95 protein-coding genes, 1 other RNA gene, 1 pseudogene and 1 other annotated feature (1 of these 98 only partly in view) are annotated in these 110,208 nt (G+C 46.7%); of the genes and pseudogenes, 88 read left to right on the top strand and 9 right to left on the bottom strand.

Going from position 1 to position 110,208, the window contains the following annotated elements:
* The first annotated feature begins 627 nt into the window (after positions 1-627).
* From MH117_RS10845 to leuS, 23 genes and pseudogenes are all read left to right on the top strand, one after another.
* Positions 628-1,260: a hypothetical protein gene (locus tag MH117_RS10845; RefSeq protein WP_239328659.1), complete on the top strand. Its 633-nt coding sequence runs from the start codon at positions 628-630 to the stop codon at positions 1,258-1,260.
* 14 nt (positions 1,261-1,274) lie between these two features.
* Entirely contained in the window at positions 1,275-1,619 is a 345-nt protein-coding gene (locus MH117_RS10840; protein ID WP_239328658.1) for a hypothetical protein, read from the top strand.
* A gap of 632 nt (positions 1,620-2,251) precedes the next feature.
* Positions 2,252-2,545, top strand: coding sequence for an immunity 53 family protein (locus MH117_RS10835; protein ID WP_239328656.1), 294 nt, complete (start codon positions 2,252-2,254; stop codon positions 2,543-2,545).
* 499 nt (positions 2,546-3,044) lie between these two features.
* Complete coding sequence (gene cysK / locus MH117_RS10830) at positions 3,045-3,980, top strand: cysteine synthase A (protein WP_239328655.1); 936 nt, start codon at positions 3,045-3,047, stop codon at positions 3,978-3,980.
* 357 nt (positions 3,981-4,337) lie between these two features.
* Complete coding sequence (locus MH117_RS10825) at positions 4,338-5,609, top strand: MFS transporter (protein WP_239328654.1); 1,272 nt, start codon at positions 4,338-4,340, stop codon at positions 5,607-5,609.
* A 201-nt stretch (positions 5,610-5,810) separates the two neighbouring features.
* Complete coding sequence (locus MH117_RS10820; protein WP_239328653.1) at positions 5,811-6,566, top strand: carbohydrate-binding family 9-like protein; 756 nt, start codon at positions 5,811-5,813, stop codon at positions 6,564-6,566.
* Positions 6,567-6,770: 204 nt separating this feature from the next.
* Positions 6,771-6,947, top strand: coding sequence for a hypothetical protein (locus MH117_RS10815; protein WP_239328652.1), 177 nt, complete (start codon positions 6,771-6,773; stop codon positions 6,945-6,947).
* A gap of 114 nt (positions 6,948-7,061) precedes the next feature.
* Positions 7,062-7,568, top strand: a complete 507-nt coding sequence (gene spoVAC, locus MH117_RS10810) for a stage V sporulation protein AC (RefSeq protein WP_239328651.1) — start codon at positions 7,062-7,064, stop codon at positions 7,566-7,568.
* A 38-nt stretch (positions 7,569-7,606) separates the two neighbouring features.
* Positions 7,607-8,623 carry a stage V sporulation protein AD gene (spoVAD, locus tag MH117_RS10805; RefSeq protein ID WP_239328650.1) on the top strand — a complete coding sequence of 339 codons (1,017 nt, stop codon included), beginning with the start codon at positions 7,607-7,609 and terminating at the stop codon, positions 8,621-8,623.
* Positions 8,620-8,970: a stage V sporulation protein AE gene (gene spoVAE, locus MH117_RS10800; RefSeq protein ID WP_239328649.1), complete on the top strand. Its 351-nt coding sequence runs from the start codon at positions 8,620-8,622 to the stop codon at positions 8,968-8,970. Before spoVAD ends, spoVAE begins: the two co-directional genes overlap by 4 nt.
* Positions 8,971-9,564: 594 nt before the next feature.
* Positions 9,565-10,521, top strand: coding sequence for an AAA family ATPase (locus tag MH117_RS10795; RefSeq protein ID WP_239328648.1), 957 nt, complete (start codon positions 9,565-9,567; stop codon positions 10,519-10,521).
* A 2-nt stretch (positions 10,522-10,523) separates the two neighbouring features.
* Entirely contained in the window at positions 10,524-11,783 is a 1,260-nt protein-coding gene (locus MH117_RS10790) for a DUF58 domain-containing protein (protein ID WP_239328647.1), read from the top strand.
* The gene (locus tag MH117_RS10785; protein WP_239328645.1) at positions 11,780-14,008 is read left to right on the top strand and encodes a DUF4129 domain-containing transglutaminase family protein; all 2,229 of its coding nucleotides are present in this window, start codon (positions 11,780-11,782) and stop codon (positions 14,006-14,008) included. The genes MH117_RS10790 and MH117_RS10785 overlap by 4 nt, the downstream gene beginning before the upstream one ends.
* A gap of 125 nt (positions 14,009-14,133) precedes the next feature.
* Complete coding sequence (locus MH117_RS10780; RefSeq protein ID WP_239328727.1) at positions 14,134-14,658, top strand: YqeG family HAD IIIA-type phosphatase; 525 nt, start codon at positions 14,134-14,136, stop codon at positions 14,656-14,658.
* On the top strand, positions 14,658-15,773 hold the full coding sequence (yqeH, locus tag MH117_RS10775; RefSeq protein WP_239328644.1) for a ribosome biogenesis GTPase YqeH: 1,116 nt from the start codon (positions 14,658-14,660) through the stop codon (positions 15,771-15,773). The genes MH117_RS10780 and yqeH overlap by 1 nt, the downstream gene beginning before the upstream one ends.
* 79 nt (positions 15,774-15,852) lie before the next feature.
* Positions 15,853-16,737 carry a shikimate dehydrogenase gene (gene aroE / locus MH117_RS10770; RefSeq protein WP_239328643.1) on the top strand — a complete coding sequence of 295 codons (885 nt, stop codon included), beginning with the start codon at positions 15,853-15,855 and terminating at the stop codon, positions 16,735-16,737.
* A gap of 162 nt (positions 16,738-16,899) precedes the next feature.
* Positions 16,900-17,196, top strand: coding sequence for a ribosome assembly RNA-binding protein YhbY (gene yhbY, locus MH117_RS10765; protein ID WP_239328642.1), 297 nt, complete (start codon positions 16,900-16,902; stop codon positions 17,194-17,196).
* A 100-nt stretch (positions 17,197-17,296) separates the two neighbouring features.
* The gene (locus tag MH117_RS10760) at positions 17,297-17,905 is read left to right on the top strand and encodes a nicotinate-nucleotide adenylyltransferase (protein WP_239328641.1); all 609 of its coding nucleotides are present in this window, start codon (positions 17,297-17,299) and stop codon (positions 17,903-17,905) included.
* On the top strand, positions 17,889-18,470 hold the full coding sequence (gene yqeK, locus MH117_RS10755; protein ID WP_239328640.1) for a bis(5'-nucleosyl)-tetraphosphatase (symmetrical) YqeK: 582 nt from the start codon (positions 17,889-17,891) through the stop codon (positions 18,468-18,470). The genes MH117_RS10760 and yqeK overlap by 17 nt, the downstream gene beginning before the upstream one ends.
* 121 nt (positions 18,471-18,591) lie before the next feature.
* Positions 18,592-18,939 (top strand): ribosome silencing factor, encoded by a 348-nt coding sequence (rsfS, locus tag MH117_RS10750; RefSeq protein ID WP_239328639.1) that lies wholly within the window; start codon positions 18,592-18,594, stop codon positions 18,937-18,939.
* Positions 18,936-19,808: pseudogene (locus tag MH117_RS10745) on the top strand (CvfB family protein); the annotation flags it as partial. The gene rsfS and the pseudogene MH117_RS10745, both read left to right, overlap by 4 nt.
* 445 nt (positions 19,809-20,253) lie before the next feature.
* Positions 20,254-21,012 carry a class I SAM-dependent DNA methyltransferase gene (locus MH117_RS10740; RefSeq protein WP_239328638.1) on the top strand — a complete coding sequence of 253 codons (759 nt, stop codon included), beginning with the start codon at positions 20,254-20,256 and terminating at the stop codon, positions 21,010-21,012.
* 127 nt (positions 21,013-21,139) lie between these two features.
* Positions 21,140-21,369, top strand: a binding site (T-box leader).
* 131 nt (positions 21,370-21,500) lie between these two features.
* The gene (gene leuS / locus MH117_RS10735) at positions 21,501-23,942 is read left to right on the top strand and encodes a leucine--tRNA ligase (protein WP_239328637.1); all 2,442 of its coding nucleotides are present in this window, start codon (positions 21,501-21,503) and stop codon (positions 23,940-23,942) included.
* On the opposite strand, the gene comER is transcribed toward leuS, so the two are convergent.
* A complete protein-coding gene (gene comER / locus MH117_RS10730) occupies positions 23,923-24,774 on the bottom strand; it encodes a late competence protein ComER (RefSeq protein WP_239328636.1) in 852 nt (283 codons plus the stop codon). The genes leuS and comER overlap by 20 nt on opposite strands.
* Before the next feature lie 245 nt (positions 24,775-25,019).
* On the opposite strand from comER, the gene MH117_RS10725 reads away from it, so the two are divergent.
* The 6 genes from MH117_RS10725 to holA all read left to right on the top strand — a co-directional run bounded on the left by MH117_RS10725 (position 25,020) and on the right by holA (position 32,547).
* On the top strand, positions 25,020-25,748 hold the full coding sequence (locus MH117_RS10725) for a ComEA family DNA-binding protein (RefSeq protein ID WP_239328635.1): 729 nt from the start codon (positions 25,020-25,022) through the stop codon (positions 25,746-25,748).
* A gap of 148 nt (positions 25,749-25,896) precedes the next feature.
* A complete protein-coding gene (locus MH117_RS10720; protein WP_239328634.1) occupies positions 25,897-26,418 on the top strand; it encodes a deoxycytidylate deaminase in 522 nt (173 codons plus the stop codon).
* Between the two features lie 106 nt (positions 26,419-26,524).
* Positions 26,525-29,113, top strand: a complete 2,589-nt coding sequence (locus tag MH117_RS10715; protein WP_239328633.1) for a ComEC/Rec2 family competence protein — start codon at positions 26,525-26,527, stop codon at positions 29,111-29,113.
* A gap of 251 nt (positions 29,114-29,364) precedes the next feature.
* A complete protein-coding gene (locus MH117_RS10710; RefSeq protein WP_239328632.1) occupies positions 29,365-29,913 on the top strand; it encodes an RNA polymerase sigma factor in 549 nt (182 codons plus the stop codon).
* Positions 29,910-31,205 carry an anti-sigma factor family protein gene (locus tag MH117_RS10705; protein WP_239328631.1) on the top strand — a complete coding sequence of 432 codons (1,296 nt, stop codon included), beginning with the start codon at positions 29,910-29,912 and terminating at the stop codon, positions 31,203-31,205. Before MH117_RS10710 ends, MH117_RS10705 begins: the two co-directional genes overlap by 4 nt.
* A 298-nt stretch (positions 31,206-31,503) precedes the next feature.
* Positions 31,504-32,547, top strand: coding sequence for a DNA polymerase III subunit delta (holA, locus tag MH117_RS10700; protein WP_239328630.1), 1,044 nt, complete (start codon positions 31,504-31,506; stop codon positions 32,545-32,547).
* A gap of 57 nt (positions 32,548-32,604) precedes the next feature.
* Here the strand turns inward: holA and rpsT are convergent, their stop codons facing one another.
* A complete protein-coding gene (gene rpsT / locus MH117_RS10695) occupies positions 32,605-32,877 on the bottom strand; it encodes a 30S ribosomal protein S20 (protein WP_239328628.1) in 273 nt (90 codons plus the stop codon).
* 54 nt (positions 32,878-32,931) lie between these two features.
* Between rpsT and MH117_RS10690 the strand changes: the two genes are divergently transcribed.
* The 14 genes from MH117_RS10690 (at position 32,932) to dnaJ (ending at position 50,198) form a co-directional block, all read left to right on the top strand.
* Positions 32,932-33,072: a hypothetical protein gene (locus tag MH117_RS10690; protein ID WP_239328626.1), complete on the top strand. Its 141-nt coding sequence runs from the start codon at positions 32,932-32,934 to the stop codon at positions 33,070-33,072.
* Positions 33,073-33,133: 61 nt separating this feature from the next.
* Positions 33,134-34,135 carry a GPR endopeptidase gene (gene gpr / locus MH117_RS10685; protein WP_239328625.1) on the top strand — a complete coding sequence of 334 codons (1,002 nt, stop codon included), beginning with the start codon at positions 33,134-33,136 and terminating at the stop codon, positions 34,133-34,135.
* 271 nt (positions 34,136-34,406) lie between these two features.
* Positions 34,407-35,252, top strand: a complete 846-nt coding sequence (locus MH117_RS10680) for a response regulator transcription factor (protein ID WP_239328624.1) — start codon at positions 34,407-34,409, stop codon at positions 35,250-35,252.
* The gene (locus MH117_RS10675) at positions 35,249-36,979 is read left to right on the top strand and encodes a sensor histidine kinase (RefSeq protein ID WP_239328623.1); all 1,731 of its coding nucleotides are present in this window, start codon (positions 35,249-35,251) and stop codon (positions 36,977-36,979) included. Before MH117_RS10680 ends, MH117_RS10675 begins: the two co-directional genes overlap by 4 nt.
* A gap of 154 nt (positions 36,980-37,133) precedes the next feature.
* Positions 37,134-38,441: a stage II sporulation protein P gene (locus MH117_RS10670; protein WP_239328622.1), complete on the top strand. Its 1,308-nt coding sequence runs from the start codon at positions 37,134-37,136 to the stop codon at positions 38,439-38,441.
* A 105-nt stretch (positions 38,442-38,546) separates the two neighbouring features.
* Positions 38,547-38,996, top strand: a complete 450-nt coding sequence (locus MH117_RS10665) for a hypothetical protein (RefSeq protein ID WP_239328621.1) — start codon at positions 38,547-38,549, stop codon at positions 38,994-38,996.
* A gap of 100 nt (positions 38,997-39,096) precedes the next feature.
* A complete protein-coding gene (lepA, locus tag MH117_RS10660; RefSeq protein ID WP_239328620.1) occupies positions 39,097-40,917 on the top strand; it encodes a translation elongation factor 4 in 1,821 nt (606 codons plus the stop codon).
* A gap of 186 nt (positions 40,918-41,103) precedes the next feature.
* Complete coding sequence (hemW, locus tag MH117_RS10655; RefSeq protein ID WP_239328619.1) at positions 41,104-42,282, top strand: radical SAM family heme chaperone HemW; 1,179 nt, start codon at positions 41,104-41,106, stop codon at positions 42,280-42,282.
* A 150-nt stretch (positions 42,283-42,432) separates the two neighbouring features.
* Complete coding sequence (locus tag MH117_RS10650; protein WP_239328618.1) at positions 42,433-42,906, top strand: N-acetyltransferase; 474 nt, start codon at positions 42,433-42,435, stop codon at positions 42,904-42,906.
* Positions 42,907-43,601: 695 nt separating this feature from the next.
* A complete protein-coding gene (gene hrcA, locus MH117_RS10645; protein WP_239328616.1) occupies positions 43,602-44,630 on the top strand; it encodes a heat-inducible transcriptional repressor HrcA in 1,029 nt (342 codons plus the stop codon).
* 65 nt (positions 44,631-44,695) lie between these two features.
* Positions 44,696-46,255, top strand: coding sequence for a TCP-1/cpn60 chaperonin family protein (locus tag MH117_RS10640; protein ID WP_239328615.1), 1,560 nt, complete (start codon positions 44,696-44,698; stop codon positions 46,253-46,255).
* Positions 46,256-46,468: 213 nt separating this feature from the next.
* The gene (gene grpE, locus MH117_RS10635) at positions 46,469-47,008 is read left to right on the top strand and encodes a nucleotide exchange factor GrpE (protein ID WP_239328726.1); all 540 of its coding nucleotides are present in this window, start codon (positions 46,469-46,471) and stop codon (positions 47,006-47,008) included.
* A 115-nt stretch (positions 47,009-47,123) separates the two neighbouring features.
* Entirely contained in the window at positions 47,124-48,950 is a 1,827-nt protein-coding gene (gene dnaK, locus MH117_RS10630) for a molecular chaperone DnaK (protein WP_239328614.1), read from the top strand.
* Positions 48,951-49,076: 126 nt separating this feature from the next.
* Positions 49,077-50,198 (top strand): molecular chaperone DnaJ, encoded by a 1,122-nt coding sequence (dnaJ, locus tag MH117_RS10625; RefSeq protein ID WP_239328613.1) that lies wholly within the window; start codon positions 49,077-49,079, stop codon positions 50,196-50,198.
* Positions 50,199-50,318: 120 nt separating this feature from the next.
* Here dnaJ and MH117_RS10620 read toward each other — a convergent pair whose 3' ends face one another.
* The 4 genes from MH117_RS10620 to MH117_RS10605 all read right to left on the bottom strand — a co-directional run bounded on the left by MH117_RS10620 (position 50,319) and on the right by MH117_RS10605 (position 56,348).
* Positions 50,319-51,614 (bottom strand): MFS transporter, encoded by a 1,296-nt coding sequence (locus MH117_RS10620; RefSeq protein ID WP_239328612.1) that lies wholly within the window; start codon positions 51,612-51,614, stop codon positions 50,319-50,321.
* 19 nt (positions 51,615-51,633) lie between these two features.
* Positions 51,634-52,539, bottom strand: a complete 906-nt coding sequence (locus tag MH117_RS10615) for a polysaccharide deacetylase family protein (protein WP_239328611.1) — start codon at positions 52,537-52,539, stop codon at positions 51,634-51,636.
* A gap of 293 nt (positions 52,540-52,832) precedes the next feature.
* The gene (locus tag MH117_RS10610; RefSeq protein WP_239328610.1) at positions 52,833-54,392 is read right to left on the bottom strand and encodes a M4 family metallopeptidase; all 1,560 of its coding nucleotides are present in this window, start codon (positions 54,390-54,392) and stop codon (positions 52,833-52,835) included.
* A 429-nt stretch (positions 54,393-54,821) separates the two neighbouring features.
* The gene (locus tag MH117_RS10605; RefSeq protein ID WP_239328609.1) at positions 54,822-56,348 is read right to left on the bottom strand and encodes a glycine betaine uptake BCCT transporter; all 1,527 of its coding nucleotides are present in this window, start codon (positions 56,346-56,348) and stop codon (positions 54,822-54,824) included.
* Between the two features lie 239 nt (positions 56,349-56,587).
* Here MH117_RS10605 and MH117_RS10600 point away from each other — a divergent pair, with 239 nt between their 5' ends.
* The 7 genes from MH117_RS10600 to MH117_RS10570 all read left to right on the top strand — a co-directional run bounded on the left by MH117_RS10600 (position 56,588) and on the right by MH117_RS10570 (position 61,817).
* Entirely contained in the window at positions 56,588-56,917 is a 330-nt protein-coding gene (locus MH117_RS10600) for a hypothetical protein (RefSeq protein WP_239328608.1), read from the top strand.
* The gene (locus MH117_RS10595) at positions 56,914-57,126 is read left to right on the top strand and encodes a hypothetical protein (protein WP_239328607.1); all 213 of its coding nucleotides are present in this window, start codon (positions 56,914-56,916) and stop codon (positions 57,124-57,126) included. Before MH117_RS10600 ends, MH117_RS10595 begins: the two co-directional genes overlap by 4 nt.
* Before the next feature lie 171 nt (positions 57,127-57,297).
* On the top strand, positions 57,298-58,275 hold the full coding sequence (gene prmA, locus MH117_RS10590) for a 50S ribosomal protein L11 methyltransferase (protein ID WP_239328606.1): 978 nt from the start codon (positions 57,298-57,300) through the stop codon (positions 58,273-58,275).
* Between the two features lie 17 nt (positions 58,276-58,292).
* On the top strand, positions 58,293-58,976 hold the full coding sequence (locus MH117_RS10585; RefSeq protein WP_239328605.1) for a site-2 protease family protein: 684 nt from the start codon (positions 58,293-58,295) through the stop codon (positions 58,974-58,976).
* Positions 58,977-59,082: 106 nt separating this feature from the next.
* Positions 59,083-59,850, top strand: a complete 768-nt coding sequence (locus tag MH117_RS10580; protein ID WP_239328725.1) for an RsmE family RNA methyltransferase — start codon at positions 59,083-59,085, stop codon at positions 59,848-59,850.
* A 2-nt stretch (positions 59,851-59,852) separates the two neighbouring features.
* Complete coding sequence (gene mtaB / locus MH117_RS10575) at positions 59,853-61,199, top strand: tRNA (N(6)-L-threonylcarbamoyladenosine(37)-C(2))-methylthiotransferase MtaB (protein ID WP_239328604.1); 1,347 nt, start codon at positions 59,853-59,855, stop codon at positions 61,197-61,199.
* A gap of 192 nt (positions 61,200-61,391) precedes the next feature.
* Positions 61,392-61,817 carry an NUDIX hydrolase gene (locus tag MH117_RS10570; RefSeq protein ID WP_239328603.1) on the top strand — a complete coding sequence of 142 codons (426 nt, stop codon included), beginning with the start codon at positions 61,392-61,394 and terminating at the stop codon, positions 61,815-61,817.
* Between the two features lie 66 nt (positions 61,818-61,883).
* Here the strand turns inward: MH117_RS10570 and MH117_RS10565 are convergent, their stop codons facing one another.
* Positions 61,884-62,846, bottom strand: coding sequence for a Na/Pi cotransporter family protein (locus MH117_RS10565; protein WP_239328602.1), 963 nt, complete (start codon positions 62,844-62,846; stop codon positions 61,884-61,886).
* Positions 62,847-62,864: 18 nt separating this feature from the next.
* Here MH117_RS10565 and MH117_RS10560 point away from each other — a divergent pair, with 18 nt between their 5' ends.
* The 8 genes from MH117_RS10560 to MH117_RS10525 all read left to right on the top strand — a co-directional run bounded on the left by MH117_RS10560 (position 62,865) and on the right by MH117_RS10525 (position 79,527).
* Positions 62,865-63,020, top strand: a complete 156-nt coding sequence (locus MH117_RS10560; RefSeq protein ID WP_239328601.1) for a hypothetical protein — start codon at positions 62,865-62,867, stop codon at positions 63,018-63,020.
* Positions 63,005-64,408 carry a class I SAM-dependent rRNA methyltransferase gene (locus MH117_RS10555; RefSeq protein ID WP_239328724.1) on the top strand — a complete coding sequence of 468 codons (1,404 nt, stop codon included), beginning with the start codon at positions 63,005-63,007 and terminating at the stop codon, positions 64,406-64,408. The genes MH117_RS10560 and MH117_RS10555 overlap by 16 nt, the downstream gene beginning before the upstream one ends.
* A 369-nt stretch (positions 64,409-64,777) precedes the next feature.
* Positions 64,778-68,299, top strand: a complete 3,522-nt coding sequence (addB, locus tag MH117_RS10550) for a helicase-exonuclease AddAB subunit AddB (RefSeq protein ID WP_239328600.1) — start codon at positions 64,778-64,780, stop codon at positions 68,297-68,299.
* A complete protein-coding gene (gene addA / locus MH117_RS10545) occupies positions 68,292-72,488 on the top strand; it encodes a helicase-exonuclease AddAB subunit AddA (RefSeq protein ID WP_239328598.1) in 4,197 nt (1,398 codons plus the stop codon). The genes addB and addA overlap by 8 nt, the downstream gene beginning before the upstream one ends.
* A gap of 30 nt (positions 72,489-72,518) precedes the next feature.
* Positions 72,519-73,721, top strand: coding sequence for an exonuclease SbcCD subunit D (locus MH117_RS10540; RefSeq protein ID WP_239328597.1), 1,203 nt, complete (start codon positions 72,519-72,521; stop codon positions 73,719-73,721).
* Positions 73,718-77,317, top strand: coding sequence for an AAA family ATPase (locus tag MH117_RS10535; protein WP_239328596.1), 3,600 nt, complete (start codon positions 73,718-73,720; stop codon positions 77,315-77,317). The genes MH117_RS10540 and MH117_RS10535 overlap by 4 nt, the downstream gene beginning before the upstream one ends.
* 490 nt (positions 77,318-77,807) lie before the next feature.
* Positions 77,808-78,530 carry a hypothetical protein gene (locus MH117_RS10530; protein ID WP_239328595.1) on the top strand — a complete coding sequence of 241 codons (723 nt, stop codon included), beginning with the start codon at positions 77,808-77,810 and terminating at the stop codon, positions 78,528-78,530.
* Between the two features lie 529 nt (positions 78,531-79,059).
* A complete protein-coding gene (locus tag MH117_RS10525) occupies positions 79,060-79,527 on the top strand; it encodes a hypothetical protein (RefSeq protein WP_239328594.1) in 468 nt (155 codons plus the stop codon).
* Between the two features lie 63 nt (positions 79,528-79,590).
* Here the strand turns inward: MH117_RS10525 and MH117_RS26505 are convergent, their stop codons facing one another.
* On the bottom strand, positions 79,591-80,343 hold the full coding sequence (locus MH117_RS26505) for a molybdenum cofactor biosynthesis protein (RefSeq protein ID WP_275444569.1): 753 nt from the start codon (positions 80,341-80,343) through the stop codon (positions 79,591-79,593).
* Between the two features lie 256 nt (positions 80,344-80,599).
* Between MH117_RS26505 and MH117_RS10510 the strand changes: the two genes are divergently transcribed.
* From MH117_RS10510 to rnpB, 24 genes are all read left to right on the top strand, one after another.
* Positions 80,600-80,950: a histidine triad nucleotide-binding protein gene (locus MH117_RS10510; protein ID WP_239328593.1), complete on the top strand. Its 351-nt coding sequence runs from the start codon at positions 80,600-80,602 to the stop codon at positions 80,948-80,950.
* Between the two features lie 180 nt (positions 80,951-81,130).
* Positions 81,131-81,304 carry a 30S ribosomal protein S21 gene (gene rpsU / locus MH117_RS10505; protein WP_005547957.1) on the top strand — a complete coding sequence of 58 codons (174 nt, stop codon included), beginning with the start codon at positions 81,131-81,133 and terminating at the stop codon, positions 81,302-81,304.
* Positions 81,305-81,319: 15 nt separating this feature from the next.
* On the top strand, positions 81,320-81,763 hold the full coding sequence (locus MH117_RS10500) for a GatB/YqeY domain-containing protein (RefSeq protein ID WP_028544927.1): 444 nt from the start codon (positions 81,320-81,322) through the stop codon (positions 81,761-81,763).
* Positions 81,764-81,931: 168 nt separating this feature from the next.
* The gene (locus MH117_RS10495; RefSeq protein WP_239328592.1) at positions 81,932-83,338 is read left to right on the top strand and encodes an NfeD family protein; all 1,407 of its coding nucleotides are present in this window, start codon (positions 81,932-81,934) and stop codon (positions 83,336-83,338) included.
* 88 nt (positions 83,339-83,426) lie between these two features.
* Positions 83,427-84,413, top strand: a complete 987-nt coding sequence (gene floA, locus MH117_RS10490; protein WP_239328591.1) for a flotillin-like protein FloA — start codon at positions 83,427-83,429, stop codon at positions 84,411-84,413.
* Positions 84,414-84,423: 10 nt separating this feature from the next.
* Positions 84,424-84,909, top strand: coding sequence for a hypothetical protein (locus MH117_RS10485; protein WP_239328589.1), 486 nt, complete (start codon positions 84,424-84,426; stop codon positions 84,907-84,909).
* A 254-nt stretch (positions 84,910-85,163) separates the two neighbouring features.
* On the top strand, positions 85,164-85,460 hold the full coding sequence (gene yqfC / locus MH117_RS10480; RefSeq protein ID WP_239328587.1) for a sporulation protein YqfC: 297 nt from the start codon (positions 85,164-85,166) through the stop codon (positions 85,458-85,460).
* Positions 85,457-86,638, top strand: a complete 1,182-nt coding sequence (yqfD, locus tag MH117_RS10475; RefSeq protein ID WP_239328585.1) for a sporulation protein YqfD — start codon at positions 85,457-85,459, stop codon at positions 86,636-86,638. Before yqfC ends, yqfD begins: the two co-directional genes overlap by 4 nt.
* Before the next feature lie 34 nt (positions 86,639-86,672).
* A complete protein-coding gene (locus MH117_RS10470) occupies positions 86,673-87,641 on the top strand; it encodes a PhoH family protein (RefSeq protein ID WP_239328583.1) in 969 nt (322 codons plus the stop codon).
* Between the two features lie 15 nt (positions 87,642-87,656).
* A complete protein-coding gene (locus MH117_RS10465) occupies positions 87,657-90,074 on the top strand; it encodes an HD family phosphohydrolase (protein ID WP_239328582.1) in 2,418 nt (805 codons plus the stop codon).
* Between the two features lies 1 nt (position 90,075).
* A complete protein-coding gene (gene ybeY / locus MH117_RS10460; RefSeq protein ID WP_239328581.1) occupies positions 90,076-90,573 on the top strand; it encodes an rRNA maturation RNase YbeY in 498 nt (165 codons plus the stop codon).
* Positions 90,573-90,947: a diacylglycerol kinase family protein gene (locus MH117_RS10455; protein ID WP_239328580.1), complete on the top strand. Its 375-nt coding sequence runs from the start codon at positions 90,573-90,575 to the stop codon at positions 90,945-90,947. The genes ybeY and MH117_RS10455 overlap by 1 nt, the downstream gene beginning before the upstream one ends.
* 15 nt (positions 90,948-90,962) lie before the next feature.
* Positions 90,963-91,397 carry a cytidine deaminase gene (cdd, locus tag MH117_RS10450; protein ID WP_239328579.1) on the top strand — a complete coding sequence of 145 codons (435 nt, stop codon included), beginning with the start codon at positions 90,963-90,965 and terminating at the stop codon, positions 91,395-91,397.
* A 119-nt stretch (positions 91,398-91,516) separates the two neighbouring features.
* Positions 91,517-92,422, top strand: coding sequence for a GTPase Era (gene era, locus MH117_RS10445; protein WP_028544937.1), 906 nt, complete (start codon positions 91,517-91,519; stop codon positions 92,420-92,422).
* A gap of 117 nt (positions 92,423-92,539) precedes the next feature.
* Positions 92,540-92,677, top strand: a complete 138-nt coding sequence (locus MH117_RS10440; protein ID WP_239328578.1) for a YqzL family protein — start codon at positions 92,540-92,542, stop codon at positions 92,675-92,677.
* Positions 92,678-92,706: 29 nt separating this feature from the next.
* On the top strand, positions 92,707-93,501 hold the full coding sequence (gene recO, locus MH117_RS10435) for a DNA repair protein RecO (protein WP_239328577.1): 795 nt from the start codon (positions 92,707-92,709) through the stop codon (positions 93,499-93,501).
* 413 nt (positions 93,502-93,914) lie between these two features.
* Positions 93,915-94,802 carry a glycine--tRNA ligase subunit alpha gene (gene glyQ, locus MH117_RS10430; protein WP_239328576.1) on the top strand — a complete coding sequence of 296 codons (888 nt, stop codon included), beginning with the start codon at positions 93,915-93,917 and terminating at the stop codon, positions 94,800-94,802.
* A complete protein-coding gene (gene glyS / locus MH117_RS10425) occupies positions 94,795-96,861 on the top strand; it encodes a glycine--tRNA ligase subunit beta (protein ID WP_239328575.1) in 2,067 nt (688 codons plus the stop codon). Before glyQ ends, glyS begins: the two co-directional genes overlap by 8 nt.
* 298 nt (positions 96,862-97,159) lie before the next feature.
* Positions 97,160-97,642: a YaiI/YqxD family protein gene (locus tag MH117_RS10420; RefSeq protein WP_239328574.1), complete on the top strand. Its 483-nt coding sequence runs from the start codon at positions 97,160-97,162 to the stop codon at positions 97,640-97,642.
* A gap of 46 nt (positions 97,643-97,688) precedes the next feature.
* Complete coding sequence (gene dnaG, locus MH117_RS10415; RefSeq protein ID WP_481857254.1) at positions 97,689-99,518, top strand: DNA primase; 1,830 nt, start codon at positions 97,689-97,691, stop codon at positions 99,516-99,518.
* Positions 99,519-99,553: 35 nt separating this feature from the next.
* Complete coding sequence (gene rpoD, locus MH117_RS10410; RefSeq protein WP_239328572.1) at positions 99,554-100,681, top strand: RNA polymerase sigma factor RpoD; 1,128 nt, start codon at positions 99,554-99,556, stop codon at positions 100,679-100,681.
* Positions 100,682-101,009: 328 nt separating this feature from the next.
* Positions 101,010-101,780 carry a tRNA (adenine(22)-N(1))-methyltransferase gene (locus MH117_RS10405; RefSeq protein ID WP_239328570.1) on the top strand — a complete coding sequence of 257 codons (771 nt, stop codon included), beginning with the start codon at positions 101,010-101,012 and terminating at the stop codon, positions 101,778-101,780.
* The gene (locus tag MH117_RS10400; protein WP_239328569.1) at positions 101,756-102,871 is read left to right on the top strand and encodes a Nif3-like dinuclear metal center hexameric protein; all 1,116 of its coding nucleotides are present in this window, start codon (positions 101,756-101,758) and stop codon (positions 102,869-102,871) included. The genes MH117_RS10405 and MH117_RS10400 overlap by 25 nt, the downstream gene beginning before the upstream one ends.
* Positions 102,872-102,925: 54 nt before the next feature.
* An RNA gene (gene rnpB / locus MH117_RS10395) (RNase P RNA component class A) lies at positions 102,926-103,327 on the top strand.
* A 151-nt stretch (positions 103,328-103,478) separates the two neighbouring features.
* Here the strand turns inward: rnpB and MH117_RS10390 are convergent.
* Positions 103,479-105,413, bottom strand: a complete 1,935-nt coding sequence (locus tag MH117_RS10390) for a S8 family peptidase (protein WP_239328568.1) — start codon at positions 105,411-105,413, stop codon at positions 103,479-103,481.
* 220 nt (positions 105,414-105,633) lie between these two features.
* Here MH117_RS10390 and MH117_RS10385 point away from each other — a divergent pair, with 220 nt between their 5' ends.
* The 6 genes from MH117_RS10385 to MH117_RS10360 all read left to right on the top strand — a co-directional run.
* Positions 105,634-106,134, top strand: a complete 501-nt coding sequence (locus MH117_RS10385; RefSeq protein ID WP_239328567.1) for a YpuI family protein — start codon at positions 105,634-105,636, stop codon at positions 106,132-106,134.
* 151 nt (positions 106,135-106,285) lie between these two features.
* On the top strand, positions 106,286-106,507 hold the full coding sequence (locus MH117_RS10380; RefSeq protein WP_239328566.1) for a DUF1540 domain-containing protein: 222 nt from the start codon (positions 106,286-106,288) through the stop codon (positions 106,505-106,507).
* Positions 106,508-106,546: 39 nt separating this feature from the next.
* Complete coding sequence (locus MH117_RS10375) at positions 106,547-106,891, top strand: hypothetical protein (RefSeq protein WP_239328565.1); 345 nt, start codon at positions 106,547-106,549, stop codon at positions 106,889-106,891.
* Between the two features lie 477 nt (positions 106,892-107,368).
* Complete coding sequence (locus tag MH117_RS10370; RefSeq protein ID WP_239328564.1) at positions 107,369-108,544, top strand: cysteine desulfurase family protein; 1,176 nt, start codon at positions 107,369-107,371, stop codon at positions 108,542-108,544.
* Between the two features lie 12 nt (positions 108,545-108,556).
* Complete coding sequence (gene thiI / locus MH117_RS10365) at positions 108,557-109,912, top strand: tRNA uracil 4-sulfurtransferase ThiI (RefSeq protein ID WP_239328563.1); 1,356 nt, start codon at positions 108,557-108,559, stop codon at positions 109,910-109,912.
* A gap of 73 nt (positions 109,913-109,985) precedes the next feature.
* On the top strand, positions 109,986-110,208 hold the 5' end (the start) of the coding sequence (locus MH117_RS10360; protein ID WP_239328562.1) for a TerC family protein. 449 nt of this gene lie beyond the right edge of the window; the window shows 223 of its 672 coding nt (coding positions 1-223); its start codon is at positions 109,986-109,988; the stop codon falls past the right edge of the window.

The raw sequence follows: 110,208 nt of genomic DNA, 5'->3' as shown, positions 1-110,208 counted from the left end.
AAGAGACAGTAGTAAATCTCGGTCTAGAAATTTGCTTTAATAAAATAAAAGAATCACTGGAATATTATAAGGATATAGATAAATCAATCCTAGATGAAATACAAGAAACAATAGATGAAGTAGGCGAGAATATCTCTAATCCGTATTATAGTTTGGAAAAATTCAAATAGCTGTTACTAGTGTGAGATGCCCATAAACCAAATATACACTGGTTAAAATGGGACTTAAATTACTATCTTGCCTAGATCAAAGATACCCAGACTTAAATTTAAAGATAAGTATACAAATAGTTGAGGAGTACATGGATTAAATTTGGAGTATCAAAGTTTTTGAATCCAAAAGATTATGCGAAAAAATATTTAATTTAGACTAATTACTTTTTAGAAGAAACAAATAATGATATTTTGAATCAAGAGAGATTAATCCCGATTTCCAAGCAAACCTTGATTGGCTTAATGCCTTTCCAGGTTTCTTTTTTTGTGGGGGTTACCGAGTGCCAAACGAGCTCATCATACAACCAATAACACACTTAACCTAAGTAATACTGTTACAAGGATCGGGGGTATCCAAAAGAAACTCACATTAACAATTAGTGGTAATATATTCCAAATTGTTTGGCTTAATACGATGAAGGTATATAATTTTAGAGTACAGGGATACCACAATTACTTTGTAACGGACTTGCGGATCTGGACACACAACTGCGGCGGTGGGGGTGGAGGCAGAGGACTTGGTTCTTCTACATCCAACACCATTTATAGCAGCCCTGGTAATGTGAGTAGAGGAAGTAATCTTCTCACGAAGAACGTTCCAGTTCCGGATACCTATCAGAAGCTGATCAGGGATCAGTTCAATTCTTTTAAAGCACCTAAGGGGACGGGACAAGCTGCACAAATACCTCGAACAGGAACAGAATGGAATAATTACTATAAGAGCAAATATGGAAGCGGAAATGTAACATGGATTACGGAGTTAAAATCTTATGACGATATCCTAAGTAATCCCAAAGCTTTATGGGGCAAACCAGCTAATGAAGTTGGAAGGACTCTTGGAGATGGATGGACGAAAGGTACGTACGGCTCTGCGGGTACTGGTTGGAAATTTATAAACGGCGATAAGTCCGTATTCTATCATCCAGGAGGAGGAGTACATGAAGGGGCTTACATTGGATTCTCAAGTGGTCAGACAGGTAAAGTGAAGGTTGTAGGACCTGATTATAAACCCTTACCTGGCGATAAAGCTATTATTATTCAAAAATAAGGAGAGATTGTATATTGGGAATAATATCTGTAGAAAAGCTCAGGGAGTTATATGTAGATACGATTGATAAATGTGGGACATATCTACTGAATGAGGATGATGTAGTAATTGGGTATAATATTTTTGAAGAATTTGATACAGGGATTACTTCATTTTTACACGCCGATAATTTACAAAGACTTAACGGTGCAGGGCTAATCAGTGATGAGATAATGTACAAAAGTTCTATATTAAGAAACATGGTGCTAGAATTACAGCAAGGTGATAAATGGAATGTGAATGCAGTTAGGAATTCACCTGAATGGAGGAAAGTGCTTGAACTGGCTGACGAGATTCATGGTTACTTTGCTGCTGAATAAATAATTTTGCTGGGCTGTCAAGGGTTGTGTGAACTTGTTTACAATCCGATCAGTAAGTTCGTACAATACAACCAACAAACCAAACACTAAAAAACTTGATAACATTTCAAAAGCTCATTCCAACTTGAAGTATTAGTAGGAATGAGCTTTTCTTACATGTCCAAAATCAAAGGAGGATGAAATGAATGGGAAAGCGTAAACAGGTAGTGGTAGAAGAGTTTGAGGGGTTAATAGCTATCCAATCAAATTAGGTACTACAGCAGCGAATACAACGATAAAATGAAACAATGGACAGCCAGATCTTATAGGTTTTTATAAGGGGACGGGAGATCTTGTACAAAAATACAGGAAAGCTAAGAATTTTATGAAATCAGATCCGCAGGCGGACGGGAGATCACACAGTCCTAAAAAGAAATCCGAAGACTAAAGAGGTTACTAGTTATGAGACATATAGATCTAATCCGTTAACAACCAGTGGTTTTGATAAGGTACGACGTTATGATGGGATAGGTAAAGGTCACATTAACAAGGTAAAAAACAGAATGTGCCTACCTCATGTTAATGGTAAATCAATTCTTGGGGGGAGTTAGGGAGGCATATCTGAATGAAATCTCAAGGAAGAGGTAGAGAATATGGATACTTTAAAATGGGTGCAGGATTGGTATTATCAAAATTGTAATGGTGATTGGGAGCATACCTATGGTATTAAAATCAATACTATCGATAATCCTGGTTGGTCAGTTGAAATCAACTTAGCTGATACTAGTTTAGAAAATGAACATTTTGAATCAATAGAAATCGAAAGAGACGAAGAAGATTGGTACTACTGTATTGTGAGAGATGGAGTATTTAGTGGTGCTGGTGGGGCAAAGAATCTAGAAGAAATACTAAATTGCTTTAGGCAGTGGGCTTCAATAAAAGAATAGAAGTTCTGATTGATTGCAAAGTGATACCTGGAACCTTAATTGGCCATAGCCTTTCAAGGTTTTTTTGGTGTGAGCTACCCCGTGCCGGACGAACGCATTATTCATCCAATAACATACTTAACCCATATAGCTACAATACTTTTTGATTTATGTTGTGACATATGATTGACCTGTCTTGTTATATTCGTTTTCTCACATACTTTTTTAAATAGACGCAACTTTGCAAATAGATATCACGATGATTTTAGTGTCAGTGACATCTCAACAAATTTGTAGACCCAACTACTTTATTCTTAAAACAGAACAGAAGCTTTTTTCATGGGAAGGTCATTTGTTAAAGACTAGCCTCCCACGAATATTACACTACAAGTTGTACTGTAATTTGTGCACTTAACGATATCGTCGTGCACCACATTGCGAAACGTGACATGAAATGTTAAGGTTAACTTAACCGACTAAATCAATAGGAAATTAGCTGCACTACTAGGAGGAACATCTTATGTCAAGAATCGCCAAAAATTTAACTGATCTGATTGGAAATACACCTTTGCTGGAGCTTTCCAATTACAGCGATCAATTACAGCTCGATGCAAAAGTTATCGCTAAACTTGAATACTTTAATCCTGCTGGCAGTGTAAAGGATCGCATTGGCTATGCTATGATCAAGGATGCTGAAGCGAAAGGTCTGCTTCACAAGGAATCCGTTATTATCGAGCCGACCAGCGGCAATACGGGAATCGGCCTTGCTTTTGCCGCCGCCGCGCTTGGGTACCGGCTGATGATTACACTGCCAGAATCGTTTAGCGTGGAGCGCAGAAAGCTGCTGAAGGCACTTGGTGCAGAACTGGTGCTTACGCCAGCAGCAGAGGGCATGTCGGGCGCGATCAAGCGAGCGGAAGAGCTAGCTGAGGAGATCCCGCATGCGTATATCCCGCAGCAATTTAACAATCCGGCTAACCCGGACGTGCATCGCCGGACAACAGCCGAAGAAATATGGCGCGATACAGATGGAGAAGTAGACATCTTTGTCGCAGGAGTCGGCACAGGCGGCACGATCGCTGGGGTAGGCGGAGCGCTTAAATCCAAGAAGCCGACTGCCACGGTTATTGCCGTAGAGCCGGCGGAGTCGCCAGTGCTGTCCGGCGGAACTAGAGGGCCGCACATGATACAAGGCATCGGTGCTGGCTTCGTGCCGGGGAACTACGATGCAACTGTCGTAGATGAGGTTTACCAAGTGAGCAACGAGCAGGCATTCGCCACAGCTCGCACGCTGGCTACCTCGGAAGGCCTGCTTGTAGGCATTTCGTCTGGCGCAGCTGTATTCGCGGCCACTGAAATAGCGAAGCGTCCGGAGAACAAGGGCAAGACGATCGTAGTACTGCTGCCGGATACAGGGGAGCGTTACCTATCTACAGCGTTGTTCCCTGAGCAATAAGCATCGGCATATTTGTGTGTTAACCCACAATCATGCATTAACACAACAAAAGGAATTACAGGATAGAAGATAACCCGTAGAACAGACACTTTTAAGAAGTGAACCTGTCCTGCGGGTTTTTTCATTTTTGATCACAGTGGTTTGTAATTGCATTTATTTCAACTCTCAGCGTGGTTAACCTACAATGACCAACATTTACTTTGCGTGACAATCTGAACCCGCAGCAGCTCCGTCTTCAGCCCGATTTGTCCGTACATCCTAAGTGCAAGCGTTAATACAGTTAAGGCCCGATGGATCGGCGATCTTATCATGATACATTGGTAAAAAATGTGTCGGGGGAATGAATGAATGAGAAGGATGAGCGCTATTTTTCGAAATGGCAACTTTACAAAATTGTTTATTGGCCGTTTATTTGCAAATGCGGGTGATAGCTTTTACATGGTTGGTGCGATGTGGATGGTTTACAACTTGGGAGGCTCGACCTTTTATACAGGGCTTGCTGGGTTTCTGACCTCAATTCCACGCATCATACAATTTCTGTACGGTCCATTCATTGATAGATGGCCGCTGCGGCGCATGCTGGTGACGACTCAGCTCACTCAAGCATTACTGCTGCTTATCGTACCCATTGGGTATGCATATGGCTTCTTGTCCATCACTTTAATACTGATCTTAATGCCAATCATCTCCATCCTGAATCAATTTATGTATCCAGCGGAAATGGCTGCCTTGCCCAAGGTGCTTCCACGCGAGCAGCTAACGATGGGTAATATGTTGTTTACCGCTGCGAATCAGGGCAGTGATGCAGCCTTTAATGCATTAGGTGGCCTGCTTATTGGAGCTATAGGTGTGAGCAGTCTTTTCTTGATCAATTCCAGTTTGTTTTTTATAACGGCATTTGTATTTTCGATGCTAACCGTAGCAGCAGCTTCAACGTCAATCGGAACTCAAACGCATGCAGAACACGAAAAAATACAAATAAAACAATTTATGAAGCAGTATGGCCGTGAGTTGACAGATGGTATAAAAGTACTGATGCAGCCTTATATTAAGCGATTATTGGCAGGCATACTGATCATTAATTTTGCCGGGGGAGCCTTGATGTCAATATTGCCTGAATTCGGAAATGGTCCTGAACAGTATGGCCTTTTAATGGCGTCAATGGCTGTTGGGGGGATACTGGGTACGGTACTGGCACCTGCACTGCGTATTGAGCAAAAGAGACTGGGTTTGTTGTTTATTGCAGCTTTTTTGATATGTGGTCTGTTGTGGATGTTGTGCTCTCAAGTAACTTCTCCTTGGCTTGCGGCTGTTTTGTTTGGAATAGGATGGCTGCCAGGAGGTGTGACCAATGTAGCGTCAGCTGTCTTTGTACAGACACTTGTTCCAGAAAGTTATATGGGTCGGGTAATGGCGGCGATATCCAGCTTTAGTGGGCTCGCAATGCCACTAGGATTTTTATTAGGCGGAGCGTTGGGAACGTATTGGGGGAGTTCTTCCATTATGCTGCTGTGCGGCATGCTTGTATGTTTGGTTTCTATTTTTTGGCTCATGGATCCTATGACAAGACGTATGCCTTCTCTTCAAAATATGGATGCGGATATGCTGTCACGGCAGATAACCTCGTAGCTGTCCACACTTATGAAGTGGAGTTTCGAGTTTCTATTTGAATTACCCAATGGTGTTTCAGATAAAGATACAGATGTTTCTTTAATAAATACATTTCAGGTGGGAGGCTTGTGTCCTAAAATAGAAGTGAACAATAGCGAATAGGCCCGCAACCGGGTCGTTTGCTACTCAACAGCTTGGAGACGGAGATGATGAACTTCTATGTACAAGACCCCACCCGATACAGCAAGAATGAGCCATACCGATAGCGCTACAAGCCTAATTGATAAAGGTGGTTTGCTTTCACCAGCAAAGGGATCAGTTCAGGCAAGAGATACTGGAATAGCATTGTCAGATCCGCTGCCGATTTATGAATGTAGATTTATGGCGCAAATGCCTTCTGACAGCGATTGGGCACAGATGCCGCATACATCGCTGCTTGATGTGACGACATCCGACCTGCCGCATCTAACCACATCTATTGCATCTTGTTGGACAACAGATGCTTTATATGTCAGGATTTATGCGGATGATGATTATATATGGAGCCCCTATGAACATCGCGATGATCCTTTGTATGAAGCAGATGTTGTGGAAATGTTTATTGACCCACAAGGTACGGGGGAACGCTATTATGAATTTAACGTAAGTCCGCATAACGTTGTGTTTGATGCGATGATCGAAAATAACGGGCGCAAGCCTCGTCAATTACATCCAGAGTGGGATGCGGCCGAACTGCACACGTCCGTTACTGCACAACCACTTGATGGCGAAATGATCAGGCTGACTTATGAACTGCGGATTCCATTTGCTGCCTTACAAGCAACAGTACCAGTGACTGGAGAGGAATGGCGTGTGAATTGGTTCCGCATTGACCAGAACAAAGCAGGCGAGCGTTCCTTTTGGGCATGGTCACCTACGGGTGCAGTTAATTTCCACGTACCTGATTGCTTTGGACGCCTTCACTTTATGTTGTAGAGAAATATTCGACTTTAAAGCACGCTTTCTGTTCATCATGCAGAGGCGTGTTTTTTGCTGTGCGATAGGTTACTGCTTATGGAGCAGACAGTGGACAGCAAAACTGCATAGAAAAATATATCTTTAACAGTTGCTAGACGGGCTTCAGCCGCATATTGTGCAGTATGTCCCGAGTGGTGACATAGAGAAAGGATGTTGTTGTCCATGCAAAAGCGGGCTCGCAAACCAGGACCTGATCGTTCTACCCGAGGCCACCAGCATTATGTTCAGAGCAGCGGCCCGCCTATATTAGAAGTACACAAGCTGTGGCTGGATGCACTGACTCTCATTTTATTTGTCCTGTTGGTTGTCCTATGTCTATGCTTTATATACAAAATGTGACATCGGATGTTGGAACACCAAAATAACATAATCCCGCTTCAAACGACAAATACTGTATGCAGACATCTTCAAACTAAGATGATGTAAAACGTATTTATATTAGGAGGTATGCCTATGGCGACTTCTGCGAAGTCCAAATCCCCGGACTGGAAATCGGGAAAGTGGACGATATCGGAGCAGCAATACAAGCAGATGGCAAAGAAGCGTGAACCCGCTCGCTCTGTATTCAAAAACTGCATTCGGGCCTTTCTAGTCGGAGGCACGATCTGCCTGATTGGACAAGCTATTCAGTCGTTGTTTATGACTTGGCTTCATATGAGCGAGAAGCAGGCTGCAGGACCTACAGTCGTACTACTCATTTTTGTGTCCGTCGTCCTTACTTGTCTTGGTGTATATGACAAAATTGCACAATGGGCAGGGGCTGGCTCCGCTGTACCCGTTACTGGATTCGCGAATTCGATGTGCTCGGCAGCGCTTGAGCATCGCAGCGAAGGGCTTGTGCTTGGCGTGGGGGGCAATATGTTTAAGCTTGCGGGATCCGTTATTGTGTTTGGTACGGTGGCGGCATTTGTCGTGGCGATGGTGTACTTAATATTCGGCATAAATATTCAGCATCATTAGCAACAGGTGCAAGCTGAATCACGAATGGAGGCATTCATATGCACATAGGACGCCAGACTTGGCTGTTCAAGAACAAGCCGGTCATTATTAGCGCGGCCACCGTTGTTGGTCCTGACGAGGGGGAAGGTCCACTTGCCAAGGAGTTTGACTTCATCCATGAGGACTTGGATATGAAGGAGAAGAGCTGGGAAAAGGCCGAACGCAAGCTGCTTGAGCAAGCGACAGAGCTAGCAGTACTGCATGCTAAGCTAAAGGATGAAGACATTCATTATTTCTTGGGCGGAGACTTGATGAATCAGATTATTAGCAATACTTTTGCGGCCCGTAATCTGGGAGTACCTTACATTGGCGTATTTGGTGCATGCTCTACATCGATGGAAACATTGGCTATTGCCTCACTGTTAGTGGACAGCGGCAACGCTAAGTATGTTCTAGCAGGAACTTGCAGCCATAATTGTACCGCAGAGAAGCAGTTTCGATATCCTACGGAATACGGATCTCAGAAGCCGCCGACTGCTCAATACACGGTTACAGGAGCAGGTGCTGCGGTCGTTGCCCCTACGGGAGACGGACCGAAAGTCATTGCGGCGACCATTGGTAAAATTTTAGATATGGGTCTCAAAGACCCGTTTAATATGGGAGCTGCAATGGCGCCAGCGGCAGTGGATACGATTCAGGCGCACTTGGCTGACTTGAATCGAACACCACAGGATTACGATCTCATTGTCACGGGTGACCTTGCTTCCGTCGGGCATGCCATTGCCAAAGATTTATTTAAAGAAAATGGCTTGTCGATGGAGGGGACGGTATTTAACGACTGCGGCTTGATGGTTTATGATCTGAAGCAGCAAGCGGTACAAGCAGGCGGCAGCGGCTGTGGTTGCTCCGCGGTTGTTACTTACGGGCATATTCTACGGCGCATGCGAAAAGGGGAGTTGAAGCGGGTGATGATTGTGGCGACAGGAGCGCTGCTCTCTCCGCTATCCTACCAACAAGGGGAGAGCATCCCGTGTATCGCTCACGCAGTTACGTTGGAAATGGGGGACGGGACATGATCTATTTCTGGGCATTTGTCGTGGGTGGATTAATCTGTGTTATCGGACAGCTTATGTTTGATGTGGCGAAGTTGACTCCGGCACATACGATGGCCATTCTTGTCGTCGCAGGTGCTATCGTTGACGGCCTAGGCTGGTATGAGCCGTTAATCAATTTTGCAGGTGCTGGTGTGACTGTGCCGATTACCAGCTTTGGTAATTCGTTGGTGCATGGCGCTATAACCGATCTACAAAGTACAGGCTGGATTGGCTCTGTATCGGGTATATTTAAGACAACGAGCGCGGGAATCTCGGCGGCGATCGTTTTCTCCTTTTTAGCTGCATTATTTGTACGGCCGAAAGGGTAAATGACATCTTATTATTGACAATCGGTTAACTGTAAATAACAGGTTTAAATCCAAAATTAGTTGCTATAGTGCGGCATTAAGGTGACATGCTCGATGAGAGAGATGATCACGTTAATGCTGCTTTTTGTTATGTTAATATGCTGGACTTTTATGTTATGAAGGTTATTCACAGCAGTTAAGTAATAAGCTTCATTAAGAAATAGGCACAAGAAGGATAAGGCTCTGGTAGCCTAAAATAGGGTGTTAAATAGCTTCAGGCTTTGATTTGGGGGATCAGACCAGGTCAAAGTCTGTTTGCATGTGACCCTCCATCTTAAAATGCATTGATATGTATAAAAAACAATTGATTTCTTCTATTTTAATTTCATTTCCCAAGTAATATAATGACTTCACTTGTTGATGTCGGAACAGCCATCAAGCGGGTGCGTCATAAGATTGAAACAACAATATTTTTCGTCACTATGCCACATGTACGATCTTCCTGCAATGGTGTAAAATGAGAAATTGTAAGCGCATTATTTTACTTATACTCTTGTGCATCTGCCGTTATGATGCTACAAATGCACCTATTCGTATATCCAGGAGGTTATGCTTATGTCTTCACATGTATCGCTGCATGCAGTCATTCAGCAATTACGTTCTTCATTGGAACGTTGTATATTAGGCAAACAAGATGAGATTGAACTTTTGTTAACGGCTATGTTGGCTGGAGGCCACGTCTTAATCGAGGATGTTCCTGGTACAGGCAAGACTCAGTTAATTAAGTCGCTGGCACGTACGATGAATGGGCAGTTCAGACGTGTTCAGTGCAATCCGGACCTGCTTCCCACCGATATCACAGGGATGTTTATTTTCCATCCTAAGGAACAACAATTTGTATTTCGGCCAGGGCCGATGATGACCAATTTCCTGCTTGTCGATGAGATCAACCGGGCTACGACAAAGACGCAGTCTGCGCTGCTTGAAGCGATGGAAGAGCGCCACGTCACCATTGACGGCGAAACGTTTGACCTGCCGAAGCCGTTTATCTTATTTGCTACCCAGAATCCGATCGAGTTTGAGGGAACGTATGCGCTGCCAGAAGCACAGCTTGATCGGTTTATGATGAGGCTTCGTATTGGGTATCCGGATGAACGGACAGAGAGAGAACTGTTGACTCGTCATATGGACGGCTTGCCTTCGGAACGGGTAGAGGCTGTGACGGATATTGAGACGATTGAGCAAGTGCAGCGCCTTATCCAACAGATTCATATGGATGACGCTATCGGTTCATACATGATCGAGATTGTACGTCATACCCGCAAGCATCCTCATGTGCTGCTTGGTGCGAGTCCACGCGCATCAATCGCACTTATGCAAGCATCCAAAGCCTATGCCTGGCTGCAGGGCAGAGGTTATATCACGCCGGATGACATCAAAAAGCTAACGCCTTACGTCCTCGGTCATCGGATCGTGCTGGGTGTAGACGCGAGAATTGATGGGATTACGGCGGATGATGTGATTCGTAACGTGCTGCAGCAGGTGGCTGTGCCTGTAAGACTGGAGATGTAAGTATGGCAGACCCACATACAGCGCGATCAAGCCAACGAATGCGGATCCCATATTTGTATTATGCTGTGCTCATTTATATCGGCCTAATTTGTTATTTCTTATTTCAGGGCGGCAAGACATCTTTCATGCTGCTGACAATGGCTACACTGCTGGGATGTTATTGGTTGAGCTGTGCCTTTGGCGGCATTCGTAGGGCAAGTGGCATACGTGAAGTAGGAGGCGAAGGACGAAAGCACTATATGTCACACAGCCATATACCAGTCAAATTACAGATTCGGATTCCCGGATGGGTGCCCATGCCATATCTAGTCGTACATGATGAATTGTATCGCTTCGGAGAGCGCGTCCATGTGCACGAATCGATTGTAACGTTAGATCATCAGCGATCCGCACTTGTGACTTATCAGACGCCGCCATTAACGAGAGGTTGTTATCAATTTTCACATACGGTGTGTTGGACCAAGGATTTGTTTGGATTGTTTGCCTACGAAGGTGCGTTCCACGCGGAGCAGTCGTTGTATGTCATGCCGCAGACCGTGCCAGTCCAAAGCTCGAAGCAGCTGAAGTCTTGGCGAGGGGCGTTCCAGGTTGAACAGTCAATGTCCAGGCAGCGCAGAGAGTCGACGACGCTGAACGGGATTCGTGATTATATGCAGGGCGACAAGTTATCTCGTATTCATTGGAATGCTACAGCCAAGACGGGTGCGCTAAAGTCAAAACAGTTTGAACCGGAGGGACTGCCACAGCTTGTGCTTGTATTGGATCTATCGATAGATGCCTACGAGGATAACGATAGGTTTGAACTTGCGGTTTCCATTTTGGCGTCACTTGCGGCATATTCTCGCCAACAACAGCGACGTGTTGTTATCGTGGGTATACACAGCGGTATGAACCTGTGGGATGCCGAGACGGTCCGCTATGAAACGCTGGCGCTGCGGCAATGGTTCGCCTCTGTTCATCCTTCACGTGTGTCTGCACGTGAACGCATGGAATCATCGTGGGTAAACAGATGGGCGACGCATCCAGAGCTGCGCAACGGCGGTATTGTCGCCTGGATATCAGGTGGCAGACATCGCTCTCAGCTCACGAACATTGCTGCACTGGCTAAGCGTGGTTGGCAAGGCGATTATATACATGTCCACACTAAGCCGAGCGATGAGGATTATGAATTGCGAACCATGCTTATGAGACATCAATATGCATATATTCCAGTCTCTGAATTACAGCAGCTTCCAGTGCGATTGGGGGAAAGTTCGGCATGAAGCGCGACAGTAAATTTACCCAACGTATCTTCGGCTTATTTTGGGAGGATCGGCTAATTTGGCTTTGCCTGTACGTTATGCTGTACCAATGGGCAATTGCTCTTGTACCCTATTGGTATGACGAGACGATTGCAATGACGAAGCTGATGCTGAATACAGTTGTGTTTGCAGGACTGCTCTTCCCACGGTCACTTCTAGTACGAATTCCGATCGGACTTGGTGTTGTCCTATGGTCCGTATATGAAGAATTACAGCAATTTCAATTATGGGTGTCCACTGATGCAGGCCTGAGCATATTGGAAAGCTTGCTGCAGTACCACCCTTATCTTTGGCTGGTTGGGCTGATCTGGCTGACATACGAGTTGTTTATGAGCAGGGTTAAGACGAGCTGGCATATCGTTATGCTGTTGGTGCTCCAATTTATCGTGCTAGGCGCCTTGGATTCGTTTACGCCCGAAATACTGTGGGATCAGGTAGCTTGGGTCATGTCTGCATCATTAGTCTGGTTGATTGCGCTGCACTTTAGAACGATGAAACACAAGTTTCCAGCTCAAAGCGGCCACACCAAGCGTTATGCTGTCCAGATGACTTTAAGCGCTATTGTGCTTGTTTCTGCGATTATTTGCTCTGGCCTGAGCATGCCGGGGCTTGCGCCTATCGTCACCGATCCTTATACGGCCTGGATCAGCAATGAACGGTTCCCAGTAGCGGGAGCAGGCAATGGTTCAGGAGGGGGAATCGGCAGCGGCGTATCCTCGGGTTACAGCACACATGACTATGATCTTGGCGGCGGTTTTGAAATGGACTTTAAGTCTGTTATGACCGTTACTGCGGATTACAGAGGGTACTGGCGAGGAGAAAGCAAAGCCGTTTACATTGGAAATGGATGGGCAGATTTGGAGTCTGAGGACCTGCAGACGGCCAAGCCAGGTACAGAGCTTCAGGCACTGAATCAGTTAGAACCCCACGTTCCAACGCGAACAGTAAAGCAGACATTTACGATGCAAGACAGCAAGACGTATCCGATTTTATTTGGCGTTGCTACTATTTCTGCCTTTGATCAGGTTAAAGGCAAGCATAGCGGCAGTATGAAATGGAACAGCCATGATGGAGAACTTATTTATAAACCAGGAGCTGATAAAGCGTATCCTGAGTCCTATACGATCCTATCTGAAGTGTCCGCTGCTACACCAGAGGAGATGCGAAAAGGAACAGTAACTCGCAATTTTCCGACGGAGGGAATCAAGGGTGCTTTAATGTATCAGTACTTGAAGCTGCCAAATGAGTATCCTGCACGCGTCAAAAGTCTGGCCGAGCAGATTACGAAGGGAGCCACTAACGATTACGACCGGGCTAAGTTCATTGAGTCCTACCTGAGGACTGAATTTAAGTACACAAATAAGCCTGACATAAGAAAGAAAGTTAGTGAGGACTTTGTAGAATCGTTTTTGTTTGAAATTGAGGAAGGCTATTGTGATTATTTTTCATCTACGATGGCAGTGATGCTGCGCTCGGTAGGTATTCCGACACGCTGGGTTAAAGGGTACGCTCCCGGCACAAGAGATCTGATGATCGATAATCGAATGCCGGAGGCCATGCTAGAACGGATGTCTGATCCGAATGAGGGTGGTACGTTTCGTGTAACGAATGCGGATGCGCATTCGTGGGTCGAAGTGTATCTAGGCGAGTACGGTTGGGTAGCATTTGAACCGACGCCAGGCTTTACAATGCCGAGGCTGCAAGCACCATCTGCGGCAGAAGAGCCGGAGTTGGGAACGGACTTGAATCAAGAGGAACCCGATCAGCAGACTGCCAAATCCGAAGAAGTGTCACTTCCAGCATGGATAGGAACACTTGCCCAGGCCGTATTAATGTTGGCAGCTGCATTTGCCTTCGTTATGATGCTGCTGCGCTGGCGTTCAATTGGATATACGATGAGGTGGATTCGTTTTATCGGGCGCCGTTTGACTCCGCGTGAGCATATTATCGCAGACACGGAACTGTGGTTAAGTTATTGTCATTTGCACGGCATGCGCAAAGAGAAGCATGAAACCGTTCGCGAGGCAGTCGAGCGTTGGAGCCATGAGCGGACGGCCAAGAAGCAGTCTGCGGAGCAGATCGTTTGTTTATTTGAGCAGGCCAAATATGGACACGAAGAGCTGAAAGTCGAAGACTGGCAACAATTGAAAGCGGTAATTCGAGAATTTAAGCGTACAGGATCGTAGCATTTATGATAGTATTAACATCAAATGCCGTATTCGAGACGTAACAATGCGACGAATACGGCATTTTTTTGCACGTAAATCAAAGAATATGGTATAGTTTGTCGTATGAAAACGAGGTGACCAACTTGTTTGAAGGGCTTATTCCAAGACTTCGGGTGCGTACGGTTTATGATATTGACTTGACTTTATTAAAGTCCAAAGGTTTAAAGGGGATTATTACGGATCTGGACAATACATTGGTCGGAGCCAAGGACCCGTTGGCAACACCACAATTGGCAGCTTGGCTGGAAGAAGTAAAGCGACAAGGCTTCAAACTGGTTATTGTGTCCAATAACGATCTTACACGGGTTTCCAACTTTGCAACGCCGCTTGACATTCAGTTCGTTCATGCAGCACGCAAACCGTCACAGCGGCCGTTCCATAAGGCAATGAAGCTGATGGATTTGTCGCCGAAGGAGACGGCTGTAGTTGGTGATCAGATGCTTACGGATGTGCTGGGAGGCAATCGTATGCAGATGTTTACGATACTAGTTCAGCCGATTGCTATTCAGGATGAAGGCTGGACGACTCGCATCAACCGACGCATTGAACGCATAGTGACAGCAAGTTTACGGAAAAAGGGTTTATGGCACGAGGAGGAACATCAATAATGGAATTAGAAACAGTAAGGCACTGCAGTGGCTGTGGCGTAACGCTTCAGACTGCGCAACCGGATCAATCCGGTTATGTGCCAGAGAAGGCGCTGGAGCGGACGCCAATTATTTGCCAGCGCTGTTTTCGCATTAAAAATTATAATGAAGCTATGTCAGTAGCACTTGACCATGACGAGTTTCTGCGTTTGCTTGGCCGAATCGGGCAGGAAGATGCATTAGTTATTCATATCGTCGATTTGTTTGACTTTGATGGCAGTATTATCTCTGGTCTCCAACGCTTTGTTGGCACGAATCCAGTACTGCTGGTCGTGAACAAGATTGATCTGCTGCCTAAGGCAATCAATTGGAACCGGATCAAGAATTGGGTGCAGCGTCAAGCGAAAGAACACGGTATTCAAATCGTTGATGTGGTTTTGGTTAGTGCGAAACGCAACCTTGGGTTTGAGCGTCTGGTTGATGAAGTTGGACAACGCCGCGGTAAGCGGGATGTATACGTTGTGGGCGCCACTAATGTCGGGAAATCGACGCTAGTCAACCGTCTGATCAATGATTATAGCGATATGGAACGTGAACTAACCACGTCAAGATATCCTGGAACTACATTGGATATGGTGAATATTCCGCTTGACGACGGCAAACATATCGTGGATACGCCTGGTATCGTATACAAGAGCAGGCTGACAGAGTTGGTTAGCCGTGAGGATCTGGGCGCACTGCTGCCAGACAAGCCATTGAAGCCAGCAGTCTATCAGCTTAATGCTGGCCAGACGCTGTTCTTTGGTGCGTTGGCCCGATTTGACTTTGTTGAAGGAGAACGTCAGTCATTCACTTGCTACATGTCTAACGGCATAAAGATCCATCGGACTAAGCTTGAGCGTGCAGACGAATTATATGCTGACCATGCTGGGGAGATGCTTGCACCGCCGACTAAGGCACGATTGGCAGACATACCTGCCTGGACAAAGCACCAGCTGCGTGTACCACGCGGCCAGGAGATGGACGTGTTTGTTTCCGGTCTTGGTTGGATTACGTGCAACAGTACCTCAGGCGCACTGATAGAAATACATGCACCGAAAGGTGTTAAAGTACTCCTTCGACATGCATTGATTTAACTTCGGATTTGGATGAAGTACACCGAATAAGGTGTGAGTTGAGGCAATACTCGTTAGAGCAAGGAGGCGGATCATTAATATGGTTCATCATGACAGTTCTGCGTCATTACAGACTGTAACTAGTGTGACCACAGTGCTAGCCGTCATTGGAGATCCGATACGTCACTCCAAGTCGCCGGTAATGCACAACGCCGCCCTCCAGGCTCGCGGCTGGGATGGCATTTATACGGCATTCCATGTTGCTCCTGAGCGGCTGGCTGAAGCTATTCACGGTATTCGTGCTTTAGGCATTCGAGGAATAAACGTTACAATTCCGCATAAGGAACGTGTAATGGCCTATCTAGACGAAGTTCATGAAAGTGCACGGATGATTGGTGCGGTCAATACAATTGTGAACGATAACAACAGATTGATCGGTTACAATACGGACGGATTGGGATATGTTCGCTCTTTAAAGGAAGAAACGGCAGTCGATTTATCCGAGTGCAGTGTACTGATTGTAGGTGCGGGCGGTGCTGCACGAGGTCTTGCCTATGCACTGCTGAGAGAAGGCTGCGGCAAGCTGTTAGTTGCGAACCGGACTCTTGATCGAGCAGAGAAGATAGCGCAGGAAATGTCATCTCTCGGTGCAATGGAATGTGTTGGTATACAAGATGGCATCCCGGCAGTCGAGCCTGAGCGAGTTGATGTTGTAATCAATACGACATCTGTTGGCATGCATCCGCATATAGGAGAGAGTCCGATTGCAGAGCAATGGTTGAAATCTCACATGATAGTGAGTGACATTATATACAACCCTCTTGAGACGAAGCTCCTTCAGGCAGCTAAGGCTGCAGGCGCCAAGACACATGGCGGCTTGGGTATGTTTGTGTATCAGGGTGCGATTGCTTTTGAACTGTGGACAGGCGAGCCGGCGCCGATCGAGGTTATGCGAGAGTCGGTGCTTGGAACTGTATCGAGCTAGTGCTGACCATGCAGACGGGATCTTTCCATTAGATTATTAGGAGAAGTATGCTTAACCACTGCTCGGATCACTGTTAGTCGTTTGTTATCGTATGCTGGCCGTTATGACATACCGGATTGTATGATGTAAGTATTGGTTTGTAAATAAGGAAGGAATGACAATATGTTAACAGGTAAACAAAAAAGACACTTACGCTCCCTCGCACATCATGTGCAGCCCATTTTTCAGATTGGCAAAGGCGGGGTTAATGATCAATTGATCCGCCACATCGACGAGGCGATTGAGACACGTGAGTTGATTAAGATCTCGGTCTTGCAAAATTGTGATGAAGACCGTAACGTGATAGCAGCTGAAATCTCTGAGCGTTCCGGATGTGAACTGGTGCAAGTAATCGGTAAAACGATTGTGTTATACAAGGAATCGAAGGATCACAAAGAAATCGTGCTTCCTAGAGCCTAATCTTTCAGGTCGGAAAGACGACGGCGTCTGAGCAGCTTTTTAACGAGCAGGGCAACTGTGGCTGCCACATAGGATTTAAATTTTGCAGGAGGCTGTACCTATGACTCACTCCGTCAAGCAAATAGGGGTCATGGGAGGCACGTTTGATCCGATCCATCTCGGACATCTTGTCGCTGCTGAGGCTGCGCGAGAAGCCGCATTGCTGGACGAGGTGTGGTTTATGCCTGCTAACGTGCCCCCGCATAAACCTCATCAGCCGATTGCTTCTCCGGAACAGCGGCTGCAGATGACGCAGCTTGCGATTTCCGATTATGAGCCTTTTCATTTGAGCGCTTGGGAGATGGAACGCGGCGGTGTCTCATATACTTTAGATACAGTTAATGCGTTACAGGCTCAATATCCACATGTGGAGTGGTACTGGATTATCGGTGGGGATATGGTTGCTTATTTACCAAAGTGGCACGGGATCGATGAGCTGATGGCCAAAATTAAGTTTGTAGGCTTGCAGCGGCCAGGTGCGGAATGGGATGCCTCTATCCTTCCCGTACAATGGCAAACCCGTGTCGTGGAAGCACACATGCCCTTGATGGATATTTCTTCAACAGAAATCAGAAGACGGGTGGCTCAAGGCCGATCCATTCGGTACCTCGTGCCTGAAGCGGTTGAACAGTATGCGCAAAGGTGGGGTTTATATGAAAATGAGTCGTGATCAATTGCTGGAAGCTGTACGCTCCCAAATGCCTGTGAAACGGTGGAACCATACCGCAGGTGTAATGCAATCTGCAGTTGAGCTTGCCAGGCAGTATGGGGTTGATCCTGTCAAAGCTGATCTGGCAGCGCTGCTGCATGATGTCGCCAAATACTGGCCCACAGACAAGATGGAGCGGATAATACGCGAACAAGGTCTTCCAAGTGTGCTGCTGCAGCATGACAAGGCGCTTTGGCATGCACCTGTGGGCGCCTATGTTGCTGAACACGAGTATGGTGTCACTGATATGGAAGTGCTGGATGCGATACGCTACCATACCTCTGGACGCGAGCGTATGACGAAGCTTGACAAAGTAGTATGCCTGGCTGACTATATAGAGCCGGGGCGGGACTTTCCAGGGGTAGACCGCATTCGTGAACTCGCCAAGCGCAGCCTCGAAGAAGCCTTGATCGCCGGCTTCGATTCGACGATCAGCTTTTTGCTCTCGAAGCGGGCTCGTATATTTCCGACCACGCTGCAAGCACGTAACAGCTTGATTGAAGAAGTCGACAGTCGTCAACAATAAGAAATAATATATTAATTTTATGGAACTGTGAATGTAATAGGGGCCTTGCTCTAGCTTTGTCAGCTTGCGGCAGCCCCAATAGTCTATTTTACATTTGCAGATTAGAATCGGAGGCTAACTTATGGCGTTAACACCTAAACAACTGCTCCACTTAGCTGTGGATGCAGCAGAAGACAAAAAAGCGATGGATCTTGTAGTTCTTGATTTGCAAGGCATCTCATTGATTGCGGACTACTTTGTTATTTGTCACGGTAACTCTGACACACAAGTACAGGCTATCGCTAACGAGATTCGCCAATCCGCACATCAGGCGGGCACAATTGTACGCGGAACAGAAGGTATGGATTCGGGCCGTTGGGTTCTGATTGACCTTGGGGACGTTGTTGTTCATGTGTTCCACCGCGAAGAACGTGAGTATTATAACATTGAGAAGCTGTGGTCTGACGCGAAAGTAGTGGAGATGGCATGACCCTTACGGCAGGTACGATACAACGTTTGCGTGTAGATCGCGAAGTATCTCCGTACGGCTACTTTTTGACTGATGAGGAACATGACGTTATCCTCCACTATACGGAGCTGACACGCGATATCATGATTGATGAAGAGCTTGACGTGTTTTTGTTCTATGATACAGAAGACCGTCTTGCTTCTACGATGAAAAAGCCTTATTTAACGCTGGGTGAAGTTGCGGCGTTGGAAGTGGCTGATATTCATTCACGGTTTGGGTATTTCCTTGAGATGGGAATTGGCAGACAGTTGATGCTGCCAGCTAGTGAGCTTCCAGAGTTGAAGACGCTGCGCCCAATTATCGGAGATAAAGTATATGTGAAGCTGGCTCATGATCGAGTAGGGCGATTGGTTGCTGAGTTGGCGGGCGAAGAGGAATTGGCACCACTAGTGTTTCACGCCCCAAGCAGTTGGCTGAATACTTGGCATGAGGCAGTTGTATATCGTGCGCTTCGTATGGGAACGTTTTTTGTCGTCGAAGGTGGGCCTCTCGGCTTTGGTGCGCTCGGACTGCTGCATGAATCACAACGTCCACAGCCGCTTCGTGTTGGCGATCGCGTACGTGTACGTATTGCTCATGTGCGGGAGGACGGTCGAGTCAACGTAACACTCGCTGAGCGCAAAGAAGTTGGTATGGATCTGGATGCAAACCGACTGCTTCAATTCTTAAAGGAGCGTCCTAACGGTGCTATGCCTTATTCGGATGAGACACCTTCTGATCTGATTACGCAGCGGTTTCAGATAAGCAAGTCCGCCTTCAAACGAGCGATGGGCCGTCTGATGAAAGCGGGCTTTGTCACGCAAGAAGGCAGTTGGTCCAAACTGACGGAGCTTGGCTCTGCAACAGATACAGCTGAAGCGGAGCAAAAGCTCGCCCAGATCCAGGCGGAACAGCGTCGCCCGGATGCACGTCGCAAGCCTTCGCGTCCAAGCGATGCTGCGGCCCAGCGTTCACAATCGGCTCGTCGGAGTGCTGATCAACCCGGCACAACTTCTGCAGAGCGCAAGCAGAGTGATGATCGTAGACAGACGGGCAGCTATAAACCAATAGGTGATCGCAAGCAAACGGATGGACGATTCGGATCCAATGAACGCAACACCATGAACGAACGGAAATCAACTGATGATCGCAGATCCACTGGCAGTGGGAGAGCATATGACTCTTCCGGAACGGGACAAGCACGCGGCGATCATAGTCGCCCATCTGCAGGACGCAAGCCGTTCTCTTCTGGACAAGGGAATGGCCGGTCTAACTTCCGAAAGGATGATCGCTAGTATGGATTCGTACGGCCAATTTGCGCTGGTGTATGATCGGCTTATGGCGGATATGCCGTATGAGAAGTGGCTTGATTTTGCAAATGCAGCATGGGAACGGTATGATGTTGCTCCTCGGTCTGTTGTTGATTTGGGCTGTGGCACCGGTACGATTGCGATCCCATTAGCAAAGCAAGGCATGCAGGTCACTGGTATTGACTTGGCGGATGCTATGCTCACGATTGCTCGTGAAAAGGAGCAGGATGCAGGTCGGCTGGCTGGCTCTGTGCAGTGGGTGTGTCAGGATATGAGACAATGGGAAGTGCCTGAGCAGGTTGATACTGTTATTTCTTTTTGTGATTGTATCAATTATGTAACGGAACCAGAAGATGTTCGATTGGTATTTCAACAGACGGCTAAACAGCTTCGGTCAGGTGGTCTGTTTATGCTTGATATGCATCATGTTCGCCAATTTGAATATTATGCGCAAGAACAGCCTTTCGCATTGGATGAAGGGGATGTAGCTTATATTTGGCATAGTGAATATGATGAGTCACGGCATGAAATTGAACACCAGTTGGCTATATTTGCTGAGGATCCGTTGAGTGGAAAATATAATCGAATCGATGAGACACACATTCAGCGCGCCTATGATACGGATTGGATTATAGGTGAATTGCTTGCAGCGGGCTTTGCGCATATCGACGTGTATGGTGACTTTGAATGGGAAGAACCAGGTCCTGATACATCCAGATTGTTCTTAATTGCTATAAAAAAGTAGCCTTATCATCACTGTGATGCACCGTGCTGTACCTTTGGGGAGACACGGTAGGCGCCCGTTGACAAGATTTGTTTTTTTGCATATGATGTATGTAATTATTGTGTAAAAACAGTGGAACTGTAACCATAGGAAGACGTGGATTAGGAATAGTAGTTCTCCGAAGTCATTCAGAGAGTCGGCGGTTGGTGCGAGCCGATGGATAGAGGAAGCGAACTCACCTAGGAGTCGCACAACTGTACGTTTAGGTAAGGTTGTGACGTATAAGCTCGCGTTAAGAGCTTCAAGTGAGCGCCAGGCAGAGCATGCCGTGCGCTAACTAGGGTGGTACCGCGGGAATCCAAGTCTCTCGTCCCTAGCGAATTCGCTAGGGACGAGAGGCTTTTTTTGTGGTTATATGTGATACATTGCGCTGTACCAAGTACGTGCAGCAAGAAATAATGATGAACAAAGAAAAGCAGGTTTTAACCTGAATAGAGGGGGCTTCAATAATGAGCACAGAAATGAAACAACCAGCAGGCTATCAGCCGCTTGCCATTGAGCCGAAATGGCAGAAGTATTGGGATGAACACAAGACATTTGCGACATTGGAAGATGACAGCAAGCCGAAGTTCTACGCATTGGACATGTTCCCATATCCGTCTGGAGCAGGCTTGCATGTCGGTCATCCGGAAGGCTACACAGCAACAGATATCGTATCCCGTTTTAAGCGGATGCGAGGATATAATGTTCTTCACCCGATGGGTTGGGACGCATTTGGTCTTCCTGCTGAGCAATATGCTATTGATACAGGAGCGCATCCGCGTGAATTTACAGTAAAGAACATAGACAACTTCCGCCGTCAGATCAAGTCTCTTGGATTTTCCTACGATTGGGATCGCGAGATTAGTACGACTGATCCTGAGTACTACAAATGGACACAGTGGATTTTCATACAGTTATACAAGAAAGGCCTCGCATACGTCGATGAAGTACCGGTTAACTGGTGCCCAGCATTAGGAACTGTACTTGCGAACGAAGAAGTGATTGATGGCAAGTCCGAGCGTGGTAACCATCCGGTCATTCGCAAGCCAATGCGCCAGTGGGTATTAAAGATTACCGCATATGCTGAACGCTTGCTCGAGGATCTGGATGAGCTGGATTGGCCGGAGAGCATCAAGGATATGCAGCGTCACTGGGTAGGTAAATCCAAAGGGGCAGAGGTACGCTTCACGATAGAGGGGCATAATGCTAATCTTGACGTATTTACGACTCGTCCCGATACATTGTTCGGTGCTACATATTGTGTGCTGGCACCAGAGCATGAGTTGGTTAGCCAGATCACAACTGCTGCACAGCAGGCCGCAATCGAGGCTTACCGTGAGCAAGCTGCTCGTAAGAGTGATCTGGAGCGAACAGACCTAGCAAAAGAGAAAACCGGCGTATTTACTGGCGCTTATGCCATTAATCCGGTGAACGGTGCCAAGATGCCGATCTGGATTGCTGATTATGTACTAGCGGGTTATGGAACGGGGGCAATTATGGCCGTTCCTGCGCATGATGAACGGGACTGGGAGTTTGCAAAGCAGTTTGATCTGCCGATTGTTGAAGTTGTGTCAGGCGGCGATGTGCAGGAAGCAGCATATACTGGTGATGGAGCTCACGTTAATTCTGACTTCCTGAATGGCTTAGATAATGCGCCAGCTATCGCAGCTATGATCGAGTGGATGGAAGGAAAAGGTATCGGCAGCGGCAAGGTGACTTATCGTTTACGCGATTGGTTGTTCAGCCGCCAGCGCTACTGGGGTGAGCCCATCCCAATTATTCATCTCGAAGATGGCACAATGAAGACGATTCCTGAGGCTGAGCTTCCGCTCGTACTGCCAGAAGTAGATCAGATTCGACCTTCCGGTACAGGTGAATCACCGCTTGCCAATGTGACAGAGTGGGTAAACACAGTTGATCCGGAGACAGGTATGAAGGCCCGCCGTGAGACGAACACAATGCCACAGTGGGCAGGCAGCAGCTGGTATTACTTGCGTTATATAGATCCGAAGAACAATGATGAGATCTGCTCCAAAGAATTGCAAGAGAAATGGCTTCCTGTCGATCTTTATATTGGCGGTGTGGAGCATGCTGTACTTCACTTGTTGTATGCTCGTTTCTGGCATAAAGTGCTGTATGATCTGGGTGTTGTCCAAACGAAGGAGCCATTCCATAAGTTAGTGAACCAAGGGATGATTCTAGGTACCAACAATGAGAAAATGTCGAAGTCAAGAGGAAATGTTATTAATCCGGACGAGATCGTTTATGAGTATGGGGCAGATACACTCCGTATGTACGAGATGTTTATGGGCCCTCTTGAAGCAACGAAACCGTGGAATACAAATGGCGTAGAAGGAATGAATCGTTTCCTTGGCCGTGTATGGCGATTGTTTGTCACCGATGAAGATCAATTAAATCCGAAGATGACAGACGATGTGGAGGACAATGCTTTTGTGCGTACATGGCACAAGACCGTGAAAAAAGTGACTGAGGACTATGAGGCACTTCGTTTTAATACAGCGATCAGCCAGATGATGATCTTTATCAACGACGCATACAAGCAAGATAAGCTGCCGCGTAAGTCGATGGAAAGCTTTGTACAATTGCTGTCACCACTTGCTCCGCATATTGCCGAAGAGCTGTGGGAGCGTCTTGGCTTCACAGGCTCCATCACTTACGCTGCTTGGCCGACATACGATGAGAGTCTGACCGTTGACGCCGAGGTTCAGATTGTCGTGCAAGTCAACGGCAAGATCGTAGAGCGAATGAACATGGCTGCTGACGCGGACGAAGCTGCGATGCAAGATACAGCGATGAACTCAGCTAACGTTCAAGCTGCGATGGCAGGCAAGACGGTTCGCAAAGTCATCGCTGTTAAAGGACGACTCGTTAATATTGTGGTCGGTTAAGATTAACCTCAATGCTACCGAATAGGGTGGATACTTTATCCAGATCTTCTTCATATTTGGCGTGGGTAACATGAATTAATTGCTGGAATACACCATCCAGCTTCTCATTAAGCAAGCGCAGCGCCTCGGCGGTAATCCCGCCGGGGACGGCTACGCGCTGCTGAAGTTGTTCAAGCGATAGTCCGCCTTCCGTTAACAGTTTCCCTGTGCCGATTAACATCTCGGAGGCTAGTCTCGCAGCTTCATCGCGGTTTATACCTGTTTCTAGCACCGCTTCATCTATCCATTTTTGCATGAAGAAAGCAATAAATGCTGGACCACAGCTTGATATGTCACTGGTGATCCGTGTATATTGCTCCTCTATCTGAATAGGCCTGCTTATCGACATCATAAGCTGCTCGAGCAGCAGTCGATCCTCTGTCTGAATCCGGCTTCCATAAATACATATAGATGCACCGCTCCATACATAATTAGTAATACTAGGGATGATTTTAGCTATTTTGCACGTTAATTGGCGTTCCAAGTGATTGATGAGGACGGGACTTGTTATCGATACGAGAATAAGATCAGCGCGATCGTACGCCGATATTTCCTCGATAACTGTTTTGTACTCCAGAGGTTTTACGCACAGAAAGACGATGCTGCTCGCTTTAACCGTTTCTTCAATCGATGCAACCGCATGAAGACCGGGGTATTGCGAGGCAAGCCGTTGCGCTTTGTTGAATGTACGGTTGGTAGCTACTACCTGATCAGGCTCCAGCGCCCCGGATTGGATTAGCGATTCAATGAGGATAGTGCCCATGCTTCCCGTACCTATAAATCCGACCTTCACGGCTATTCCCTCCTTTTATGAATGACGATCTGCTTGTTGTTCGGTGTTGCTGTCGTTTTAATTGAATTTTCGGAGATATGATAGGGAGCGTTCCCGGTATCTTCTCCATGTTAACCTACTATATGTTGACACGGCTTGACCTTATTACAGCTTGCGCTGTAGGGTCAGTCATATGTGCCCTTGTATAGGGCCACATATTTGGACGAAGGTATCGATTCACGATTACGTGACAAGGGGCGTTTATGATGAAAAGAAAAGAGTATAACCAATCAGGCACACGTACGTGGCTGGGATCATGGACTGTAGTGTCTATATTTGCAGCAGCGGGTATGGTGTTATTTGCACTTATGTGGCTGCCGGTGCAGTCGGAACAGGATGATAGCACTTGGCGGTATGTGGACAATCAAGTTCAACAGCTATTAAATGAGGAAAATGGCAGCGAAGAAAGCGGCAAAAGTGTTATCCCAAAGCAGTCTGTTCCGATATCTAATAACGGCAAGCCCACTAGCATTGACGCTGGAGCATTTCAGCAGCCAGGGGGACACCAGCTAGGTGAGGATTCACCTGCTTCATTGCATCCCGTGCAAAATAAAGAGGCAGTAGTCGGTTCCGGCCTAATGACCCCATCCACCCAAGGTGTGCCACATCCCGCTACAGCTCCAGTCGACATTTCAACTCCTAACCGTACTGCTGTACCTCAGCCAGAGACTCGAACAAATATTGTATCTGACACGACTTCTGCCGTCATGTCCAAGCAGACAACTCGTACAGATGAAGGCATGATTCATATTAATAGCGCCAGCGAACAGGAGCTCACAAGCCTTCCGGGGATTGGACCCTCCAAGGCAAAGGCAATTATCGCCTATCGCGAGAAACATGGCATGTTTAAGGCAGAGAAGGATCTGCTGAAGGTTAAAGGTATTGGGTCCAAGCTGTATGCAAAGATTAAAGGCCACGTCTCTATTCAACCATGAATGTGATCTCTGCAGTTGCGCAGTTGTGGCGGTCTGCTTACAATAGACATATCAATATGCTGTATTGTCTTTTATTTTGCGGAGGCAGGGCATTTAATTGCTGTGTATGATAAATGATAACGATTAACGAGACAGGGGTTTCGCGAACATGACATCAACGATAAGAAAAGACTGGGACACCTATTTTATGGATATTGCTTATATGGTATCGACTCGCTCCCAATGTCCGCGAAGGCATGTGGGCGCTGTACTTGTACAAGGGAAGAAGCTGCTTGGTACTGCATACAACGGTGCGCCTATGGGAGTGCCTGATTGCAGCGAGGCTGGCTGCATGATTGCTGAGCAGTTGGAAGTTGTGATGCTTCCTGATGGGACGGAAGAGATGGTGAAAAAGCAGCGCTGCATTCGCACTATTCACGCCGAGCAGAACTTGCTGTTGTTTACGGATCGGACGGATCGGGAGGGATCAACTGTCTATGTGACGGACCAGCCCTGCTGGACATGCGCGAATATGCTTGCGAACAGTGGGGTAGTAGAAGTTGTCTACCATCGTCTATACCCGAAGGATACCGACAAAGTATCTCTTATGATGCAGCAGAAAGGGATCATATTCCGACAGTTGGACCATTATCAGCCCCCGCAGGAGACAATCATGGATACGATTAATTAATATTGTGGTATAACGAAGAAGGAAGAACCTTCATGCGAATAATATGAGCAAATTTGCTCATGTTCATTCGTGTGAAGGTTTTTTGTGTTGGAAGGAGTGAACGTTTATGTTCATGCAAAGACCTATTGTCATCTTTGCTTGCTGTTGGGTGCTTGGGATCCATCTCGCTGCTGCTCTTCCTGTTCAGCAAGCAGCGATAGCTATAGCCGGACTGATCCTTTGTATACCCGTGATGGTAAAGCTGCGTTTGCTTCGTCTTTCATATGCATCCGTTTACGCACTTGCACTGATAGCAGCGCTGGTCAGTTTTATTTGGTATGATACGCAGCAGATTACATCCATTCCGATCGAGCGAGAGCTCTTACCAGGGGAACACATTTCAGGTGCCTTGTATGGGGTTATTGGATCCCCAATTGAACGTGATGGCGACAAAATCCAATTTCGTCTAAGAGCGGACAAATGGCTGCCGGACCAGGAACCAGAGATAAATCTGGATTCAGAATGGATATTGGTTACGCTTTTATTAAAGCAGGAACAGGAGATCCAACAGGCGCAGCAATGGAGACAAGCCGAGTACATTAAAATAACAGGGCAACTAATGAGGCCTGGTGAAGCGGATAACTTTGGAGCGTTTAATTATCGGCAGTACTTAAAAAATGAGCATATATATTGGCTATTTCAGGGGAAAGGAGTATCAAGTGTTCAGGTTATTCGAAAGATTCAATTATGGAGCATAGATGCGGCTAAAGGGAAAGTGGAGGAATTAAGAAAATATGGCGCATCTTTGTATGATCGAATGCTTCCAAACGATCAAAGTACATATATGCAAGGATTAGTGCTAGGACTTAGAAGTGATCTTGATGTGGATATTGAGCAGTCCTTTGCACAGTTGGGACTGACCCATATTTTGGCCATCTCTGGACTGCATGTGGCTGTATTTGTAGGGACATGTATGCTGCTGCTAAAACGTATGCGATTGACTAAAGAGCGCTCATTAACGGTTGTGATTATGCTTATTCCCGCATATGTACTATTTACAGGGGCTTCACCGTCTGTTATCCGCGCAGGATTAATGTCAATGTTGGCTTTGATCGGGATCAGACAAGGCTGGATGAGGGACGGCCTACATCTGCTGTGCATTTCTTTGCTCCTCATGCTCTGGTGGGAGCCGTATTATGCGCTTAACGTTAGCTTTCAGCTCTCCTACGCAGTCACGGCTGGATTAATAATAGGAGTCCCACCTGTAATGAAGGTGCTGCCTGTATCGTGGCCAGTATGGCTGCGCTCTTCATTAACAGTCACTGTAGTGGCACAATTGATGTCGTTTCCGTTAACAGTATACTATTTTAATCAAGTGTCGCTATTATCGCTTTTTGCTAACTTTTTATTTGTCCCTTTTATTAGTTTGATTGTGCTGCCATTAGGAACACTTACCCTAGTTATTGCTGCTATTTCGGATACGATCGCTCAGCCATTCGTTTGGCTGCTAAGCCAGTTCAATCAATGGACTTTTGGTATGGTCAAAATAGTAGCTGATATTGAAGGTGCGATTATGATCTGGCCGCGGCCGCCTGTATGGTGGATCGCCGTGTATTACATATGCCTGCTGTTCATGCTTAAGGCTATGCACCAGCTTGCAGCGAATCGTGCAGAAAGAGCATTTCGCCACCAAGTAGATGATACTGTGCCATTAGAGGGATTTCACACTATCCCTCGCAGCGCTGACCGTCCTATATGGATAAGGTTCAATGTAGTGCTATGTGCTTTTGTCCTCTTATGGATTCATGGGTATCATGTTGGTCAGCCTGAAAGTACGACGATATCTTTTATTGATATAGGACAAGGGGACAGTATCCTAATTCGTACGGCGGGAGGAAGCAACGTATTGGTGGATGGTGGGGGAACGATCTCATTTGCCAAGCCTGGCGAGCAGTGGAAGCAGCGCCGCAAGCCCTATGAAGTGGGCAAAAGCAGGTTAGTACCTTTACTGAAACAGCGGGGCATACGACATCTGGATGCCGTAATACTGACACATGGTGATACGGATCATGCAGGGGGATTACATGCAGTATTGGAGCATGTGCCTGTAGATCGATTGATCATGAACGGGACTTGGAAGCGTTCATCTACTATGGAACAGCTGTATCATCTGGCGCATAATCGCCACATTCCGGTTGTCTCATGGAGGGCAGGCGATCAGTGGGTATTGGACGATGAGACACGGCTTGATGTACTATATCCGATTCAGGACTTGAATAACGGAATAGCCTTGTTGGATGATCAAAATGATGCTTCACTTGTTATGCTGTTATCGATGATGAGTGGAGAACAAAAGGCTACATTGCTGTTAACAGGAGATATCGGCGCAAAAGGGGAGCTGGATATGTTGGATGAATGGAGATCTGCTGGAAAGGGGATGGCATCTGCGAGAGAAAGATTGGATATGCTGAAGGTGGCTCATCATGGCAGCAAGACCTCGACCTCTGAGGATTGGGTAAGTTATTGGCGACCTAAAGCGGGGGTGATTTCCGCAGGTCGAAACAATCGATATGGTCATCCGCATGATCAAGTACTGCGTACTTTGCAGGAGGCTGGCAGCAGCATTTATCGAACGGATCTTCAGGGTGAAGTGCAAGTCGTTATGACGGATCAAGGTTTGAAGGTTCGAGTGAAACGTGATAGGATTGCACAGTAGAACGCTGTCAATCATATTATGATGTGTCCGTTCCCATAAGTTTTTGCTTGTGCAAGTATACATATTTTTTCTTAACAATCGCCACTGACAATATTTACATTGTTTGCTATGCTGGTAGCTTAAGGCATATTCCTTAAGCTTATTAGCGGTGCTCTCTACACGAGCAGCCCATAAAATTAAAAAAATTGATACGCTCTGCAACCATTTTCGCTATTGATGCGTCAATGGATATGCAAGAGAGGGGGATCCTAGTGGTAGAGCCTGAACTTATCCGATCTGCTCAATCAGGAGATCGAGAAGCTCTTATAACCCTTTTGCGAGAAATAGAACCATATGTTTACCGTACAGCATATTATTTGCTGCACAACGAACAAGATGCAATGGACGCGTCCCAGGAAGCATTAATTCGGATTTATACCAAGATCAATTCCTATGAAGAGAAAGCGCAGTTTAAGACATGGGTACAACGTATTGTGACCAATATCGCGATTGACAAGTTTCGCCGTACGAAGCCGACTGTCTCGATTGACGAACATAGTTTAGTGTTTAACGGGGAACACAATGTAGAGAAAGAAGTGCTGTCCGCCTACGCCGCACAAGATATTCGTGCAGCGATAGACCGCCTTCCCGAACATCATCGAGCTGTAGTCGTTCTGCGGTACCTTCAGGATTTCTCTTACAACGAAATTGCGGAAAGTCTTAATCTACCGCTTAACACGGTTAAGTCTTATTTATTCCGCGCGCGACAACAACTGCAAACGATGCTGCAAGATTATGAGAAAGGTGGTGTGCGAGGATGAACTGTTCAGAGGTGATGACACTTATGCAACGTCAGCTTGATCATGACCTAGACGAGTTGGAGCATAGCCTGCTGACAGAACATATAAGTCAGTGCCCCGCCTGTGCCGAGATGTTTGAACGGCTTACGATGTTACATGATGATTTGGAGATGTTGCCTAAGGTGACTCCCAGATATAGTCTAGTTGATTCTATCCTGCCTCAATTAGATGAAATTGATCGAAGAAATTCAGACCAGCAAGCTGCGGCATTGGCTTCATCAGATGAGTTATACAAACAAGAACGGTCCGATAATGTACAGGTGCCTAAGTCTACACGACCATCCTCAGGGCTATGGAAGAAACGCTTTAATTGGCGTGCGGCAAGTGCAGTGGTCGCAGCAGGGGTTGTGTTTGGACTTTTTATGGTCAATTATCAGCATATGAATTCGAGCGAATCCGCTGATTTTAGCGCATTGCAAGATCAGGCGAAGTCTGACCAATATAATCAGTCTTCAGAGCAGAAGGGCACGCAAAAATCTGAACATGCATACCGATTCGATGAGGGGCAAGATAAGAATAAGGATCTTCCAGCACAGGGTCAGAAGTCGGTGGGAGCAGATCAGACACCATCAACGCCACCAGATTCTAAGTCTGTACCCGGAGGTTCTGCTGAGTCAGATAACAATCCGTCGCGCGGCAAGGTGAGCAAGGAGCCAATCCCAGCCTCTACCTCTACGGATGCTTCAAAGAAGAGTACTGCGCCGGTGACTGAGCCAAGTAAACCGCCCGCTCAACATAATAAAGACAAATCACCCGAGCAGGAACGAGGACTTTTGCCTGGAGATAGGGACAAGGACAAGGACAAAGAAAAAGGGACCGTTGAGAGCAATGTGGATCAACCTCCTGGCACGATGAACTTTTTTAAGATCGATGACATAGTTGAAGCTGCTTCTCCAGATCAGCTTTATGTAGTTAAGTGGCAAGCCAACAAGCTATCATTGTTCAGCAAGACTGCATATACGAGCAAAGAGATTCAGACTGTAGCACTACAAATGAAACCTGTATCCATCCAGTGGTCTGATGACAGCAAACAGATTCTCGTCACGCTAAATGATGGTCAAGAGCAGCTTATTGCTTATGCAATCACCGATCTCGGGATGGCTAGTATGGATCCTGTTTTATTCTCGCCTAACCCGTTAAATAACAAACAGAGCCATTCGGATTCTAACTTGAGCGGCAGTCAGGATGATACGGTCAAGCAGTCGCCTTCTGAGTCCGGAGAAGAAACAAGTTCTGCTAATAGCGGTGGATAGAGACAAGGCTCACTGGAGTAAGCAAGGCAGCGTGTTAACCGTATTTTTTTAATTAAGGGTACCGATTTGTATGCACACATTGCTTACCGCGTACGTATAGTATCATATAAAGTAATAAGTAAAGGCGTTCCCGTACGTCGTATGACCGTTAGCGTTAAGGACCTAGGCCTGTTAAAGCGCTGACGTTTATCATAGATGGTATGGGACAAAGGGATTGTGTGGCAATTGCCGCACAGTCCCTTTGTTTTTGGGGTGAAGTTTGATATGATCAAGAACGACAGGTTAGGGGGAATTAAACGTGGATTTAAAGACAGCCGTTAAGGAGATCAAGCGAGGAGAATCGCGCTCCTTATACGTGCTATATGGAACAGAAAAATACCGCATGCAAGAGTTCGTACAATTATTAGTAGACAAGCTTATCCCGGAAGAGCACCGCGACTTTGCGATTATGAAGATGGATACTACGGAGCATGCGATTGAAACGGTAGTCGAGGAAGCGGAGACGATGCCATTTCTGGTTGAGCGTAAGCTGATTTTAGTAAAGGACCATTCCATCTTTGCGTCCGGCAAGGATAAGCTGGAGCATCGTACGGATCGCCTGCTGGCATATATGGCATCTCCGCTTGAGAGCAGCATTGTTGTGTTTCTTGTGCAGGCGGACAAGCTGGATGAACGTAAGAAGACGGTCAAGTTAGCTAAGACAGCAGGTGTGGTGCTGCCCTTTCAGCCTTTCAGTGCGGATGAGCTCATGCAGTGGGTTGCAAAGCAAGTTGAATCCGTCGGCAGTAAGATAGATGCACAGGGGATTGAAGCTTTACTGAACAACGCGGGAACCCAATTGCAGACTTTATCTGCGGAGATTGAGAAGCTAAGCTTATATGTAGGGCCTGGAGGGTCTATACATGCAGATACGATTGGGCAGTTGATTACGAAGACGACAGAGCAGAACGTATTTCGGCTTGTCGAGGATGTCATCAAGCGTCGTCCGGAACAAGCGATGCAGATGTTCCGCGAGCTGCTGAAGCAAAAGGAGGAGCCGATCAAGATACTGGCCCTAATTATTCGGCAATTGCGAATGATGCTGCAGGTGAAGGAGTTAACGGGCCAGAGCTTCAGCCAACAGCAAGCAGCCTCTCAGCTTGGCCTGCATCCCTATGCTGTCAAGGTAGCTGCGGAGCAAGCTAGAAGCCATGACGCAGCCTCACTAGCGATATGGCTGGCTGAAGCGGCGGAGCTTGATTACGAGATGAAGTCAGGTCGCGTGGATAAGACACTCGGCTTAGAACTGCTTATTCTTAGAATCGCGGCAGACATGCCACGCACAAAAGAAGCCCGAAGGTAAACGCAAGTGCATTTACCTTCGGGCTTCTACGCTTTAAGCTCTAAGTATGAAAGGCTCTTAAGCTTGTGCTTGCAGAGCGTTCAATTTTTGTGCCAAGCGAGACTTCTTGCGAGCAGCTGCGTTCTTGTGTACCAAGCCTTTAGTCACAGCTTTATCCAATTTCTTGGACGCCAAAGCAACTGCTGCTGTAGCAGTTTCCACTTCGTTGTTAGCCAAAGCTACGTCTGCAGCTTTAACAGCTGTACGAAGTGCGGATTTTTGAGAAGCGTTCAACAGACGACGTTTGTCATTTGTTTTTACGCGTTTAACAGCGGATTTAATGTTTGGCATTGCTTTCACCTCCGTTGCATCGTAGTGCGACAATAGAATCTATTTCACCAATGCATGATAAAATGGATTCACAACTTAAAGTATTCTATCACGTTGTATAGTAAAAAGCAATACATGATGAGCAGCAATGCCCCTTTGCTTGATAGTGAGGAACGATCAGATGCGAACGTTTTCGGAACGAAGCAGCCCGTATAACTTTGTGTGCGCTAACGCACAATACGACCATAACCATATTGGTATTACGGGAGGAAACAGGATGACAGCTGATCTGAGAGATTATTCGGTCCGAACGGACTTGGCGCTTGAAGCAAGAGAACTAGCCCAGCCTGACGTACATATTCCGATTCCAGGCGTTCAGGAGAGCGTGGAGCATAAGGCGGGAATTAAGGTGACAAGTATTCATGTGCAAAATGAAGAGGGCTCACGTGCAATTGGTAGAGTGCCAGGACGCTATGTAACGATGGAAGTCCCTGGCTTGCGGCGCAAAGATTCAGACTTGCAGGATCGTGTCGCTACAAAATTCGCCCAATTGTTTGCCGGTTTCTTAAAGGATATTGGCATTAAGCCAACTGACAAAGCTTTAATTGTTGGCTTGGGCAACTGGAATGTAACACCAGATGCGCTTGGACCAATGGTTGTTGAAAATGTATTGGTGACGCGACATTTTTTTGAGTTAATGCCGGAGCAGGTTAGTCCTGGCTACAGAGAAGTGAGTGCAATCGCGCCTGGCGTTCTAGGCATTACGGGAATTGAGTCAAGCGAAATTGTGCAAAGTATCGTGGATAAGACAAAGCCAGACCTTATTATTGCAATTGATGCATTAGCTTCCAAAGCACTTGAGCGAGTCAACACAACTATACAAGTGGCGGATATCGGTATTCACCCCGGCTCGGGCATTGGCAACAAACGTAAAGGATTGACCAAAGAAATTCTCGGTGTGCCGTGTATTGCGATAGGGGTACCCACAGTATGTTACGCATCAACGATTGTGAATAACGCAATTGAGATGATGAAAGAACATTTTAAGGGGCAGACTGCACAGACACGCGACATTCTAGGCATGCTGGACGAGATTGGCGAGCAGGACAGGTTGTCATTGGTCAAGGAAGTGCTGGAGCCGCTTGGTCATGATCTGATTGTTACGCCAAAAGAAGTAGATGAGTTTATGGAAGATATGGCGAACATTATTGCCAGCGGATTAAATGCAGCGCTGCATGAAGCAGTTGATGCTGACAATGTAGCTGCTTATACTCACTAAGTAAGCATAACGTTGCGTCTAGTATCTAATCATTTCAATTTGTGAATTCAGCCGTCAACCATACTAATGGGATGACGGCTTTTTTCTTTCATAAGATATAGCTTGTTTACCAGCGCATAGCTAAAGTCAATGGCATAATAGTTTGGATACCCACTGTTCATCCGTTAAGGTTCTGTTAAGGCAGCGTTTGGCATCAGGAAAGCTTCGTCATGTAGTCTAAAAGAAGATCAAAGCCATTTCTCGTGGTGGTGAGGTACAATTGATGACATAGATGAGCGTAGTAAGAGCAAGGACAAGGGAGAGGATAGATATGATGGAGTGGCGGGAAGCTAGCGTATTGGTTGTTGAGGACGAAGCAGCCTTGCTGAACCTAGTAGTGACTGTACTTCGAAAGGAAGGGTTCCTTCATATACATACTGCGTCTGACGCAGAACAAGCATTAGAGCTGTGTCAGCAGCGTTTCATGGACTGTATCATTTTGGACGTAACGCTGCCTGGGAGGAGCGGGTTTGATGTTGCCCCCCATATTCGGGCACATACTGATGCGCCGATTGTATTTGTAACAGCTAGAATGACAGATCTTGACAAGCTCACAGGCTTTGCGTTAGGTGGTGACGATTACGTTACAAAGCCGTTTAATCCTCTGGAACTGGCGGCACGTGTGAAAGCACATTTGAAGCGTCATCTTGCACTGAAACAGCGTGTGATCGAAGGTATACCGACACAGCAAAAGATGTATATGGCGGAAATGACACGCTCTGCCTCTAAATCAAAGCCATTCAACGAATATGACTATGGACACTTCCTAATTCGCGAGGAAGCAGGGGAATTAATAGTAGATCGGAAGCTTGTAGATTGCCCTGCAATGGTATTTCAACTCCTGCTATTTTTATGTAAAAATCCTGGTCGAATCTTTTCAAAAGGGGAGTTATATGAAAAAGTATGGGGGTTGGACGCCTTAAAGGATGACAATACCGTTATGGTCCATATTCATCGCATACGGGAACGAATTGAACCTAACCCAAGCGAACCTCAATATTTGCTTACGGTACGTGGCATGGGATACAAGTTGATCGGTGCAAAGTCTGGAAGCGGCAGTGAATCGGGGACGACATGAATACGACTCGTAGATTAGCTTGGCATTATGTACGGCAGTGGACGTTTGTGGCTCTTGTGCTGATTGTTTGTGCTGTAGGATTACTGTTTTGGATTGCGGAACGAATGTCTTCATTGGATATGAACCGATCTTTTTCTAGGAATGGAGTGGATTACATAACGGAGTCCTTATATAAGGACAGTACCGGCTCTTTAAGATGGAACGGCGACATGGTGGATCAAGTAAAAGCAAGCAAGGGCTGGATGCAGTTGCTAGATGTAAACGGACGTGAGTTGTACGGCTTTTTTACACCGGATGATGTGCCCAAGCAATATGATGCAGGTGCGCTTGCAGCATATATGCAGCGTACAGTGCCTTTTCCATATGAGATTGTTGTGTACATTAGGATGGTAGGCGAGGACATGTATACGATTGTTTACGGCAGCAAGCCGCAAGCAGAGGAGTTGCTGGCCAGATGGCAGGTGGAAAAGGAAATGATGCTGCCAGAGATGCGCAAAATTCATGCATGGACACAACTGTTGGATAAAGCCGGAAATGAATTGGAAAGCTGGAACAAGCCTGCCAGTGCAGGTAATGAAAAACGGATGAATGCTAGTGATCTTGCACTTCGTTCAACTTATGAAGAAAGGTATCGAGAGCAATTTGCCTATCAATATGACGAACTAACAGGCAACACGTGGGTACTTAGGATGCCCTATGATCCCGCTCAGGCTGCAGTTGATGTTGCCGGATTCCGAATAGAGAAAGAGTCCGATCTCATTATCATTGGAATCATTGTATTTCTGATTATTATGCTGCTGTTGTTTGTCCTTATGGCATCTTGGCAAAGTACGCGCAATGCGCGGCCATTATCACATTTTATGCGATGGGCGGCACAAATGGCGCAAGGGAAATATACCGAGCCAGTGTTGAGCAGTGGACGATCGCCTGCATTTAGACGGAGTGGAAAAATGAAATCGAACTATCGACTTTACGGAGATGTGCGTCAGGCTATGGAACAGTTGTCCCAACGATTAGAAGCAAGCGAAGACGAACGAACACTGCATGAGGTGCAGCGCGATCAATGGCTTAGTGGCTTGTCCCACGATCTAAAGACTCCACTCGCATCGATTATCGGTTACGCGCATCTGTTAAATGCGGAACAATATAATTGGACGGAAGAGGAACGTAAGGAATTTACAAGGTATATTCAACAGAAGGCGGAACGGATGGACGCTCTGATTTTAGACTTGAATTTGACTTATCAATTGCAAAGTCAGTCGCTCCCACTTCAGCTGGAAGCCATTGACCTTAACAGCTGGTTAAGAGAAACCTTAGCAGGTATGCTGCCGATTGTCGACTACCCCACTGCCAAACTGGAGTTTGATCCTGCACCACACCCTGTTTATTGGAGCATAGACGCAAGATATCTCACCAGAGCTGTTGAAAATGTATGTATGAATGGCTGGATTCATAACCCGAGTGGAACAACCGTCAAAGTGAAGCTTGAAGAGACTTGTGCTGACGTAATCATTTCGTTTCATGATGATGGTAAGGGGATGGATGATGAGTTGCAAAACCATTTATTCACACGTTATTATCGTGGGCGAACGACAGATGATTCGGATAATGGCAGCGGGTTAGGTATGGCAATTACGAAGCAGCTGGTTGAAGCGCATGGCGGATCGATTCTAGTATCCAGTCATATTGGAAGTGGTACCATTATTCAATTTCAATTTCGAAAATAAGGTTCTAGCAGATCGGTTATCCTCATAGATTCTAGTAACAGCAATCTTTTAAACTCTTTTAAAGCTATTTCATACTATTAAATAGTTTTAGAAGGTGAATCGTAGTTCAAGATTGCTAGGGTCGCTAGACTGCAAGTGAGGGAGGACCATTTAAATGAAGCCAACGGTAAAATGGATTGATATTGCACGTTTTAAGCGAAAATGGCTGGAATTGTTGACGATGGGGCGTACATTTCTGCTTATGGCTCTCGCATCGGCCGTGTTTATAGTGGTAATCGGAGTCGGGGGTATTTTGGAGCAGCGTCTTCAGACCTCTCCCTTATCCTCAATGAAAGGTGCCGCAGCGCAAATTTCAACTCAATGGTTTGCCAACATGTTAGCAATGGAAATGCCAACGATGGAATCGTCACCCGAAAAGGCGGCACTGTCACGCCAAGATGTGGCCCACATGCTTGTGAGGCTTGTAACCAATGTCAATCCGCTTGATCCGAAAACACTGCTAGCAGGTGAGATGCCTGGCGTGAGTCGAGATACATCTGTACCGTTAAGGTTGGCAATTGGTAATCAAGCTGCCAAAGGGCCGGAAGAATTTGTACCCGCACCAGGCGAAGAGGATGGTGCTGAGCATGGAGGAGCCCCAGAGAAGGCTCACGATGATGAGAAGAATGGTGACGTGGGTCAGTCAGAGACGGACAAGCCTGATTCTGAGCCAGTTGATGAATCGGCTCAATCGAGTCATACCGATGATGAAGTCGTGTTTATTTATCATTCACACAACCGTGAATCGTGGAAGCCTGAACTGGAGAAGCAAACGGACAATCCGAACGATGATAAGAAAAATATAACTCTCGTAGGAAAACGGCTGCAGGAACAGCTGAAGAAGCAAGGGATTGGCGCACTTCACTCGAGCAAAGACTACGTATCTACTATACAAGGTTACAATTGGAATTTTTCTTATAAATATTCGAACCAAACCGTAAAAAAGGCCATGAGCAATAATAAAAACTTGAAATTTTTCTTTGATATACACCGCGATTCCGCACGGCGCAAAGATACAACGGTTACGATTAAAGGAAAAGCGTATGCGCAGGTGTACTTTGTGATCGGACATCGGAATCCGAACTGGAAAGAAAACGAACAATTTGCCGCTGACATTCATGAGAAATTGGAAGCCAAGTATCCGGGTATTTCCCGGGGAATCTGGGGGAAAGCAGCCTCAAAAGGCACAAATGGGGAATACAACCAGTCTTTATCTCCGAATAGTGTCATTATCGAGGTAGGTGGCATTGAAAATACGTTGACCGAAAGCAATCGTACAGCAGATGTGCTGGCTGAGTTGATTGCTGAAGTAATAAAGGAACAAAAGGGAGCTAAACCTGTAACCAAACCGATCTCTAAGCCATTAAATAAACCGGCTGCAACAGTAAGTAAGCAAACGACAAATAACGGGAATCAAGCGTAATGGTTTGCGTTAATTCTTATAAAGGGTCGGCATGCAAGCTGCATCCAGATCGTACTACTTCCAAGTCGTTGCATAGACATGGCATGTCTTATAGGGGGGATAAGCATGAAATGGTTTGGTCCTAAGTTATTTGGTTTGCTCGGTTTACTGGCGTTGGGGATATGGATTGGTATGGAGTTGACACAGTCAGGAATTGAACGCGTATATGGGCCTATGGCCACTACATCACAACAGACTGTTCAGAGTATCCAGGATACTCAACATGCACAGACGCGAGACATTACGTTGCCTGCTGATCGAAAATCCATTCAGGAGGGAAGCAGAACAAAGTCTCAACGTACAGATGAGGAAGTATGGACCGAGGATGAGAATCGGGAAGATGGTAGCTTACCTGTTGGTGTCTATGAGTCAGATATTCAGCGCGAATCTAATTCTCAACCACCAGCAGAGGATGCGCCTGTCAATAAGTTGGCAGACAAGACAGCGGGAATCCTTCAGCAATTATCCGAGGCGGGAATCCAAGCGGTAGTAGGATTGTTTAGCGGGTTGTTCTAAAGGTAAAGTTTGATTTCCTTGTTGCCATTGCTGAGGGCCTTCACTTCCGGTATAATAAATAAATTGAATATATGGCCAGTAGTGGGGGTATAGAATACGAATGACGGAACTGCTGACGCGTCAGAAGAAGATTCGCAATTTTTGTATTATCGCACATATTGATCACGGTAAGTCAACACTTGCCGATCGAATCTTGGAATATACGGGAGCTTTATCTTCTCGTGAAATGCAAGCCCAGGTATTGGATCAGATGGATTTGGAGCGGGAACGTGGCATTACAATCAAGCTTCAGGCAGTTCGCCTGACTTACAAGGCGGATGACGGAGAAGAGTACATTCTGAACTTGATCGATACGCCGGGACACGTAGACTTTACGTATGAAGTATCCAGAAGCTTAGCAGCTTGTGAAGGCGCATTGCTTGTCGTTGACGCTGCGCAGGGGATTGAGGCTCAGACGCTTGCAAACGTTTATTTAGCGCTTGACAGCAATCTGGAGATCATTCCAGTTATTAACAAGATCGATCTTCCAAGTGCTGAACCTGAGCGTGTGAAGCAGGAGATTGAGGACGTAATTGGCCTGGACACCTCGGATGCGGTTCTTGCGTCTGCTAAGGCAGGTATTGGTATCCGCGAGATTTTGGAACAGGTTGTACAGAAAGTTCCAGCGCCAACGGGAGATCCTGAAGAGCCGCTTAAGGCACTTATTTTTGACTCGCACTATGACCCTTACAAAGGGGTTATTGTATATGTTCGTGTCGTAAACGGCTCGATCCGTCCAGGCAGCAAGATTAAGATGATGGCAACTAATAAGACGTTTGAAGTTATCGAGGTTGGTGCATTTAAGCCGCGTATGTCGGTTGTGGATGAGCTTAATGTTGGTGACGTAGGCTTTATTGTGGCCGGAATCAAGAACGTAGGCGACACTCGGGTTGGTGACACGGTTACCGATGCCAAGCTGCCGACAGCAGAGCCGCTGCCAGGCTATCGCAAGATTAACCCAATGGTGTTCTGCGGATTGTATCCAATAGAGACATCGGACTATAACGATCTGCGTGAAGCCTTGGAGAAGCTTCAGTTAAATGATGCTTCCCTTACGTTTGAACCGGAGACTTCCACGGCGCTCGGATTTGGTTTCCGTTGTGGATTCCTTGGTCTGCTTCATATGGAGATCATCCAAGAGCGTATTGAACGCGAATTTAACATTCCGCTGATTACAACAGCACCAAGCGTTATTTATCGTGTTACGTTGACTAACAACGAAGTGCTGCAGATTGATAATCCGTCCAACTATCCGGAGCAAGGCAAGATTGAATATGTGGAAGAACCGTTTGTTAAGGCTTCCATCATCGTGCCTAATGACTTTGTTGGCGCCATTATGGAACTCTGCCAAGGTAAGCGGGGCGAGTTTGTAGACATGCAGTATTTGGATACAACACGAGTTACGATTACGTACCAGATTCCATTATCAGAGATCGTATATGACTTCTTTGACCAATTGAAGTCCAGTACGAAGGGTTACGCCTCCTTTGACTATGAATTGTCTGGCTACCGCCGCTCGAACCTGGTGAAGATGGATATTATGCTGAACGCCGAGCAAGTCGATGCATTGTCCGTTATTGTGCATAAGGAAAGAGCATACTACCGCGGCAAGGCGATTTGCGAGAAACTGCGTGAATTGATTCCACGCCAGATGTTCGAAGTGCCGATTCAAGCTTCAATCGGAACTAAAGTTATCGCCCGTGAGACGGTTAAGGCTATGCGTAAGAACGTATTGGCCAAGTGTTATGGCGGTGATATTTCCCGTAAGCGTAAGCTCCTCGAGAAGCAGAAGGAAGGTAAGAAACGCATGAAGCAGGTCGGAAGTGTTGAGGTTCCGCAAGAAGCGTTTATGGCTGTCCTGAAGATCGACGAGACTAAATAATGATCGTGAGATGGGGGCGCTAGCCCCCATTTTTGTTGTTATAGGGATTGTATAGTTGCTTGATCGGTTAAATTAGAGTTAAATGAAAACAGTACCGTTTGAACAAATAGGTACGTATCAGCAGTAAGCTGTTATCCTCATAAGAGACAGTTAAGCCTGATAACTTAGCAAGCAGGAGGGACTTAGATGACAACTGCACCTCGTGCGGTATATATACACATACCTTTTTGTACGAACAAATGCCATTATTGTGATTTTAACTCCTATGTGCTTAAGGGCCAGCCCGTCATGGACTACTTGCGAGCACTTGACCGTGAAATGGCATATACAGTGGCGCATAATCCGCCAGGTGTTATCGATACGATTTTTGTAGGTGGGGGTACCCCGACCGTATTGAAGCCGGATGAAATGGCCTATTTTTTGCAATCTGTACGTAGGCATTTCCCACAGTGGAGTGAGAATATTGAGTTCAGTATGGAAGCTAATCCTGGTACTACCGATGCGGATAAGCTGCAAGTGATGCGAGAGGGCGGCGTTAATCGCCTCAGCTTTGGTGTACAGTCTTTTAATAATGAGCTTCTGCACGGCATTGGTCGAATTCATAATACAGACGATGTGTACCGCAGTATTGCCACGGCACGGAGCGTGGGCTTTGACAACATGTCAATCGATTTGATGTTTGGTTTGCCGAATCAGACGGTCGAAATGTTGGAACACAGCCTGGATAAAGCGCTGGAGTTGGATCTTCCACACGTATCCATATACTGTCTAAAGGTGGAGGAGAACACACTTTTCCACGCCATGTATCATCGTAACGAGCTTCCGCTACCAAATGAAGATGATGAGTTGGATATGTATCTACTTATTATGGAACGGATGAAGGCCGCGGGGTATCATCAGTATGAGATCAGCAATTTTGCGAAGCCTGAGTTTGAGAGCCGCCATAATACGACGTATTGGCGCAATGAGGACTATTATGGATTGGGTGCCGGCGCCCATGGCTATGTAGGCAGGCAGCGGCATATTAACATTAAAGGTGTTAATCCATATGTAGAGGCTAGCAAGGAAGGTTTGCCGCGGCTTGACTCCTTTACCGTTGACGAGGCCGAAGCGATGGAGGACTTTATGATGGTAGGCCTTCGCATGTACAGTGGGATTAGCCGTCAACGGTTTGCGCAGCAATTCGGTGACAAGAGCTTTGATGATGTTTTTGCAGTGCAGCTGAAGAAGCTTATACAATCCGATTTATTAGAAGTGATCGAGGATGGCTACCGTTTATCGGAACGTGGAGTTCTGTTTGGAAACGATGTATTCGGTTCTTTTGTCGGTGTTCTGACCCGGGAAGAAGCAGTAGCAGGTAATTAAAATGAAGTTGTAATTGAAAGAGGATGTCTGGTTCCCTATGAAGGGTGAATCAGACATCTTTTTTTCAGAAAACTATTGAAAAAATATTCATTATGATGTATATTCATACACATTAACGAGATGAGTCAGTTCTGAGCAAGGGGGATAACGATGAGAGCGATGACGATGGCAGTATGCAGACGCGCGGTAATCGCAGATATAGAAGCATTATACGAATTAATACAGGGCTATGCGCTACAAGGGATAATGCTGCCCCGCACGAGAGAAATGCTGCAGGATCAGTTAGAGCACTTTATCGTTGCCGAGGCAGATGGAGAGTTAATCGGATGCGGCTCATTGACGCAGTTGGGTACAGAGTTGGTTGAGATTCGCTCATTAGGTATTTCGCCCTCCCACAAAGGCAAAGGGATTGGGACCATGCTGGTGGATGAACTGTTGGACATGGCGCGTAAACGCCGGTTAACTAGAGTGATGGCATTAACGTATGAGGAGCGCTTTTTTATTAAAAATGGTTTTCATGTGGTGGAGAAAGATATTTTTCCGGAAAAAGTATGGAAAGACTGCATTAACTGCAGCAAACGTCATGCTTGCGATGAGATTGCCGTGCTGAGGATATTAAATTGACCTGATATAGATAAATGAAGCTGCTGCTTATTGGTGCATGTTCAGGCTGATAAGGAGTGGCTTTTTATATGCTGAGCGGTATGTAACGTATTCGTTTATGTTGGAACATAAAATGATATACCGTGCTGTACATACAGCATAATCGAACAAGATCATTCTTGTACAGCACTATTTGGTGAATGATGGAAATATTGATCTGAAGTTTGAAGACAGCAGTACATTTGAACAAATACTATCTCTCACGTCTTATTTATGTTAGTGGTTATGTTCATAATAGAATCGTTCGTTATTACACGGTACAAAACCATCGATATGTATTAGAGACGGAAATCAGATAAGTGGATCGATAATATTTTATCATCTATATAGTTTGTTTCGCTTTTGTAATAACATTTTACGAGATCTAGTGGTATAGGGCTAGGTCTATAAAGAACCTTAATAAAAGAAAACATCGCAAAAATGCAAAATAGACGCATTTAACATACTGAACTGACTTGACAATAGACTTGTCCGTTTGGTATTTTTGTATTAACAGTTAGCACTCGTTGAGGATGAGTGCTAACGACCAGTAAAGAAGAAGCACCTAGCGATATGCCGAATAGGCATTCATAGGGTGCTGTCTGTGCATCTGGATGACTAAGAGCAAGCTTAGAAGGGTATGGACTAGACTAGGAAGACAGAAGGGGGAATGTGTCATGCTGACTGAGCGCCAACGACTTATTCTAACAGCTATTGTAGATGATTATATCAGCTCAGCTGAACCTGTAGGCTCACGCAGCATCTCAAAACGCGGTGATGTAGCATTTAGTCCCGCGACGATTCGAAATGAGATGGCGGATCTTGAAGAGCTTGGGTACTTGGAGCAGCCGCATACGTCGGCAGGACGCATTCCTTCACAGAAAGGCTACCGTTATTATGTAGATCATCTGGTTCGGCTGGACGATCTGTCACCAGAGGAAGTCATACGGTTGAAAACGATGTTTGCGGAAAAAATAACAGCGATGGAACAGGTGGTTCAGCATACGTCTACGGTGCTTGCACAGCTGACGAATTATACCTCAATTGCATTAGGACCAGAAATGTTTAACACGTCGCTGCGGCATTTTCAGCTATTGCCGTTATCGGAAGATACTGCCGTTGCCATTATCGTGACTAGTACAGGACATGTGGAGAATAAGACGGTACCGATTCCACCTGGTGTTTCTGCTGCAGAGTTGGAAAAAGTCGTTAACATTTTAAATGCCAAGCTAACGGGGATTCCTTTGATTCAGCTTAGGGCGCAATTGTATACAGAGGTTGGGCAGGAGCTTACGAAGTATGTCTCCCATGCACAAGAAATGATTGCGATGATTGAGAATGTGATGAGTGGTGAGGAAGTACACCGCGAGGTATATTTAAGCGGCACAACCAATATGCTCACGCAGCCGGAATTTAAGGATGTCGATCGAATCAAGACCATTTGGGATTTGCTTGAGGAAACACCGACCCTAATCAAGGTAGTGGGGGAATCTCCAACTGGTATACAAGTGCGAATTGGTCAGGAGAATTCGCACGAGGCCATTGCCAATTGCAGCTTAATTACGGCGACATATACGTATGACGGACAGACATTAGGTACGATCGGGCTATTGGGGCCTACTCGTATGGAATATGCAAAGGTCATGAATCTTATGAATCAAGTTTCGGGCCAGATGTCACTGTTTATGAAGCGTTGGAGTCGCTGATGAACCATAATAAGAAGCGATAATCATCATGAAATGATAAAGAATAAATAGGAGGAGCGTCGTATATGTCTCAAGGTCAAAGTGTATGGCAAGAAAATGATGATAAGTACGCCACGCTCCTCAACAACGCACAAGCTGTGCGAGCATTATGTTCAGCTGTAGAAGGCACGTTAGGTCCTAAAGGGCTGGATGTTATGTTAGTTGGGCAGCAGGGTGAGGTTATCATAACGAATGACGGAGTAACCATCTTGGAAATGATGGATGTGAGTCATCCAATTGCCAAGCTTGTTATTCAAGTAGCTAGGGCACAGCAGCATGAAGTTGGCGACGGGACGACTACGGCAACCGTATTGGCTGGTGCGCTTGTGCAGGCCGGCGTTGATCAAGTAACAAGAGGTGTGCCAGCCGCAAAAGTTGTTGCCGGAATCCAATTGGGAGCTGACTTTGCGAGTGAAGAACTGCGCAAGCGTGCCGTACAGCTGGATGGATGGGATGACCCGCTGCTGCAGCGCGCTGTTCACATCGCGGGGCGAGAACAGACTGATATTGTCAGCCTTGTGCTCGAAGCAGGAAAGTCTGTCGGCTGGGAACGATTGCGCGATCCACGATTCCGTTTGGCGGAGACGGTCGTTGCCCATGAAAAGGCGAGCAATGAATGGTTTAATGGCATGCTGCTCAAGCAGAAGCCGCTGCAACGAGAATGGCTGGCGGAAAGAGAGAATTGTCGTGTGCTGGTACTGCGTGACAGTTTGGAGCCAGAGGCATTGGATGAACAGCTATTGACAACAGAAGCGGGCTTCCAGCAGTACATGCATTTACGGGCCAATTTCATGGAGCAGTTGGAGCGTCTGCACGAGCTTGATGTTGGCTTTATCGTACTGGAACGAGGCATTCACCCCGAAGCGGAGCAATTTTGCTTGGACCACGATATGATGGTTCTGCAGCGCGTAAACCGTGACGATGTGCAGCGTGTCGCACGCCTCACGGGGGCAAAGCCGTTAAAGCGTGCCGCGCTCGGAAAGGATGTCGCTTCGCTCGCGGGCATGCTCGGCTGTACGGCGCGCGCTTGCTACGATGAGCGGCTTGAGCGCGTACGCTTATACGCGCCGGATGCCGAAGCGGCAACACCAGCTGCCCGCGATAAGCTGGTAACGCTAGTGGTTGGCGCGAGCACGCGCGAAGTTGTCGGCGAGCGGGCGCGTATCGCTGCCGACGCTGCTGCCGCATTGCAGGCTGCCATACAAGGCGGTATACTGCCAGGTGGTGGGGCTGCCGAATTGGCCGTAGCCTACGTCTTGGAGCGTTACCGCGAGACGGTGCGCGGCATGGAGGCATTTGGCATTGCCGCTGTCGCGGAAGCGCTGCGTAAGCCAATGGCACAGATCGTGCTTAATGCTGGCTTTAATCCACTGGAGAAGCTGGAAGAAGCAAGAGCCGCACAGGCACACGAGGCGACCGATACAATTGGCATTGATTGCGACACAGGGGCTGTGTTGGATGTATTTGATGCAGGTGTCGTCGATCCAGCAGCTGTTAAACTGCACGCCTTGAAGGCTGCGAGCGAGGTTGCTGCCGCTGTACTGCGAATTCATACTGTCATCAAGATGCGTGTGGATGCTGGCTGATCATCCAAGCGGTAGTTTGCGCAGATGCTGTCGGATGTCATGCAGTAGGGATAGATAGGACTAGGGGCTGGAGTTGAACAGCTATCCTTGATGCTTCATTGTAGGTATTTATCGGATAAAGATGTGTATTCGACATCATACTCCGCAACATATACAGTTATATTAGTGAACTACATAGGGGAGGTGAAAGGGTTGAAACCAGAACAAGATCAAATGAATGCCGATATTGAGCAATCCCCTCAAGTAGAGGAGATTGAAGAAACGGTTGATGAGCAGTTGGAAGAGCAAGCAGAAGCTGCTCAAGACAACGAGCTGGAGCAAGCTAAGGCGCAAGCAGAGGAGAATCACCAACGTTACCTTCGCGCGCAAGCAGATTTCGACAACTTCCGCCGCCGTACTTTAAAGGAGAAGGAAGATCTGGCGAAATATGCTTCCTTGAAGCTTGTAACCGAACTGGTACCAATATTGGATAACTTTGAACGCGCAATCGCAACCAACCCAAACAGTGGCGATACAGAATCGTTCACGAAGGGCGTCGATATGATATTCCGCCAGCTGCAGCAAGTATTGGAGCAGGAAGGTCTTACTGCAATGAATACAGTTGGCGAAGCGTTTAATCCTGAATTCCATCAAGCAATCATGCAAGTGGAATCGGATGAGTATGAAGAAGGCATCGTCGTTGAAGAAGTACAAAAAGGCTACATGCTTAAAGATCGTGTACTTCGTCCAGCAATGGTCAAAGTTAGCGGCTAATGGCAGACGTTTAATAACAACGTCCGTGTCGTCAAGCGTGAGCTGTTGATTACGATAGAGACAACTGAAGTCCACATGAAGGACATGAACCATTTTAAAGGGAGGTTATTTTCAAATGAGTAAAGTAATTGGTATTGACTTAGGTACAACGAATTCCTGCGTAGCGGTAATGGAGGGCGGAGAAGCAGTTGTTATTCCTAACCCAGAAGGCGCGCGTACTACACCTTCTGTTGTAGGTTTTAAGAAAGATGGCGAACGTGTTGTCGGTGAAACCGCAAAACGCCAAGCGATCACAAACCCTGATCGCACGATTAGCTCAATCAAACGTCATATGGGAACAAATCATTCCACAGCTATTGACGACAAGAACTTTACGCCTCAAGAAATATCCGCAATGGTGCTGCAAAAGCTGAAATCCGATGCGGAAGCTTACTTGGGCCAAACGGTAACACAAGCCGTTATTACGGTTCCAGCTTACTTTAATGACTCCCAACGTCAAGCAACTAAAGATGCAGGTAAGATTGCTGGTCTCGATGTACTTCGTATTGTCAATGAGCCAACAGCGGCAGCATTGGCATATGGTGCTGACAAGACGGGTGACCATACGATCCTTGTCTATGACCTGGGCGGCGGTACATTTGACGTTTCTATTCTCGAACTTGGCGATGGTTTCTTTGAAGTTAAAGCAACAAGCGGCGACAACAACCTTGGCGGAGATGACTTTGACCAAGTCGTTATTGATTACCTAGTAGCTGAATTTAAGAAAGATAATGGCATTGACTTGAGTAAAGACAAAGCTGCTGTACAACGTTTGAAAGATGCAGCTGAAAAAGCGAAAAAAGAATTGTCCGGCGTGCTGACAACTACGATTAGCCTTCCGTTTATCACCGTAGTAGACGGCGTGCCTCAGCATTTGGAAGTGAACTTGACTCGTGCGAAGTTCGAAGAACTGTCTCACGATTTGGTAGAGCGTACGCTTGGACCAACTCGTCAAGCGATGCAAGACGCAGGCTTGACTCCTGCTGATATCGAGAAGATCGTACTTGTAGGTGGTTCGACTCGTATTCCTGCAGTTCAAGAAGCAATCAAGAAATTGACAGGTAAAGAACCTTACAAAGGCGTTAACCCTGACGAAGTAGTAGCACTTGGAGCTGCTGTTCAAGCAGGTGTATTGACAGGTGATGTAAAAGACGTCGTTCTTCTCGACGTTACGCCATTGTCCCTTGGTATCGAGACGGCTGGTGGTGTGTTCACGAAGATGATCGAGCGTAATACAACGATCCCTACTAACAAATCACAAGTGTACTCCACTTATGCTGACAGCCAAACTAGCGTAGAGATTCATGTATTGCAAGGTGAACGCTCTATGGCAGGCGACAACAAGACATTGGGACGCTTTATGCTGACGGACATTCCACCGGCTCCACGTGGTGTGCCTCAGATCGAAGTTTCCTTTGACATTGATGCCAATGGTATCGTTAAAGTGTCTGCACTTGATAAAGGTACAGGCAAGAGCCAAAACATCACAATCACATCTTCGAGCGGGTTGTCCGATGAAGAAGTTGAACGTATGATGAAAGAAGCAGAACTGCATGCGGAAGAAGACAACAAACGTAAAGAAATGGTTGAGATCCGCAACAGCGCTGACCAATTAGTATATACTACAGAGAAGACGCTGAAAGATTTGGGCGATAAAGCGGATCAAGCGGATATCGACAAAGCTAACGCAGCTAAAGATAAAGTGAAGCAAGCACTTGAAGGCAACGATGCCGATACAATCAAAGCAGCTACAGACGAGTTGATGGAAATTGTGCAACAATTGTCTGTGAAGTTGTACGAGCAAGCGGCGCAAGCAGAGCAAGGTGCGCCAGAAGGCGGAGCGGCGAAGCAGGATAATGTTGTTGACGCGGACTATGAAGTCGTAGACGAAGACAAGAAATAAGCGTCTCCATACAGAGTCAAAGCCGGGATAGGTCTCGGCTTTGACTTTCCTTTTGTTAGGCTGTTATCATCAGTATAAGCTTATAACATGGTAAATAGGGCTAGTATTGCAAGTGGGGGTGGTATAATGGCAGATAAGCGTGATTATTATGAGGTGCTTGGCGTTAGCAAGGGTGCAGGAGAAGAAGATATTAAGAAGGCGTATCGGAAGCTTGCCCGTCAATATCACCCAGATGTCAACAAAGCCGCGGACGCGGAGGATAAGTTCAAAGAAGTAAAGGAAGCTTATGACGTATTAGGCGATGGCCAGAAACGTGCCATGTATGATCAGTATGGACACGTGGACCCGAATCAGGGCGGAGGAGGCTTCTCGGGCGACTTCGGCGGCTTTGGCGATATATTTGATATGTTCTTTGGCGGAGGCGGAGGCAATCGGCGTGACCCGAATGCACCGCAGCGTGGCAGCGACCTGCAGTATACAATGACAATAGAGTTTAAGGAAGCGGCTTTTGGCAAGGAGACGGATATTACAATCCCGCGTACAGAGCAATGTGATACGTGCTTCGGTACAGGAGCCAAGCCAGGCACGAAGCCAGATGCATGCTCGAAATGTCATGGCAGCGGACAAGAAGAAGTGGTGCAAAATACGCCATTTGGACGTATGGTGAACCGCCGGGCTTGTTCAAGCTGTCAAGGACGCGGCAAGATTATCCGTGAGAAATGTGGAACTTGTCACGGCGCGGGTTCAATGAAGAAGCAGCGCAAGATACATGTACGCATTCCTGCAGGGGCATTCGATGGCGCTCAGCTTCGTATGTCAGGCGAGGGTGAAAGCGGTCAGCGCGGCGGTCCAGGCGGTGACTTGTACATCATCATTCGTGTGAAGCAGCACGAATTTTTCCAACGGGAAGAAGACGACATCTACTGTGAAGTGCCGCTTACGTTTGCACAAGCAGCACTTGGAGATGAGATTGAGATCCCGACACTACACGATAAAGTGAAGCTAAAGATTCCTGCCGGCACACAGACAGGCACACAATTCCGCTTACGCGGCAAGGGTGTTCCACATTTGCGCGGCAATGGTAATGGCGATCAGCATGTAAAAGTTGTTATCGTTACGCCGACGAAGCTTAACGACGAGCAGAAGGAAGCGCTCCGTGAGTTCGCAAATGTGAGTGGTGAAGCGCCGAGCGGCACTCACGAGGGAACTTTTTTTGATCGTATGAAACGGGCATTCCGCGGAGACTAATGTCATCTCTATATTAGAGAAGCCTCTCTACCTCAGGTCTACAACCTGTAGGGGGAGGCTTTTTGTTTTGAACTTGAAATTAAAAAATGAAGATAAATATGCAGTGTCAGCACCAATTTCTTATCGAGTACTATCAGTGTGTCCTGCGCGTATGGGATACAGGTAGAAACATATCAATGACAGCAGCAGTGCTGCAATTGGAATGCCAGCCAGCATCAGACGTATTCCTACAATCGCTGTATCCGGTTGAGTTGTGGCTTGTGCATGATAGCCGCTGTATTCCAGAACAACGCTCATAATAACGGCTTGCAGCGATACGCCAAATCGTATAATAAAACCGTTCATGCCAAAATACATCCCTTCTCGACGTGCTCCAGTGCGACGTTCATCGTCGTCAATAACTTCCGCCAACAGCACTTCTAACAGCACGATAATGCCGGCTAATCCAATTCCGATCCCTGCTGAAGTGATATAAGCCGCTAAAGAAGCAGTGACCCAGAGCAGAGGGCTTAAGGATACTGCATAACACATAATAGTCGCTAACATAACTGCACGCGGGCCATAACGATTCGTCAGGCGCCCCCAAAAGTATACAAATGGTATGGCCGTAATAAACACGGTTCCAAGCATAATGGTATTAGCAAGTTCAGATTCAAGGAGCACATACTTTGTAAAAAAGGGTATTGCCGCAGGCAGCAGAGCAAAAGTAAGCTGAACTAAAAATCCGCCTAAAACGTAGATTAAAAATGCACGATTACTCAAGGTATAACGGATTGCGGTCCAGAAGCCAATTGCAGGTGCAGCTGCATGTTTATTTTCACGCGCGCCCCATACAATTGCGGATAAGGATACGATAGAGATCAACCCGAATAATAACCCCATCATCTTCCAACCGTACGTAACATATACAAGGGGAGGAACGGCAACGCCAGCAATCATGCCAAGTATGCCGAACATCTGCTTCCAGGAGGATGCAGAGGCCCTTTCTTTTATAGAGACAAACATCTCAGGAAAGAGGGCAGAGTAGTTTAGAATAACAAGAACATACAGCACATCGTAGATAAGGACGACCACTAAAAAATACCAGATTAGTCCAGGTCCGGATGTCAACGGAACCCAGAGCAGTGTAAATACAGCAGCTAGTGGCAGCAGGCCAAAAGTGATATAAGGAACACGTCTTCCCCAGCGGGTACGAACACGGTCGCTCGTATATCCGAACAGTGGATTCAACAATGCGCCGATCAGCCCGTGTATAACCATCACAATTCCAACATGTACTGGCCGAACTCCTAATATATCAACGTAATAGTAAACGATGTAGGCGGAGAACATCTGGGCCATAAGATTGGCGGCAAAATTGCCTGAAGTGAAGGCCGCTTTATGTGCTAATGTTGTATGCAGCGGTGATTTAGCCATCCAACACCATCCCTTATCATTACTCTTTTAGCCTATTGCGTTGGACTTGACGGACATCGAGCCATCTGACAAGCTGAATGTTCTCTTCTCGCAGCAGCTCACGAATGTCGGGATCACGAAATAGATCAAATTCAAAGCCTCGTTTTTGCCAATGTGGTGTAATCGATTTTAGCTCGTCAGAGACGTACGCAGGGTGTATAATAATCTCAGATAACCCCGGCTGCAACCCGCGCAGCAGAGCACACATAGATGCTTTGGCCACCTCATAAGTTTCCCCAGTCTCAAGCGCATATCGTAGTCCAAGAAGATCATCGAGGATCATAATTCCTAGTTCTCCCGCCTGTTCAGCTCGTTGTTTCGCAAGTGCTGTTAATTCAGGGGGGACATTCATACCTGCTTTTGGCAGACGGAACGGCAGATCGTAAGCAGAACATAGATCGAATACGAGCTGTAAGAAATCTCTGCCCGTTTCAAGTCCATATACACTCCCCATATGATTATCCAGGTGGGACACATCAATTCCTTGGTGCAGGGCTGCTTCGATCTGAGCTATGAACTCATGTCTAATCTGTTCAACCTCCGCTTTTTGCTCAACAACAAGGCAACTCGCCGGGAAATACCCGTGTTCTGTCGTCAAGGAAGAAGTATCTCTTCTCTGGCAGACGGGCCCCCATTTGTATCCATCCCATTCACTTGTTAAAGTCAAATGAACTCCAACGTCGAACTGGCGGTTAGCAGCACTCCAGCGGGCAGCATCCTCGGACCAAGCACACGGCATCATAATCGTCGCGGATGAGATGACTTCTTCCTGAAGTAACTGCTTGATAGCTTCGTTTACGGAACGACACATACCGAAGTCATCGGCATTAACGATTAGAAGGCGTTGATTGTGATCAAAGCCTAGCCGTTCATTCATCCTTAACATCATTTGCCTCCTTTTCAGCCAATCTACGTTTAGTAAGCGCTTACTTATTTAGTTGCTATTATATTCGCACAGAACAAATACGATCCCAAAGAAGACAAGCTAGTTTCTATTTTTGTTTGTGTTTGTGAATAAACAAGGATGGAGTTAGCTGTTATAGTCTCAAATTAGACTGTTGTCACAAAGAATAAGACCGCGCACCGGATAGATGACGCGGCCTTATCTGGTAGTTAAATGGTTGACAATGAGGAAGGGGGCTGTCGCCCAATTAACCGATTATGTGGAGAAAACAGGGATTAGTTAACGCCCACTGCTTGATAAGCAGATGTAACGGAGGCTGCTTGGAACGAGTTGGCCCCATACAGATCCTTCGCGGATTGAATAGCGGCAGCACGCAGTGCAGAGAAGTTGGATGTTGGTGTTAAGTAGTAAACAAGCGCATGGTAGAAGATACCGGCTGCTACATCGCGTCCGATAGCATTTACATTTACGTTGTAGTGAGTTCCACCTTCAGAGAGGAGATAGAATACTTTGTTGTTTATACCACTGTTGATGTGAACTCCGCCGTTGTCAGAAGAACCAGTGTAACGATTGCTGTAATGATCGGGCTGATTGTAGAGTGTAGGGTTCTGCAAGGAGCGAATCGCTTTGCCTTGGCGGTGAATGTCATCACCGAGCAGCCAATTTTTCTTTTGAATATTATTTCCAAAAATATCGGAAATGGACTCATTGATAGCGCCTGATTCACCATAATAATTAAGGTTTGCTGTAAATTCAGTAAGACCGTGGGTCAATTCATGACCTACAACGTCCAGATCAGCAGAGAATGGATAGTAAGTAGTGGAGTTGCCATCACCGTATACGATTTGAACACCGTTCCAGAAGGCATTGCTATAGTTGTAGCCGTAGTGAACTGTAGATTTGATGAGGAAGCCGTTGCCATCCAAGCTGTTGCGACCGAACTTATTGAAGTAGTAGTCGTAGACTTTACTTGCATAGGCATGTGCATCAACAGCTGCCCGATCTGTAAAGTTGGTCGTTGTACTCTTTACAACCGTACCAGGCAACGAACTGGAGTTGTTGGCGCTAAAAGTGTGGATACCGTTTCCGCGTGTTGCGTCCTTTAAGTTATATGCTCCGCTTGCATAGGTGGCTTCAAATGTTTTGGAATCGCCAAGTACGCCAGTTCCGGTAGCTGCGACTTCTTCGAGCAGGTCATACTTTTGCACAACGTCTCCACTCGCTGCATCAATAAAATAATGTGTACGCAGCGGCTGTGGTTCAAGAACGTTAACTTCTGTGAAGTAGACGAGATGTGTTACGCCATCAAGAGGGTAGTAGTAGAGGGTAGCAGTTGGTGTTTTCTGAGGTTCGCCCAGCTTGCCGACTTTCTTCTCGGCATCGGCGTTGGCAATCGAGATAGCATCGGTTGAACTAAGCTTCGGAAGTGATTCAAGACTCTCTGTGCTACTTGTTACGATACTGCCTAAGTATGAGGAGATGTCGCCTTTCTTGTCCAAATGGATCGTTTGTTCAGCGCCATATACCGGTATTCCTTTAATGTATTGTTGGAGTCGATAATGTTGGGTGCCTGTCTTTGGATCGACAAGTTTCTTCGTAATCCGCAGTTGATCCTGCGCTTCGCCGGCAATGTTGAGGCTTTCTCCTTGTGCATTTAAGTAACTCCAAATTTTCTCTTCTGTGGAACCGCTAGCAGGAGCTTTCCATTCTTCAACCAGAATTTTTTGACTAAAATCTGCTTGTGATTTGTCAGGCTGATTTCCTTGTGCGCCGACTGGAGCCGCTCCTACCAATAATGTTGCTCCCAAAAATAAGATCGCAATTTTTTTGTTCATGCTTCTCATCTCCATTCATCAATTTTATACACGTAAAAATGATGACTGTACCTAGATGCGATGCCACAGATAATTCACTATCTCGGTCTTACTTCTATAGACATCACTCCCCTCAATAATAAATTGCAATCGGGATCTTAGGTCATAACCAGGTGTATAAGATTGAGTTGTCAATCGTGGGTGGAAATGAAAGTGGGAGAAAGCGAAGTGGTTATTTGTGTGATGAAGGTAAAAAGATGACGTAAATAATTAAATTCACTAAATTCCAATAAGAATACTTGTGTTAATTAAAATTATAAATTAAGTTCACAATATTGTCAATCATATTTTAATATTTTATTAACAAGTGGTTAAAGATCGTGTTCAGGACATCAAAAAACGGCCATCTATCCGCTAGTTACACGTAAGAGGCCGTAAAATGAATATATGCTAGCTGTTATTTTCTAGAAGGAGTTCATCCAATTTCTTGCGGCGCTGCTTCTCCTTTTTGCGGTACTCGCGCTCCTCGTCATGAAGAGCTCTTGATATAGAAACAATCATACACAGCAGCACAACGGTAAACGGTAAAGCCGTCATAATAGACGCGGTCTGTAGTGCGTTTAAACCGCCGCTCATAAGCAGCACAGAAGCAATTAATGAGGTGAATATGCCCCAAGTGAGCTTAATGCCGGCTGTTGGGTCAGGGTTACCGTCAGAGGACATCATGCCAAGGACAAAGGTAGCAGAATCAGCCGAAGTAATAAAGAAGGTCACAATTAAGGCTGTCGCCAGCACGGCCAGTAACGTACCACCTGGCAAGCTCTCCAAGGTTACAAATAAGGCTGAGGTTAGATCTGCCTTGACAGCTGCAGCGATGGGCTTGCCTTGGAATATTTCCAAATGAAGAGCAGTTGAGCCGAATGTTGCAAACCAGATAAAGCTAAACCCACTTGGCAGCAGCATCGTTCCGAGCACAAATTCTTTAATGGTGCGTCCCTTTGACACTCTGGCAATAAAGGAGCCGACAAAAGGAGCCCATGCGATCCACCATGCCCAATAGAATAGTGTCCAGTTGGCGATCCATGAATTTTCGGAAAATGGCGTCAATCGGAGGCTCATTTGAATAATATTTTGCAGGTAAGAGCCTAGCGTTGTGGTAAAGGTGTCCAGAATAAACCATGTAGGACCAATTAGAAAAGTGATAATAAGCAGTCCGATCGCCATGAGCAGATTAGTATTCGAGAGCAGACGAATCCCTTTGTCTAATCCAGAAATGGATGAGGCTAGAAACAAAACGGTAACAACCGCAATTATAACTAGCTGAATCGTTATGTTGCTGGGCAGGCCAAAGACGTGATGAAGGCCCCCATTGATTTGCATGGCGCCCAGTCCCAGCGAGGTTGCTACCCCGAATGCCGTAGCAATAATAGCCAGAATATCTATCGCTTTGCCAATTGGCCCGTTTACATGCTTCCCTAACAAGGGATAGAACGTCCAACTAATAAGCCCTTTGAATCCTTTACGAAAAGTAAAGTAGGCAAGTCCTAACGAAACTAGTGTATAAATTCCCCATGGATGCAGCCCCCAATGAAAAAAAGAGTAACGTAGTGCGGTTCGTGCTGCATCCGCTGTCAATGGCTCGCCAGAGGGTGGTGTCATAAAGTGGCTAATAGGCTCGGCAACTCCCCAAAATACAAGTCCAATGCCCATCCCTGCGCTGAACAGCATCGCAAACCATGACATATTGGAATACTCCGGCTCATCATCATCGTCGCCAAGACGAATGTGTCCGAATTTGCTGAACGCAAGATAGAGTGAGTACACAAGTATAATTAGAGCGGCGATCAGATAGAACCAGCCAAAACGGTTCGTAGCAAATGAGAGTGCCATATCTGTCGTCTCCGACAGGTGCTGAGGAGCGAACAATCCCCATAGAACAAAAGCTAAAATAATAAGGATAGATATTAAAAATACCATCGGTCCACTCCTTGAATATGTAATGTAGAACTGGAACTATTATTTCCCGTCACCAAACAGATAAATCACCCTCTTTTCAATTTTAACAAAGTAAATGTAAGTATAGCCTTATAACTGGATATTAAAGGAAATAATTTAAAGAAGAATAAATGCATAATGGAGCAGCAAGCTCGGAAATACTGTACTCGGAATTGAAATGAGTTTAACCCATTACACTTACAACAAGGAGGGTGTCCGAAATGACATTCAAAAATGAAAACTCATCTGTAGCAGGCTCAGGATTACTTGGTGCTGGAGCTGTAAATAAGAAGGTTGGTGCATCCCAAGCAAATGATGTTGAATTTGCTGCAGATCAAGCTAATGACACAGAATTCGGCGCTGAACTGGCTAACGGAGTAGGTGCTGCCGGAGTTGCAGGTGCTGCGGGTGTCACAGGGGTTGCAGGAGTTGCAGGTACAGCCGCTGGCCGTGCAACAGATGTAGAGTTTGCTGCTGATCAAGCAGATGCAGCAGATCTTGCTGCTGCAAAACGTGCTAAACAAGCAAATACACGCGCTGACCAACAATGAGTTATGTAGAAGCGCACTTCAACCATGCGGATGAAGCCCGTATGTGCGAGATTAAGCTGCAGTCACTACGGCTGCCATCCGTTCGGATGACAGAAGAAGTTCAGGCTTCGCCAGAGGTTGGAGCTTACTTGCTGCAAGCAGAAGTGCCGCAACAGATGTGGGAGCGGGTGCAGGTCATTATTCAAGACCACAGCGGCTTCCCTAGCTGAACACGATTCCTATAATAAAGTCCAAGCAAACTCCTTACACGTCAGCATGCATATGCAAAAGCTGCTGTCGTTGTAAGGAGTTTGCTTTTTGTGTAGAATAATAAGGATGTGGATAAGCAGATTGGAAAGATTCCAATCTAGAATGAGCTGTTTAAAGGGGGATATCCACCCGTGCATTGGCATGAATTGACGATACATACAACAGAAGAAGCGACAGAAATGATCTCCAACTTTTTGCATGAGGCAGGAGCAGGTGGGGTTAGTATCGAGGAGTCCGGTACGCTAAATAAAGTACGGGATACTTCTTATGGCGAGTTGTACGACAAGCCGTTAAACGATATACCTGAAGGTCAAGCGGTTATGAAAGGTTATTTTGCAGAAGGCTCCGATTTAGAGGATATACACAATGAGGTTCACAATCGGATCGAAGAGCTTCGAACCTATGACATTGATCCTGGAATTGCTACGCTTAGCTGGCGGCGAGTACATGAGGATGATTGGGCTGATGCATGGAAGCAATATTTCAAGCCGCAGCGTGTATCCGAACGTTTAACGATTAAGCCCACATGGGAAACTTATGAGCCGGTTCATGCAGATGAGCGTATTATTGAGATAGACCCGGGCATGGCTTTTGGCACAGGAACGCATCCAACGACTTCATTGTGCTTGCGTACGCTTGAGCATGTTATTCAGGGTGGTGAGGATATTATTGATGTTGGCACTGGCTCAGGCATACTCGCGATTGGCGCCTTAAAGCTCGGAGCTCGTCATGTGCTTGCTATCGACTTGGATCCGGTTGCTGTTGGCATTGCGGGTGCAAATGTCACGCTGAATGGCTTAAGTGAGCAGGTTACGGTTCGAGAAGGCGACTTGCTGCAAGTGATCAAGACTAGCGAAGCAGAGGATTCCGCTCGCCTTGGTGTGCAGCTGCCTGTCCAGATCATCGTCGCTAATATTTTGGCAGAAATTATTTTGTTGTTTGTGGATGATGTCTATGAAGCATTAGCTTCTGGCGGCCTGTACATTGCTTCTGGCATTTATAAGAACAAAGAACAGTTGGTTGCAGATGCGTTAGTGAAAAGTGGATTTAGCATAGAAGCGACAAATCGCGACGATGATTGGGTCGCATTTGTTGCACGTAAAGCATAAGGGAAGGCGGAGAGTTCATGGGAGATTGGAACAACTTTTTTGCAGTACCATTAGACACACTGCCTTTTCTGCTGTTGGTCCTCATGATTGCATTCACAGTTCATGAGTTTTCTCATGCATTCTTTGCATGGAAATTCGGAGATCCGACAGCCAAAATGCTTGGCCGCGTATCATTGAACCCAGCCAGACATTTGGATGTGTTAGGTACGTTATTGTTTGTTATCGCAGGGTTTGGGTGGGCTAAACCTGTGCCAGTCAATCGCGACAATTTTAAAAATCCGCGTCTGATGGGAATTATTGTGTCTGCTGCAGGACCGATCAGTAACTTGCTGCTTGCTTTTATCAGCATGCTGGTGCTTCATTTGTGCGCAAAGTTTGGCTGGGTTGATTTTAATGCTGTAGATCGTGTTCAGTTGGCGCTGAAAATATTTTTCCATTACTTGATCATGTACAATATTCTGTTATTCTTGTTTAATTTGATTCCGCTGCCGCCGCTTGATGGGTATCGTATACTAGAGGACCTTGCACCGCGCAGCATGCGACTTAAGTTAATGAAGTTTGAGCAGTGGTCGGTCTTTATCTTTTTGCTGATCGTCTTTCTTCCGCCATTACGTCGTGTGACACTTGATCCTTTATTTGATCTGATTCAGCCGATTTATATGCTGTTCTCACGGGCGGCTTACTTCCTGGTTGGTGTTTAGTCTTTATTTCAGTTAGTATAATGTGCCGGATTCGCCCTTGTTACAAAATGTTGTAAACGGTGGCGATCCGGCTTCAAAACGTGTATGATGAGGGATGTTGACCACGATGCAAAAATATTTTGTCGCTCCCGAGCAATTCGGAGAGCATTATATTGAAATTAGCGGGCAGGATGCCCATCATTTGACTCATGTGATGCGCACAAAGGAAGGCGATTTATTTATCGTAAGCGATGGGGAAGCTCGCGAAGCGCTTGTAGAGTATACTTCTGTTGAGGCGGGTGCGGTGAAAGCACGTATCGTCGAAATGAGGGAACTTGATCGTGAGCCGCATTACGATGTCGTCATTGCGCAGAGTCTGCCGAAAGGCGACAAGATGGAGCTCATTATTCAGAAGTGCACAGAGATTGGGGCTGCGTCATTTGTTCCTTTTGTATCGGAACGCACTGTGGTGCAGTACGATGCCAAGAAGGAAGCGAAGCGTATCGAGCGTTGGAGTAAGATTGCTAAAGAGGCAGCAGAACAGTCTCACCGTAATCGTGTACCCTCGATATCTTCCAGCATGAGTTGGAAGCAGCTGCTTCAACACGTGGCCAGCTATGAGCTTGTGTTGTTCTGTTATGAGGACGAGCGTGGCACCCAGTTGCGGGATATTATCCATCCATTTGTAATGGAACGCCGTGAACATAAAGGGAATGCCAAAGTGATGATTGTTGTAGGTCCGGAAGGCGGATTCGCACCGCGCGAGGTGGAGGAGATCACCAGCGCAGGTGCTCGTTGTGTTGGGTTGGGACGCCGCATATTACGTGCGGAGACAGCAGGTATGCTGGCACTCGCATGCCTGCTGTACGAGACTGGTGAGATGGGGGGAGTGTGAACATGCCATCGGTAGCATTTTACACATTAGGCTGCAAAGTTAACTTCTATGATACCGAAGCCATCTGGCAATTGTTTAAGTCAGAAGGGTATGAGCAGGTTGATTTCGAACAGACTGCTGACGTGTATCTAATTAACACTTGTACGGTTACGAATACTGGCGACAAGAAGAGCCGCCAGATCATTCGACGTGCGGTTCGCCGCAACCCGGATGCGATTATTGCGGTGACAGGCTGCTATGCGCAGACATCGCCTGCAGAGATTATGGATATCCCGGGAGTAGATTTGGTCATTGGTACGCAAGACCGCGAGAAACTAATGGATTATGTGAATCAGCTTCATGCAGAGCGCAAGCCAATTAATGCCGTACGTAATATCATGAAGACACGGGCATTTGAGGAATTAGATGTGCCTGACTTTGCTGAGCGTACGCGTGCATTTTTGAAGATTCAAGAAGGATGCAATAACTTCTGTACGTTCTGCATTATCCCATGGTCACGTGGATTGTCCCGCAGCCGGGAGGCTGAAAGTGTACTTAAGCAAGCACATCAACTAGTAGCTTCAGGTTACAAGGAAATTGTGCTTACAGGTATTCATACAGGCGGCTACGGCGATGATATGGAGAACTACACGTTAACCGATCTGTTAAAGGATCTGGACAAGGTAGAGGGGCTTGAGCGGATTCGTATCAGTTCCATTGAAGCGAGTCAGATTGATGACGGTATGATTGAAGTGTTAGACAAGTCTACCAAGATGTGTCGTCATCTTCATATACCGCTGCAAGCTGGAAATACAGAAGTATTAAAACGTATGCGCCGTAAGTATACGACTGAAGAATTTGCGGACAAGATTGCCCGAATTCGAAAAGCTATGCCTGACGTAGCGATCACTACTGACGTGATCGTTGGCTTCCCTGGGGAGACGGACGAACAGTTCCGTGAAGGGTACGAATTTATGAAGCAAGTTGGATTCTCAGAAATGCATGTATTTCCGTATTCAAAGCGTACGGGTACGCCTGCCGCAAGAATGGAAGATCAAGTAGACGAAGAAATCAAGCATGCACGCGTGCATGAACTGATTGACTTGTCGGAAAAGATGCAGCTCGAGTACGCGGAGCAATTTGTAGGCCAAGTGGTCGATGTAATTCCAGAGCGGGATTCCAAAGGGGCATCTGGACAAGGCAAGGTAATGGGTTATTCAGATAATTACTTGCAAGTGCTGTTTGACGGAGATGAATCTTTGATTGGCAAGCTGTGCCGTGTCAAGATTACGGAACCAGGCGTTAATGAATGTCACGGGGTACTCGTACGTGTATTAGATGCGCACATGGATCAGGCAGCTAGCATGTAAGAGATGAATAGGCAAGTCACGGAGGATTTCAGTTCCCTATTCTGGGAGAGGATGAAATCCTCCTTCTTATGGGCTAGTATGTGAGTAAGGATGTGTACATACCCTCTACACCAATAAACAGCTTGCGTTTAGTGCCAATCTGCACAAAATAGAGTTCAACTATATCTTATCAATGACGGGAGGCATCAGTGTATGAAAGAGATATCTGCTGGGGGTGTAGTTTACCGCACACGTAGCGAGCAGTTGGAGATACAACTTATCCAAGACCGATATGGTAAAGTGTCGCTTGCCAAAGGTAAGATGGAGCCCGGCGAAACAATTGAACAAACCGCGCTTCGTGAAATTGTAGAGGAAACCGGAATCCGCGGTCGAATTGTAGCGCCAATCAACGTGATTCATTATCAGTACGAGCATGCGGAGCATGGAACTGTGGACAAAGAAGTCCATTATTACCTCGTTGAAGCCGAAGAAGGCGAACTTCAGGCGCAAGTAGAAGAAATTCGCGGTGTGAATTGGTACAATCCGGATGAGGCTTGGCAGCTTCAACAAGAGTCGGGTTATGACAATAACGATGATATTGTACATGGAGCGTTTTCCCTCTTGGGTATTCGCACCTAACGTTTAGCCACAAGTTTGTTGATGTTTAAGATATCGTGCCGCAATGAGTGATGAATGTAGTTTGGGTTATATACGCTTCCATACCGGTAAATAACAGAAGGGGAGCGCGAGGAGTGAGCTGCCGATGTTAAATATGGTCTGGGCGCGTGCAATCTGTGACGCTGCTTCCGGTGCTAACATAGCGGATACGGCATGCAGCTGATGCAGCAGCGGGAAGAACAGCAGTGCCCCACCTACATTTAACGCAACGTGGCTCCAGGCTACGTACTGACCACTTCGACTTCCCCCTATGGAGGCGATAAGCGCAGTAAAGCATGTGCCAACATTCGAACCGATCACGATAGCAATGCCTACCTCGACTGGCAATGCTCCGGTGGCGGATAATCCCATGGCCATGGCTATGATGGCTGCGCTGCTATGCACGAGCGCGGTAATGACCATGCCGGCTACAAGCGCCCAGAGCAAGCTGTCTTGCGAGCGCTCAAGAAACCAGCTAAACACACCGCGCTGTTGAAGCGGCTCACTAATCGATTTCATCCATTCGATGCCAAGCAGTATAAAGGCGAAGCCTGCAGTTGCGATTGATGCAAATTGCAGCGGCCGCCACCAATGTTGAATGCGAGGAATGAGATTGGGAGCAATATCATCCGCAATCACACTCCACATCCACGTTGTCAGGGATAAGAGAAGCAGCGGCATGGCATATTGATTAATATTCAGCCCAATCAGCTCAGTTGTTAGACATGTGCCTATATTCGTACCGAGTATAATGCCTAACGTGCGGGAAAATGCCATCAGCCGCGCATTCACAAGCCCGATCGAGATAACCGTAATCGCTGTGCTGCTCTGCATAACAGCAGTCATCAGTGAGCTGAACATCATCCCGTGAAGAGGTGTCTTGGTTGAAGAGTGCAGCATGCGCTGCATGTATGGACCTGCCCATAAATGGAGGGCGAATTCCATCGTTTTCATGCCAAATAGAAATAACGCCAAGCCTGCGATTAACGGCAGTATCATTTCGTTGAACATAAGCAAACTCCTTTTGAAATGCTCAATGGCACAACCATTTTTAAATATAAGAAGTTCCTGCCTTACATTAATCAATATGTATGCTCGTCCGCAGACAACCATGACAAACTGATGGAGTCTGGCAGCGTAATGAGCACACAATACGGAGGAGAATTCACATCGAAGCAGCAGTAAGCCACCAACGACCACAGGTAGTACTGACACGTTCACGTAAGAAGCGCACGGAGCGTTCTCACCCATGGGTATATCAATCCGAAATTGAACGAATCGTCGGGCAGCCAGAGCCAGGAGAACTAGTAGATGTCATCACCGATAAAGGGAAATATTTGGCGACGGGCTACTATAATGCGGCCTCACAAATTACGGTCCGCATCGTGTCTTACGAACCTGCTGTACAAATGGACACAGCTTATTTCGCAGAACGTTTCAGTGAAGCGCTTAAGCATCGTAAGCGATTTTTGTCAGGAGCAACAGCGTACCGTTTCGTGTATGGTGAGGCCGACTTTCTACCAGGTCTAGTAGTAGATCGCTTTGATGACATACTGGTCGTCCAGATCGTTACGCTTGGCATGGACGTTAGACGAGAAGCTATCATTGAAGCGCTGGTACAGGTACTCGAACCAAAAGGAATATATGAACGCAGCGATGTGCCCATTCGCGAACGTGAAGGGCTTGAACAGCGAACAGGGCTGCTATTCGGAGATTGCCCGCGCCATGTTCAGGTACAGGAGAATGGACTAACGATCGAGGTGGATATCGTAGAAGGTCAGAAGACTGGTTATTTCTTCGATCAGCGTGAGAATCGAGCAAGTATTGAACCATTAATGACGGGATGGGGCGAGCGCAGCGGCATACGTATGCAGGAAGTCGATACAGAACAAGGTATTCAGACACTGCCTGTTAATGCTAAAGGCAAGCCTGTGACGTTCCCCTGGTGGGATGGCGCTACAGTGCTGGAATGCTTCGCGCATACAGGCAGCTTTACACTTCATGCCTGCAAGTATGGAGCCAAGTCGGTGACTTGTCTTGACATCTCGGATCATGCGATCCAAAGTGCCAAGCGAAATGTAGAACTGAACGGCTTTACTGAACGCGTGGAGTTCGTAGTGGCTGATGCCTTTGAATACTTGCGTATGCAGGTGCGTGGTCAGGAGGAGCGGTTTGAGCGGTCCGCTACAGCGTCTTCGACGGGAAAGAAAAAGGTGGATACGTCTAAGCCGATTACCGCGAGCGGCGGCAGAACCTGGGATGTTGTTATTTTAGACCCGCCTGCCTTTGCCAAGACTAAAGGAGCAGTAGAAGGTGCATTTCGTGGTTATAAAGACATCAATCTGCAAGGCATGAAGCTTGTAAATGAGGGCGGCTATCTAGTTACAGCAAGCTGTTCGTACCATATGCGACCAGATCTGTTTATGAACGCGGTTCTAGATGCGGCTCAGGATGCAGGGAAAGTACTGCGTTTGATTGAGTGGCGTGCAGCCGGCAAGGACCATCCACAGATTGCTGGTGTTGACGAAGGTCATTATTTGAAGTTTGCTGTATTTGAAGTGCGATCGAAATAGAAAAATAACAGGAACAAATAAACTTTATTTTTATAAATTTGGCTGCTAAGCACTGGCTTAAGCGCCTGAGCGCCATCCAAGGGTAGAGGATTTCACTATCTATGGATGGCTTTTTTATGTCGTGCGGGCTCACAACAACAGGTGAAAGAAGTCAAATTCGATACGCTGTTCGTTCTCTAATCTTGCATGCTGCGGCAATCTTTACAAACGAGTGTTCTTATAATTGTCATGTTATAATGGTACCTAACAGGCAGATGGTGAGCGCTGTGCATAACAAAGTGTGTTATTTATTGGTATCGTGTAGAACCAAAAAATTATTCATGAACCATTTATATATAACAATAGAGGAAAATGGAGAGGGAGATGGCGATGGCATTAACATTTATGATCGGCAGATCAGGCAGCGGCAAGACCACTGCTGTACTGAACAGACTGCGCGAGCGATTGAGCGCATCTCCGGAAGGTCCACCGCTTATTTTGCTAGTACCCGAACAAGGAACTTTCCAAATGGAGCATACGCTTGTGAAGTCAGAAGGACTGAATGGCTTGCTGCGTGCTCAAGTATTTAGCTTTCGGCGGTTGGCCTATCGAGTGATGCAGGAAACAGGCGGGGCCTCATTAACCCCAATTAACGAGGAAGGCAAGAAAATGCTGCTGTATAAAATATTACAGCGGCATAAACAGGACCTACCCTTGTTTGCGGGAGCTTCTGAGCAGTTCGGCTTCATTGATAAGTTAAACTCGTTATTTGATGAGATGAAACGTTACCGCATTCAAACTGCAGACGTAGAGGAGCAATTGTCTTTGTTAAGCGGGACAAGCGGGCATCCCCTGCTCTCCGCAAAGCTGCATGATATTGCGGGTGTGATGCATGAATTTGAAGCGGAGTTGGCTCATCACTATTTGGATGGCGAAGATGTACTGATGCGTCTTGCAGAGAACGTGCCTCAGTCAGCTTATATTCGTGAAGCAGAAATATGGATAGACGGCTTTCATGGTTTTACGCCACAAGAGCTGTCTGTATTAGCAGCACTTTTACTTCATGCGAAGCAAGTTCATCTGACATTAACGCTAGATCGCCCTTACGAACGTGGAGAGCTTCCACAAGAACTGAACTTGTTCCATCCTACAGCAACGACTTATTGCAAATTGCAGGATATGGCTGACACATTAAGTGTGCCCATTAACGACGTGGTCTGGCTCCGAGAAGCGGAAGGCAGAAGGCTGCCGCGTTTTAATTCAGTGCCGATGTTAGCTCACTTGGAACGCAGCTTTGAACGGCGCAGGCCATGGCAGGAGGCAACAACGCAACTAGAGGAACAGCAAGCGATATCGGTGCATGCCGCCGTAAACCGTCGTACGGAAGTTGAAGCAGTGGCGCGGGACATGCTGCGTCGCGTTCGCGGCGGCGAAACTAGATGGCGGGATATGGCTATAATGGTGCGTAATATTGGGAATTATGCAGAACTGATCCAGACTGTTTTTACCGATGCGGATATTCCTTTTTTTATGGATCAAAAGCGTGGCGTTCTGCATCATCCGTTCGTAGAGATGACTCGTGCTGCACTGGATATTATGCTTGGATATTGGCGTGCGGATGCTGTATTTCGTTTTGTAAAGACTGAGTTTATTCTTCCGGAGGATGGTTCGATTACTAGGGCCAATCTGGATCGGTTTGAGAATTATGTACTGGCCACAGGTATCGAAGGGTCACGTTGGACAAATGGCAGGCCTTGGCCCACAGTGCCTTCTCTGTCATTGGAAGAACACGATGACCTTGATATATCGGCAAAACAGGCTCCGGCTTGGGTTGAACAGTGTCGTCAGTTGATCGCTGAGCCTGTTGCTGACCTGCAGCATACATTGGCTCGTGCGCAAAATGTGCGCCGTATGTGCGAGGGCTTGTATCAGTTCTGGATGAACTTGCAAGTTCCGCAACAATTGGAACGTATGAGCACAGAAGCACTTCTGAACGGTGACGTGCAGCGTTCACGTGAGCATCGTCAAATGTGGGGAGCGGTACTGGATATTCTTGACCAGATGGTTGAGATGGTCGGGGATGAAAAGATGTCGATCGAAAGCTTTGCTGGGATGCTCGAGACTGGGTTCGAGAGCGTTAAGCTTGCACTTGTGCCGCCAGCACTTGATCAAGTGCTGATTGCAACGATGGACCGTACGAGGTCAGGTCAGATTCATCATTTGTACATGTTAGGAGTAAATGATGGCGTTATTCCGGCGCGACCACTCGAAGAAGGGGTGCTGACGGAACATGAGCGTGACGTATTGCTTGACATGGGAATGGAATTAGCCCCCGGCATACGGCGCAAGCTGCTTGACGAGCGATTCCTGATCTATAATGCGTTGTCTGCTCCGTGCAGCAGTCTGTGGGTGAGTTATGCACTTGCTGATGAGGAAGGAAAATCACTGATTCCGTCAGAAGTTATCCGTATGCTGCGTACGATGTTTCCGCATGTACAGGAGCAGCTTCTCATGACGGAGCCTAATGAATTTATGTCTGAATCAGAGCAGTTCGCATATGTATCGCATCCAGAGACTGCGCTGCGGCATTTGATTGCTCAACTGCGCGAATGGAGGCGTGGGCGGGAGATTGCACCTGTCTGGTGGGAGGTTTATCGCTGGTTTCAATCCAATCCCAGATGGCATGACCGCTTAAGCACGCTGGTGGGTTCGCTTGTGTACCGAAATCAGGTACAGCCATTAGAACAATCAACAAGTCGGATGCTGTATGGCAAGAAGCTGCGGACGAGCGTGTCACGTATGGAACGTTTTGTTGCTTGTCCATTTTCCCATTTTGCTTCGCACGGTTTAAAGCTGAAGGAACGGCAGTTATATCGTTTAGAGGCACCTGATATTGGTCAATTGTTCCATGCGGCATTAAGCCGTTTCGCAACCGACTTAAAGTCAGACGGCCGTACTTGGGCGGCTTTAACACCCGATGAGTGTCGAGCAGAGGCAGATCGAATTGTAGACATCCTGGCACCGCGCCTGCAAGGGGAAATTCTGCTCAGCACGAAGCGATATCAGCATATTTCTCGTAAGTTGAAGCAGATCGTCAGCCGGGCAGCATCGGTAATCGGCGAACATTCAAAGCGCGGAGAATTTGAACCATTGGCATTGGAAATGGACTTCGGCCCTGATAAGCCGCTGCCCCCGCTTATTTTTACGTTAGCTAATGGTTGTACGATGGAGATTGTTGGCCGAATTGACCGTGTGGACTGCGCCGATAGTGAACAGGGCATTTTGCTGCGCCTTGTAGATTATAAGTCTAGTGCGACAGATCTCAAGCTGCACGAAGTGTATTATGGGCTGTCCCTACAGATGCTGACTTACTTGGATGTGCTGTTGACCAATGCCGAAGAATGGATCGGGCAGACAGCTCTTCCGGCAGGAGCGTTATATTTTCACGTGCATAATCCTTTGCTTGCAGCATCCAATGGCATGGACGAAGACCAAGCTCATGAACAACTGCTGAAGAAGTTCAAGCTTAAAGGTCTTGTGCTGGCCGACCGCGAGGTTGTATCCAAGATGGATGCTCCGTTAGAGAAGGGGTATTCGGATGTGATTCCGGTAGCCGTCAAGCAGGATGGCTCATTTTATAGCAATGCAAGCGTCGCGACGACTGAGCAGTGGGATCTGCTTCGTCATACCGCACGCAATGTAATCCAGCGTATCGGTACGCAGATTACCGAAGGAGATGTACAGATTGAGCCTTACCGGATGGGGACACACAAAGCGTGTGATTTTTGTGATTTCAAGCCTGTATGCCAATTTGATGAACTGGTAGAGGGTAATCAATATAATCAGCTTCCGAAGTTAAGCAAGGAAGAAGTATGGATCAAGCTGCAGGAAGGGGGAAGGGAACATGAGTGATACAGATAAACAAGGGCATGCAGCTTTGTCACTTGATCGCTTGGACGATGTAGATGTAAATGTTGAAACAAGAGGCAGCAATGATGTCGGGACTGTACGGGAACTGATTATCACAGATGCAGAGTTACAAAAGAATGCCGTTCATCAGTCCGAGCACGAGCAGATAGCTGTTAGCCTTCCTCCTAAGCCGATTGGCTCCAAATGGACAGACGAACAGTGGCGTGCTGTCGTTGATGGCGGTCGACATATCCTTGTTGCTGCTGCGGCAGGTTCAGGTAAGACAGCAGTACTAGTGGAACGTATTATTCGTAAAATTAGCGATGAGAGCAACCCTGTGCATGTCGATCAGTTGTTGGTGGCCACATTTACCAAAGCGGCTGCGGCGGAGATGAGGGAACGTATTCGCCTTGCGCTCGAAGGAGCGCTGGAGCTCAATGCTGAATCAGAGCATTTGCAAAGGCAGTTGGCACTGTTGAATCGTGCTTCTATCACAACACTGCACTCATTCTGTCTTGAAGTGATCCAACGATATTTCCAAACGATAGGTCTGGACCCCGCCTTCCGTGTCGCGAATGCTACCGAAACGGAGGTCATCCGGCAAGATGTGCTGCAGGATCTTTTTGAAGAGCTTTATGCAGAAGAAGATGAATTGTTCCGCAGACTTGTGGATTGGTTTAGTGGAGAACGGAACGATGAAGCTGCTTTTCGCCTGATTCAGCGACTGTATGATTTTTCACACAGTCATCCTTGGCCGAATGAATGGATTAGCGGTATGGTGACGTCCTTTAAAGCACAGTCAATAGAAGAATTATCCCACACGCCGTGGGCGGAAAGTGTAATGAAGGACACAAGGCTAGGTCTGAATGCAGTTGTAGAACTGCTTCGTCAAGCCCTACAGCTGACGACAGCGCCCGGAGGGCCGGAACCTTATCAAGCGGCGCTGCAGCCTGAATTGGAGGCTGCTCGTGCCATTATGGAAGCTGCAGAACGTCTCCCTTGGCACGAGATGAGCGGCAGTATAGAGCAGCTTGAGTTCGGCAGATTGGCGGCCTGTCGCGGAGATAAGTATGACAAATCACTGCAGGAACAGACGAAGCGGCTTCGTGATCAGGCGAAAGCGCGGTACCAGCAGCTTCGTGAGGAATTGTATCGCCGGACGCCAGCGCAATTTCTCAAGGAACTGCATGAGATGGCCCCGCTGATGGATAAGATGGCTGGTGTCGTTAAGGCATTTGGCGAGCGTTACGAGCTAGCCAAACGGGCTAAGGGTTTACTTGATTTTTCTGACTTGGAGCATTATTGCTTACGAATTTTACGTACAAAGGATTCAACGGCAGCTCGTACGCTTCCTTCTGATGCAGCGCTGCAGTACCGGGAACAGTTTGTAGAAATTTTGTTGGATGAATACCAAGATACGAACATGGTTCAAGAAGCCATTGTTAACTTAATTACACGTGATGGTGTTGGGAATCGATTTATGGTCGGTGATGTCAAGCAAAGTATTTATCGTTTCCGACTTGCGGAGCCAGGATTGTTCTTGGCCAAATATGAATCGTACCGTCCAGGTCGCGAAGGCGAAGGCACGAGGATCGATCTTGCGCGCAATTTCCGGAGTCGCAAACAGGTGGTAGATGCGGTTAATATGCTGTTTAGACAGGTGATGAACAAACAGGTGGCAGAGCTTGAGTATGATCAAGCTGCTGAACTGCAATTCGGCGCAGCATATTATCCAGAATCGTCTGACAGTGCAGGAGAGCCTCAAAGCGTTGCGGCAGAGCTGCTGCTCATTGAGAAGGGCAGTCGGGTAGAAGCTGTTCATGAAGAGGACGACGATGTGGCTGTTGATGAGGTGATGGCTGATCATCCGACAGCTCCGGCTGTAGACGCCGCTGAACTGGAAACGGCACGCTTAGAAGCTCGTGCAATTGCTGCACGGATTCGACGGATGCTAGGCGATGAGGGAGAGTCGCCGTATCTCATATTTGACGGCAAGCTGCAGCGTATGCGTCCGGTCACCTATCGGGATGTCGTAATCTTGTTAAGGGCTACATCAGCCTGGGCGCCTTTAATGGTAGAAGAGCTTCGACTTGAAGGAATCCCGGCATATGCGGAGTTCAGTACAGGGTATTTTCAGGCTACTGAAGTTGAAGTGATGGTGTCATTGCTTCGTGTAATAGACAACCCTTATCAAGATATTCCGCTTGCTGGCGTGCTTCGCTCACCTATCGTTGGCCTGACAGCAGAGGAACTGGCACAGGTTCGTCTGCATGGATCAAACATGCCTTATGCGGACGCACTTCAATTGGCTGCTGATGAGCCAATAGAGACTCCGGCTGGTGATGGCTCATTGCCGCATGACGAAACGGGACATACGCGGGGTCAGCCACATCTTAGTATGAGTACTAGAAATCGAATTCGCTCTTTCCTACAGCAATTGGAGAATTGGCGGAACGAATCGCGGCAAGGCTCATTGTCTGAATTGATCTGGCGAATTTACCGCGAGACAGGATATTTTGAATGGATTGGCGGGCTTGCTGGCGGTACGCAGAGACAAGCTAATCTGCGTGCTTTATATGATCGTGCACGACAATACGAGGCTTCCTCCGTAAGAGGACTGTTTCGTTTTCTGCGCTTCATAGACCGTATGCGTGGTACTGGCGGCGATCTAGGCACAGCAAGAGCGTTGGGTGAGCAGGAGGATGTCGTTCGTATTATGACCATCCATAAAAGTAAGGGGTTGGAATTTCCTGTTGTATTTGTTGCAGGGCTTGCCAAGATGTTCAACCAGCAGGATTTGAATGCTTCCTTCTTGATGCACAAGCAGCTTGGATTTGGACCGAAATACGTTGATGAGGCGACACGAGTCACCTATCCCACGCTGGCTAATTTAGCAATACGGAGACAGATGAAGCTGGAATTGCTTGCGGAAGAGCAGCGTGTTCTCTATGTAGCTTTAACGAGACCTAAAGAAAAGTTGATACTTGTCGGTACGGTTAGCGATGCCGTAAAAGAAATTCGCCAGTGGGGTGAGGCGCTTGATATTAATGAGATGTTGCTTCCCGATTATATGATCGCACGGGCCAGGTCCTACTTGGATTGGATTGGTCCAGCGATCATTCGACATGCTGCCGCAGCAGATTGGCGCAATTATGCAGGGCTTCCCAATCGGAACGGTGAATGTATGCTGGAAGAGACAGCGCAGTGGAAATTGTCTATCGTATCAGCATCTGTACTGGCGCTGCAGCTTGATACAAGCGCTGAGGATACGCTTCCCCAAGTGATGGCAGAGCAGTTGGAGCGACTCGTACAGTTGGATGAGTGGGCTGAAGTCGAAGACCCATCGAATCCATCATTCCGGCCTTTCATAGAAGAGCGGTTAGGGTGGCGCAACCCCTATCGTATTGCGGAACTACTACCTGCTAAAACATCGGTTACCGAAATGAAGCGGCTGTTTACACAAGAGGAGTGGCCAGAATCTTCATGGGTACAGGCTGTCGGTGACGACGGGCAGGATGAGAAAGATCCAATGGCGGGATATACGCTGCAATTAAGGCGACCGCGCTTTATGGAGAATACTCGGCTTACAGCTGCTGAAAGAGGGACGGCATATCATTTCTTGATGCAGCATTTGCCGCTGGACCTTCAAGCAGGTATGACAACTGACATTATAAAGGCGACAATTGCGGTTATGGTGGAGCGAGACTTGATGTCACAACCTCAAGCTGATGCCATAGATGCAAATGCAGTACAAGCATTTTTTGAGCATGATATGGGTCGCAGATTGCTGGGCAGTAAGTTGGTTTATCGTGAAATGCCATTCAGTTACGGATTGACGGCAACAGAAGCCTATGCAATCGAAATGAACCAAGTGGAAACGGATATGGGTGATAAGCTTCGTTTTGTTGCGACATCAACCTTTGCCGCTCGTGATGATGCAGGCTTGCTGGACCATGAGACAGTGCTGGTACAAGGTGTAATTGACTGTTTGTTTGAGCATGAAGGCAAGCTTATTTTACTGGATTTCAAGACAGATCGTGTACGCGCTGCGCGCGGGGGAGTTCAAGCTTTAGTTGACCATTATCGCTTCCAACTTGGTCTGTATGCACGAGCGATCGAGAAAATATGGAAACGGCCGGTGGATGTACAGGTGCTTTACTTTTTTGATGCCAAAGAAGCACACATCCTTTAGAAGAAGATACAGGAAAGGAGGCATGCATACATGCGAATATTGCATACGGCAGATTGGCACTTCGGTCGTACCCTTGAAGGGAGAAGCCGTTTGGAGGAGCAGGCAGCATTTGTTGACGAATTGGTAGACTTGGCAGATGAAGAAGGTATCGACCTCATTTTACTGGCGGGTGATGTATATGATTCGGTTAATCCGCCTGCTGCCGCTGAGCTGCTGTTTTATGAAGCGATTGAAAGACTTTCTAAGCGTGGCACACGTCCGATTGTCATCATATCAGGCAATCATGATCATCCGGAAAGATTGGCAGCTTCTGCGCCGTTGCTGCGCCATCAAGGCATCTTGATTGTAGGGCAGCCAACAGAGCAGCCCGTATTCGTGCCGATAGAAAGAACCGATGAGCAGGCTGTCATCGCTGCGTTGTCTTATCCTTCAGAGTCAAGACTGAAGCAGCTTCTGTCAGTGGACAACGATGAAGAGTCCATCCGGACGGCATATAGTGCAAGGGTAGGTCAATTGCTGGCAAAGCAGGCACAAGCCTATCGTAATGATAGTGTTAATCTGATGATGAGCCATCTGTATGTACTTGGTGGCAAAGAAAGTGAATCCGAACGTCCGATTCAGGTAGGCGGAGCTTACACTGTTGATCCCAGTGCTTTTGACGTATGCAGTGAGTCAGGCAGCAGAGCCCAATACACTGCTTTGGGACATCTTCATCGACCGCAGCGGGTGAAAGGACCCGGCGTTATCCGATACAGCGGGTCGCCGATTGGGTACAGCTTCTCTGAGGCGGGACAGACAAAGTCTGTAACGATTGTGGAGATTAGCCCTGGAACTACAGCGGCTGAGCCTGTTGAACATTATTTGAGCGCAGGAAGACCGCTAGCCAGTTGGCAAGTTAAAGGTGGTTATGGTGAGTTGTGCACATGGTTGGATGAGGGGCGTGATCGTAATGCATGGCTGGATGTGAATTTACATTTGCAGGAAGCGTTGACGATGGAACAGATTCAGCATATTCGCAAAGCGCATGCTGGCATTGTGCATATTCGCCCGGTATATCCAGAAATGCAAGAAATTCAGGCAGAGGCTGGACGCCGCAGCGACCTGCCAGTACAAGAACTGTTCCGTCGTTTTTACGAAAGGCAGACAGGTGGGGCAGTACCTGATGATACATTAATCAAACTATTCCTAGAGCTCGTAGGTGAGAGAGAACATGCGGAGGAGGTGGACGCATGAAGCCGATAGAACTGGCTCTGTCAGGGCTTCAAAGTTATCGTGAAGAACAACGAATCGACTTCCGAACTTTGAGTGAAAATGGGATTTTTGGCATATTTGGCCCTACAGGCAGTGGTAAATCTACCATTTTAGATGCCATTACACTGGCGCTGTACGGCAAAGTGGAACGGGCGACGAACGGAACGCAGGGGATTATGAATCAGGCAGAGGATCAACTGTCAGTTTCGTTTGCGTTTCAATTAAACGGTGTTCAGAGTTCGCGTATGTTTCGTGTAGAACGACGGTTCAAGCGGACAGGGGAGGCTACTGTCAGCAATACCGTAAGTCGGTTCATTGAAATAACATCTGATTCAGAGACGGTACTTGCAGACAAGCTTGCAGATGTGACTCGGATGGTTGAGTACCATATCGGATTAAAAATGGACGATTTTACTCGTGCGGTAGTATTGCCACAAGGGAAGTTCGCAGAATTTCTTTCGCTGAAAGGCAGTGATCGTCGTCAAATGCTGCAGCGACTGTTTTCGCTGGAGCAATATGGTGACGAGTTGGCAAGCAAGCTGTCTCGTCGTCTGAAGGCTACGGAGGCAGAAGTTAATTCTTGTGCAGCGGAACAGCAGGGTTTAGGAGATGCATCCGCAGAGGCGTTGACTTCTGTAGAGTCTGAGTTGACAGCCGCAGCCGCAGTGGCAGAAGCGGCACGTGCTGCTAAAGAGGCAGCTGCTTTACAATATCAAAAGCTTGCTGAGCAAAGAGATCGCCAAGCCGATCGCGTCAGCATCGCAAATCAACTGGCTCAATTGGAGCAGCAAGCAGATGCTGTAACGACCCATGAGCTACAGTTAAAAAGATCTGCGGAAGCAGAATTGCTGGCTCCGTATGCACAAGAAGCGGGACAGTCGCAGCTCCAATTGCTGCAGGATGAGGCTAAGCTTAAGCAAACGGAACTTGCTGCTGCAGCAAGTGAAGAGGAATGCAAGGCAGCAGAGCATGCCGCAAACAAAGCGCTGCTTGCAAGAGAGCAGCAAGAACCTGTGCTGCTTCATCGAATCGAGCAGCTAAAGCAGGCAGCGGAGTGGCATGAGGAGCTTGTGCGTTTGCGTCAAGATGCTGAACGAACACAGCTTGTGCTGGCACAAGCACAGGAGACAACTAAGAAGTCGGGCGTAGAGATCGAACGTTTTACACAGCTTATCGACAAGGCGGGTACCCGACAAGCTGAATTAAAACAACAGTTAAAGACGTTGGATCGGCCATTGGCTGAACGTGAAGCATTTCAATTAGCATGGCTTTCAAAGGAGCGTTTGGTTGAACTGCAAGCTAATGCTGCGCAGTTAGAAGCGCTCAATCAACTACAGGCTAACGCTGTAAATACAATTGAGCAGGAGATTGGGCAAGAAGTCCTGAACATTGTAGAGTGGGGGCACCCGGTACCGGCTTGGCGTCAATCTGTGTCATGGAAAGAGCGGCAATGGAAAGATAATGGCAAACGGCTGCTGCTGCTGACTGATCGGCTGAATGGCTTGTCAGCTTGGGCTGCACAGCATGTCCAGCACAGAACGAAATCATTACTGGCTGCTGAGCTTGCCAGCAGCTTGACGACTGGAGAGCCGTGTCCCGTATGTGGATCGGTTGATCATACATCTAATCGTGCGCACGTAGATCCTACTCCTGACATCGAGAGCTATCGGGTCCAGCGAGCAGCTGGGGAACAACTGCTGGAGCAATGTCAGCAGCTGCGTGAACAGGTCAAATCACTGTTAACTGAATCAACAGTTTCGTCTGAGCGTTGTGTCATACTCCGTCAAGAATTGCGAGAGCGGCTTGCGGATGTTGGCAGCAAAACTGCGGCACTACTGGGAGACAAGCTGGCTGAACAGATTGCTGCAGGACTGGAGAACAGCAATAGCGATGATACTGTGACGGGTGGGGAATTTGACAATACATCCGGCATACACCCTGATGCAGCTGTTACGGTCGAAAAAGTAAAGCGAGCTTGCGTTATTCTGGAATCAGAATGGGCAAGCGAAATGACAACAGTTGCTGCTGGTCAGCAACAATATGAGGAGATGTCTGAGCAGATTGAAATGATCGGGACACTTCATGATCAATTAACAAGTGAACTGGAATCATCTGTCGGCCTGAAAGATTCACTTATTCGCCAATTGGATGCGCATTTATGGCAGCTGCAGCAATTGTCTTCCAAAAGAGAGTCTGCGCGGGCAGTGCATGCAGAGACTAAGGTGCAGCTATCTGTCCTATTTTCACGCGTGTCTGAGTTGAGTCGTGTATACGAAGAAAATTATAGCCAATGGCCGTACGAGCAGCTGGATGAACTGCGCGCACAGTGGCTGCTTCGTGATCAGGAGGCGGAAGATTGTCGTCAGCGCATTGACCGCAGTGTAACCTATTTGGAAGAGACACAGGCGCAATATCGAGTATGCGATCTTCAACATCGCCAAGCTGAGATACAAGTGATTCAAAGTAATGCCGAGCTCCAAAGTGTGGTCAGAATAATGGAAGATCTAGACAAGCGTGTGGAGCCATGGCTGGTGCCAGGACCAATTACAGACCAGGTTATACAAGCTGAACGTCGATTAACTGATATCCGTGCCAACGCGGTACAGCTTACAGCTACCGTTGAAGCGGCTCGTCTGGCTGAGGCCAACGCCAAGGAACAGCTTGCACTAGCCAGACAGGCGTATCGATCGGCTGTGGAGCGTGCGGAGCAAGCAGCTGCCAAGCTGCAGCTGCAATTAGACAAGACAGGCTTTGCAACTGCAGCCGAAGCTGAAGCTTCGCTGCTGCCCATGCAGCAGCGCGACGATTTGCAGCAGCAGGTGAAGCAGTATCATGAACGATGTCAAGACCTTTCAAATCAATTGCGGAGACTCGATGAGCAGCTGCAGGGCATTCAGATCAGCGAGGAGGACTGGCAGGCATGTGTCGAGACCTGGGAACTTGCGCAGCAGCAAGACGAGGCGGCATTGTCAAGCCGTGCAAAGGCCGAGCGAGATGTGGAACAGCTGCGCAGCAAGCATAGTCGTTGGATGGCTTTGGAGCAGCGGCGCAGTGAAGGACAGTCGCTATTGAGCAGGCTGCAGCAGCTGCAAACTGTATTCAGGGGTAATGCATTTGTAGAGTATGTTGCGGAAGAGCAGCTTCTTCAAGTGAGCCGAGCGGCCTCTGAAAGACTAAAGGTGCTAACGAAGCAGCGATATTCGCTTGAAGTGGACTCGGGTGGTGGCTTTGTTATTCGTGACGATGCCAATGGCGGAATTCGACGCCCTGTCTCTACGCTGTCTGGTGGAGAGACGTTCTTAACATCACTGGCGCTGGCCCTTGCTTTATCCGCGCAGATTCAGCTAAGAGGCATGTATCCGCTCGAATTTTTCTTCTTGGATGAGGGATTTGGCACGTTGGATCCGGAATTACTTGATACGGTTGTGACTGCATTGGAGAAGCTGCATACAGATCGGCTATCTGTGGGTGTGATCAGCCATGTGCCCGAACTAAGAGCTCGGCTTCCGCGCAAGCTGGTTGTACAGCCTGCGGAGCAAGCTGGTAGAGGGTCGCGTATCATGTTGGAGAGCATGTAGAGGATAGAGCGAAAGTGTGTATTACCAGTAATGTAAAGGGATATGGGCTTGGAGCAGATATCGATGTGATGGCCTTTAATGCAAGTGACGGGTTCTTGCCTTCTATTCACTGGAGAACTTAGTGAACAGTGATTAGAATTATTAATTCCTTGCTGATTCTGGTCGTACATTTGCTGTAACGAAATGGATATTATTACGAAGTAAATGTGAGCTTTGTCACAGTTACAGTTTCAACCTACTGTTATAATACAGTTAGCCGACATCTTTATTGAATGGCACCTCGGTGATCGTATTGCTTGTGTAAACATTTTGACTCGTTTGCAGAAGAAATACGCTCACAGCGTTCAAGCGCTGCCTGCGTTTTGCAGGGTACGAGGTGTCTTTTTTTTGTTTTTATTTTGAGCCATATGAATAGTTGTCACCCCTCTGGGCCTAGGCGAATATCCTGCATTATTCAGATTACTTCTGCATGCATCAAGAGGAGGTTACTATGGAAAAAAAGAAATCGACAGGCCCAATCATTGAAAAACCAACTGGAGCTGGAAACGGGGCTAAAGCAGGGATAGGGACAGGATCAAGTGCAGGTGCAAATCAAGGAACAAATCAAGGAACAAATCTAATCCCAACCTCGAGTCCAGCGAAGAACCAAGCGTCTCTATCGCCGTCTGTTCCTATAAAAAGTCAAGTGCCCGTCTCCCCGCAGTCAGCATCTCCAGCAGCTCAAGTTGATTATAATTTGGAACCTGCTTCTACCCCATCCATGTTTCATTTATGCAAAATGCATATCAACAAAAACGTGCAGCTAACTACTGTGGATAACAATACTTATACAGGTGTGATTACACACGTTGATGAGCAATTTGTTCATCTTGCGGTCCCAAATGGGCATGCTCAACATGCCTCGGCAGGGCTGCCGGTGGGATACTCGGAACCAGTGCCTTGTCAGCCTATGTGCGGCTGCCAATCTTGGAATTACTCACCTTATATGTTCCGCGATCAATCTTACAGACCGCCATATGGCTATCATCCTTATCACAATTACGGTTCGCCATATGCTCGTCCGCCGTATTATGGGTATGGGGGAGGCTATTACCCTGGTTACTATCCAGGTTACTACCCAGGGTACAATCCATATGGTTATGGCTCTGGTTATGGCTACAATCCCATCATTCTCCCTTTGGCAACCTTGGTTGCCTTAAGCTTAATACCTTAACATCAATCTATGAAAAATGAATTATTATCGAACGTGCCTGGTTATCGCAGAGGGGATATCCTAATGTGAAATCAGGTTTTTTTGTGTGTAAAGTAATATAGGTGTCTTTTTTATGAAAAAATATCGACAATTGTTTGAACTTTGGAGTATAATGGATATAAATAAGGCGAAAATGTGAACGAGTCCGATTGACTATAGTCCGCGATGGAGATCTTGTGTAGGCAGCAGGAGTGCAGCGCTGATTGATGTAAGTTACGGAGTGCTTTTCTTTTCGCAGCTTACGATTTATATCTAAGTACTTCCATTAATGCTATATATCCATCAGCCGCAGCACCTGCTTCCTTGACCTTTCTTCATTTTCTCATTATCGCTCTTATCCTAGACATCCCACTCATTGCTTTTTACACCATATGTTTAACAATCTCACTTTTAAAATGAAAAATGAGGCATGCCTTGGTTTCTAACTTAATTTTACCGTTCTATATTGACAACGCTTACAATTGACTAAATAACGAAAGGGGCGGTTGACATGCCAGCAGCTAACAAGCCGTTTAAGATCCAGTACCCGACTTCTAACATACAGGCGGTGGCGGTCGTTATACTAATGATTGCGAGCTTATTTAATGCACTTCCGTTGCTAAGAACGAATTATGTAGCTGAGGTTATCTGGGCGCTTGCAGCGTGGGAGCTCGTGTGTCTTTCTTATCTGGGGTTTGTAATTCACAAGATGAAAAGTAAACCGAGCAGCTTATCGTTGCAAGAAGATGAATTATGGGTTGAAGGAGTCGCATATAAAGCGAGCGAGATTCGAGATGTAATTATAATGGGCCGTCACAAACCATCAATTGGAGTTAAGTTGATAGGCAAAAGTTTTGTGCCGATGAACCTCTGCTTCAATTTCACAGAAGGTGAACAGGAAGGGATCAGCGCAATTCGAGATTGGGCGGAGCGTCATCAAGTGAAGCTTCGACAGAGCTTTTTTATTAAATGGATATAATAATCAACATTCAAGAGCAAGCTGTCTAACGGCATTCCCTGCATCGGGATGCCGTTAGCTGCATTAAGGCTTGTCTCCAGCAAGGGGATTCCATGGTCCGGGTCCGAGTTGGTGTCCTACCCACTCTGAACCATCCTCCCATATCTCCTTTTTCCAGATGGGGACAACTTGTTTTAACCTTTCAATGGCGTAGCGGCTTGCTTCATAGCAATCAGTGCGGCGGGGCGTCGACACGGCAATCACTACACTTGATTCACCGATATGAACCGTACCCAGTCGATGAGTAATAGCCGTTGCTGCACCTGGCCAGCGTGAGGTTATTTCGTCGCCGAGAGAACACAACATATGCAGCGCCATTGGGATATAAGCTTCATAATCCAGCTGCAACGTCCGCTTGCCGCCTGTATGCTCACGTGTAGTACCGATAAACACAAGGGCGGCTCCATGGTCTGGGTGCGACACCTTTCCCGCAACTTTCTCCACTTCAATCTTGTTGTATGTCAGTTCGTATCGACCGTCTTCCGTGCTCATAGAGGCTGCATCTGGCTCTGCGTGAGGTACAATCCCATCCCCACCGGATACAGGTGGAATAAGAGCGAGTTCTTGAACTTCAGTAACAGATTGGCTGTCTGCAGCATATCGCTGATCAACAGCCATAAATGATTGTTGGATTGCATATTCCGCTCGAGGATAAAGCATGCTAAGCTCCTGTTTTAATTGTGCAACAGTAAGCGAAGGCGAATCACTTGCTAATGATACTTCTGAATTTCCAACCAGATCGGCCAATCCGGCAAATAGCTGCACTTTGTAGGGCATACTCCATCTCCTTGCTTTCCCATGCATAGTGGGTTGAACTGTACTACTTATTATAGGGTGCAAATATATTAGCGTCCATGTCCATACCGAGAGCTCAAGATCGCACTAGCCTAACACAATTTCGCAAAAATTGGACGTTTTTAACGTTTTTCGGTATTATAATAAGACAAGCCTATTTGCAATGATCTTTAACACTGGTTTTGATCTATATACAAGTGTAAAAGGTATGCCATACATAAAGGGAGGTTATTCTAGAATGGATTGCATTTTTTGCAAAATTATCGAAGGTTCTATTCCTTCCAAGAAGGTATTTGAAAATGAGCATGTAGTTGCGTTCCATGATATTGGTCCTAAGGCTCCCGTACATATTCTCATTATTCCGAAGAAGCATATCGCTACCATGAACGATGTGGAAGGCGAAGATTTCGCATTGATCGGAGAAGTGCATAAGGCAGCTCAACAAATCGCGCGTGAGACGGGCGTAGCTGAGACTGGCTACCGTTTGGTTAACAACTGCGGCAAAGATAGCGGTCAGTTAGTATTTCACATTCATTACCATTTGCTTGGCGGCGAATCTCTGGGAGATTTGGTCGGCCCAAAGGCGTAACAACGGAGTAACCAGATACCGTTCAAGATTGCGAAACAACTGTAAAAAAATACGTTAAATACGTAATTGTTTACAGTTGGTATTCGCGAGGTTGACACTATATTTCTGTTTCACATATAATGTAGTTTGATGAACCGTGATTTGTTCTTGGAACGGTCTGGTCGGAGGGAGGGAAAACTGGTGTCTGAAACTAAAGTTCGCAAAAACGAGACAATCGATGCTGCACTCCGTCGCTTTAAGCGCTCCATCGCCAAAGATGGCGTGTTGGCTGAAGTTAAAAAGCGTAAGCACTATGAAAAGCCAAGCGTCAAGCGCAAGAAGAAGTCCGAGGCTGCTCGTAAGAGAAAGTTTTAGGAGGAACATGTAATAATGGATCTGAGCCAAAGATTGAACGAAGATATGAAGCAAGCGATGAAGAGTCAAGACAAGTTCAAACTCTCCACCATCCGGATGATTCGTTCGGCGATCAAGAATGTTGAGATAGATGTAAAAAGAACTTTGAATGACGATGAAGTGCTTGAGATTCTGAGTCGTGAAATCAAACAGCGGAAAGATGCCCTCCAAGAGTTCGAGAAAGCAAGTCGGTTCGACCTTGTGGATAACGTTAAAGCAGAGATTGACATATTGTCGGTATACCTTCCCGCACAACTGTCCGAAGAGGAATTACAAGTCATTGTACAAGAGACCATCCAAGAGAGCGGTGCTTCTTCGAAGGCGGAAATGGGGAAAGTAATGGCTGCCCTCATGCCTAAGGTGAAGGGGCGTGCCGACGGCAAGCTTGTCAATGCCATTGTGCAACAACATCTGCAATAAGCGAATTAAGACAACTTTTCGATGAGACAGAAACACTCCTTGTTACAAGGAGTGTTTTTTCTTTGTCAGCTCCATGTAAACCTGAAACGCTAAGGTAGTTTTTCACGTATTACTTCGTATGATCAAAAAGATTACGTTTATATATACAACGCAAGGGGAGGTCGAGGGGTGATACATTTGCATTGGCAGTTTATAAAGCGCTTATGTGCAAGTGCAATGCTGCTGCTTGTAGTGGCAGGTATGGCTGGATTAGGCATCGTGCCGCAAGCACAGGCGCAGACGTTAGCCCAGTCTAAGGTTGCATCGACAGGCTCTGGGCAAGTAGTTGTTATTCCACTTAAGGGAACCGTTGATCCGGTCATGCATACCTTCATGAAGCGTGCATTTCAAGAAGCGGAAGCGCTTCAAGCGGAAGCAGTGGTCATTGAGATGGATACTCCAGGGGGGAGATTGGATAGTGCCTCCAAGATTGGACAGCTCATTGCAGACAGTCCGCTGCGAACGATTGTATTTGTACACGGCAAGGCAGCGTCTGCGGGCAGTTACATCGCGCTCAACGCCGATGAGATTGCGATGGCGTCTGGAAGCGCAATCGGCTCAGCAGCGATTGTTAACGGAAACCATGAGTTGGTAGAGGACCCTAAACTAATCGCCATGTGGATTAGTTTGATGCAGGGAGCTGCCGAGAAGAATGGTCGTGATGGTCTTATTGCCAAGGCGATGGTTGATGTAAAGTCTAAGATTGACTTGCCAAGCATCAACAAGACGAAGCAGCCCGGCGAAGTGCTGTCCATGAACACGAAGGAAGCACTTAAGTCCGGATATGCGGAATATGAAGCATCTTCCGTTGAGAATGTACTGCAGCAAGCGCAAATTAAAGATACTCAATTAATGCCAATTAATATGCAAGTATCTGAACAATTGGCGATATATTTAACAAACCCGATTATTGCTACGATCTTGTTATTTATTGGTATAGCGGGTGTCGCCATCGAACTTATCGTACCAGGCTTTGGAGTACCAGGCATTTTAGGCATTGTTGGATTTGCTTTTTATTTCTTCGGTGCATACGTTGCTGGTCTGGCCGGAATGGAGACAATCGTGTTATTCATCATAGGTCTGGTGTTGTTGGCATTAGAACTTTTTGTACCAAGCTTTGGTATACTGGGTATATTGGGCGGAGCCAGTCTGATTACTGGAGTCGTACGTGCAGCGTACGATACGTCTAACGCCTTGTTGTCACTAGGGATTGCATTTGTAGCGGCAGTTGCTGTTGTCATTGTAACTGCACGGATCTTTAAGCATAAGGGAATTTGGAACAAGTTTATATTAAAAGATAAGCTGACTGCTGAGGCAGGTTACGTTTCGCATTTGAATGAGGAGACGCTGCTGCATCAGATTGGGATTGCTTTAACCTCGCTTCGTCCAGCGGGAACAGCCATGTTTGGTGAACGTAAGGTGGACGTGGTTACAGATGGAACTTTTATTGACAAAGATAAGTCAGTGGAAGTTATACAAGTGGAAGGTGTTCGCGTAGTAGTTCGCGAAGCTGTAAATCACCACGAAGAGAAATAAGCAAGGGGTAAACTAATGAAGTTCCTTCTTCCTTTTTACCATATAAAGGATTGGGATAGATGAAAAAAGATTAAGTGGAGGTACACACATGGACCCATCAATCATCAGTATTTTGCTTATTGCGGTAGTTGTAGTTATCGTATTGAGCGTATTTCTTAGCTTCTTCCCGGTCATGCTCTGGATCAGTGCCATTGCATCGGGAGTCCGCGTAGGCATTATTACGCTTGTGGCAATGCGCCTTCGTCGTGTAACGCCTAGTCGTATCGTTAATCCGCTAATCAAGGCTTCCAAAGCTGGTCTTGGATTAACCCTCAATCAGTTGGAAAGTCACTATCTGGCCGGTGGTAACGTTGACCGTGTCGTGAATGCATTAATCGCTGCACAGCGGGCGAACATTAACCTTGAATTCGAACGCGCTGCAGCGATCGACCTTGCTGGTCGTGACGTACTGCAAGCTGTTCAAATGAGCGTTAACCCTCGTGTCATCGAGACACCGATTGTGGCTGCTATGGCGAAAGACGGGATTGAAGTTCGCGTTCGCGCCCGGGTTACTGTTCGTGCTAATATTGATCGCCTTGTCGGTGGTGCTGGTGAAGAGACCATTATTGCCCGTGTAGGTGAGGGTATCGTTACGACGGTTGGTAGTGCGAACACTCATAAAGATGTTTTGGAGAACCCGGATATGATCTCCCGTACTGTGTTAGGCAAAGGTTTGGATGCAGGAACTGCCTTTGAGATCTTGTCTATTGATATTGCGGATGTGGATGTAGGTAAAAATATCGGTGCAAACCTGCAAACGGAACAGGCAGAGGCTGATAAGCGTATCGCGCAAGCGAAGGCGGAAGAACGCCGTGCAATGGCGGTTGCGCTTGAGCAAGAGATGCGTGCTCGTGTCGTAGAGATGCGCGCGCGAGTCGTGGAATCCGAATCACAAGTCCCACTCGCAATGGCAGAAGCATTGAGTTCTGGCAAACTCGGGGTAATGGACTACATGAATCTGAAAAATATTGAAGCGGATACGCATATGCGCGGTTCGATCGGCGGTAAAGGTACCGATCCTAAATCAGAAGGCTAGGCGATAAGCCATGGAGAAAATAATTGACCTTGTGTTTAGCAATCCGATTATTGCCATTGCCATATTAGGTTTTTTGTTTTCCTTGCTAGGCAAGGGAAAGAAGCAAACCAACCGTATGCCGAGCTTTGGCGGGGACCAGAGAGCGGGAGATTCATCCGGACGACAATCGCATGGCGAGCAGGATGATGAGGGTGAGCAGTTGTTTGAAGAGCCAGCTCCGCAATCTCAGACGCTAATGTCGGAGTCGCCGTCGTTGGCAGCAGATTCTTCCGGTACAGCTATGCGGACTTCGTCTAGCTATCAAGAGCGTCAGGCCATGAGTCATCGAGCAGTGGCGACTCGTGACAGCATGCATGCGCCTAATCCAATTGAAGAAGATGAGATTCAAGATGAGTGGCAGCAGGCAGGTGTATCTGTAGAAGATGCGCGTCGTGGAGTCATTTGGGCTGAGATCATTGGTCCGCCGCGTTCGAAGCGACCGCACGGGCAACGATAAATAGCAAAAAAAGAACACACATACTCCGATAGTTAAGGGTGGTAGTAGGCCCTTTGATCGGAGTATGTGTGTTTTGTTTTGGGGCGAAAACGATCGTTTTGATGCGATATGAACTTAAGTACTGTCCATTTTAGTACTAAAAGGCTGTTAACTCGTATACTGTGGGCTAAATTAGGCGCAGCTTATACTTTCACCTTCATAAACCGTACGGTTGCCGCATAAATTGTAAAGTACAGGAAGGGGGCCTATCGTACATGAGCCGCTTCACCCGCAAACTGCGCCAATGGACGGCACACTTGTTCGATCTGCCGCAAGATATGCTATCTAATGTGCCCCGATTTACGATGATCGGCAATCGACAACTGTTCGTGGAGAATCATCGCGGCGTTGTTCATTTTTCAAGTGATCATATGCGTCTATCACTGGTTACCGGCGAGCTTGAGGTGTTCGGCCGCAACTTGGTCATACGTGGAATATGGACCGAGGAAGTATTTATTGAAGGCAGCATAATCGAAGTTAAGGTTCACGGAATGGAGGAAACGTTGTCATGAAACCACCTGCACTTGCGAATTGGCGCGGTTACGTACGCGTTCGTATTAGGGGACAATATGCAGAACAATTATTAAACAAATTATCTGCCAAGCAAATGCTGATATGGGACGTGATGCGTGAGGAAGACAATCAGGTCAGCTTATTTTTGATGCTGCCGGATTTCTTCCGTCTTCGTCCGCTTTTAAAAGAGACAGGCTGCCGAGTTCATGTAGAGGCACGATTTGGCGTGCCATTTTCAATCAAACAAGTGCGTAAGCGCACATTTTTTATTTCCGGCTTATTTCTATTTCTCTTTGGTATGTACATGCTGTCATCGTTAATTTGGACGATTGATGTGAAAGGGAATGAACGCATCCCTACGGATGATGTGCTTGCTGCCGCGCGGGAAGAAGGGATTTACCCGTTTCAATGGACGTTCCGTATGAAAAAGCTGGACACGCTCTCAAAGGAGCTAAATGCCCGCCTGCCATCTACCTCCTGGATTGGGGTGACGAGGCAAGGGACAAGGGTTGTGATTCACGTTGTGGAGTCTACGATGGCAGAGAATCGAACCCTGCGCAATCCCAGTCACCTGATCGCGCGGGCGGATGCGGTCGTTACTCAGATTATTGCGAAAGAAGGGCGCGCTGTTGTGCGGCCTAACACTCGAGTGAAGAAAGGCAGCGTGCTTATCTCCGGCATCGTCGGCTCCACTCAGGCGCAACAGGCGGTGCCTGCAAAGGGAGTGGTGCGAGGGTTGGTATGGCATGAGTATGAGATTGTTTCTCCTCTCATCAGCAAGCAGAAGGTGCTTACAGGAGATGTTACAGAACGTCATTATATACAGATCGGTGAACGTCGATTGCAAGTGTCCGGATTTGGAGATATACCTTATGCCCAGTATGAGGTGACATCCGACACTGCAGCCGCTTCTTGGGGGAGCGTATCCCTTCCATTAGGATGGATAACTGAAAAAATAGCAGAAGTCCAACTGGTGGCGGAAGAACGAAGCGAGCAAGAAGCGATGCAAGAAGGACTAAAGCAAGCACGAGTTGATATAGCGGCTAAAAATGGGCCTGATGCCCGCGTTAAAACGGAAAAAATTTTGCATCAGAAGTCGGAGAATGGTAAAGTGAAACTGAAAGTATTATTTGAAGTTGAGCAATCGATTGCTGTTGAGCAGCCGATTATCCATTAAGCTAATGAGACTGAAGGCAAGGAGACTGAGGTTTTTGTCGCAACTACAGACTGTCAAACTTTCATTACAGAATGCCACCGAAGGCTTGGCCTTGCTTGGACCACAGGACAAGTACTTGCGGCTGGTTCAAAGCCGTACTGGTGCTCAGATCACATCAAGAGATGCAGAAATTGTTATTTCAGGCGGTATGGAAGAAGTTGAGAAATTTAAGCGGTTGTTCGAAGTGCTGTTGCAATTGATCCGCAACAATATTACACTGTCCGAGCGTGACTTCATGTATGCACTTGATCTAGCTCAGGAATGGAAAGTTGACGAGCTGCTAGATCTGTTTAAAGGTGAGATCACGACTACGTTTAGAGGCAAGCCGATACGGGTAAAAACAATAGGTCAGCGTCATTACGTGTCTACAATCAAGAAGCAGGACATTGTATTTGGTGTAGGACCAGCAGGAACAGGGAAGACCTATTTAGCAGTAGTTCTGGCCGTCAGTGCACTGAAGGAAGGTGCCGTTAAGCGTATTGTATTAACACGCCCAGCAGTAGAGGCGGGCGAGAATCTGGGCTTTCTCCCAGGAGATCTGCAAGAGAAGGTGGATCCATACTTGCGTCCGCTATATGATGCGCTGTATGACGTCATGGGACCTGATCAGACGGCTAAGGCATTAGAAAGAGGACTGATCGAGATTGCTCCACTCGCTTATATGAGGGGACGAACGTTGGATGATGCCTTTATTATTTTGGATGAAGCACAGAATACGACTCCTGAACAGATGAAGATGTTCCTGACACGACTCGGTTTTGGCTCCAAGATGGTCATTACTGGCGATGTCACCCAGATTGACTTGCCCCGGGGCAAAAAGTCCGGTTTGGTCGAAGCGGAACGCATCTTACATGATATTGAGGAGATCGGAATCGTACATTTTGCTGAGCAGGATGTCGTTCGTCATTCCTTAGTACAGAAGATTATTGTGGCTTATCAGAAGGAAAACGAAAACCAGGGATAGAGAGGACTGTTCTCTATGCTACAAGCACATCAAGGCAGCGGCAACAAAGCTCGCCCGGTTACAATGGCAGGATGGAAATACAGCATCGGCGTGCGTGTTGTCTTATTTTGTTTTATGACGGTATTGTTTTATTTCAGCCTGGCACCGAACATACTGCCAGAGAAATTCGATATCGTAGTTGGTAATGTGAACGAGAAAAATATCGTGGCACCCAAGCAAATTCCAGACAAAAAGGCAACGTTAAAAGCACAGGAAGAGGCGGCAGAGCGCGTGGCGCCTAGTTATCCAATCGTTTCTTTTAAGAATGAGAAGTTGATGGATATTGTATTAAATCGAATAGAAACGGTTAATGTCGACGAACTGATCTCCTTCTCGGAGAAGGTAGATCTGTATCGCAGGGTCATTCCGCAGATGTTCGACGATTATATTAATTCTTTTAAGATGGACAACCGCAGTACATATTCGAGCAAGTTATTGGATGAAATGTCCAAGCGTATTGAAGAACAGAAGTATCGTGTGCCTGAGGAGACGTTCATCAAGATTGCACGCTTGTCCAAGGATGACATTACGGACATGAAGCCAGTAGGTCGTGATATCGTAAGCAAGTTGATGAGCGATTCGATCGCAGATGCAACTGTCGCGCGCGCCAAGGTCGCTGAATACGTGAATGCCAGTTCTTTGACTAAGCGTTCTACACGTGAAGTAATCCAAGAACTCGTGCGTTTATCGATTACACCGAACAAATTTTATGATGAAGAAGCAACCAAGGAAGCTAAAGTTCAAGCACGGGAAAATACGCCGCAAGTGTTCATTAAGCAGGGGGACATCATCGTAAAGCGTGGACAAGTGATCTCGCAAGACATGTATGATCTGCTCAAGGAAAATGAACTGCTGAAGTCGGAAGTAAACATGTGGCCACAGCTAGGCTTATTGTTGCTTTCCTTTATGTTTATTGGCGTATTGTTTATGTTTATGAGACAAAGCAGCAGTACGCACTTTAAGTACAATAACGCACAGCTTCTTATGCTGGCGATCATATTTACTATTAACGTGCTTGCACTTCACATTGTCGCTTACGCTCAGACGGAGACGTCTACTTATATCGGCTATGTAGCGCCTGTGGCTTTGGGTGTTATGCTGATCACATTGCTGCTGGATGTGTCATTGGCTTACATAAGCGCCGTCGTATTTAGTGTGATGGCCAGTATTGTGCTTAATACGCAGCAAGGTGAGCTGTTTGATTTTAATTTTGGCTTCTTGGCCTTAGTTGTGTCGTACGCAGCCATATTTGCGATTCATCGAGCCAGCCAGCGTTCTACGATTCTGAAGGCCGGTATTATGATTTGTATTTTTGGCAGCTTGACGGTCATTACGCTTGCCATGATGAATGGCGATCCTTTAAACAGCAGGGATACACTTCTTGCAGCGGGTCTTGCCTTCAGCAGCGGCTTGGTGACAGCAGTGCTTGTAATTGGTTTGATGCCGTTCTTTGAAGTTACGTTTGGCATTTTATCCGCACTGAAGCTTGTGGAACTGTCTAACCCAAACCATCCGTTACTAAGGAAGCTGCTGACGGAGACACCGGGAACCTATCATCACAGCGTAATGGTAGGCAATCTGGCTGAACAGGCGGCCGAATCGATCGGGGCAAACGGACTATTATGCCGAGTTGGAGCGTTTTATCACGATATCGGTAAGACGAAGCGACCAAGCTACTTTATTGAGAATCAGACGAATATGGATAATCCGCATGATTTTATCGACCCGAAGCTGAGTACTTCCATTATTACGGCACATGCACGTGATGGTGCTGAAATGCTGAAAGATTATAAGCTTCCCAAGCCGATACGGGATATTGCGGAACAGCATCACGGGACAACTTTCCTTAAGTTCTTCTATTATAAAGCGATCAAGCTGGCAGAAGAACAAGGGGGCGAGCCAGACTTTACGGAAGATGACTTCCGTTATCCAGGTCCGAAGGCACAGTCCAAGGAGGCGGCTGTCGTGGGGATAGCAGACTGTGTTGAGGCTGCGGTTCGATCCTTACGCCATCCGACAGTAGAGCAGATCGAGACGATGATCCACAAGATCATTAAAGATCGCCTTGATGATAATCAGTTTAATGATTGTGACTTGACGATGCGAGAGCTTGATATCGTTGCAAACTCGTTAAAAGAAACGGTAATGGGCATATTCCATTCTCGAATCGAATACCCAGACACATCTAAAGTGTCAGACAAGTCACATGAGAAAATGCAGCATAAGCTGCCTGCAAAAGAAGATACTCCATCAGCTGCTCATCACGCTCACGCGGATAAGCTGTCAGTACATGCGGACGAAGAAGCCAGTAGAGTCGATAAAGCTAACTTGGAAGATCGTGAGGAAGTGGCTGAGCTCAATAAAGGACGACCAGGCCATAAAGAAGGAGAATAGTATGAAAGTAACATTAGCATGGAGCGATGAACAGGATCGGTATCCCATTTCCACTGTATTAGTGGAGCAGTTGGAGTTAATCCTAGCGGAAGCTGCACATATGGAAGGGGTTACAGAGGGGGAAGTTGCCCTAACATTTGTAGATGATGAGCGCATCCACGAATTGAACCGTGATTATCGTGGCATTGATCGTCCTACAGATGTGCTGTCATTTGCACTGAACGAATCTACTGATGAAGAGTTGGATATCCTTTATGAGGTAGAAGACGAGTCGGAGCTGTTAACCATAGGTGATATGTTAGGCGATATAATTATCTCAACTGAACGTGCGCAAGCACAGGCAGAGGAATACGGACATTCGTTGGAGCGGGAAATTGGATTTCTGTTCGTGCATGGCTTTTTGCATCTGCTCGGGTATGACCATCAAGATGATGAATCAGAGCGTGTCATGATGGACAAGCAGGAAACGGTGCTTGCTAAGGTTGGATTGACACGCTAATGATACGGAGCAAGCGGCCTTGGAGGCATACATTTCAAGTCGCATTAGAAGGTATATGGTATACTCTGCGTACACAGCGTAACATGCAGGTGCATTTAGGTATTATGTTTGCGGTGACGGGACTGGGTTGGGCGCTTGGACTAGAGCGGACAGAATGGTTTTGGATTGGTTTGTGCATCACGCTGGTGATCATGGCGGAGCTTTTTAACACTGCTATTGAAACGGTAGTAGATCTGGTGATGCCCAATCCGCATCCGCTTGCCAAGATTGCGAAGGACACTGCCGCAGGTGCTGTATTGATTGCGGCAGTGTTTGCCGTCATTGTTGGTGTAATTCTATTAGGTATTCCGATATGGAAGCTGCTGGTCAACTAGAAGGAGGAACGTCAGATGAATGCTACACAACTGATGGAACAAGCAAAACTCGCCCGCGAAAAAGCGTACACACCTTATTCGCATTTTAAGGTCGGAGCAGCACTATTGGATGCGGATGGACACGTACACTTGGGTTGCAATGTGGAAAATGCAGCTTACGGTCCTACTAACTGTGCCGAGAGAACCGCTTTATTCAGAGCGATCGCGGATGGTTGTGAACCGCGTTCTTTTAAGGCTATTGCTGTCGTTGGTGATACGAGCGACCCAATTACACCATGCGGGGTATGTCGCCAAGTGATATTGGAGTTATGTCCGTCAGATATGCCGGTGTACATGGGCAATTTGAATGGTGAAGTAACGACTACTACAGTGGGGGCGCTATTACCAGGCGCATTTGACGTGAACAGTCTGGAAAGCTCGGTTTCACGTCAAGCTGAACTGAAAGATTAGACAATCGAAGCGGTTCCGCTCCAGTCTATAGACGATGCGGAGCCGTTTATATATATTAGAGCAAGTTGGCACAAGAATAAGCACAAGAACTACTAAGAACCAGAGGAGAAGTTAAATTGATGAAGCAATCCAAATCGTATAAATCAGGCTTTGTAGCTATAATCGGACGACCTAATGTAGGGAAGTCCACTTTAATGAACCATATAATCGGTCAGAAGATAGCGATTATGTCTGATAAGCCGCAGACTACTCGTAATAAGATTCATGGTGTATACACAACAGAAGGTTCTCAAATTGTGTTTCTTGATACACCAGGTATTCATAAGCGCCAATCCAAGCTTGGCGATTACATGAATCAAGTGGCACTCACAACATTAAATGAAGTTGAGGCTGTGTTGTTCCTTGTCGATGTATCTGCTGGTCTTGGGGGCGGTGACCGCTATGTTATTGAACAGTTAAAGCGGGTAAATACACCTGTTATTCTGGTCATGAACAAGATTGATCAAGTGCAGCCAGAAGAGCTGCTCGGCATGATCAAAACTTATAACGAACTGCATCAGTTTGCAGAGATTATTCCGATCTCAGCACTACAAGGCAACAATGTGGATCGCTTGCTGCAAGTACTGTCTGGTTATTTGCCAGAAGGTCCACAATACTATCCGGAAGATCAAATTACAGATCATCCAGAACAGTTCGTAGTAGCGGAGTTGATCCGGGAGAAGATTTTACATGCAACTCGCGAGGAAATTCCGCATTCAATAGCGGTTATGATTGAAGATATGAAGGTACAAGACAATGGCGTGGTGCACATTTCTGCGGTTATCTTTGTTGAGCGGGATTCGCAGAAAGGGATCGTTATTGGCAAACAAGGTGCGCTGCTTAAAGAGGTTGGTAAGCTTGCCCGCAAAGATATTGAAACGCTATTAGGTTCGAAATCGTTCTTAGAACTCTGGGTAAAGGTGAAAAAGGACTGGCGTAATCATGATCGCGTTTTGCGTGACCTGGGCTTTAGAAACGATAAGTAACGACGGCATAAAGCAACTGCATATCATACAAGCCAATTATTGCATCGGATATTCCCTACCTCTCAGCACATGATAATGCATAAGACAGAATCATTTCCGATGAAGGGGGATTTACGAATGCGTGATTTCTCGTGGAATGTGTTTGCAATGACGGGGGATGTGGATGCCTACTTGTTATATAAGCATATTGGGCAGATCTCAGATGTAGAAGAGGCGGAAGCGGAACCCGAGTTGTCTGAGCAGATCGTGGAGTGATAAGTCAGTTGTCGTAGGGGAGGACAACGGTGTTATATAGGGTGGAAGGTATTGTAATACGCAGCATGGATTATGGGGAAGGAAATAAGATTATTACACTGTGCACCAAATCGCACGGGAAGACCGGTGTCCTCGTAAGGGGAGCGAAGAAGGTGCGCAGTCGCCATGCTGCGGCTACACAGTTGTTTACATATGGAGAGTATATTTATTTTAAAGGGATGGGACACATTGGTACCTTGAACGGGTGTGAGATTCTTGAGTCCCATCATCCACTGCGCGAGCAGCTTCATCTGGCTGCATACGCATCTTATGCAGTAGAACTTGTAGATCGCGGTTTGCAGGATGAAGAGGCCGGTGGCTACATGTTCGAGCAGCTGCTTGCTTATTTGCAAGCTTTAAAAGATGGCAAGGATGAGCAGGTATTAACCCATTTATTTGAGATGAAGCTGTGTCAATCTGTGGGGGTAGCACCTGTGCTTGATACTTGTGTCATCTGTGGGCAAGCAGAGGATCTTGTTAACTTTGGATGGCGCCTGGGCGGAGCGATATGCTCAAGGTGCCGCGTACGAGAGCATGCCAAATATATGGCGCCAGTGTCAGTATTAAAACTCATGACATTGTTTGCCAAAACAGACTTGCGCAGAGTAGGTAACATCGCCGTTAAGCCGGAGACTAAGGCACACTTGCGTGCATGTATGCGCGGTTACATGGACACTCATGTGGGAGTCCGTTGCAAGTCTTTAAATTTTATTGAGCAAATGGAAAAGTATGATCTAGCTGCGCATCAAGAGCATGTGCAGCGCGAAGAACGCCAAGATGAATGATGGTAGTCGGGCGCTCGTAATACTTGACGAATCGTTCTAATTTAGATATGATATTGACTATTATAAAATAAACAAATTTGCAAGGATGAAGAAAGTAATTCGACTATCAGTTCGAAAGAAAGCGATTCGGGGACGGTGTGAGCCCGGACGAACAGACGGATGAACAGGCACTTCGGAGCAAATACCTATGAAAGTGGACCGCAATCGTTATTGGATTGGCATTGTAATCGATTGTATCGATTTAATGCGGCGGTCAAGTAGGGTGGAACCGCGGGAGAATATACTCTCGTCCCTACGTCTGGCATCAGGCGTATGGACGGGAGTTTTTTGCATGTATATCGGTTTATGAACATGTATAGACAACTTCAGACGTCAGACGCCGTCAATATGAGGCATAAAGGAGTGATAGGCACATGAATTTTCAACAAATGATCTTAACTCTGCAAAATTTCTGGGCGGATCAGAAATGTATTATTGTCCAGCCCTATGACGTAGAGAAGGGTGCCGGAACGATGAATCCGATGACTTTTCTCCGTTCGATCGGACCTGAGCCTTGGAATGTAGCTTATGTGGAGCCTTCAAGACGCCCTGGCGACGGACGTTACGGGGAGAACCCAAATCGCCTTTATCAACATCATCAGTTTCAAGTTATAATGAAGCCTTCTCCTGACAATATTCAGGAGCTTTATTTGGAAAGCTTGAACCGTCTGGGGATTGATCCAGCACTTCATGATATTCGTTTTGTAGAAGATAACTGGGAATCTCCGACGCTTGGCGCATGGGGTCTTGGTTGGGAAGTATGGCTTGATGGGATGGAAGTGACACAGTTCACGTACTTCCAGCAAGTGGGCGGCATCGACGCGAATCCGGTTGCGGTCGAGATTACGTATGGTCTGGAGCGCCTTGCTTCTTACATTCAAGACAAAGAAAATGTGTTTGATTTGGAATGGGTTGAAGGAATCACATATGGTGATGTATTCCACCAACCGGAATTTGAGCATTCCAAATATACGTTTGAAGTCAGTGATGCAGCAATGCTGTTTAATTTGTTTAATACGTACGAACAGGAAGCAAAACGTGCGATGGACGAACATCTTGTGTTCCCTGCGTATGATTATGTATTAAAATGTTCGCATGCTTTTAATCTATTAGATGCTCGTGGAGCAATCAGCGTTACAGAACGTACTGGTTTTATTACGCGTGTTCGTAATCTGGCACGTCAAGTAGCGGCTACTTACTATGAGGAGCGCGAGAAGCTTGGATTCCCGCTGTTGAAGAAAGGAGATGAGCACGATGCCTAAACATTTGCTCTTGGAACTAGGACTGGAAGAAGTGCCTGCTCGTTTTATGCGTGCGGCTATGGAGCAGTTAAAGGAACGGACGGAGCGTTGGCTCGAAGCAGCACGTATAAGTCATGAAGGAGTTCAAGCCTATGCGACGCCGCGCCGTCTGGCAGTGCTCGTCCAACATGCGGCTGATAAGCAAACGGATATTCACGAGGAAGTGAAAGGACCTGCGCGAAAGATCGCCTTGAGTGACAGCGGAGAATGGTCCAAAGCTGCGCTTGGCTTTGCCCGCAGTCAAGGGGTAGAGCCTGATCAGTTTTTCTTCAAAGAATTAAACGGTGTAGAATACGTTTATGCCAACAAAAGCAGTATTGGTAGGGATACGTCTGAAGTACTTGCGGAAGGCTTTAGCTCCATTGTTCACGCGATGACATTCTCTAAAAATATGCGTTGGGGCGCCTATGACATGCGCTTTGTCCGCCCTATTCGCTGGGTAGTAGCGCTGCAAGGCGAGAGTGTTATTCCAATTGAATTTACTGGCGTACAGGCAAGTAATGTATCCCGTGGGCATCGATTCCTTGGTCACGACACGGTCATTCAAGAGCCTGGCCAGTATGTGGAACGTCTGCGTGAGCAGCACGTCATTGTTGACGTGGTAGAACGCGAGCAGTTGATCGTGAAACAAATTGAAGCATTAGCACAAAAACAACAATGGAATATTGCGGTTAAAGACGATTTGCTGGAAGAGGTCCTCTTCCTAGTGGAATACCCGACTACCTTGTTTGGAACTTTTGATACGTCTTTCTTAAGTATCCCACAAGAAGTACTTATTACATCGATGCGTGAGCATCAACGTTACTTCCCAGTGCTCGATGCATCAGGACAACTGCTTCCATTCTTTGTGACGGTGCGAAATGGAGACCAAAAAGGTATTGATACGGTCGCCAAAGGCAACGAGAAGGTACTGCGGGCGCGGTTATCCGATGCCAAATTCTTCTACGCAGAAGATCAGAAGTTGCAGATCGAAGCTTGCGTAGATAAGCTCAACTCGATCGTATTCCATGAAGAATTGGGCACGCTGGGGGACAAGGTACGCCGCCTTGTCAATATTGCTGATCTGCTTGCCCAAGCGGTACAAGCGGATGAATCAACAGCGAAGCAAGTTAATCGTGCGGCACACATTTGCAAATTTGACCTTGTTACACAAATGGTATATGAATTCCCTGAGTTGCAAGGTGTTATGGGTGAGGATTATGCGCTCAAATTTGGTGAAGATCCTACTGTAGCACGTGCCATTAACGAGCATTACAAGCCGCGTTATTCGGGTGACCCTTCACCTGAGACTTTGGCAGGCCAATTGATCAGTATGGCAGATAAGCTCGATACTATGGTTGGATGTTTTGCGATTGGCATCATTCCAACAGGATCACAAGATCCATACGCACTTCGTCGACAAGCAACAGGTATCGTTCAGATGCTGCTTGAGCGCAAGCTGCCATTGACCCTTACACAAGTGTTTGATATTGCGCTTGACGTATTGGATCGTACAGGTTTGTTAAAACGCGAGCGTGCGGAAGTACGTAAAGACTTGTACGAATTCTTTGGCCTTCGTGTCAAAAATGTACTGTCCGAGCAAGTGCGTTACGATGTAGTAGATGCGGTGCTTGCAGCCGGTTATGACGATGTGAAGTTAACGATCTCGCGTGGCGAGATGCTTATGGAGGCAGTTCGTCATGAAGCGTTCAAAGCTACGGTGGAATCGTTTAATCGTGTATGTAATTTGGCATCGAAAGCGGATGATGGTGAAGTTAGCGCCACACTATTTGAACAGGACGAGGAACGTGCACTTTATGCTCGCTATCTAGAAGCACACGCGCAGTATAAAGCGGCATCAGATCCAACAAGTGCGCTTGCGGCTCTCAGTAGTCTGGAGGAGACGATAACGTCATTCTTCGATAATGTTATGGTTATGGCGAAAGATGAGGCTGTAAAACATAATCGCTTGGCGCTGCTGAAGCTGATTGCACATGATTTGAAGCAGTTTGCGGACTTCTCTAAGCTCGTGTGGGCATAACGGCAAAAATCGTTGAATACTGCAGCTTATGTGTTTAAGCAGATATGTAACAAGGGTAATATAGTTCTAACATCAGGTTGTAATGTCTGTCGCGGAGCATGCGAGAAGCAATAAAATCTCGACATGTTCCGCGCTTTTTGTGGTCAAGTCGACATTTTGTGATAACTTGGTTATGAAAATCGTATTTTCACAAGCAGGAATTTAAACGCACACAGCGTATATAATATAAACGGAGAATCACCGGGTTTACACCATTGGTGCACCTGAAGTGTGATGGTTTATATTCTGTAAAGGGAAAATGGTGAACCGATTGCCTCACGAAAGTCGAATTATCGTTGATGCGGACGCTTGTCCAGTAAAGACTGAAATTGTGCAAGCAGCTACAGAGTTCCAGGTGCCTGTTCTGTTTATTGCTTCGTTTGCGGCATATCAGAATGAGGCGGAGCACACAGATATCGTTCAATACATTTATGTGGATCAAGGCTTTCAATCAGCGGATATGTATATAGCGAACACAGCGCGGTCAGGAGATATAGTCGTCACTAACGATTATGGATTGGCCGCGCTATGTCTGCCGAGAGGGGCATGGGTGCTCACACCGCGAGGAAAAGAGCTTGATGGGCATAATATGGACGAGCTGTTGGCACAACGCCATGTATCCAGCAAAGCTCGGCGAGCTGGGCAGCGTACCAAAGGACCTCGTGCAATGACAACGCTGGACCGCGAGCATTTCCAACATAAACTGACAAAACTTTTGCAAATGGGCAGGAGAACTTCGTAATATCGCGAATTAAAGTAATACGTGTTCGAAATGAAGGTGATGGGATATGAGTGGTAACGGACCGATACCTGATGAATTCGTAGATGAGGTGTTGAAGCATAACGATGTAGTTGACGTTGTCGGCAAATATGTCCACCTTACGAAGCAAGGCAAGTATTTAAAAGGTTTATGTCCTTTTCATTCCGAGAAGACGCCTTCGTTTACGGTTACGCCGGAGAAGCAGATATATCATTGCTATGGCTGCAAAGCCAGTGGGAATGTGATTCATTTTGTGATGGGTATTGAAGGGTATTCTTTTCCGGAAGCCGTCAAGCATTTAGCGGAACAAGTTGGCCTGACGTTTCACTGGGGCAACCAGCCTATGGAACGCAGTCCCAAGAGCGAAGCTAAGGAACACCTTATTCAAGCGCATGAATTAGCCGCTAAGCTGTATCATTACATCTTAATGAATACGGCACACGGACAGGACGCACTAGCGTATTTGCGCGAACGAGGTATTCATGACAAGTTGATCGAGCATTTTCAGATTGGTTATGCTCCGCCGCAGTGGGACACTTTAGTGCAGCTGTTAAGCAAACGTGAGTTTTCACTTTCTTTAATGGAGCAGGGAGGCCTCGTTTCGGCAAGGCAGCAGCAGGCTGGTTACGTAGACAGGTTCCGGGATCGTGTCATGTTTCCGATCTGGGACAAGAATGGGAAAGTAGTCGGGTTCTCTGGTCGTATATTAGGCGAAGGCCAGCCAAAGTATCTAAACTCACCTGAGACCATGTTGTTTAACAAGTCCAAGCTGATGTACAACCTTCATCATGCAAGGCCGCATTTTAAGCGCACCGGTCAAGTTGTGTTATTTGAAGGGTTTGCTGATGTCATACAAGCTTGGGAAGTAGAAGTCCTTAATGGGGTTGCAACAATGGGGACTGCATTAACTAATGATCATGTAGCGCTCTTAAGACGGAGCGCCGAGCGTGTTGTTATCTGCTATGATGGTGATGATGCGGGTCAGGCGGCAGCCTTAAAAGCTATTCCGATGCTGGAAGAAGCGGGCATACATGTATCAGTTGCGATGCTCCCAGACCGAATGGATCCTGACGACTATATTAAGGCAAACGGCGGTGAACGGTTCAGACATGCGATTATTGCTGCTGCCGTCACACCAGTTAAATTCCAGCTACTCACTTTGCGTCGCAACCATTTCCTGCTAGAAGATGACGGGAAGCGCAGGTTTATAGAGGAAGCAATGCGAATTATTGCTCCCATTCATTCACCTGCCGAACGCGAAATGCACTTGAAAGAACTATCTAATCAAGTTGATATTTCACTGGAAACCTTAAAGCAGGAGTGCTTTGAAGTCCGTCAGAAGCTACAAAAAAAGCACCAGACGGGGGATAATCAAGACAATTGGTGGAATAATGTTAGGAATGATAAACGTAATATGGACACTCCTACGTTAAGACCTGCCTATGTGTACGCTGAGCGAAGTTTGTTAGCCTTAATGTTCCAAGATGCTGAAGTAGCTGTTTATGTGGAAAGACATCTTGGAGAACAATTTAATGTAGATGATCATGCAGCATTAGCTGCTTATCTATATGCCTATTACGCGCAAGGCAAAGAACCGGATTTCAGCCGATTTCTTGCCACACTGCGTGATGATCGATTAGAGCAGACGGCAGCCTCGATTTCATTGGCAGAAGTGCCCCTGCGTTACGATAACGACTTGTTGAATGATTACATTTCGCAAATTAAGAAAGTACCCATACAACGCGAGATCGAACGTATGAAGGAAGAAATGGTAAAAGCTGAACGTGCTGGAGACTCATCGCGAGCTGCGCAAATTGCATCAGAATTTATTGCCCTAGACCAACAACTGAAGCGTTAGCAGTCTGAAGAATCTAGGGAGGAGGGAGTCGGAATATGGCGAATGATCAACATACTGGTCTTGAAGCTGAAGCAGTTCTGGATCAAGTCAAGGATCAGTTGATTGAAGTCGGCAAGAAGCGGGGGACGCTTAGTTATAAAGAGATAGCTGAGAAGTTGGCGACATTTGAACAAGATGCGGATCAGATGGACGAGTTCTACGAGCAACTGAGCGACCTTGGAATTGAGATTGTTAATGAAAATGACGATGAGATGGTACGTCCTAACACAGATCGTGATCAGGATGAGCATGATGACTTTCACTTTGAGGATGACCTGTCCTTACCTCCAGGTATCAAAATAAATGACCCTGTTCGTATGTATCTGAAAGAAATCGGCCGTGTTCCATTATTGTCGGCAGAAGAAGAGATAGAGCTCGCAAAACGTATCCTGCTTAGTGATGAAGAAGCAAAGAAACGGCTAGCTGAAGCCAACTTGCGACTCGTTGTCAGTATTGCTAAGAGATATGTGGGACGTGGTATGCTGTTCCTGGATCTCATTCAAGAAGGCAACATGGGTCTCATCAAAGCGGTTGAGAAATTTGACCACAGCAAAGGATTCAAATTCAGTACGTATGCCACATGGTGGATTCGTCAGGCGATTACTCGTGCGATTGCCGATCAAGCCCGTACGATTCGGATTCCTGTTCATATGGTTGAGACGATTAATAAATTAATCCGGGTATCCCGTCAATTGCTGCAGGAGCTTGGGCGTGAACCGACACCAGAAGAAATTGCGGCAGAGATGGAATTAAGCGTTGAAAAGGTACGGGAAATTATGAAGATTGCACAAGAGCCTGTATCTCTGGAAACACCAATCGGGGAAGAGGACGACTCTCATCTGGGAGACTTCATCGAAGATCAAGAAGCGTTGGCGCCTGCTGATGCCGCTGCTTATGAGTTGTTGAAGGAGCAATTGGAAGACGTACTTGACACGCTCACAGAGCGTGAAGAGAATGTACTTCGTCTGCGATTCGGTCTTGATGACGGTCGTACACGCACATTGGAAGAAGTAGGCAAAGTGTTCGGAGTAACACGAGAACGTATTCGCCAGATTGAAGCCAAAGCACTGCGTAAGCTCCGTCATCCAAGCCGAAGCAAACGTCTTAAAGATTTCCTTGAATAATGCTGCCTGATGGACAGACCTTCTGCTGCGCTGATTATATGCGCACAGCAAGGTCTTTTCTTCCATTTGGATGCTATTCACCGAAATGAGCAATATGTAGGTTGAAGCTAAGTAATAAGCTTTACTGTTTTTATCATATTTGCCTTCATTTGTGTTGTTGGAATTCATTTTAACGCTTTTCCTTCGGCAATGCAAATATTGTTGCAAGCGCTTCTGGCATGCGGATTAACTCGTGATTACTACACCATGTTATTACAGAGCAGCGACGATGACAATGGTATAAAGCAAGCAAGTACATATTATTGTAAACAGTAGGTGGAATCCATACATGACAATCAAGTTATCTAAACGACTGCAGCATATCGCAGATTGGGTACCAGCAGGCAGTCGGCTGGCCGATATTGGTTCAGACCATGCGCTGCTGCCAACCTATTTAGCCAGGTCAGGTCGTATTCTGCATGCGATTGCCGGAGAAGTGAATCCCGGTCCATTTGATGCAGCTGCCAAGCAAGTGGCTTCTTCGCGACTCGAACATATGGTCCAAGTCCGGCGGGGAGATGGGCTCGCGGTGCTGCAGCCGGGGGAAGTGGACTGCATCACGATCGCAGGGATGGGCGGCAGTCTAATCGTCAGCATCCTCAGTGCAGAGCCTTTAAAGCTGGACGGTGTTCGATATTTGGTTCTTCAACCTAACGTGGGCGAGGAATTCGTTCGTGGCTGGCTAAGTAAGAACGGCTGGTCGCTTATGAAAGAACAGATTATAGAGGAAGACGGTAAAATATATGAGATCATGTATGCGGAACGTCTTTCCCAAGAACAATTCACTGTTTGTGAACAGCAGTTATATGCGCCATACATGTTATCTTGCGGAATTATGCTTGATGAGACTTGGTTAAAGCTGATGGGTCCACATCTCGTCAAGAATCCTAGCGAGGTGTATATCCAGAAGTGGCAGTTGGAACTAAAAAAACAAGAACGTATTATTCAAACGATGGCTAATGCCGAGACAGAAGATGCGATGGAGCGTCGGCAGAGATTCGTTACACATAAAGCGCAATTGGAGGCGATGCTGGCATGTTGGCAAAAGGACAAACAATAATTCAATGGATGGAAAAGTTGGCACCCAAATCGCTTGCAGTACCAGATGATCGTATAGGCCTTCAACTAGGATCATTGCAGGGTGAGATTAACGATGTACTCATTACTCTTGATGTCACAGAGGCTGTCGTGGAAGAAGCGATTCAAATCGGAGCCAAGCTTATTATAGCACACCATGCGATCATTTTCCGACCGCTTAAAGATTTGCAAACGGATACGCCAGCAGGACGTTTATACGAAAAGCTTATTAAACATGATATCGCAGTATATATCAGTCATACGAATTATGATATTGCGGAGGGTGGCATGAACGACCTGATGGCGGATGCGCTCCGACTTCAGCATGTAAAAGTATTGGAGAAGCTGCAGCAAGAGAAATTGCAGAAACTGGTTGTATTTGTACCTAAATCCCATGCGGAACAAGTGCGGACAGCTATTTTGGACACGGGTGCAGGCTGGATCGGGGATTACAGCCATTGCAGTTTTAATCTTGAAGGCATCGGAACGTTTAAGCCGTTAGAAGGTACCAATCCGTTTATTGGCACTACAGGTAAAGTGGAGGAAGTCGAAGAAGTTCGCATGGAAACCATTATTCCAAGTTCGGTAAAAAGCCGAGTACTTCGAGCAATGCTCAAGGCTCATCCGTATGAGGAAGTTGCTTATGATCTTTATCCGGTAGAACTTGAAGGAAAAGTTTATGGACTTGGCCGGGTCGGCAAACTGACTGAGGCTGTTACGTTGTCAGAACTGGCGGAACAGGTAAAAACGCAGTTTAACGTACCATTTGTTCGTGTTGTGGGTCCCTTGGACCGTGAAGTAAGTAAAGTAGCTGTGCTTGGCGGCTCAGGTTCGCGCTACGTCAAACATGCTCTGTTTCATGGCGCCGATGTGCTTGTTACCGGAGATATCGACTATCATACGGCGCATGATGCGCTTGCAGCAGGGCTGTGTATCATTGATCCTGGTCATAATGCCGAGAAAATGATGAAGGACAGTGTTGCAGCACGTCTGCAAGCGATTGCAAATGAGCAAAGAAGCGACACTAAATTCCATAGTTCCGGTATTGCTACCGAAGTATTTCAAATGTTGTAAAAGTTGTGTGTTGAGTTTATCGACAGAAACTAGTATACTTACGAATGTTGTCGGAAAGTTTGACAGACAATCGCTGGTGGCTATGCCACGAGAGGAAAGTCCGGGCTCCATAGGGTAGGATGCTGGATAACGTCCAGTCAGCGCAAGTTGAAGGATAGTGCCACAGAAATGGACCGCCGATGGCTGCTGGTATCAGCAGCACAGGCAAGGGTGGAACCGTGGTGTAAGAGACCACGAGGAACGCTGGTGACTTCGTTCCTGGTAAACCCCATCTGGAGCAAGACCTAATGAGACGCATGCCCCTTGTGGGCAGCCTTACCCGAGGTGCGTCTGGGTTGGTCGCTGGAGCTGTGCAGCAATGTATGGCCTAGATAGATGATTGTCACTTTGTAGTGGAAGGGTTGCTCCCGTAATACCACGATCAGTACAGAACCCGGCTTATGGCAAGCTTTCCATCGCACAACACTTTATAATATGGCATACGTAGACCCGCACGGCTGATGAATACAGCTATGCGGGTCTTTTTTCATTGCTATCAGGACTTTTTATAGGCCCAATAGTTTCTATTCTCAATAGGTATTCCTTCATCAAGTGAGTTTCAAACGAGCTATCTTGCAAGAAATGAAGCAACCATACGGTTCAACATTCGATCGACATTTTGCGGATACAGAGACAAAGATTGATTGCTCTGCGAGGCAAGACTGAGCGAACGCTCAACATCTATCAGCCCGTAGCCAAAATAGATGTCTTTACCCGAGGAACCGATATCTACTACACTTTTACGCATGATGTCATACACTTCTGTATTTTTTAATGAGGGATTAATCGAACGGATCAGTCCAGCAAGTGCTGTGACGTGCGGACTCGCCATAGATGTCCCTGATAGAGCAGCGTACTGATTTTGAGGGTAAGTGCTGGCAATCGTTGTTCCAGGCGCTACGACATCGACGTAATCTCCATAGTTGGAGTACTCCGCTTTAGTTTTGTCCTGATTAGTTGCCGAGACCGAAAATACCTCGGAATACGCGGCTGGATAGCCAGGCTGACTTGTGTTATCATTACCAGTCGCTGCGATCAACACAACATCTTTGTTATAGGCATATTTAATGGCATCGTGGAGAAATGCTCCCTGGGCGTAATTGCCGAGGCTCAGATTAATCACTTTGGCTCCATGATCTGCCGCCCAAATGATGCCCTCCGCTACGGAGTATGAAGTGCCTGCCCCTGAACTGTCCAGTACTTTAACCGGCATAATTGGATTATACCATGTCATGCCTGCGATGCCTTCCTGATTGTTTACCCGCGCACCAATAATGCCAGCTACATGCGTACCGTGTCCAACATCGTCCTGTGGAGGATTGTCGGGTTCAAATACGTTATACCCTTTTAACAGCTTATCCTTCAAATCACGATGGTTCATATCTACTCCTGTATCGACCACCGCAATAATAACACTTTGCTTCCCTTTGGTTAAGTTCCAACCTTGATTGGCTTTGATCAGTGGAAGGTTCCATTGATAGGGCTTATAAAGAGCATCATTAGGTTCAACAGAACTTGTTTTAGAATCGGCATTACTGCGAATGCTTGCTGGCTGGAAGACTGGTGCTTTTAGGCTGGTAGGTGTTCCATCCGCTCGCTTTAAGTCATTTGTCATATACAAGTAATGTGGTTCGATATAAATCGGATTGTATTGTGCAAAGTACTGTTTTAGCTGCAATGCACTCATTGATTTCGATTTAAAAATATGTGTGTAGCCTGTTTTGCGGACAGAACGACAGTTAATATCTTGTCGCATTTGAGCCAGTTGACCATCAGAAGGGGGCTTGCGAAAACGGACGACAATCTCATCTTTATAATAATGACTTGTCCCTTGATTGTCCTCACCATCATTAACTGGAATATCTTCCATTGTATTTGTATCTACAGACTTGACTTGGAATTTGCTCTCGCGCGGATAAGGAACAAGCCGCAAATTCCGCTGCTGGTGGCTGCGCACGCTGTTCACGATATGTTGATTGACGATAGCCACGATGCCTCCATTGAGCTGTTTGCTTGCCAAGCCAATGACGACATGCGGTTTTCCGTTAATAAGGATCGCATCCGAACGATAATCATCATGACGTCCTACATGAATCTCTCCACTGCGAACCAAGCTTTTGAGCTGCTTGTACTGCGCAGCGTTATCGGGATGGGGAACGGAGCCATTCGCGATTGTTTGCTTCTTTGCTGCGTTAGTCCAGCATACGTATTCATAATGGGGATGATCCCGCACAAATTCCTGAAGTTTTGCTTTAATTTGCTCAGGAGTAAGCTGGTTGTATTTAGTGATTGCAGCCTCCATATCTTGCTTGATATCCAATAAGGACATGTTTGCAGTGCTCTGTACATCTGCGTTTAAAATGTGCTGCTTAGAATATTTCTCTTCTGAAGCCGTTTTTATTTGGTGCTGCTGCCCATTTTGGTTATTGTTGCCCCATAACAGCGGCACAGCAAGCACGGCAACACCTAATGCGGTTATTCCAACCACGGTTCCACGCCGCATTTTTTATCCCTCCACTCATTTCGATAAGCTTAAAAATCCTTTTATGCTTACCCATAGGGTGAGATGAACAGGGAAATTTTATTCGAAGGAAGAGGTGAGACAAACTATGGGTGGAAAGGGATACCTTTTCCATACAAATTGTGATAGGATGTTGTTGACTACCAATGAAAAGTCTTCATAAGTGAATAATCGAACAGGATCTTGTTAAGGGGGAGCAGAAATGCCAGCATCCAATGTGAAGCAGCTTTGCGAAGTGTCGAGAGAGAAGTTAAAGTTTACAATTGAGAAATTGGAGTCTTTTTTGAATGAATTCACGCTGCCGCAGCTTGTTGGCGATCAACAGGATGAAGAGACGGTTAGCTTCTATAAAGGATACTTGGCAGATTTGCGCCACTTGCTTGTTTTCTCAGAAGTAGCCTACGAGAAGCTTGGTGTTACGTTGCGTCGTGCCCATTTTGATGGGGACTTTGCTGAACGTGCTTTGTACGAAGTGTATCATAACAGTGTGAATGCCTTCTTTTATCCGAAGAATGAATGTTATTCCGAAGATGGCCGCTATGCTTATACGGGCCAGGATGCCATTCGCTTCCGCAAGAAGCCTGTTCGGGCAGCACGGGATATTATATTAGACATCACGAAAGCTTTTGAAGAGCTACGTGATGAGTTGGGTTACTACGAGAGCGACTACTTAACTCAACGCAAGATGCAAGGTCAAAAATAAAATGATTTTATATACTGAACGTTCCGCTTGATTGCGGGACGTTTTTTTTGGTTTAAATACTTTATTTTCCTTGTGCCATTGGTAGTTTTGGCACCTCTTGGCTCGAGTATCTTCCTAGACCTGAGGACAACCTGTTACTGGAGGTGATCGAATGTCGAGCGAAAAACCATTAGTACGATGCAGCGTAGCCAACTGTCATTTCTGGGGCCAAGGCAACCTGTGCCAGGCGGAATCGATTCAGATTGACATTGATGCACATGCAACCAAACGAATCAGTGAAGAATATGCGGCTGATTTGGGAGAACTGCACCAAGATCAGGCTGCGACTTCCTCAGTCACTTGTTGCCACACATTTAAACCGAAGAGCAAATAACATCTGCTTCTCACCTTAGAGGTGCAAGGAGTGAGCTGAATGAACCAAGAACAACATCCGCATCGGCGCATTAAACGACATCGAGTGCGTACCTCATGGGACCGAACTTACGAGGCCGAAGCAGCGCAGGAGCTCACCGCTCCTTCAATTACAAGAGACGTATCCAGATTCGGTGATGTAACGAAGGTTGATCGCAATTCTGGTCTGGGTTATGCAGCCATCGTGTTTGCCGTCGTATCTTTGTTTATTTTCCCTATTATTATGGGTATAACAAGTTTTGCTCTAGGGCTTATCGCCTATCTGCAGGGCAGTCGCACGGCTGGCATCACAGCGGCAGTTATTGGCTTGGCTGCATTTACATTCAGGCTGCTAATGGTCACATAAGAACAATGTATGACGAACAGGATGACCATGAACTGTAGCGTCGTCGCAGAGCTAATGAGAATTATATTATCCATCTGGAGTGACCTTCACCACCGCTTGATAAGTGGTCTGAAGGTTTTTTTAATTTTGGAATTTTATATGCGTCAATTGAGTGAACTGAACAAGTTGGCATCATATTTGGCCATTCTCATGGTTGAAAAAAGATGGAGATTTTACATAAAAGCGTGTACAATAATACAAGGTTCGATGGTCATTTTCATCCATTTGCGAAGCTTTGACTGTCAGCGGATGGATCGAATCATGCGGGAAGATAAAAACACAGTGGGTGTTTCTTTTTATGGAGTAGAACAAATCAAGATCTGCAGGATCAACAATGGCGTAGTAGATCGATCAACGCTATTTTGGTCTTTTTTGCTGTCATAACGCTTTACTATAGATGTGATGCCATAATAAGACTGATCGACAAGGAGGCACACCATGGTACAAGACAAAGTTATATATGCGGATTACAGCGCCTCTACCCCTCCTCATCCAGAGGTCATCCGTACAATGTCAGAAGTAATGGAACAAATATATGCGAACCCATCGTCTATCCATGAGTTTGGCGGACAAGCGGAACAACTGGTCAAACGAGCACGAGGCGTCATTGCGGACGCGTTAAAGGTGAGTCCTACTGAGGTGCTTTTTACATCAGGTGCTACGGAAAGCAACAATATGGCTGTACTTGGAGCGGTGCGGGCTTCACGATATTCAAAAAAACCTGCTCATGCAATTGTATCGGCTATTGAACATGCCTCGGTATATGCTTGTTATGAGCAGTTAAAGCGAGAAGGCGTGGAAGTCACTGTACTGCCAGTTGATTCCAATGGCTGTGTACGTCCAGAGGATGTAGAGCAGGCACTTCTTCCAGAGACGATTATCGTTAGCATTATGCATGTCAATAATGAGATGGGGGCTATTCAGCCGCTGGAGCAGATTGGCACTTTAATAAAGCAGCATCCAAAAGCTGTATTTCACGTAGACGGAGTTCAAGGCCTAGGCAAATTGGACGTTGATCTCGAACGCTGGAATACGAGATTATTCAGCTTGTCTGGCCATAAGATCAGAGGGCCAAAAGGTATAGGTGTACTGATTCGACGGGGGCGCGTACCCTTAGAGCCACTGCTGTATGGCGGCAGCCAAGAGCAAGGCTTACGAGCAGGAACATTAAACGTCCCAGGTATCGTCGCACTTGCTAAAGCCATTCGTATGGCTGTTGAGGGGCAAGCAGACAACAAGAACAAGCTTGAGCAGTTAAAGCAGAAGTTAATTGGGTATGTAAGCGATATTCCCGAGCTGGTGCTGAATAGCCCGGCAGATGCACACGGTGCGCCGCATATCGTTAATGTTTCGTTTCCAGGCATGAAGTCGGAGGTCGCTGTCCATGCGCTGGAAGAACGAGGCGTGATCGCGTCTACCCAGTCGGCATGCTCGTCGAAGCTTCACAAGCCTAGTCGGGTGCTGCTGGCGATGACAAAGAATGATCGACTAGCATCCAGTGGTCTGCGTATTAGTCTGGATGCTGAGATGTCGATGGACGACATTGATCGGATCGGCCAAGCTTTACACGGTGCAGTTAGCCAACTTCGGCCGCTTGTACAACTTGAAAGGTAGGTAGTTAACGGAATGGATTATAATATGATATTACTTCGCTTCGGTGAAATTTCAATTAAAGGGCGCAACCGCGGCCGGTTTGAAAAAGCAGCTTATCGTCATGTAAAGGCAGTATTAGCGCCGTTTCCAAATACGCGGATTATTAAGGAATTCGGCAGACTATATGTAGAACTGAATGGAGAACCTTTTGAACAAGTAATCGGAGTGCTGCGGCATGTTTTTGGCATTGTATCCGTTAGTCCGGTAAAGAAGGCTCCGTCTGAATTTGAAGCAATCGTTAAGACTGCGATTGAGATGATGAAAGAATACGCGCCTGAGCAGGGTACTACTTTTAAGGTTAGCGCTCGCAGAGCGTGGAAGAAATTCCCTCATACCTCGCAGGAAATGAATCATCTGGTAGGTGCTCCTATTCTGCGAGAATTCCCGCAGTTGTCGGTGGATGTTCGCAATCCGCAAGTGAATTTGCGAGTTGAGGTTCGTGAGGAAGGTACATATATCTTCCACAAAGTCGTACCGGCAACCGGCGGCTTCCCGCTAGCTTCCAATGGTAAAGCGATGCTGCTGTTGTCCGGTGGTATTGACAGCCCAGTAGCGGGATATCAGGCATTACGCAGGGGGCTTGATATTGAGGCCATTCATTTCCATAGTATGCCTTTTACAAGTGAGCGAGCCAAACAAAAGGTTGTTGATTTAGCACAAGTATTGGCAAATTATGCGGGCAAAATCAGAGTCCATATGGTGCCATTTACAGATATTCAGACAAGGCTGCACCAAGCAGGACAAGAGCATTTGCTCATAACGATGATGCGAAGAGCAATGCTGCGCATCGCAACCGGTCTAGCTGATAAGCAGAAGGCGCATGCACTTGTAACAGGTGACAGCTTGGGGCAAGTTGCTAGCCAAACGCTTGGGAGCATGAATGCAATTGGGCGAGTGACGAACATTCCTTTGCTGCGTCCGCTTGTGATGATGGACAAGGAAGAAATCATCCGGATCGCGCAACACATAGGTACCTTTGAATTGTCCATTTTGCCATATGAGGACTGTTGTACTTTATTTGTACCAAAGTCTCCAGCTACGAATCCGAATATCAATATACTTGAACGTACGGAAAGATCAATTCCGGAGCTGGATGAGATGATTCAAGCTGCTATTGATGGGACCGAGGTTGTAACGCTCCGTGCCGGTGGTGATATACAATTGATGTCCCGTGAAGTCTCCACCAGCGAAGGGATACATTCAGCGGAGCATTCAATAAATGCAAGTGATAGAGATGCGCATGGCGCAGACAGTGCCCCAGTCGCAGCGCAGTCGGCCGCATCTTCCGCTCAATCGCCAAGCAAGCTTGATCACGGGGATTGGTTCTAAATAAATAACCAATCCTAATAACGGCATACCTCCCGCTTGTACAACATAAAACTGTACAAGGGAGGGACTAGCCGTGGATTCAATATGGTTATTGTTGGAAATACTAGTTATCAATCTGGTGCTTAGTGGAGATAACGCGGTTGTCATTGCGATGTCCACGCAGCATTTGCCGGAAAAGGAACGTAAAGTTGCTGTCTGGTGGGGAGCAGCTGGTGCGGTTATTCTCCGCCTTCTGCTGACAATTGCGGCGATGTGGCTTATGGGCATCCCTTTGCTGCAAGCGGCTGGGGGCGTCA

Source organism: Paenibacillus sp. ACRRX, assembly GCF_022346885.1.
Classification (GTDB): domain Bacteria; phylum Bacillota; class Bacilli; order Paenibacillales; family Paenibacillaceae; genus Paenibacillus_B.
This window is presented reverse-complemented; position numbering and strand designations above follow the sequence as displayed.

Coding starts and splice junctions, on each gene's coding strand:
- MH117_RS10845 (WP_239328659.1), top strand. CDS start 628: ATGAAGGTATATAATTTTAGAGTACAGGGATACCACAATTACTTTGTA.
- MH117_RS10835 (WP_239328656.1), top strand. CDS start 2,252: ATGGATACTTTAAAATGGGTGCAGGATTGGTATTATCAAAATTGTAAT.
- cysK (WP_239328655.1), top strand. CDS start 3,045: ATGTCAAGAATCGCCAAAAATTTAACTGATCTGATTGGAAATACACCT.
- MH117_RS10825 (WP_239328654.1), top strand. CDS start 4,338: ATGAGCGCTATTTTTCGAAATGGCAACTTTACAAAATTGTTTATTGGC.
- MH117_RS10820 (WP_239328653.1), top strand. CDS start 5,811: ATGTACAAGACCCCACCCGATACAGCAAGAATGAGCCATACCGATAGC.
- MH117_RS10815 (WP_239328652.1), top strand. CDS start 6,771: ATGCAAAAGCGGGCTCGCAAACCAGGACCTGATCGTTCTACCCGAGGC.
- spoVAC (WP_239328651.1), top strand. CDS start 7,062: ATGGCGACTTCTGCGAAGTCCAAATCCCCGGACTGGAAATCGGGAAAG.
- spoVAD (WP_239328650.1), top strand. CDS start 7,607: ATGCACATAGGACGCCAGACTTGGCTGTTCAAGAACAAGCCGGTCATT.
- spoVAE (WP_239328649.1), top strand. CDS start 8,620: ATGATCTATTTCTGGGCATTTGTCGTGGGTGGATTAATCTGTGTTATC.
- MH117_RS10795 (WP_239328648.1), top strand. CDS start 9,565: ATGTCTTCACATGTATCGCTGCATGCAGTCATTCAGCAATTACGTTCT.
- MH117_RS10790 (WP_239328647.1), top strand. CDS start 10,524: ATGGCAGACCCACATACAGCGCGATCAAGCCAACGAATGCGGATCCCA.
- MH117_RS10785 (WP_239328645.1), top strand. CDS start 11,780: ATGAAGCGCGACAGTAAATTTACCCAACGTATCTTCGGCTTATTTTGG.
- yqeH (WP_239328644.1), top strand. CDS start 14,658: ATGGAATTAGAAACAGTAAGGCACTGCAGTGGCTGTGGCGTAACGCTT.
- aroE (WP_239328643.1), top strand. CDS start 15,853: ATGGTTCATCATGACAGTTCTGCGTCATTACAGACTGTAACTAGTGTG.
- yhbY (WP_239328642.1), top strand. CDS start 16,900: ATGTTAACAGGTAAACAAAAAAGACACTTACGCTCCCTCGCACATCAT.
- MH117_RS10760 (WP_239328641.1), top strand. CDS start 17,297: ATGACTCACTCCGTCAAGCAAATAGGGGTCATGGGAGGCACGTTTGAT.
- yqeK (WP_239328640.1), top strand. CDS start 17,889: ATGAAAATGAGTCGTGATCAATTGCTGGAAGCTGTACGCTCCCAAATG.
- rsfS (WP_239328639.1), top strand. CDS start 18,592: ATGGCGTTAACACCTAAACAACTGCTCCACTTAGCTGTGGATGCAGCA.
- MH117_RS10740 (WP_239328638.1), top strand. CDS start 20,254: ATGGATTCGTACGGCCAATTTGCGCTGGTGTATGATCGGCTTATGGCG.
- leuS (WP_239328637.1), top strand. CDS start 21,501: ATGAGCACAGAAATGAAACAACCAGCAGGCTATCAGCCGCTTGCCATT.
- MH117_RS10725 (WP_239328635.1), top strand. CDS start 25,020: ATGAAAAGAAAAGAGTATAACCAATCAGGCACACGTACGTGGCTGGGA.
- MH117_RS10720 (WP_239328634.1), top strand. CDS start 25,897: ATGACATCAACGATAAGAAAAGACTGGGACACCTATTTTATGGATATT.
- MH117_RS10715 (WP_239328633.1), top strand. CDS start 26,525: ATGTTCATGCAAAGACCTATTGTCATCTTTGCTTGCTGTTGGGTGCTT.
- MH117_RS10705 (WP_239328631.1), top strand. CDS start 29,910: ATGAACTGTTCAGAGGTGATGACACTTATGCAACGTCAGCTTGATCAT.
- rpsT (WP_239328628.1), bottom strand. CDS start 32,877: ATGCCAAACATTAAATCCGCTGTTAAACGCGTAAAAACAAATGACAAA.
- MH117_RS10690 (WP_239328626.1), top strand. CDS start 32,932: ATGATAAAATGGATTCACAACTTAAAGTATTCTATCACGTTGTATAGT.
- gpr (WP_239328625.1), top strand. CDS start 33,134: ATGACAGCTGATCTGAGAGATTATTCGGTCCGAACGGACTTGGCGCTT.
- MH117_RS10680 (WP_239328624.1), top strand. CDS start 34,407: ATGAGCGTAGTAAGAGCAAGGACAAGGGAGAGGATAGATATGATGGAG.
- MH117_RS10675 (WP_239328623.1), top strand. CDS start 35,249: ATGAATACGACTCGTAGATTAGCTTGGCATTATGTACGGCAGTGGACG.
- MH117_RS10670 (WP_239328622.1), top strand. CDS start 37,134: ATGAAGCCAACGGTAAAATGGATTGATATTGCACGTTTTAAGCGAAAA.
- MH117_RS10665 (WP_239328621.1), top strand. CDS start 38,547: ATGAAATGGTTTGGTCCTAAGTTATTTGGTTTGCTCGGTTTACTGGCG.
- lepA (WP_239328620.1), top strand. CDS start 39,097: ATGACGGAACTGCTGACGCGTCAGAAGAAGATTCGCAATTTTTGTATT.
- hemW (WP_239328619.1), top strand. CDS start 41,104: ATGACAACTGCACCTCGTGCGGTATATATACACATACCTTTTTGTACG.
- MH117_RS10650 (WP_239328618.1), top strand. CDS start 42,433: ATGAGAGCGATGACGATGGCAGTATGCAGACGCGCGGTAATCGCAGAT.
- hrcA (WP_239328616.1), top strand. CDS start 43,602: ATGCTGACTGAGCGCCAACGACTTATTCTAACAGCTATTGTAGATGAT.
- MH117_RS10640 (WP_239328615.1), top strand. CDS start 44,696: ATGTCTCAAGGTCAAAGTGTATGGCAAGAAAATGATGATAAGTACGCC.
- grpE (WP_239328726.1), top strand. CDS start 46,469: ATGAATGCCGATATTGAGCAATCCCCTCAAGTAGAGGAGATTGAAGAA.
- dnaK (WP_239328614.1), top strand. CDS start 47,124: ATGAGTAAAGTAATTGGTATTGACTTAGGTACAACGAATTCCTGCGTA.
- dnaJ (WP_239328613.1), top strand. CDS start 49,077: ATGGCAGATAAGCGTGATTATTATGAGGTGCTTGGCGTTAGCAAGGGT.
- MH117_RS10620 (WP_239328612.1), bottom strand. CDS start 51,614: ATGGCTAAATCACCGCTGCATACAACATTAGCACATAAAGCGGCCTTC.
- MH117_RS10615 (WP_239328611.1), bottom strand. CDS start 52,539: ATGTTAAGGATGAATGAACGGCTAGGCTTTGATCACAATCAACGCCTT.
- MH117_RS10610 (WP_239328610.1), bottom strand. CDS start 54,392: ATGAACAAAAAAATTGCGATCTTATTTTTGGGAGCAACATTATTGGTA.
- MH117_RS10605 (WP_239328609.1), bottom strand. CDS start 56,348: ATGGTATTTTTAATATCTATCCTTATTATTTTAGCTTTTGTTCTATGG.
- MH117_RS10600 (WP_239328608.1), top strand. CDS start 56,588: ATGACATTCAAAAATGAAAACTCATCTGTAGCAGGCTCAGGATTACTT.
- MH117_RS10595 (WP_239328607.1), top strand. CDS start 56,914: ATGAGTTATGTAGAAGCGCACTTCAACCATGCGGATGAAGCCCGTATG.
- MH117_RS10585 (WP_239328605.1), top strand. CDS start 58,293: ATGGGAGATTGGAACAACTTTTTTGCAGTACCATTAGACACACTGCCT.
- MH117_RS10580 (WP_239328725.1), top strand. CDS start 59,083: ATGCAAAAATATTTTGTCGCTCCCGAGCAATTCGGAGAGCATTATATT.
- mtaB (WP_239328604.1), top strand. CDS start 59,853: ATGCCATCGGTAGCATTTTACACATTAGGCTGCAAAGTTAACTTCTAT.
- MH117_RS10570 (WP_239328603.1), top strand. CDS start 61,392: ATGAAAGAGATATCTGCTGGGGGTGTAGTTTACCGCACACGTAGCGAG.
- MH117_RS10565 (WP_239328602.1), bottom strand. CDS start 62,846: ATGTTCAACGAAATGATACTGCCGTTAATCGCAGGCTTGGCGTTATTT.
- MH117_RS10560 (WP_239328601.1), top strand. CDS start 62,865: ATGCTCAATGGCACAACCATTTTTAAATATAAGAAGTTCCTGCCTTAC.
- addB (WP_239328600.1), top strand. CDS start 64,778: ATGGCATTAACATTTATGATCGGCAGATCAGGCAGCGGCAAGACCACT.
- addA (WP_239328598.1), top strand. CDS start 68,292: ATGAGTGATACAGATAAACAAGGGCATGCAGCTTTGTCACTTGATCGC.
- MH117_RS10540 (WP_239328597.1), top strand. CDS start 72,519: ATGCGAATATTGCATACGGCAGATTGGCACTTCGGTCGTACCCTTGAA.
- MH117_RS10535 (WP_239328596.1), top strand. CDS start 73,718: ATGAAGCCGATAGAACTGGCTCTGTCAGGGCTTCAAAGTTATCGTGAA.
- MH117_RS10530 (WP_239328595.1), top strand. CDS start 77,808: ATGGAAAAAAAGAAATCGACAGGCCCAATCATTGAAAAACCAACTGGA.
- MH117_RS10525 (WP_239328594.1), top strand. CDS start 79,060: ATGCCAGCAGCTAACAAGCCGTTTAAGATCCAGTACCCGACTTCTAAC.
- MH117_RS26505 (WP_275444569.1), bottom strand. CDS start 80,343: ATGCCCTACAAAGTGCAGCTATTTGCCGGATTGGCCGATCTGGTTGGA.
- MH117_RS10510 (WP_239328593.1), top strand. CDS start 80,600: ATGGATTGCATTTTTTGCAAAATTATCGAAGGTTCTATTCCTTCCAAG.
- MH117_RS10500 (WP_028544927.1), top strand. CDS start 81,320: ATGGATCTGAGCCAAAGATTGAACGAAGATATGAAGCAAGCGATGAAG.
- floA (WP_239328591.1), top strand. CDS start 83,427: ATGGACCCATCAATCATCAGTATTTTGCTTATTGCGGTAGTTGTAGTT.
- MH117_RS10485 (WP_239328589.1), top strand. CDS start 84,424: ATGGAGAAAATAATTGACCTTGTGTTTAGCAATCCGATTATTGCCATT.
- yqfC (WP_239328587.1), top strand. CDS start 85,164: ATGAGCCGCTTCACCCGCAAACTGCGCCAATGGACGGCACACTTGTTC.
- yqfD (WP_239328585.1), top strand. CDS start 85,457: ATGAAACCACCTGCACTTGCGAATTGGCGCGGTTACGTACGCGTTCGT.
- MH117_RS10465 (WP_239328582.1), top strand. CDS start 87,657: ATGCTACAAGCACATCAAGGCAGCGGCAACAAAGCTCGCCCGGTTACA.
- ybeY (WP_239328581.1), top strand. CDS start 90,076: ATGAAAGTAACATTAGCATGGAGCGATGAACAGGATCGGTATCCCATT.
- MH117_RS10455 (WP_239328580.1), top strand. CDS start 90,573: ATGATACGGAGCAAGCGGCCTTGGAGGCATACATTTCAAGTCGCATTA.
- cdd (WP_239328579.1), top strand. CDS start 90,963: ATGAATGCTACACAACTGATGGAACAAGCAAAACTCGCCCGCGAAAAA.
- era (WP_028544937.1), top strand. CDS start 91,517: ATGAAGCAATCCAAATCGTATAAATCAGGCTTTGTAGCTATAATCGGA.
- MH117_RS10440 (WP_239328578.1), top strand. CDS start 92,540: ATGCGTGATTTCTCGTGGAATGTGTTTGCAATGACGGGGGATGTGGAT.
- glyQ (WP_239328576.1), top strand. CDS start 93,915: ATGAATTTTCAACAAATGATCTTAACTCTGCAAAATTTCTGGGCGGAT.
- glyS (WP_239328575.1), top strand. CDS start 94,795: ATGCCTAAACATTTGCTCTTGGAACTAGGACTGGAAGAAGTGCCTGCT.
- MH117_RS10420 (WP_239328574.1), top strand. CDS start 97,160: ATGGTGAACCGATTGCCTCACGAAAGTCGAATTATCGTTGATGCGGAC.
- dnaG (WP_481857254.1), top strand. CDS start 97,689: ATGAGTGGTAACGGACCGATACCTGATGAATTCGTAGATGAGGTGTTG.
- rpoD (WP_239328572.1), top strand. CDS start 99,554: ATGGCGAATGATCAACATACTGGTCTTGAAGCTGAAGCAGTTCTGGAT.
- MH117_RS10405 (WP_239328570.1), top strand. CDS start 101,010: ATGACAATCAAGTTATCTAAACGACTGCAGCATATCGCAGATTGGGTA.
- MH117_RS10400 (WP_239328569.1), top strand. CDS start 101,756: ATGTTGGCAAAAGGACAAACAATAATTCAATGGATGGAAAAGTTGGCA.
- MH117_RS10390 (WP_239328568.1), bottom strand. CDS start 105,413: ATGCGGCGTGGAACCGTGGTTGGAATAACCGCATTAGGTGTTGCCGTG.
- MH117_RS10385 (WP_239328567.1), top strand. CDS start 105,634: ATGCCAGCATCCAATGTGAAGCAGCTTTGCGAAGTGTCGAGAGAGAAG.
- MH117_RS10380 (WP_239328566.1), top strand. CDS start 106,286: ATGTCGAGCGAAAAACCATTAGTACGATGCAGCGTAGCCAACTGTCAT.
- MH117_RS10375 (WP_239328565.1), top strand. CDS start 106,547: ATGAACCAAGAACAACATCCGCATCGGCGCATTAAACGACATCGAGTG.
- MH117_RS10370 (WP_239328564.1), top strand. CDS start 107,369: ATGGTACAAGACAAAGTTATATATGCGGATTACAGCGCCTCTACCCCT.
- thiI (WP_239328563.1), top strand. CDS start 108,557: ATGGATTATAATATGATATTACTTCGCTTCGGTGAAATTTCAATTAAA.